This window comes from Anaerosolibacter carboniphilus, from assembly GCF_014205875.1.
Classification (GTDB): domain Bacteria; phylum Bacillota; class Clostridia; order Peptostreptococcales; family Thermotaleaceae; genus Anaerosolibacter; species Anaerosolibacter carboniphilus.
Map to the genome: position 1 here is coordinate 57,672 of NZ_JACHEN010000009.1, position 105,100 is coordinate 162,771.

The window sequence follows — 105,100 nt, forward strand, 5'->3', positions numbered from 1 at the left end:
TCATGATCTACCTTATAGGATGGAATTACTTCATAACCATGTTTTTCTAGGAGAGCTCTTAATTCCTTTAGGGATTCATCCACAGAAACTTTGATTTTCATTACTTTATCCATTTTTTTATCTGATTTAGATGCCAATCGATCAATTACTTCTATGATTTCCCTTTCTGTAAGCTTAGATGCATTCATTGTCAATATGAACTCATTATTTCCAAAGTCTATCCATTCTAATGACTTTATTTGTTCCCAATCTTCATCCACATTTGACATGATAAACACAGATGTTTCTTTACTTATCTCATGGTTCGTAATAATTTTATGCCCCCTTGCCGCAAGGGCATCAATAATTTGAGTCAAATCTCCTTGCACAGAAATGGTTAGCACTCTTCCCATTTAAAGACCCTCCCTTTCGTTATTTTCTAAATATTTTAAATGTTTTATTAATTATATTTAGACATTTTATTTCTTATCCCTCTATTTATTTTTATATTTTTATAATTTTAAAAAATACTTTTCAAATCACCAACTCTCTATTAGAAACGCTTAGAGTAATATAAAAATTTATCTAGGAATATGTATAAATAGTATGAAAGATAAGAAGAAGGTGATGACTTGAAAAAAAACTCATTTTTATATGGAACCCTGCTATTAATCATCGTTAACTTCATCGTACGTTTTCTAGGCTTTGCATATAAAATCATCATGTCTCGATTGATTGGCCCTGAAGGAATTGGTTTGTTTCATCTAGTTCATCCCATTTTGATGGTATTCATTACATTTACTACTGCCGGAATCCCAGTAGCTGTTTCGAAACTTGTAGCTCACTATCTATCCCTTAATAATAAACGGGGTTGTAACAAAGTATTGGGACTTTCTCTATTTCTTGGTACAATCATCAGCACCTTCATGTCCTTTGCTTTATTCTATTTTGCTAAATATATTAGCATAAGCATTCTTAAAAGTCCTGATTCTTATGGGAATATCATTGCACTTATTCCCGCCATTCCCTTAATTACGATTTCATCAATTTTGAGGGGTTACTATTATGGTCTAAAGGATGTCGGCCCTCCTGGAATGGCTCAGGTCCTTGAGCAGATATTTCGTGTAGCTTTTGTTGTAGGTCTATTATTTATTTTAAAGCCCCAGACTTCGATCCACGCTTCTACAATTGCTATTTTGGGTATATCTTTTGGAGAATTTGTAGGTTTACTTTGGCTCCTACTAAAATTTAAATACATTGAAGCCCTTAAACTCCGAAAAAGTTATCATATTTTGCTGGATGGAAGTCTAAGTATTCTAGGTAAAATCATTTATATCTCTGTACCTATCACCTTGTCAAGAATGATAAGTGTGATCATGCAATCACTAAATGCCGTATTAATACCACAGCGTCTACAAGTCATAGGATACAGTTCGCAAGAAGCATTGTCAGTATTTGGAAAGCTTACGGGCATGGCTATGCCTTTACTTTTTCTTCCTTTTATTGTGACTTCCGCTTTAGTTGTCAATATCATTCCTAATGTTTCTGAAGAAATGGTTCATAAGAATTGGCGAGAAATCGGTATGAAATCAAGTCTGGCAGTTCGAATGACTTTGTTGGTGTCCATCCCATTAACAGCACTTTTTATTTTTTTTGCAAATCCTATCTGCAAATTTATTTACGCCCAAGATGAAGTAGGCAAATACCTTTCGCTATTGGCGTATTCCATGATTTTTCTGAGTCTGCATCATACCATATCCGGTATTCTCCATGGTATGGGAAAACAAGTCATGACGACCATTCACTACTTGATAGGTACTGCTTTACAATTAGCATGTACTTACTATTTGGTTGCAAACCCTAGATTTGGTGTCAACGGCTTCATCATTGGGTTTATTCTAGCTAACTTTTCAATGTTTGCACTTGATTATTCAGGTCTATGCAGGACGATAAAATTGAAACTCAATGTAATCAATGCTTTCTTCAAACCATTGTTTGCTACCATTATCATGATTTTATTTATGGTGAATATCTTTCAGCTACTTACATTAACGCCCATGCATATTACACTACGCCTCATGATTAGTATTATTGGTGGTCTGCTTAGTTATATTGCTACTATATTTTGCACGGGAAGCATCCATTGGAGAACGATTCAGTATCTATTCAAAAAGAAAAATTCCTAGTTTTCTAGTCATCGTAAATTATTGATCACTTTCATCAGCTCAAATAACAGTGAAAAGCAATAACGCTTAATCGCGCTATTGCTTTTCACTTAACACGCTTAATAAAATACCTACTGGTAAAACACCATAATACTTTTCTTCTCTCGTCACAATCACATAATCATATAAATTCTCTTCTCTTCTGGCAACTACTTGTCTGCACGCTTCTTTTAATGACATAGTATACTCAAGAATAAGAGGATTTTTTTCCATGATGGTAGTGACTTCCTGTTTAAAAAATTTATCCTTTCTTAAATTCTGCGCAATTTCTAAAGATAGCTTTGCTTTCATTACAAGTCCTACAGGTACCTTTTGGTCGCAAACCACAAGCCCATGTAAATTATAATTTTCATCTAGCATTCTATAGGCTTCTCCGATGAGGCTGTTCATTTCTATAATTTCATCTTGTCTTGCAATGTCACCTATCTTTATCATATCCAGACCCGTATCCTTATTCTCTATCAAGCAATTTCTATCCATAATAAACTGCCTGATATTTGGATTAATAAAGGTAAAGGCTTCAGTAGGTCTTTCAAGAAAAAAGCCTTGCCCATAATGGACACCTATATCTATTAATGTCTTCAACTCCTCCTTGGTCTCAATGCCTTCTGCTATCAGTTTCATATTTGTAATTTTAGCAAAGGAGTAGAAAGTTTTCATCAGCTCCTGTTTAATCATATCTTTATCAATATCCCTTATTAGCTCCATATCAATTTTAATATACTGTGGATGAGTCTCGGCTAAAAGTCTTAATCCTGAATATCCTGCACCCGTATCATCTATCGCAATTTTATATCCCTGACTAATATAATTATCGATCGTCCTTCGAAAGCTTTTATAATCACTTACAGCTGTTTTCTCAGTAATTTCAAATATAATGCTTGTAGGGTTGATTCCAAATTTTGATATATACTCCTTTGTAGAGCCCTTCTTAAATTTCCGATCTTTAATCATCTCAGGGTTTACATTTATAAAAAGTAATTTGCCTGGTGGTAACTCTCTGGCATTTTCCAAAGCCTTTGTTCTACATAGAAGTTCAACTTCCCAGAGACGATTACATTTATCTGCTACATCAAAGAGATTGGCAGGAGATTCGAGATGAGAGTTACGTGGACCTCTGCTTAATGCTTCATAGCCGAGAACTTCTCCATCTGCCAGACTAATAATAGGTTGATATACAGTTCGAATCGACTTATGCTTTAATGTATGTATTAACTCATCATATATAGACATCTTTTTCATTATTAGACTCATAAAACCATCCTCTTCATTAATTGTTTTCATTCTGAGTATACATAATTTTCGACAGCTTTTGCTATGAGTGTTATGTTAAATCATGGTAAATATTTTTATATAAAAATTAACTTTTCTATAACAATCTTAATTGTAATTTTTGTTACACTTACATTAGCTTTATAGGGTCTCGGAGTTGCTGTCTAGCCTATAAGTGAGTATAGTTCCCATCCTTTGGTCATTTATTGACCTCTTTTTTTACCCTAAAATAGGAGCTCCAAAAAAATAATAGACTGATTTAAAACTAGTAACTAGTTTTAAATCAGTCTATTATTTCTCCCAGAATGCCGTTCACCTCTAAATTCATACCCTAGCCTCAACTAGGTGGGTGTCTTACCCTTTACTTCTGAAGTCCACTCCAAGGAGGCATTTCATCGATAAAGGAACCCAGACTCCCGAATAAAATCTGTAGGTTGAATTTACAGGGCTTCACGTACATCCCAGGTTTTAATCTATATTTATTATACATGATTCTTGTGAAAATGAAAAGTCTATAAATCTAGCATTTCCCCCATTTATTACTGATTATACTAAGATTTAATGGTCTCATCGTCAAATCCTTGCATTTTTATATTTTTTCAATATTCTAAACAATCATTCATGGAGTTATTTTTTAGAACTTGGTTTAAAAACCCCACCTCTAGCTACATTGCATTTGCCAAGTTTTCATCAATGATTTGATCCAGATCATCTTCATTGATGGTCTCTCTCTCCAATAGGGTTTGAGCAATCTTTTCTAATAGATGAATGTTCTTGCTTAAAATGCTTTTCGTTTCTTCATATAATTGATCCATTGTCTTTTTACACTCATCCAACATCACACGATCAACTCCCCCATTGCTGTAATTATATACTACATCATAGTTGAGCAATCCTGTTGATTGATTCATACCAAAACGCTTCATCATTGCAATAATTGTGGAAGTTGCTTTTTCAATATCATTGCTAGCACCAGTTGTAATGTTATCTTCTCCTAAAATAATCTCTTCAGCCGCTCTTCCACCTAAAGATATCCTAATTTGATTTAACATCTCTCTTTTACTTCTGCACATTTTGTCTGGAGCGATATTCATACTAAACCCCCCAGCTCCCTTTGTACTTGGAATGATCGTTACTTTTGTCACTCGATTTTCAGGAGCTACCATCTTTGTTATCAAAGCGTGGCCTGCCTCGTGATAGGCAATTAGTTCCCTATCCTCTTGGGAAATCGCACTACGATCCTTCTTCTCTTCTCCAGCAATCACTGTATAATATGCCCTATCTATATGCTCATGCTTGATTTGGTCTGCATTCTGCTTTGCAGCCAATATGGCAGCTTCATTTAATAAAGACTCAAGCTCTGCGCCGCTGAAATATACGGTTTCATGGGCAAGTCTTCCCAAGTCAATTCCAGGTGACAAAGGTTTTTTACTACTATGCAGTTTTAAAATTTGATGACGTGCATTAACATCAGGAAGACCTACTTCGATTTGTCTATCAAATCTTCCCGGTCTTAATAATGCTTCGTCTAATGTATCCAGCCTATTTGTCGCAGCCATGACAATGATACCCTCGTTCTCATGGAATCCTGACATCTCTGTTAATAGCGCATTTAATGTTCTATCATTTTCATCATTGCCGTTCATACCATCTCTTTTTTTACCAAGGGCATCTATTTCATCAATAAAAATTACACATTTTTGATGTTCTCTTGCTTTTTTAAAGAGGCTTCGGATTCTTCCGGCCCCAAGCCCTGCATAAATCTGTACAAAATCAGAACCTGATACTGCATAAAAAGGTACTCCCGCTTCACCAGCTAACGCCTTTGCCAATAAGGTTTTACCGGTTCCCGGAGGTCCATAAAGAATTACACCTCGTGGAATTCTAGCACCATATTTTACGTATTTTTCAGGGTTCTGGAGGAAATCCACTAGATCCATTATGCTTTCCTTCGCTTCCTCATTTCCCGCTACACTGGCAAATGTTACTTTAATATCGCCCTGTGGAGCTGCTTCAATACTAGACATCTTATTGAATTCCATAGAAGTCTGTCGAGAGGACTGTTTAGACATAAATATGGCCATCCCTGCAAAAACCGCAACAAGTCCTATGAGACCAACTATATTGGTGACAATAGAATTAGCACTATTCTCTTCGACCTTCACATTATGCATCAACAAAGTTTCTTTAAAACCTTCAGTCCTTGGATTATCAGTAATAAATTCTTGTCCACCTTTTAGTCTTCCTTCAAGCTTCGGATCATCTACATAGTAAACGGTTTCTACTTTTCCCTCTCTCACTTGAGCCATAAACGCTTTGTAATGAAGCACTACTGGCTCGTCTTTTCCCATAAATTGAAAATAAGCTATACCAACCAGTAAGCTTAAAGAAAGAATTATCATAACAGTTATCAATGTTTTTTTATTCATACGAATTTTCATCTCTATACCCCCTTTTCCTGTTATGTACATTTGGGCATAGTTTACATAATGTCTATTGTATCATACTTTTTCCAAAAAGAAAAGCCATCTAAGAGTACCCTTAAATGGCATTAATGTTAAATATTATCTCCTTCAAATTCCATGACTTCTGAATAGATGAATGTATCTATAACCACTTCTTCAACATTTTTGTTGTTCTTTTTAAGTAATCTAAAGATGAAATCCACAATGTCAGCTGCTAGATATTTATAATCCTGATAGACATTTAAAATTACATGAATGATAGGTTGATTAATGTGCTCTAACATTTGCTGACGTATATTTTCGTCAGGCATCTCTTCACATAAATATCCTCTCCATAAAGGCTGTTCCATCATCATTTTCCTATTGTTCTCTGGTGAGATATAGTGAATATGCGCCTCACAAATACCTTCTTGTGCTTTCGTATTGCTAAATATCCATGACTGTGAAGTATCTGTAATAAAATGGGCATTAATATGGATAGGTAACCCCTTCAAAACAGTTATATTTTGCTTTGAAACATTTAGAAATTGTATCAAAATTTCCACTTCCTTTCTTTATCGCTCTTGAAAACTTCTCACATTTTTTATGATGAGATCCACGGTCCCATCACCATTTCTCTTAATATCAAACTTCATGCGATCTTCATAATCCTCATATTCTGCTCTTATTTCGATCCCTGTATCTGTTTTCATCACACGCTTTTTCATTTTCTTTTCTACCCAGTTTTTATCAATTTCAAAGTTGTCTGTAGGTATCCCCTCTTTATGAAAATGCTGTACAAAATTTTGCTGCATGTCCATATCATTGCCAAAAACATTCTGGGTAAACTTCTCAATATCAATTTCAGCAGAATTTTTTAATGCAGTGATCATTTCTTCTCTAACTTCTTGTGCTTTTTCAAAGTCTTCTTTTAAATTTTTTCTAGTCCATTTTTCTGTTAGGCTTTTAAAATTTTTGGTTTTGTCTCGATTATCAATTAAGACATCACAGCAAAGGAAATTATTTGCGAAGAAATGGGCAATTTCAGCATCTTCATCTTTCCCATAGCTTTGTTTGTCCAACAAAATTAGATCGAACTCATCCGCATCATCAAAAGGCTTAATAAAGGCACATTTTTGTAGTTTTTGACCAAGTCCTGGCAGTCCAATGGCTTGGGGTAAAATAGATATCCTTAATTGATCATCAATGAACTCAACATTATGTATAAAAGATTTTTTATAATCCAGCTTTAGAATACCAATATAGTTTTCTTCTTGAGCAGAATATAGACATACAACCAAATCAGCTGAAGAGATTTGATTGTTATTTTTCATCGCTTTAAACATATGTTGTGCAATCTTTTGAGAGGCTTCTACAAATTTACTTTCATCCTGGAATATGGTTTGACAAGCATTCTTGACTACTGTCATTCCGTCCTTAAACTTAGCCTTTTTATTTTCTTCATCCGTCAAAGATTTTATAATATGTTTTTCCAAAAACTCATGGATATCCTCGTCGATCTCTTGTTCAAAATCTGTCAAGATAGGCGTATCAGCATTTCGATCTAAAACATGGATAATCGCCTTCTTTACGATGACAGCATCGATATTCCTCATCTTTTTGCTCCCTTCTATTCTTCTTATACTGCAAAAACAGATAATAAAATTATACTACAAGTACACACAGGTTAAAAGAATGATATCCTAAAATTGATTCTTACTGACGTAAATAATTTATTTCAAATTGATAAAGAATAAAGTTACTATACAGAAGGAGATGATTTTTTGAATATCACAAAGAGGTTAACTACTTTTTTTGTATACTTCATCCATAGTATCATTGGAATTATTTTTGCAAGGAAGCATCATGTTCCTATGCTCTTGGGCGGAATCATAGGTTTCTTTTTTATCCCTCTTATTTTTAATCTACTTCCTTTAATTTCTCATCGGAGCAAACAAGCCATAAATGATTAGTGCTCAATAATGCGATGTATAACCAACCTTTCATGTAAACACAAAAAGGAAGCAATTTTTAGCTTCCTAATCTTGTTATTTAAGATGATATGTCCCACTTCGTAAGCATTTATTCCCTTAGCTTATTGACCAATCACCGCTATTCAGTTAAATAAACTTCAGTTGATAAATTTTCTTTCCCTCAACTCTCATTTCGCTTACGACTTGATACAATAGTCCAAAACAACTAAAGATATCACCTTGTTCAGCGACTGTTGGCAAAGAAATCTCTTCTGCTGGCACAAGTTCTCCATAAGCGAAACAATAGTAGGTTCTCATCATTTCTATTCCTCCCTGTATACCATCTATGTTATTGACAATTCGATACAGGAGGTAGCATTCCTTTTTCACGATGTAAAAATCGTATTTCAATATTCTCCAAATTTCTCACGACATATTCTAATGTCGAAATTTTGCACATCCATACCGATTAGTACTGATTGTATTTTAAAAATTTGTCCCATAAAAAAATACATAACCCCACGAACGCTATTAACTCAACTATTCTAAAACCTATAATGCTATTGATTCTTTTATTTATGTCGTTTTTTTCGGGTTTTGTGTATAGATAATCAAGTTCTTCTCTCGTTAATTGCTCCATTAAACCATCCCCCAACAACCTATTTTTCAACATAATTATACACAAAATTACATTTATTTTAAATACGTTGTCGCAAAATTAGTACTTTGTTCCTATACTAGTTTTTTCAATGGTAGAGCAAAAGTCATACTATATAATCATTCAATCTTTTATCATTGATTGGCCTCTATCTTTTACTGAGTTCTTTAAAAAAATCTTTTTTGAATTCCCTAAGAATGCTTATGGAATCATAGATGTCTTTAATCATATCTTTATCATAAACTACATGGATCCGATCTCTCAAAAACTGAATTTCTTGATTAATAAATTCGATCCCCCGAATGTATGTAGATAAATGATGGTTTGTATCAATCATCGAGAACACCTCCATATAATTTCTTATGAAAGTATTCTACATATGTCATCGGGAATCCTTCGATTTTTTCTGTTACATTTCTTACATTTTCATTAAGGTTACAAGACAGCACTATTACTTACAAAGTTTTTCTCTTAATTTTGCCAGCATATCTACAGTCATTGAAGACAAATCATACTTAGGATTCCAACCCCATTCTTCCCTCGCAACACTATCATCTAAGGAATTCGGCCATGAATCTGCTATCTCTTGTCTTATCGGATCCACATGATAATCCATAGAAAATTCAGGCAAGTGCTTTTTAATCTCAGCAAAGATCTTTTCTGGTGTAAAGCTCATGGCTGTTATATTAAATGCATTCCGATGTACAAGTTTATTTGGATCTGCTTCCATTAACTGAACAATTGCATCCAATGCATCGGGCATATACATCATATCCATGGCAGTCCCTTCTTTTAAATAGCATGTAAACTTCCCTTTTTGGATTGCATCATAGTAGATGTGCACTGCATAATCAGTGGTCCCTCCTCCTGGTAAAGTTTCATAAGAAATCAAGCCTGGATAACGTACACCCCTAGTATCTACGCCAAATTTCTTAAAATAGTAATCACATAATAGCTCTCCACTCACCTTCGTAACGCCATACATTGTGGTCGGACGCTGCAGGGTGTCTTGAGGGGTTTTATCAGGTGGTGTTGATGGCCCAAAGGCCGCAATAGAGCTGGGTGTAAATACAGCACACTTTGTTTCTCTTGCAACTTCCAACACATTAAATAACCCATCGACATTTACCTTCCATGCTAATGCAGGATTGCCTTCTCCCACAGCTGATAGCAAAGCTGCTAAGTGGATAATGCTATCGATATCATACTTTTTTACAGTTTCTGCAATGTCTTCTACTTTTAGCACATCCACAATTTCAAATGGGCCTTCTTCTACAATTCTACTCTCTTCATTTCTAGTTTTACTGCTCGCAACTACATTGTTTACTCCATAAATATTTCTAAGATGTGAAGTTAACTCTGAACCTATTTGTCCAAGAGCTCCTGTAATTAAAATTTTTTTCATGATTTCACTCCTTAAAATTTATTTTAAAAAATCTAATACGATCTAACGTTTGTGTTCGTGAAACATATAATATTATGAACAAATATCTCATTATTCATTCGTTAAATGGTACCTTCATAGACAGTAGCTCTTTCTTAAAATAATTACTTCTATGATTTTTGGGTATTTATAACGCATATGTTTTTTCAATATTTCTGAAACTAGCAAGAAGGAGGTTGTTCTATATGTTCAGTACTATAGATATTATCATTCGTCTTAGTCTTTCATGCTTATTAGGTGGATTGATTGGCATTGAAAGAGAAAGTCTCAATCGTCCAGCGGGTTTTCGTACCCATATCTTGGTATGTATTGGCTCAACGCTAATTATGTTAGTCAATTTATATCTTTTTCAAAGTTATAAAACCTATGCGAACATTGATCCAGCGAGACTTGGTGCTCAGGTTATCAGTGGTATTGGCTTTCTGGGAGCTGGTACCATCATCCGAGAAGGTTCTTCAGTTAAAGGGCTGACCACTGCTGCAGGGTTATGGGCTGTGGCTGGCATAGGTATTGCCATAGGCAGTGGCTTCTATATGGGTGCTATTGCAACCACCGTCATTGTATTGGTCACTCTCATCATTTTTTCTAAATTTGAAAGAAACTTCATTCCACGTTTTGACCATACAGCCGCGATTCAAGTGATATCCATTGATAAGCCAGGTCAAATTGGGAAAATAGGTACTACCCTAGGTGATTTGAATGTTGCAATTAAAAATATAAGTATGGCGCCAATAGATGATGTCTTTATATCTATCCAGCTCCAACTTTCAATACCCAAGAAAACCTCTAAATCTGCCATTATCGAAAATTTATTAAGCCTTGATGGTGTCACAAATGTAGAAACATCAAAGGGAATATTATAACATTTACTTTTTCAATTTGTGCTCATACACAGCTGGATTAATACAATGATCCGGTATCTCTCCCTGCAGCGCTTGAATTATATTCTGTACAGCCATAATTCCCATCTTTAGCCTGCTTTCAACGGTAGCAGATCCGATATGTGGCACGATAACTACATTGTCTAACTGAGTCAACCCTGGTGTTAATTCAGGTTCATTTTCAAATACATCTAAGCCTGCTCCCCAAATTTTCTTTTCTTTTAAAGCCTGGACCAGTGCTTTTTCATTAATCACTGGTCCTCTTGATGTATTGATCAGAATCGCAGTGTTCTTCATCATATCAAATTCCCTATCTCCGATATAATACTTGGTAGCGGGAGATAATGGCACGTGAATCGAAATAAAGTCTGATGCCTTCAATAGAGTTTCTTTATCTGTAAATGTTGCCCCAGTTTCTGCCTCAAAACTATGGTTGGGCTTTGTCCCTGTATAAAGAATCTTCATGTCAAATGCCTTTGCTTTTCTTCCAAAATTACTTCCAATACGACCTGCTCCAATAATGCCTAAAGTTTTACCTGTGATATCTCGTCCTAATAATAACGTTGGACTCCATGCAGTGAATCTTCCATCTCTTATATATTGATCACCTTCAGGAATTCTTCTCGCTACTGCAAATAATAGTGCCCATGCCAAATCAGCAGTAGCATCATCAAGTACACCAGGTGTATTGGTAATAGCAATTCCTCTTCTCGAAGCACCCTCTACATCAATGTTATTGTATCCAACTGCATAATTGGAAAATATCTTACATTGTTTACCAGCGGCCTCAAAAACTTCCTCATCAATTGTATTTGTTAATAAGCATAATACACCATCCTTATTACGGACACTTTCTAATAGTTCTTTCCGTGTCATCTCACGATCATGGGGATTTATTTCTACATCACAGTACTGCTCCAATAGTTGTATAGCCTCTTCTGGTATTTTCCGTGTTACTAACACCTTAGGTTTAGACAATCTTTTCTCCCCTCTCCCTTAATAGGAAAATTTTGTTTATATTTTTATTATATCAAATTAGTAGATCCTTTATCGATAGCTTTTCTAGTTTTATAAATCACATTTTACTCAAAGGCTGATCTTCTCAGGATATATGGAAATAGGATCATCAAGGATAGATCCTTATGCTCCTAAAATAGAAATATTCATAGTTGATTATGAAATTCTCACTATCATAACCCGACTATCTTATTATATTCGCCTCAATTTTTCCATTTCCGAAAACTTGCAATTTATACTTGCCCTCACCAATTATTTTTTTCCCTTTAATTTGTTCCTTTTCAGTATCCTCAATCCTTTCCCACTCTATATTTCCCTTTAATTCATTTTGCATATCAGTGATCGCTTCGACCGCTATATCTTCGCCTTCATGAATATTTAATCTAACTTCTCCATTGCTGGTGATAACCCAATTATTTTCAATATCTTTCACGCTAATATCCATTGATCTATCATAATAACCACTTTTCTTAATCTCTACTTGCTTTTCATTTGGAACAAAAATCCTATACTGAAAATCCTTAATTCCTAATTTTAGATTGTGGGCTCTAGGTAATTCAACGATGTCCAAGTACAATATATTGCCTACTTGATTTTTAATGACCCCACTCTGTTTGACATATCCATTCGCCTCTTTTTGTGATGTTGCTAAAGCCTTTCCTCGCCCTGTAACAATAACGTTTTTATCATGAGTGGTTCCTAGCTCTAATCCACAGGCAGCACTATTTATAACAATCTTTTCAATTTTATCGTCGATATGAATTATCTCTTGGGCCAATTTCACCTCATAGTTTTCACTATTTACTACGTTGGATATAATAGGTAAGATGCCAATAGATGTTAATGTATACACGCCCATGCTAAATACAATGATCATTATTGTCATAAAAATACTAAAAAGATCATATTCGATTTTTGGATTTGCCTCCTTTGAAAAATACAAAGAACCCAATACTTCTATTCCTAGTATTAGTAAAATAATCGGCCATAGCTTTAGAATTCCACCAATAAACACCATGTCTTTCCATATGCTGAATAATAAAATTATACCCAGGGTTATAAGTAATATCCCCATTGAAAAACTTCCTACTCTCCACTGCCTCACCCTTAATCTCCTCCTCTTTCTTTCATATAACGTGTTTTTTACCTAAAATAAGCTTCATTCCTCCAATAATGAGCAAAAGGCTTATGAGTCCAACCCATGCAGTACCCTTTACTGAATGCCCAACAACCGCAGTGATGATAGGAATGATCATGGTTTCATAAAGCATTAAACTCCCGACTACTATAAGTATCATACCTGTTTTTTTCATCTTGCTCCTCCTTCCTACCATATGAATAGACGTAATCTATAACATTTACCCTTCAAATTCTACACAAAAAAAGAAGGTATTTACCTTCTTCACATATATCTCCAAACTCACTAATATTGTGATTTCATCATCAGCATGTTATCCAAAGCATCATCTGTACAGATTTCTTCGTCAGAAAATAAGTGCAGTAACTTCATAAGATTCTCCCTAGTATAAGGAATGTGCCACTGTCTATACTTCGATACCCAATAACTTCCCTGAATCGTCTTTATTTTTTTAATGCGATCAGATGCATAGGGGAAACTTACATACAACAAATGCTCACTTTCCTTACCAATTTGTATAGCCATATTCATCCTCCATCATATCATTTAAAAAGTCTTACTAGCCTTTATCATTCTTCGATAGGTATTGATCACATTGCTTTCCAATAGACTGCATCACCAAATATGAAGGCAATTGCTTAGATTTGATTTGGTACAATTTACAGCCATAAGGAAAACTCATATCCCAAGTAACATAATAAAATTTACAACTAACACAATGAATCCTTTCCATGTCCAGTCCCTTTCTAGTCTCTATTTTTTAAGCATATCTTTAATAGCCTTTGCAAGGACATCATCAGAAACTTTTATCACTTTAGTATTCTGTTTTTGGTATACAATCTCCTGGATATGATTCGTATCCTTCGCGTCAATTACTTTCTTATCATTGTTTTCTTTTGCTTTAAGTATAGATTTAAACATCCCCTTATCACCTCTCATCAACGTGCTTAGCTCCTTGGTATAATCCACTTAACATTTTCAAATAAGTACATACAATCTAATTTAATGTTATATCTTGAAAGCTTATAAATCAAGTAGGCATAATAAATAGACTATTAGGTTTGGCATATAAAACAATAACGAAACAATTTCGATGGCCATGTGTTTTACATAAGCAGAGCCTTCCACGGATGGAAGGCCCTAAAAATCTACACTTTCAAAAGTAGAATAATAATTGACATTAAACTTAAACATACGCTGATGAGATTAATGAATACTACTACTTGTTTAGGGTTAAGCCCTGACGATAACAATCTATGATGAATTTGACCCGCATCAGCCTTGTATATTGGTTGACCATTTAAGAACCGCCGCACTACAACAAAGATATTATCAAAAATTGGTACACCTAATGCAAGTACAGGAATTAAAATTGAAATAAAAGTAGCTTGTTTAAATGCACCATCAAGAGCAATAACGCCTAGTAGGAAGCCTAAAAAATTCGCACCAGAATCTCCCATAAAAACTTGTGCAGGATGTCTATTATATCTTAAAAATCCTAATACAGCTCCAACAACAAGTACAGATAGCAGCGCTGAATCATTCTGCCCTTTGGCTAAAGCAACAACAAATAGTGTTGACCCCGCTATCGCTGTTAAACTCCCTGCGAGTCCATCCATACCGTCAGACCAATTGATAACAGTAGTTACTCCTAATAGCCACAAAACAGTAAGTATAAATTGCAGGAACTCTGGCAAAACTATGTATTGTTGCGTAAATGGGTTGGTAAAGCCATAGAATACTATTCCAGAGAAATAAACTATCACAGCTGATATTGTTTGAACTGCTAATCTTGGCCATACCGAGAATTCTTTACCTTGGGTTTTATACCAATCGTCAACTAACCCAATTAAAAGAATCAAAAACGAAGCTATTAAAATAGAAAAAAATTTCTGATCTACTGGTTTTATTAAAAATATATAACCACATAAAAACCCAAAGAAAATCGCAACTCCGCCAATCAAAGGTATTGGCTCCTTATGTTTCTTCCTTCCTGTAGGCTTATCTACAAAATTAACGCTTACTGCATATTCCTTTAAAATCGGCATTAGTATATAAACAATAAGGAAAATCATCAACAATGATATTAAATATTTCATTAGGTTTTTCTCCATTTCTTTAATATCTTATCATTTATCACAAGATCTATTATATCACACAATTTCTCTGGATAATATTTCAATTTAATTTCTAATACAAACATAAAAAACACCCTTTCGTATTAAATGTTTGATTACATTCATATAAAAAGGTGTTCAATAGGCATATTCTTAACTCAGAGAGTTGAAATTCAAATGTTATTCTTCAATCTCCCAGTTGTGGAAGACCTCTTGTATATCATCGTCATCCTCAAGCATATCAACGAGTCTATTCATCAGCTTGATGTGCTCAGGGTCTGTTAATTTCACCGTCGTTTGAGGTATCATGGCTACATCTGCAGAAACAAATACATATCCTTTTTCTGCCAAAGCATCCTTTACTGTATATAAATCCTCTGGCGCTGTAATAATGATATAGCCGCCACCCTCAGAGATAAAGTCTTCTGCTCCTGCTTCTAGAGCTTGCTCCATCAATTCATCTTCATTAATTTTTCCATTGGCCTCAATGATAATTTGACCTTTTCTATCAAACATGAAACCAACACAACCTGTTGTACCAAGGTTTCCACCATTTTTATCAAAATAGTATCTCATATTGGCACCAGTTCTATTTCTATTGTCAGTTAGCGTTTCAACAATTACAGCAATCCCATTAGGTCCATAGCCTTCATAAACAATGCTCTCAAAGTTAGCCCCGTCTAATCCGCCTTCGCCCTTTTTAATTGCTCTGTCTATATTATCATTCGGCATATTAATACCCTTAGCTTTATCAATGGCAGTCTTTAATGCTGCATTATATTCGGGATCTGCGCCACCTTGTCTTGCCGCTACAGTAATTAATCTTGCATACTTCGTAAAGATCTGTGCTCTTTTCGCATCTTGTTTCTCTTTTCGATTGGCAATTGTACCATGTCTTCCCATATTTCCACTCCTTGTTTTTCTTAAAAGCTTATTAAACCATTGTAATTTTACCATAAATTTTGGTACAAGTAAACAGAAGATACAACGCATCCCTTTCTGGCCCATCTTCTATAAATCATACGCTCACTGATTCAACGTTTTTCACCTGCAACATATGCTACGTCTATTTCATTTCTTTCTATTAAGGAGCATATGCACTGTAGGTTCTCTAAATAATTTTTCTGCTACTTCATGGATTTCATCCTCATGGATATAATCGAGCTCTTTCATATCTTCAACAAAAGCATCTATTCTTTTTCCCATAATTCTTTGATGGAGTACATAGCTTCCTAAACTCTCAGAGTCCTCTAAAATTGAAGCAACAGCTGTTTTCAGAACCTTTTTCATGAGGTTGATCGTTTTTTCATCGAGACATATCTCTTTTTTCTTGATTTTTTCAATACAGTCATTAATCGCATTTCGTGCTTCCTCAATATCCTCTTCACTTACTGCTGTATAAATATATAGTGTTTTTATTGCCTCTGTCGTATCAATCTCAGAATAAATATCGTAAGAAAGGCCTTTTTCCTCTCTTAATGCCTGAAAGAGAATAGAGTTCGCACTTTCCCCTAGTTTATAATTTAAAATCTCTAAAGCAAGCTCTTCTCTTCTGGAAAATCCATGAAAAGTATATAGATAAATAAGGGTACTCTGTTCAATATTTGTTTTATAGGATGTTTTTTCAGTACTTCTATTCCGCTCTATAACCACATCAGCAAAAGTCTTTTTCATAGGTATCCATTGAAGAAAATGGTTTTCTACCATTTTCTTTACCTCTTCATGGGGTAAAGGCGAGACAATACTAATGATACATTGATTGGGTATATAGTGGACTTTGTAATAATTCTCCAACTGCTCCTTAGAAAAACCCTTTATTGTCTTTTCACTGCCTATCACAGTATGTCGCAGCGGTCCATTCTTAAAAGCTGCCTCATTGATCTTTTTATAACTATATTGTTCAACATCATCTAAGTCCGTTTTTATTTCTGCTAAGATTACTTTTCTTTCCCGCTCCATCTCATCTTTAGGAAATGTAGAATTTATGATCATATCCGATAGCAGTTCAATGGATGGGCCTAGCTCCTCAGTAAGAGCCGTTATAGCGAAAACAGTAGAAGCATAATCTGTATACGCACTATACGAGCCGGCTCTCTCTTCTAGTTCCTGATTGATTTGATGGTTATCTCTCTTCTTCGTCCCTTTGAACAGCATATGTTCAATGAAATGGCATATACCTTTTTCGCTCTTTTTTTCATACATAGCGCCCATCTTGAAACCTATATGCAATGAGGAGATTTGTGTATCTCTACAAATTGTAATTAATTGTATACCATTGTCTAATAAAAATTCTTTGCTATTAAACACCTACACCATCCTTTACATAATAATCTATTAGAACGAATACATCTTTCTATAAAATAATTATATTCGATTTCTAAACAAATAAAAACCATATATATTTACTTGCCGTTGTAATATACTATTGATAGTAAAACTATCTTTGAGGATTAGGTGACCTATGAAAAAAATAAGTCAATTACATATAGGGTTTATTCTCTTGCTCCCTTTAGCCCTTGGAGCTTCGTATCTTGCATCATGCTTTCCATCTGTTATAGAGAATTTTTATACAAAAAAAATATATAGATTCATTGGTCAAATGCTAAGTCGGCTGACTGGGATACTCCCTTTTTCTTTAGGGGAGATTATTGTAATCTCCTCAATATTATTGATCATTGTTGGTCTTATCTCTTTTCTTCGTCATCTCACTTGTGAAAATCTGAATAGGCCTAAAATTATTATGAATTACTTAAAAGTTCTGCTCCTTTTGATCAGTTTCACTTATTTTGTCTTTATCTTCGTTTGGGGACTAAATTACCATCGTATGCCCTTATCTGATATTGCCAAAATCGATGTAAGACCTTCTTCTGTAAAGGAATTAAGCGACCTTTGTTTGGTGCTGATTGAACGCGGAAATGGGTTGCGTGATGATGTACTCGAAGATGAGAGGGGTGTCATGCAGTTGCCAAAGGGCAAGTTAGATATGCTTTTGAGGGCCCATTTGGGTTATACAGAGACATCTAAGAATTTTAGCGAGCTAGGCGGTACATTTGGACGTCCAAAAGGCGTTATATTTTCGAAAGCCATGTCTTACATGGGCATATCCGGCATTTATTTTCCTTTTACTGCCGAAGCCAATGTAAACATGGATATTCCTGATGCTATGCTCCCTAGTACAACTTGTCACGAAATGGCCCATCAGAGAGGCTTTGCAAGAGAGGATGAAGCAAACTATATTGCATATCTGACATCAACCATGCACCCTGATGTGGATTTTCAATATTCAGGTGTACTTTTGGCCCTACTACATTCCATGAATGCCCTGTACATCCATGATCCTGAGAGTTTTCTAAAACTCAAATCCATGTATAGTGAAGGCCTTCAGCGTGATTTAGAGAACCTTAATGCATATTGGAAAAAATATGAGGGACCTATTGAAAGAGCTACTACCAAAGTAAATGATGCATACTTAAAATCAAATATGCAAGAGGATGGGGTTCATAGCTATGGAAGAATGGTTGATCTTCTATTAGCGGAACAACGATCAAAACAAGTAAAATATTAACAATATGCAAAAAGACCCTTACAATATAAGGGTCTTTTCCATAAATTAAAATATTGTGCCAATACCAGTAATATTTTTTTCTAAATCTTCTCGATAATCATCATGATCGGGGTTTAGACTGTTAATCAGTACTCTACCCTCCCTGCCTGTTGCGTGGACATAGCGATCCTCACCCATATACATAGCCACGTGACCAGGGAAAAACAACAAATCCCCAGGCTTCATCTGCTCTCTATCTATTTTTTTCATATACTCATCCTTTAGGATAGCATCCCGATAGATGATTACACCATTCAACATATAGGCCATGGAACATAATCCTGAACAATCTATTCCTATGGGGCTCTTTCCACCCCAGCGATATTGAGTTCCAAAATAAGACAAGGCAGTATCCACCAATTTCTTTCTGAAAACATCCTCATTCTCGTTTGGGCAATCGTGCTCCATCTTTTTGATAAATGATGTTCTTATCCAACCTTTCTCTCCTTGGGGAAGAATAACCTGAATCCAATCATCTTCAGCTTCTCCGGTGACTCTTACGAAGGCGCCTCTTGTTAACAAAGCAATAGCATAGCTTGCATATTTAGGTTCGGCCATGACGTCCACTATGGGATGTATGATCACGTGATCAGCTTCTTCTTTCCACTTCAAAGCGGCGCTCGAATCAATCATTAAATGACTTTTATGCATGTATCCATGATACCCATAGTGGGTTTCTATGTAAAGCCACTCTTCATTTACTTCCTGTTGGATCTTCACCACCATACCATAAAGCCCTTCATCGGCTAACTCACTCTGAAAATTTGGGTTTTTCATCACTGAAACTACTGTGCTTTTTAAAATGGCCCACTCGTTTACAAGGCTGTTCATACGATATACCTCCTTAGGATTAAAATGTTTCTTTTGTCTGAAAATAATCGTAAACGCACTTTGATACCTTCCCTATAAGCTGCTTCGCTGTGAGATTGCTAACAGCCTCCGTTACAAATACTCCCAAAAGAAAAGTATGGGTGGGAAGATAGAAAATACCTATATCATGGTTTAAGTTTAAAAGATCTCCCGTTTTATGAGCAATGGATAGATCCTCTGGCAAATACCTTTTCAGCATTTCAAGATCTTTTTGTTTTTTCATGATATCCAACATCAATTCACATAACTCCGGGTTTAATATCTTCTTTCTATAAATAGTTTCTAGCAAGTGGACCATATTTCTGGGACTCGTTTTATTCTGCTGTCCCCTCTTTACAGCCTCCTCATCCATCATTTTTCGTTCCAACACTGTTTTCTCTAAGCCTAACTCCCTAGCTAATTTATTGATGCGATCAAAACCGAGTAGATCGATGAGAACATTTGTAGCAGTATTATCACTGACAATGATCATCAGTGTAATCACATCTAACAGGGTAAACTCTTGAGTTTTTAGATCTGATAAAATGCTGTAGGGAACTTTATCGTTAGGCTCGATAATAACCTTTTGATTGAGATCATATCGCCCTTCATTCACTTGCTTCATGGCTTCTACCATGATTAGTATTTTAATAATACTCGCCGAAGGAATTTGATCATCTCCTCCCAACTCATAAATCCATTGATCTTTTTGCAAATCTTTTAAAACAATAGCAACCTTACCCGTTGCTCCTTGAATATGTTTTTCTATTTCCTGACTTAGCATTTATTTTTCCTCCCCTTCTCATGTATCTATTTCTATATAACTCCTGATGTTCCTGCAAAAAAAATAGCCCTATGATTGTTTTTCTTTAATCATAGAGCTGTCTTTTCGAACTCAGTTTATTTTGTAAATGTTTTTATCATTTTGTTTCTCTTTGAAATATATATATACACTGGAAGTCCGATAGCTGTAATCGCCAAACCATATAGGGCATTACTTGTATCTGTAAAAAGCGTATTCACAATAATGTATAGGCCACCTATTATTCCAACCATTGGAACAATAGGATAGAGAGGCACTTGGTAAGGTCTTTCAATATGTTTATGCTTCTTTCTCAATATAAAAACTCCAGCAACTGCCATGGTAAAGAATATCCACAATATAAACGTTACCAAATTCGTCAGCATCTCAAAAGATCCAGAAAAAACATAGATACAAGCAAGGACTACTTCTAGAGCAAAGGCATTTAACGGAGTCTGGTATTTTTCATTTATTTTTCCGAAGAAACTTGCATAAGGCATAAGTCCATCCTGTGCCATAGCAAAAGGAATTCTCACCCCAGTTAATAGATACCCATTCAACGCTCCAAAAATAGAGATCAAAATACCTGCAGATATCAATGCTGCGCCACCATTACCAAAAAGAATCGTTGCGGCATCAGAAGCCGGCTTGCTAGATGCAATAACTTCCTCTACAGGAATTACTTGAATAATGGCAAGATTGATTAAAACATATACTGCTATAATCATAGTAACACCTATAATAATAGATTTCGGAAGATCCTTTTTGGGATTCTTTAACTCTCCTGCAATATTTCCAACTCCTACCCATCCATCATAGGCCCAAAGCGTACCCAATATGGCTGTACCAAATCCTGTAATCGTACCTACACTCGTTGTTGTACCCATAATACCTTGGGCGGTCCCCTTCGTTAATCCATATCCAATAATAATAAAGATTGGAATGAGTTTTCCGATGGTTGAAATGAATTGTACTTTACTGCCTAATCTTGTTGATAAAACATTGCTGATCATAATGATAAGTATCATAGCAACAGCTAATAATTTTTGTTGTAAATCATTTAAGGGAACAAAAGAGGTAGCCTGGGTTGCAAATACGATGGCCAGTGCCGCTGCTGCACCTGGCACGTAAATTACTGATTGCACCCAACCAAATAGAAAGGCCCATTTTTCTCCATATAACTCTTTTAAGTAAACAAATACCCCGCCTGTTTTAGGTATGGCTGTTGCAATCTCTGCAATCGTAAGTCCAGACGCCATGGTGATGACTCCCCCTGCAATCCAAGCTAGAATACCCATCATTGGCGATCCAGCATTTTTAAAAACAAAGGAAGCTTTGAAAAATATTCCGGATCCAATAACTACCCCTATAACAATAGCTATTGCTTCAAACAACCCAATTTCTTTCTTCAAACCTTTTATCTCACTCGCATTTGCTGTATCATTTACTCTTATTTTAGATTTGCTAACCGATTCCATCCATTTCCCCATCCTTTCCATATTAAAAACAACGACTTCAACTGCTTTTTCTATTCCGTAATTCCCCAATTAATACGTGTAACCACCTCCTTCTTATCATAGAATCTTATATAAATATAAAAACAGGGGTAGAACAGCATGCCAAAAATATGCTTTCTACTCCCTGTCCTTTTATCTGAAAGTTTCCCTAACCAATTGATTAGGTTGCTCCTTTGATGCTGCCATTGGCAGTCTCTCCAGGGTTGTGTCAAATTATTGTACCAGACCTGAAAGCTTCAAGATAAACAATTAGCCTTGTCTACCTCTTTCTTCTACGGTTATTCCAAAGAATATCTCCAATAATTTTCATCCACAGATAATTTAATTGTCGAATTTAATTGCCTTATATAGTTTAAATCTTACACCATCTGCAGTCAATAACGAATGAAAAATGTAACATTTTCTTAAAGAAACTAAAATATTTTAAGGTTAATGTAATTCAAATATTTAAATAGTTTTCGAATATTTCATCTTATTTAGAGCTTTCCTTCCTGAAAATACTTCATGTATTCTTCATAACCTTCCTTCTGTAAATCTTTTGCAGGAATAAACCTTAAAGCTGCACTATTTATACAATAACGTAGGCCACCTTTTTCTTTTGGCCCATCATTAAATACATGTCCCAAATGAGAATCCCCTTCTTTGCTTCGTACTTCTATTCTGTGCATGTTATGGCTAAAATCAGCTTTCTCTTTAATAGCACTTCTTTCTATTGGTTTCGTAAAGCTTGGCCAACCACATCCTGAATCAAATTTATCTCGGGAAGTGAATAAAGCTTCTCCTGTTACTATATCCACGTAGATGCCGTCTTCTTTATGATCCCAAAACTCATTTTGAAAAGGAGGCTCTGTTCCATTTTCTTGAGTTACTTTATACTGAATAGGTGTTAGCTTTTTCAATAATTCATCTTTGTTTGGTTTTTCCAATTTTCCTTCTTTCATATTATCCTCCAATTCTTAATATCAATTATTATTTTTGCTTTCATTAGTTTATCCACCCCTTTCAAAAATACCCACTACCTTTTCATTTAAACCCTATACAAAACAAATGACCATAAGATTTAATCCTATGGCCTTGATGCATTTATTGTCTCCATGCCTCTTCATCATTCATCATTTTGCTTATCTTCCATCATCCTAGAAGTCTCTTCAGTTAGTGTGGATAAATAAATACTGCCAAGTATGCCCTCCCAATCCTTGCTATTGACTATAATAATATCTCTATCCATGTATTTCTTATGAACGCTCCAATAATAGCCCGGTATATAGGATGTTGAATTCTCCTGATAATACAATCCATCTTTGATATTATCGACCAATATGATCATTCTTGATGTATCATCCCTTGAAACATAATAATCTTCTGGCAAGTATCCTTGGTTTACAAGCCAAGCGTTTTCTCCTTTATGAAATTCAGGTGCCCCGTGGATTTTTGTTATTGCCGGATAAATCTCCTCTTCAAAATGCTTCTTCATCTTGTTTATTTGATCCGCTGAAATAGAATCTGCATTTCGCAAATCATCTTCTGGATAAGATAAATCATTAGCCACCCATATTTCTACATGTTCAGCTGTGTCCCTTAATGAAAACATCTTTGGATTCAGTTCATAGTCCAAAAAGTATTTTGTTTTTTCATCTATAATAGAGCTAGCTTTTTTATTTACACCATTTATCTCGTAAAGGTCTAGACCTTCAACATTCTCGATCACTTTTTTGTCTGCTTCTTCTAAATAGCCCTTTTTCCCTATAAGTCTATTTAGCATATCAGTGATTCTTATGGGATTTGATTCCCCATAGCTTAAGGAGATTTCATCTTGGGACGCATATGTAAATTCTTTGGGTAGAAAAATACATAGCGTTAACCCACCAACTAGAATTGCTGTAATCGTTTTTTTAAACATAGCTAATCCTCCTCTTCTCTTTCGTTCAATCAAGAACTTTTCTCCCTTATTACAGTTTTTTATAGATTTCTTTATCATGAATTATATAGGATTCCTTTAGAAAATTTTGTAATAACGCCTTGTCCTATTACTTGTTCTTTTCATGTATTCTGTTACTTTATTAGGCTTCAACTTTTAATATGTCGTAACCTACTCTATTTATTGTGGTACATCGCTATAACATCCACAAAAAATAAATACAATATTTTTCTTTTATTACAAGTCTTGGCTTGACTAAAGGCCAGAACTGAATATTTATATATATATATTTATTTTTATGAATTTTCTATATTGACTTCCACTTAATCATTTATGTATAATTGTATACAATTATACTATTATATCGTTAGGAGTGATCTTCTATGAATAAAAATTTAGTAATGCAGATTCTTGAAAAAAACCTTCTTTCTGGAAAGCTTACGGAAGGAAACGAAGTCTCTATCAGAGTAAACCAAACGCTCACTCAAGATTCTACTGGTACAATGGTTTACCTCCAACTTGAAGCAATGGCTATTGAAAAGATCCAAACAGATCTTTCTGTTGCATATATTGACCACAATACATTGCAAACTGGTTTTGAGAATGCAGATGATCATGAATTCATTAAGACGGTCGCTGCAAAATATGGCATTGTTTATTCCAAGCCTGGCAATGGAATCTGCCATCAGCTACACTTAGAAAGATTTGCAAAGCCTGGTGGTGTGCTTCTTGGCTCTGACAGCCATACGCCAACCTGCGGTGGCTTGGGTATGCTGAGTATTGGTGCTGGCGGGCTAGATGTGGCCGTTGCCATGGCAAAAGGATATTATTACCTAAAAGTTCCAAAGGTCTTAAAGATAGAGCTAATTGGTCAGTTGCGTCCTTGGGTTTCAGCAAAAGACATTATTCTATTCATTCTAGGCAAGCTCAGCGTTAAGGGCGGCGTCGGCTACATCATTGAGTATGCTGGTGATGGCATCAAACAGCTCTCCGTAACGGATAGAGCAACGATTACCAATATGGGTGCCGAACTGGGTGCAACCACTTCCATATTCCCCAGCGATGAGATTACAAAAGATTTTCTAATAAGACAGGATCGCGAAGAGGATTTTAACTATTTACAAGCTGATCTTGGCGCTTCATATGACAAAGAAATGGTGATTGACTTGAGTGATATTCAGCCTATGACTGCCCTGCCTCACAGTCCAGACAATGTTGCAACCGTCGAGAGTGTTTCAGGGATTAAAGTAGATCAAGTTGCAATTGGCAGTTGCACCAACGCATCCTATACAGATCTTATGAAGGTAGCAAAAATACTGAAAGGTAAAAAAATCCATAAGGACGTTAGCCTAGTAATTTCTCCAGGTTCAAGCAGCATACTCAAAATGCTTTCCGATAATGGCGCTCTTGGAGACCTTATTCAAGCAGGCGCAAGGATTTTAGAAGCATCCTGTGGTCCTTGTATCGGGATGGGCCAAGCACCTAAATCCAAAGCAATTTCCCTTAGAACTTTTAACCGAAACTTTCAAGGACGATGTGGTACCGATAATGCAGGCGTATACTTAGTAAGTCCAGAGACAGCAGCTGTTTCAGCAATCACAGGGCACCTAACGGACCCTAGATCCTATGGAAATGAGGTACAGATCACAATTCCTGAAACATACCATATATCTAATAACTATTTTATTTTTTCAGATCAAGACAGTTGGGATACACAGATTGTTATGGGGCCAAATATTAAGCCTTTTCCAATCAATAAGCCTCTGGAATCCTCTATCAAAGGGAAAATATTGCTAAAGACATCAGACAATGTAACTACCGATGACATCATGCCATCTCACGCAGGCCTTTTGCCTTATCGCTCCAATATTCCAGAGCTATCCAAGTACTGTTTTGGTACGCTCATGGATGACTTCCATATAATAGCTAGAAAGTATCAAGGCGGATTTATCATAGGTGGCGAAAATTATGGTCAGGGTTCAAGCCGTGAGCATGCTGCCCTAGTTCCCCTATACCTTGGGGTAAAAGGAGTTATTGCTAAATCCTTTGCTAGAATTCATAAAGCGAATCTAATAAATGCAGGTATTCTTCCCCTCATCTTCATAAATAAGGATGATTATGCTTTCATTGATCCACTAGACGAATTAGAATTTCCTGATATCCTAGAAGCTTTAAGTCAACACAAGGAAATTTCTCTATATAATGTGACAAAAAATATTTACATCAAAGTAAAATTCGAAGGTTCTTCCCGTGATGCTCAAATATTAATGGCTGGTGGATATCTAAACCATGCCAAAGAGATAGTTCTATAAAAGAAAGGAAGATGAACAATGTATCATATTACACTCATCCCTGGGGATGGCATAGGACCAGAAGTCGCAGAAGCGACCAAAGCTGTTATTGAAGCTTCAGGTGCAAAAATTCAATGGGAAACTGTAAATGCAGGTCTTGATGTATTAGAAACAACAGGTACGCTTGTACCAGACGGAGTTTTTGATAGTCTAGAAAAAACAAGAATCGCTCTAAAAGGCCCTATTACAACACCAATTGGCTCTGGATTTAGAAGTATTAATGTAATGTTAAGAAAAAAATATGATTTGTTTTCTAATACACGTCCTGTAAAAACCATTCCAGGCATCGATGTACCTTTCCAAAATGTTGATCTCATCATCTTTAGAGAAAATACTGAAGATCTATACATTGGTGAAGAAAGGATGCTCCATGATAATGCTGCTGAAGGTATAAAGCGAATTACGAAAGAAGGCTCTTTCAGAATTATCAAAGCAGCTTTCAACTACGCAAATCAAAACAACAAATCAAAAGTAACTGTTGTTCATAAGGCTAACATTATGAAGCTTACTGATGGTCTCTTTCTTCAGTGCGCCCGTGAAGTAGCGAAAGACTATCCCCATATTCAGCTTCAGGAAGTCATTGTAGATAATATGTGTATGCAGTTGGTTATGAATCCCAGTCAGTTTCAAGTCATCGTTACAACCAATCTTTATGGTGATATTCTCTCAGATCTTTGTGCCGGTCTCGTTGGCGGCCTAGGTATTGTTCCAGGAGCAAATATAGGAGAAAATATGGCGATCTTTGAAGCGGTTCATGGAAGTGCTCCCGATATCGCCGGAAAGAATTTAGCCAACCCCATAGCTATGATTTTAACTGGAGCTATGATGCTGAATTATCTAGGTGAATCAATCAAATCCCGTTCCATTTATCAAGCTGTAGAAGCTACAGTGATTCAAGGCAAGTTTATTACAAAAGACTTAGGGGGTTCTGCTTCCACAAAAGATATGACAAATGCAATAATAGAAAATATACAATTATAAAAATAAATCTACGGGAGGTTTCAAAATGAGCAATTCAATTGCAATAGATTTCTTGCACAATTTAGCAGTCTTAGCTGAAAAAAATAATTATATAGCGTCCGAGTTGTATCAGAAACACAACGTAAAACGAGGCCTCCGAAACGAAAATGGAACCGGAGTACTAGTCGGCCTTACAAATGTTGCTTCAGTTCAGGGTTATAAATTGGAAGGTAATATCAAGAAACCAGCTGAAGGAAAGCTTTTCTATCGTGGTATCAACGTCGAAGATTTTGTTTTAGGTTTTCAGAATCAAAAGAGAAGGGGTTTTGAGGAATGTGTCTACCTTTTACTGTTCGGAGTACTTCCTACAGAAGAACAGCTTGCCCAATTCAATCAATTATTAGATGAACATCGATATCTACCTGCGAACTTCACGGAAAATATGATTCTTAAGATACCGAGTAAGGATATTATGAATAAGCTTCAGCGAAGTATCTTGGTTCTCTATTCTCATGATGAAAACCCAGATGATACGACGATTTCTAATGTGTTAAGACAAAGTATCCAGTTAATTTCTCGTTTCCCTACAATTATATCTTACGGTTATCAGGCTAAAGCCCATTACTTTGACAATAAAAGCTTATTCATTCACGCTCCTCAAGCTGGCATTGGAACTGCTGAAAATATTTTATACATGACTCGGCCCGATAATGCTTATACACAAACAGAAGCAGAAATTTTAGACCTAGCCTTGGTCATTCACGCAGACCATGGAGGAGGGAATAATTCTGCCTTCGCAACCCATGTTGTGTCCTCATCTGGCACTGATACCTATTCTTCTATTGTAGCTGCCATTGGTTCCTTAAAAGGCCCTAAACATGGAGGCGCCAATATTAAGGTGCGGGAAATGGTTCTAAATATTAAAGAAAATGTTTCTCGTATAAATGATCGGGGCATATTAAAGGATTATCTCTGGAAAATTATCAAAAAAGAAGCCTTTAACCAAGAAGGCTTAATATATGGCATGGGACACGCTGTCTATACAAAATCTGATCCCCGTACAAGTTTGCTGAAAGGTAAAGCATTCGAGCTAGCCATTGAAAAGGATAGGGTTGACGAATTTAATCTATACAAAAATATCGAGGAACTTTCCTTAGAATTATTTAAGGAACTCAAGGGGGATTCCTATGATATCTGCGCCAATGTCGATCTATACTCTGGTTTCGTATATGAGATGTTAAATATTCCACCCGAACTTTATACCCCATTGTTCGCCACTTCGAGGATTGCTGGCTGGTGTGCCCACAGAATTGAGCAATTGGTAAGCGACCAAAAAATTATCCGTCCTGCCTACGCAAATACATGTCTTACAGAAAAATATATCCTCTTGCAAGAAAGAGCTTAAAATGCTATAAATAAAGTAACAGAGGTACCGATATCGGTACCTCTGTTACTTTATTTGTACTATTACAATCCTGAAGAATTTCTGTAAACCTCATCGCCCATATGGAATCCATCTTTTATAATGGTTTCATCAATATTCTCCTTATCAACGGCTACTGGGGCTACCATAAAGTAAGGGATATTATATTTTCCGTCATAAATCGTACTTTCCAACCCCAATGGCTCACCTTTGGCTAGCTTAATGGCCAATTCTGCTGCTGCATCTGTTAATTTTCCTATGGGTTTATATACCGTCATCAGTTGAGTGCCCTCCACAACCCTTTGGCATGCAGCCAAATCCGCATCTTGACCTACTACAACTGTTTTACCGGCCAGCCGATGCTCTGACAATGCCCCTATGATGCCATCAGCAAGACCATCATTTCCCGCAATAATAGCGTGAATGGCATTTTCATTTTGCAGCAGCTCATCGGTCACTTTGAAAGCAAACTCACTCATCCAGTTCGGGGCCCATTCTTCAGAAATAATTCTTATACGACCACTTTTTACTTCTGGTTGCAGTACAATATCATAACCTTCTTTGATCATTTTTGTATTATAATCGCTGGTAGCACCATTAATCACAAGAACTTGTCCCTCTTGTATATGATCTAGAACAGCTTGCGCCATCATTTGTCCTACCTTCACATTATCAAAAGAAATATAAGCATCTACATTCGATTTAAGGACAAGCCTATCATAGGAAATTACCTTTACTCCTTGACGTTTGGCCATTTCCACGGCGGTTGCAGCCTTTTCCAAATCATTAGGCACAATAATGAGCACATCTATTCCCTGATCTAATAGATATTTAACCTGTTTCAATTGATCCTGATCATCATTATTCGCATTTTGTACAATAATTTCGGCCCCAAGTTCTTTCACCTTGCCCATGAGAATATCTCGATCTTTGATCCATCGTTCTTCCTTTAATGTCCCTAATGAAAAACCAATTTTAATCCGATTATCGACCACTTCAATATTGCTTGGATCCATCGTATTGATATTTTTTTCTCCAATAAGACTTTGGATCGTTAAATGAATCAGAATAATTAAGATAGTAACTAAAACAGAGAGGAGTATTCGTCTTGCTGTTTTTGTTGTTTTCATTATCCAATCACCTCTTGGGACAATGCATTTGCTCTATATTCAGTAGGCGTGATGCCCGTTATTTTTTTAAAGATCTTGCTAAAATAATTTGGATCACTGTAACCGATTTTATAACATACTTCTTTGATGCTCACCGAACCATCCTTCAATATCTCCTTTGATTTTTCAATCCGTCGCTCAGTGAGATAGTCTACAAAATTTTTTCCTACAGAATCCTTAAAAAATTTGCTAAAGTAATGATAACTCATGTTCACTTCTTTGGCTGCGTCATCCAGGCTGATATTCCTGTGATAATTTTCATTAATGTATTTAATGGATTTTGCAATTAACCCGCTTAGTTCCCGTTTCCTTAGGTCTTCAATTCTACTGGAAACATTTTTTAGATAATTCATGTAGCTGGTCTTTAATGCATTGACTTGATGGATCTTTAGTATATCAGTAAAATAGCTTTGTTCAGCAATGCTGCTTTCCTCAATTTCATACGGGATCGCCCTTTTTAGCATAATTAAAAGTTCTAGAAGTTTTGACTTTATTTTATCAATATCGTCCTTATAGTGGGTGGAAAGCCACCAAAAGATTTCCTCGAAAACCTCCAAAACCTCTGATATATTACCTGTGAGCAAGCGATCAATTAGATCCTTTTCTTTATTTATTGGATATGTATCTACTTTTTCCAGATGAAATACAATATCTTCAAAATGAGTTACCCCATCGCTCTCTGAAACAGAGGCGGCTGTATACGCCTCGTTACAGGATTTGGAGAAATATTCTATATCATAGATCCTACCAATACCAATTTTGTAGCGAATTTTGGTATTCCGATGAATTCTTTCCATGAGCTTCGTGGCAATATCCATAGACATATTCCGAGCTTCATAGGCATCTATATCTTGATTCACCGGCATATATGCTACAATCCGATCAAGGAGTGGTGGTCCAATTAAACAGGGATATAAATTCTTTAGTTCTAAGCTGAAAAAGTCGTAAAAACTTTGTTGATACAAACTATTCTTTAAATTTTCTTCCTTGATATCACTTTCAAAATCATCCACCATCGCCATCATGACATACCCATGCTGTAGTTTCATCGAAAAGATCTCTTCGTAAAACTCTATACCACGGATCACTCTCCCATTAAATAACTGAGAATAAACAAATTGCCCTTCCATATGGGGAATAATTTTATCTATCTTCTCCTTCAGCAAAATCTCCCTTTGGATGGCCTCTCTCTTCACAGAAAGGATGTCACTGATATTTTGAATCGTTTCTACAAGCCGTTGTTTATTGATTGGTTTTAAAAGATACTCATATACACCAAGATTCACCGCGTCCTTCGCATAATTAAAATACTCATAGGCTGTAATAATTACAAAAATAATATCACTATGGGTATTTTTAATCTGCCGTATGGCATCAATCCCATTGATTCCAGGCATGCGAATATCCATAAATATAACATCCGGCTTTAGGTCAAATGCCTTTTCAATGACTTCCCGACCCGATGCAGCCGTACCTACAATTTGAACATCTGGCACATGCTTCTCAATGATGAATTTTATAGACTCAATTACTAAATACTCATCATCAGCAATTAGGAGCTTTATCATCCCAAACCTCACCCCCACTATATGGTATTTTTAAAATGACCTTCGTTCCTTCATCAATCTTGCTTTCTACTTCGATAACCTCATGTATTTCTGAAATGTTATAAAAAAGCCTTAACCGATCAATGACATTCATCATGCCAATCCCTGTAACATGCCCGCCAATCGTGTCTTCTTGTCCATCGTTCGAAACAATCGTATTTACACGTTTTTCGTCCATCCCCATCCCATTATCTATTACTTCTATCAAAACTCTATCTTGTCTTAGCTTCACATTCAAATAAATTTCGCCATTTCTTTCCAAATTCTCAAGACCATGAATAAATGCATTTTCCACAACGGGCTGGATAATTGTGCAAGGCATCTTTACATCTAAACACTCTTCGTCGATATCCATAAAAAAGTCAATACGATTTCCAAATCTTGTTTTCAAAATATACATATAGTTTTTTACATATTTGATTTCATCCCCTAAGGTAACAGGCTCGTCCAATTTCCTCAGATTATATCTGAATAACTCTGCGATATTACCCAAAAAGTCCGAGGATTTTTCAGCCCCTTCCATCAGAGAAAGCTGGGAAGCTGCATTTAGAGTATTAAACAGAAAATGAGGATTTATCTGAGACTGAAGTGATTTTAATTCCGCATCCTTCAGCAAGCTTTTCATCTTTAAATTTTGCATTTCCTGTTCTTTAAGCTTATTTTCGATCTCTGCTTGCCCTTTGATTTCGTCAATATGGCTTTTGATATTAATTACCATCTTATTAAAGGCCTTCGCTAAGACATGGATTTCATCATCTGTTTGAATTTCAACTGCTCCCACATCAAAGTCACCCTCAGAGATCCTTTCGGCAGCATGGGAGAGCATAACGATTGGCTTCGTTATTCGATAAGTAAACAATATGGCCAGAAAAATATTAATTGACACGGAACCTATAATAACTAGCAAATTCAAATAGCTGACAAACGTCATGTTTTTATTAATTGCATCATATTTTTGAGATCCCTGCTGTAACTTTCCATTTAACAAATTGTTGATATAAAACTTGATATACTCACTTAACTGATTGGAGCGTGTAAAGTGGGCAATATATTCACTGCTAATTCTACCTCGTTTTGCCCGAACTGCACTATCCGTTTCATTCAGTAAATGATCAATCATAAATCCAATATCTTTCAGTATCAACTGATCCATATCATAAACTGCCGCTCTAGGGATGTTCCTTGATTTTTCTTGTAAATCATTATAAGTAGTATAATAATTCATCAGCGCCTCAGATGATTTTGAGGTAAGATACTTTTCCAATTCCGTCATCAGTAAATTCACATCATTGTTTAAGCTGTTTAGATAAACATAATCTGATATAATAGAGTTCATTCGAGTCAACATAATTCTCGCATTATAATAGGAGAACACACTGGTGATGCCTAAAAGAATTGTAGTAATCAGATAGTAAATGATTAGTTTTTTTCGGATACCTGTAAATTTCAAAAAGTTTCTATTCATGTCATCACCAACTATTCAATGGAATCAGCCTTTTTTTCATATTCAATCAAGTTATCTTTTTCAATTACCTTTACGCCTGTATCAATAAAGGTGGATACATTATTTTTTTCTTTAATATCCATTAGGGCTTTTAGGCTTTCATACCCCATCTTAAAAGGATCGCTCATCACCGCACCAAAGATAATTCCTTTTTCAATATATCGTAGAATATTTTTTGTATCTCCATAACCTACCAAGGTAATTGAGCCAACTTTATTATGGTCTACAATCAATTGGGCAGCCCCCAATGTATCGACAGAATTGGTTGCAAAAATACCGTTAACCTCCTTTTCATTAATTATAATGGACTGGGTAATCTCTTCTGCGCTCAAAATACCCATCTTTGAGGTATATACTTTTGTGGTCTTCATGTCCGGATAACTGTTGATCATACTTAAAAACCCATTGATCTTTAGATTTTGACTCGCTGTATCTAATTCGTAATCGTTGCTGACAATGATGGCAATATTGGCTTTGCCTCCCGTCGCTTTGATCATGAGTTTGGCAGCTTCTTTTCCTAAAAGAAAGCTATTTGTGCCTACAAAAGCGTTTCTGTTGCTATTCTTGTCATCATTTTCTATCGTAATCACAGGAATACCTTTATGATATGCTTCATTGATCAATTCAGTAAAACTCTCATCATTAGACACATGGGTAATAATACCATCTACATTGGATACAACGGCAATATCCAGGTATCGTAATTCTTCCTGAGGATTATTAAACCTTGGTGCATTGAACTCAACGGCAACATTATAATGCTTAGCAGCACTCTCTATTCCTAATCTTACTTCCTTCCAAAAAGGATCTACAGAATTTTGTCCAATAAAATAGTAGTGATATTTAGGCTTTGAAGCAAAAATGCTTCTCTCTTCTTTTTGAAGGAAATAGAGAAAAATACTCATACAAGCTATTGAAATCATTAAAAGAAAAATAATATTTTTTTGAATCAAAAAGAATATTTTTTTGAAAAACTCCATTTAGGTTATGTTCCTCCCAACGAAATTAAGATGTAAATGGCAGGATAGCTCTTCGTTTATAACTTTCCAATGCCAGCTCTATAATTCGAATCACATTTCTTGCTTCTTCTGGCCGTACCGTTAATTCTTCAGTGCCTCTGATCGCACCATATACATTTCTATAAAACTCTCTATAATCTCCTTGAACACTCTCTACATTTCCACGAAAATGAATACCATGGATCTCGGTATTGAGGATTCCCCATTGTTCCTGAGGTTCCATTCCCCAATTTTCACAATTCTTTGGAATAAATCCCTTTTTCAAAGCTGCCTCCTGGACATCCATTCCATATTTAATAAAAGATCCCTGTTCTCCCATGACAATAAAATGGGGTAGTGTTTCCCTTACTAACATGCCTGCTTTCAAGATGGCTTTTGTTCTGCCAAAATCTAAAATTACCTCAAAATAATCATCCACTTTACCTCCTTGGCGCTGAATTCTTACATCGCCAGAAACACTCATTGGAAGACCAAATAGGCAGAGAGCTTGATCGATCAAATGGCTGCCTAGATCATAAAGAATACCAGAACCTGGAAGATTTTCCTCCCGCCAAGCATTTGTTTTAAATTCAGGTCGATACCGATCGAAATGAGCTTCATACTCAACTACATTTCCTAGGAAATTATTTTCGATAATTCTTTTTACAGTCAGGAAATCGCTGTCCCATCTCCTATTATGATGGACTGCGAGAACTCTCTCTTGTTTTTGTGCTAGATGTATTAAATCATCAGCCTCTTTTGCCGTAATGGTAAACGGCTTTTCTACCACTACATGCTTATTTCCTAGCAATGCCTTCGTTACATATTCTGAATGGGATGTGTTAGGCGTTGCCACTACAATCAGGTCTATCAAATCATCCTGGAATAATAAATCAGCATCTGTGATAACTTCAGTCTGAGGGTATATGGCTTTTACATGCTCTAAGGTTTCCTTTTTTGTTGACACAATTTTCGCTAACTCAAAGTTATCTATACTTTGAATAATTGGGGCATGGAATACCCTTCCTCCTAAGCCGAAGCCTATCAATCCTACTCTCACTTTATCTATCATATAATCACCGCTTCCCTTTCATCTTCTTTCAATTTCCATTATACTATCAAAATGATCCAAACCCCACGAGTTTTTTTGATTATTCTTACTTTTTTGCAGAAAACCCCAAGGCACTAACATGCCTTGGGGTTCAATATAATTATTGAATTAAAATATATTCTTACTCTCCAAATATTCATCATAGGTCATTGCCTTATCAATCAATCCATCTGCTGTCAGTTCAATAATACGATTGGCAATCGTCTGAACGAACTGATGATCATGGGACGCAAATAAGATATTACTCTTAAAATCGATGAGTCCGTTGTTTAGAGCTGTGATGGATTCAAGATCTAAATGGTTTGTTGGTTGGTCTAAAATCAATACATTGGCTGAGCTTAACATCATCTTAGAAAGCATACAACGAACCTTTTCTCCACCAGAAAGTACCTTCGCCTGCTTGAGCGCTTCTTCTCCTGAGAAAAGCATTCTTCCTAAGAACCCTCTTACATAAGTTTCAGTTTTGTCTTCTGAATATTGGCGCATCCAATCTACTAAATTTAATTCTACATCATTAAAGTATTCTGAGTTATCTTTCGGGAAATACGCTTGGGAAATTGTAACACCCCATTTGAATTCACCTGCATCGGGCTCCATTTCTCCAACCAAAATCTTAAATAAAGTTGTTTGAGCAATTTCGTTTTCACCAACGAAGGCAATTTTATCACCTTTTGAGATTGTGAAAGATACGTTATTCAAAACTTTTACACCATCAATGGTTTTTGACAATCCTTCTACCATTAATATCTGGTTTCCTACTTCTCGCTCCGGCTTAAATCCAACAAATGGATATCTTCTCGTAGAAGGCTGAATATCCTCTAATGAGATTTTCTCTAACATCTTCTTTCTAGAGGTTGCTTGCTTGGACTTTGATGCATTGGCGCTAAATCTAGCAATAAAGCTTTGTAGTTCTTTAATCTTTTCTTCCTTTTTCTTGTTTTGATCCTTTGCCATTTGTAATGCCAGCTGGCTAGATTCATACCAAAAATCATAGTTTCCAACATAAAGTCTGATCTTCCCAAAATCCACATCGGCCATATGAGTACATACTTTGTTCAAGAAATGTCTATCATGGGAAACAACAATGACTGTTCCGGGAAATTCGAGTAAAAAGTTTTCAAGCCAATTTACTGATTTAAGGTCCAAGTGATTCGTAGGCTCATCAAGAATCAAGATTCCCGGTTTTCCAAATAGAGCTTGGGCAAGTAATACCTTTACTTTTTCTGCGCCCGTCATGTCACTAACCTTTTTCTCATGTAAATCTGTAGTAATTCCTAGCCCTTGTAGCAAAGAAGAAGCTTCAGACTCTGCTTCCCAACCGTCCAATTCTGCAAATTCACCCTCAAGCTCAGAAGCTCGAATACCATCCTCATCCGTAAAATCTGTTTTTGCATATAATGCATCTTTTTCCTTCATGATCTGATAAAGTCTAGCATTTCCCATAATAACTGTTTCAAGTACTTGATAATCATCAAACTGATAATGATCCTGTTTTAACACTGACATTCTTACCATAGGGGCTACACTTACATCACCAGTATTGGGCTCAATATCCCCGGCAAGGATTTTCAAAAACGTTGATTTACCAGCACCATTGGCACCAATTACACCATAACAGTTTCCAGGAGTAAATTTTAAGTTAACATCATCAAATAATTTTCGCTCACCATATCTTAAACTTACGTTAGTAACCGTAATCATATTTTGTACCTTCCTTATCAAGATTTTTGCATACTGCGTCATTATACCACATCTTGCGCTAAAATTGATATCTTATTTTTAAAAAATAACAACCATACCTTTTGGTATGGTAAAATTATTTCCCTTCAAACATCATTTGGTATGCCTCTAGATTTCTTATGGGTTCAAGTTCCTTATCCTCCAGCATATAAGGGGTCAAGCTGGGACTGAGCTCTGTAGCTCTTATAATATCTCTCAAAGCCGCCTCCACTTGGTTGAAATGGGCATAAAAGCATCCCCGATTATAATATAGCACGGATACATCCTTATTATAGTGTATTCCTGTGCTAATGATCTTTACTGCTTGGTCTATGTTTTTGGTTTCCTTATATATAACAGCCAAATTCAAGTAACTATAGGGATAATACGGATTCGCATCTATTGATTGATAATAATATGTGATTGCTTCCTCCACTCTACCCAGCTTTTTTAATACTACACCCATATTAAACAGTGCCTTATAGTTTTCAGGATCAATCTCTAACCCTTTACTGATTGTTTCCAGGGCTAACTCGTTTTGATTTCCCTCTTCATAAAGAGATCCAAGGTTAATATAAGCCCAAAAATAATCTGGATTTACTTCAATGGCCTTTCCATAGTTTTCAATGGCTTTTTCTTTCTCTCCTACCTCATCATAGGCATTGGCTAAAAAGAAATATGCCTTATCATAGTCAGGATCTATGGAAATTGCCTTTGAATAATACGCAATAGCCTTTCCATATTCCTTTTGGTTATCATAGACAGTCCCAAGGCTATAATATCCCCTTGGATCACCTGATGCTACCAGTATCGCTTCTTTATATTTTTCCTTCGCTGATTTATAATCCTCTAATTCATCATAGATAAGTCCCATATCCAACAGCAACTCTACGTCATCACTACCACCTTTGCATTGATAAGCCTTATTAAAAAATTTGAGTGCTTTATATAAATCCTTCTCCATTTTAAATTTGTTGGCAATAATCTTATAATTTTTTTGCATGTATTGTTTTGCTCTCATTTCAATACTCACACTCCCTAATTCTCAGTGGCAGATTTACTTTCCACTATAACAGTATGATAACAAAAAATACTAATTATGCAAGAATAGAATACTGAAATCCATTCAATGATTACCTTGTGCTTCATGATTCAAGTACATCTGCTGATATAGGATAATATTGGTTGGTTGACATAATATTCATATTCTCTTATAATATTCACTATGTAAACACGTTACATTTGCTGAATCCTGGATTTTCCAGGTACGGAGGAACCATTCTTGGGGTTAATCCATGATTGTTTTCATGGTAGGGAGCCTTCTTTCCCGAACCCGTCAGCTAACTTCGGAAGCGATTAAAGGAAGGAGTGTATAGTGATGAAAATCAATTTAAAGAGATTTACATCGATTTTAGTTGTATTACTTGTTTTATCGTTACAAGTAACAAATGTATTTGCTGATACTTATGCATTACTGAAATTCGGCAGTAGGGGTAACGATGTTGTCAAATTGCAGCAGGCACTTAATGGTAAAGGTTATTCTGTTGGTTCAGTCGATGGCGTCTTTGGACAAAAAACAGAGGCTGCAGTGATTGGCTTCCAGAAATCTAATGGCCTAACGGTAGATGGTATCGCAGGAAATCAGACTCAATCTAAACTTTATGCTCAATCTGTTTCAAGAGGAACAGCATTAAGATCTAGCCAAGAGCCAACTGACCTGTATTGGCTATCAAGGATTATTCATGCAGAGGCGGAGGCAGAACCATATAAAGGGAAAGTAGCCGTTGGTAATGTAATCCTGAACAGAGTAGCTTCTAATGATTTCCCAAATACTGTTAAGGGCGTAATATTTGACTATTTTGAAGGCATACCACAGTTTAGTCCTGTGGCAGATGGAACAATTTACAATACGCCTTGTCAAGATAGTATCAATGCTGCTAAGGACGCAATAAACAACGTAAAACCTGTCGGAGATGCGACATACTTTTTCAACCCTGACAAATCAGCAGGTAAATGGATCGTACAGAACAAAACTTATGTGATGAGAATTGGTGAACACGTGTTTTACAGATAAAAAGGTGCGGAAAAATCCGCACCTTTTTTATGCTCATCTTATAGAAAGCTACTGTGAAAAAGTTTTAATAATGAAATGACTTCCAAAATTCCCCTTTCGTATTAATGATGTACATTATGTCTCTAAAAGGTATCTTAAAGGTAGGAAACCCCGCTGCATAAGGAGCGATATCATAGGGATAAAAATAGATATTCAAAGCATCCATAGTGACGAAAAAAGGCTGATTCTCTTCTATTCCCTTATAGCTATCTAACCATACAGAAGAATTTTCTCCTTGACGAATGATTTGCTCTCTAATGATATCACTGAGTATCTTTACATAATTGCTATTGGGTTTGAAGAGATCTTTCAACTGGTAAAATGCGCCACTCATTAAGTCAACGTGAGCATATATCTGTGTAGGCATACCGTGTGCCGCCCCAAAAGGATAATTATAACCCGTAATCTGTATCACCACTAAATTTTTTTGGAAGAAGGTCACTGCAAAATCTCCTTGATAACTGTAATCAAGTTCTTTATTAGTATCAATCCCTTCTGCCTGTGATAATTTTCTCAACGTCCGATTGACTTGCTCCTGTACTACTAAATTTTTCATGCCTTCTATCTCTGGGTAATAAACCAAATAATTTCTATTTGGTTTATATTTCTTCTCCTTTACCTTGTATTTATCATTCAAACGAATACTATTGTCTTGCTTCCATATGATTTTTCCCGACTTGTCGTAATAGCTAATTCTCTGGTCAACATTTGCCTTGATGACATTTCCTTGCATTACAAGGGTTCCTGCGCCTGCAACACTGGGCAAATTTCTCACAATCTTTCCATTGATGTCGATAAAAAATGTAGTGCTTCCATCGTTGACGGAGGCTATCCCTTGGCGATAATCTGTTACATCATAATAATCAAAATCAGTAAGAAGATTTCCCTCTAAATTTCCAATGGCATATCGTGACCCAGCAAATGGTACTTCCGCTTGAATAGGCACTCCAACAGCAATTTTTCCTTCTCCTAAGAATCTGATATCATTATACTTAGGAGGAATAATATATTTTCCCGTCTTATCGATAAGACCATACTTGGACTGATAGTTTTCATCCTCACTAACGATAGCCCTCCCTTCTTGAAACCCTTGTACCCCATCAAATCTAGGTGTAATAACTATCGTTCCCTTCTCGTCTATAAAACCAAACTTTCCATCAACAGATAATTTAAAAGGCATTAATCCTTCTCTCACATCACCAACAAAGGCATAATGAAATCGCTGCAGTATTTCTCCATCTACATCAATCACTGCGTAGGCGTCATCTTGAAGTTGAACCACCGCTTTACCATGTATAAAATTCCCCGCAGTCTTGTATTGTGCTGGTATGACAATGACTCCATTCCTATCAATAAAACCATATCGTATTCCATCGGTTTCATTCTCTTCACTAAATAGGGATCTACCGCCCTGCATGCCCCCTAAATAATCCTTTGTCTTAAAAACCACATTTCCCTTTTCATCAATCAATAACATTCCTTTTGAATCCCATACGATAGCCCTACCTTCTGAAAATTCACCAATGCCTCCATACTTAGGCATTACTACATATTTTCCCTTCTGATCGATAATTCCTGAGAGATTATCTATCGTTACCACTGCTAAACCATTTTTCTGAAAATCCTCAGCCCAATCGTAATGAGCTCCAATACTGACCCTTCCTGTTTCATTAATATATCCCCATTTTATTCCGCCAATTTTACTTTCTGATGCTGGATATAACCTAATATTTTTATGATTCAAAACATCCTGTATTTCATTTTTTAATTTTTCGAAGGCATCCTTTCCTGGATACGCCATTCCTAAGGCCATCCCTTTTTCAACAGTACTCAGCGCTTTTTCAGGCATACCTGCTTTCAATTGGGCGTCAGCTAAATAATACCAGTAAAATGCAGCAGTGGGCATTTCTTTTACCTTTTTTTCATAATAGTTCACGACTTTTCTAAAGTAATGGTGATATGCATCCTCAGCCTGTACCAATGCTTCACCATTCCAGCGTAAAACATCAATCTTATAAGCTTCACCTGTATCATGGGTCCAAAGTGCAATCTCAGCTTTCCCATCTTTTCCTGACATATCCCCAACTTCTATTCTGCTGTAGAGCATTTGCTCCACAACTTTTCTCAACTTATCATCCTCTACCGCATAAATGTCCAGTTCACCCCATGCTGCACCGACTTGCCATCCAATCAATAGATCTTTATGTTCTTTGCCTGTTATATTCGCAAATCCCAAATAATTGATACCATATCCTTTTCCTTTGATGATAATCCGACGATATCCTCCCGGTCCATTGCTTTTTAAAACCAATACATAAGGCTCTCCTCTAAATAGATAACCAACTGCAATTTCAGATGTTCCATCCCCATCCAGGTGAGCCATTTGTATCTCTGCTATACTATGGGGTCCAGATGATTTGATGATCGTTGCTCCTTCAGGCAGTGCATGTTGTATGAGGTTTGAAACAGGTATTGTCCACTCCATGAAAACATCCCCCAATCTTTTTCATTACTACTATACTATGTGCGCTTTTTAAAAATGTTCTTTGATTGAAGGGACAACACTTTTGACTAATGATATAGTTCTAATTCCTATATGGTTATCATTATGCTGCAACCGTAATTAAAAAACAGGAGGCAGATTCGCCTCCTGTTTTTCAATTATAAAATTTATGAAATATTATTATTATGGAAATATCGTATCACCCTTAAAACTTTTTTGCCTATATAGCTACATAATGAATATCTGGTACTTCTCCTCTCTTTATAAATCCATGTGAAAAACTGGGATATCTGCTTTGAATGATTTGAATTGCTCGAGATAGTAAAAACACATATGGCATATAAATATATTCAACCACAGGCTGCGGCAGTTGGAAAAACCATGACAAGTTAAATTCTTTCGGGCCATATATGCTGAACCCAGAGAAATGATAGAATATTAATTGACTATCGTTAATATAAGTAACTCCGTTTCTAAGGGTTACTTCATATTTCTCTATATTCCATATGGCTACATTTGCACCAGGATTACAAACTACATGAACATTTCCGAATAGTTCCGCCCATCGTTCCACATACCTCTGATCACCAAATAATTTGTCTTCCACTTTGTTATCTGTATAACACCATTCCAAGCATCTTCTTTTCCACCACTCAGTGGCAGTATGTCCGATGGCATCATTTCTACAGCCTACAAAACCCGTATTAAATCTACCTGTTAGATCATAAGTGTATAAAAATCTTTCTGAGTTTTGATGATCTGTTAGAAAAAGTGATGCGTCAGGTGCTTCATTGAAAATAGCTTCTACACTGGAAAAGAAACAAAGGTCTGCATCTAGATGTGCAAAATATTGGGCTTGGGGATATGCGTTCATAACGTGCCTCAATATGGCTGGTTTTAGTGTCCAACAATATTCTAGATGTGTCCTGTTGCCTTTCGCTTGTAGAAGATCTGCGTCTTCAATATCCGCTAATCTTATCAAAGTGACATTTGTCCATGGCATCCCTAATAGGATCTCATAGGCCTCATTCTCAACGCACAGCATATATAGATGGAAATCAGCGCAATGTCTTGTTAGGCTATCATGCATGACAATTGATTTAAATACATACTTGTTAGAAATCACCGTAGAGAAATGATATTTACTCATTGATATTTCTCCTTCCTTACATTTTAAGTGGATAGTATTTAGCAACAGCTACTCGCCCTTCTTCTATAAAGTATCCTTGAAAACCGGGTCTAATCGCAGAGATACTGTTAATAATATCGTTAAGAATATGGAAATACGGGGTATGAATGATTGAAATAAGGCTGGATTCTGTTAGTGTTAACGCTATTTGTGCGCTGTTCACAATTCTTAAACCACAAAAGTGGTAGAAAATTAAAGGACTGTTATTTACGTATACTGAACTATTCTGAATGCTGAACTTAAATTTTGACTGATTCCATGGAGCAATATTTACTCCGGGTGTTTTTATTTCTGATACTCCACTAAATATATGGGGCATCAAATCCAGGTACTTTTGATCTCCGAATTTTCCATTTTCTGTTCTGTCGTAACACCAAATTAAGCAGTTTTCCTTCCACCATCTCAAACAATTCTCACTTGTTGGGCTTCTTCTGAAACTTATAAATCCAGAATTGTATCTGCCACAGTCATTTTCAGCATGTCTAAGATGATCAACAAAATCATGTATCGTCAATAAAATATCGGCATGGGGTGCATCAAAAAATATTGCTGCAGGGTCTGAGAAAAAACATAGGTCCGCATCTAAATACGTAACCCTGTCAATATGAGGGTATCTGTCGAGTATAAACTGTAAAAACACTGGCTTCATTGTCCAGCAAAATTCATTTGCCCTTCTCTCAATTTTCTTTTGAATCAAGCTTTCTTCTGCTATTTCACTTATATGAAACACAGTAGTATCCACCAAGTTCAATTGTTTTAATATGGAATATGCATCCTCATCAATACATAAAATATACATATTAAATTTCATAGCTTTGACATTATGGATTAAAGAACGGTACAATGCAATTCCTTGATATAATCTATCTTTCGTCAGAATAACACAAAATCCATTATTCATCGCAATCCTCCTTCAAGTATTAAAGCAATTGTTAAACTGCCTCCCTATTCTCCATTCTCCCTCTCTATTTCGATTGCCTAAGCTTTTTACCCCTGTCCACTACATACTATGTCCATGCCTATGATTGTGTTCAAATTTATTGTCAACAGATCATTACAGCAATCTGCTGTATAATGCTTCCCATTCGAAGTAGTTAGGAAATCTTGATAAGGTTTATTCTCATCCCTAAACAATTGGCGTATATAAAAAAAGTTCTATCACATTTATATGAGAAAATTTGTATGCCACATCTCATCAAGCATAATATAATAATGTAGAGGAGGGAGAGAATAATGAGCACAGTTATTATAAATCCACAAGTAGAGGTGGCCCAAGTTAGTCTCGCTGAGCCCTCTAGAGTATTCGGCATGCGCAAAAGCATGCACCTTGGAAGAACGGATTTTAAAAAAATCTATCGTATGCTTTTTAAATTTCCAATTTCTATGATCCCCCATGATTGTGTCATCTTAAAAGCTCTACTTAAAATTTATGTGCAATATACAGGCTGCAATATTCTAAGTTCCTTTGCGCCCTATGCATTACAAGAGGATTGGTCTCTATTCACGCTTAATTGGAACAATCAACCTGCTTTTTATACAATGTTAACTGGAGAACCCAGGTATTTAAGCAGCGAAGGCTTTTATGCTTTTAATATTACAAAGCTTGTCTCCATGTGGTATAACAATGAAATTCCTAACTATGGACTCATTATTAAAAATGATGAAGTGCAAAATAAAACAGCAAAGCAAATCAATGCTATAACAAATTCTGTTTTGGCCCCTATGGTGGAAATAAGCTATGTTCCTAAATGTGAAACACAGGTTATTCCTACCCATTTCATTTCTCAAGTGGAAGAACTGAATACCGATGAACTTTATTCTTTTTCTTCCGCCATTAACACATCTCTTACAAAAACAATTACCTATCATATTGAAAATCTAGGAAATACTCCAGTGGAAATATTATTGCAGGTAAGTGCAAATCCTATTAATTTTATAAATGATAGCTCAACACCAAAAATAATAGCCCCTCACGAACTCGTTTATGCCATCCCCTATACATTTGCCAAGTACCTTAGAATTGCAGCAAAAAATATACATCCAGGAGAGACGTCAAAACTCAAAATATGGTATCAAGCTCAAGAATAATAGATTTGTTTCATACTGTAGAACAAAGTTGCCTATCGGCAATTTGTTTTCGCTAGGAAACCCTAGGTTTCCTTCGACGCCTGCAATGCAGACTGAGCACCTTCCTGAATACGGCAAAGGGGCATCCCCTCTGCACACCCCATATATAGGAAATTGAAAAACATAATTTCCTATATATAAAAAAGGCACCTGTGTGCCCTTTCTTCATTTATTAAGAATTATCCTCATTTTTATAGGAAATTTTTTTAATAGGTCTTCTTAGCTCAAAATACTTCAACAGAAGCATTGTTCATTTTTTCTAAAGCTTTCTTCATCATTCCTAAACCTTCTAGATCAATTTTATCAAAAAGCTTTATGGATCTCGTAAACTCTTGATACGCCATCTTATAAAATCTATGCTTATAATAGAGCTTCGCTAATTTTAATAGAACTTCATCATGTTCAATCAGATTCAAAAGCTGCAGGGATTTTTCAAATATTTCAGGGTCAGCGGCCTTAATAAGAATATCTAATAAATCGAAAATAATATTCAAAAATCCTTCAGATTCCTTTCTCTTATCGCTGATAGGCATCATCATCTTCCCCTCCAGAATATCCTTAAGTCCATAATATATCATTCTCCTATGGTTATTTTCAGGATTTCTAAGTATATTGAGTAATTGAACAGCGTTACGCATGTTGAGGCTCAGTATTTTACATAAAGCTTCCATATACACAGCCTCTTCATAAAGCGCTCCTTCTTTTATTTTTACAAAGCAATTGTATGCCTTATCATATTCTTTTAGATATAGTTGGCACATGCCCTTATGATAAGAAATTTTTAGATTATTATTAATGAATTCTTCTGCTTTTGAGAAATACTCATATGCAATAGTATATTTTCTTTGTTCAAAAAATACATTTCCAAGAATCATATAATCCTTTCCATCCAAGTCTGTTCCCAAAAAGTCTTCTGCCTTTGACTTGATATCATATATGTCTCTTTGTTTGTCGATTAGTATCTTAACAATCATATGGAGAGGCGCAGCATACTTTGGATTTTTATGAAGAGCCATCATGGAATAATGATAGGCTTCGTCGAAGTCTTCAAGATCATAATAGATCTGTGATAAAGTATGAAACGTCCTATAACTTTCTACGCCTGCCAAAAAATTTATATGCGGTGGAGATTCCCCCATGTTTATGCACTGATGAAGTGACTTTATAGCCAAAAAGGTCTTTCCTTGCAGGTAAAGCAAATTTGCTCTCAGAAAAACTAAGTCTGTAAAATTCGGATAATATTTCAGGCCTTGCTCTATTGTTTTTAAGGCCTCATCATACTTTCCCAATTTCTCACAAACCATAATCATCTTAAAGAATAATTTGGGAACATAAATTTCATTCGATGTGCACTCTTCTAAAGACTTTTTGTAACAATCATAGGCTTCATCATAATCGCCAGCTTCATAAGAATCATTCCCTAGGCTATAGTATTTTTCAGGCGCTAATTTATCTTTACCAATGTTTTGAACATCTTTCTTTTTGTTTATTCTCATGTATTGATTAAAATTTATTTGAAGTTTTGGAATGAATGCAGCTTCTTGGGCATCCTTACTGTAGAAACCCACTAGATTATTTTTATTTTCATCTACTGCCTTTATGATTAGTCCATAGTTTGGATATTTTCCAGAATACCAATCACTAAACAGCTTTGTGATATCGACTTTTATATAGGTATTTATTTCATCATTTATCGTGAATATCTTATATAATTCTTTATCAAAAGCTGGCGTATTTGCATAATTCACCCTATTTTCATCAAAAATCTCTGTAACCCGATAGACTTCAAATTCCTTTGCATCAGTGGTTTCATCATTTCGAATCACATACAAGAGCAGTTCAACCTTTTCGACAAGCCCATGACCAGACAGAGTTGGAAGATCAAATTGTAATAGGCTCCTATATATGGAATGATTCATATACTTCCCAATGAAAAGGGCATAATAGTCACCATAATTTTCGTATGCCATAGCACTATTAATTGTGGTATCCTTCATAGGTATCCTTTCAATTATTTCTAACATATTCACCACTCTCTTTTACTTTTTTATATCGATTGCATCCCTTGCCCCCACGGGCTAGATCTATTGAATTTCTCATCATCTCTAGCCCTTCCTTATCAATTCTATTAAATATATTTATGGAGCGTATAAACTCCTGATATGCCAGTCGATAATATCCATGACGATAATACAACTTAGCAAGCTTCAATAAAACCTCATCGCTGTCAATAAGATTTAAAAGCTGTAATGATTTTTCAAATATCTCTGGTGCTGCAGTTTTTATCAGATCGTTTAATATCATAAAAATGATGTTTACATACTGTTGGGATTCCTCTTTATTATCACTAACCACAGGATAAGGCAGATCAGCTGCTAAGTTCCTGAAAGCTTCATATATCTTATTTTTCTTCTTGTATTCAAAATTTGATGCAGTCTGAATTAGTCGATCAGCATTCTCTGTATGATTTGAAAGGATTTCACAAAGAATCATTTTATAAGCAGCCTCTTCATAACACTTTCCTTCTTCCACTTTTTCAAACCAGTGATAGGCTTCTTGATAATGTTTAAGATAGAACTGACTCATCCCTAAATTATAGTATATATTTTGATTTGGCTTCATTTGTTCACAAGCTTTTAAGAAATAATCAAAGGCAATATCATACTTTCCAATACTAAAAAATATCTCTCCAAGCTTTGCAAAAGCACCTGCATTTAATTTTTTACCAAAAAATTTCTCCAACGTAATCTTTGTATCCTGGATCTTTCTTCCACTTTTCATTAGATTCTCTGCAATTCGATGAAGTGGCATATAAAAACTGGGTTTGGACTTTATTGTTTCTACATAATAATGGTAAGCTTCTTCATAGTCTTCTAACTCAGAATGAATTTCCCCCAATGCATAATAGGATCTGTAGCCTTCCACTTCATTTATATTTCGCAGTTGTAAAGGAGCGGATTCCATTGTTAAACACTTTTTAAAGCCTTTAATCGCCAATGTATATTTCTTTTGTTTATGAAATAGGCATGCCTTTAAATATTCTAAATCTACGAATTGGGGATAATAGGTTAGACCTTCATTTAATATTCTCATTTCTTCCTCATACATTTGTAACGCATCTAAAGTAGTAATCAGCTTGAATAATAGCTTTGGACTATGAGCAAGACCAGGCATAAAATCCTCATATGCTTTTTTATAATATTCTAGCGCCTTTTCATACTTTCTTAGTCTTAGATATTCACTTCCCATATTGAATAAATGGAAGTTATCTCTAGGCTGAGCCTCCAAAAGTATCTCTAAAATCTTCATATTTCTATTGGGCTTATTTTTTTCTGTAGCCACTACATCTAAATATCCATAATGGTAAACTGTTATTTCTTCTATTTTTACCTTCCCTCTATCAATCATTTCCTGATTGCAATTGCAGATCTGCTCATGAATAGCTCCTGTATACTGATATCCTTTGTGATTTCTTATGAGGCGAATATTTAAATTACTAGCCGTATCAACCCCTGGACTACTTCCCACATAACTCAAGGTGTGAAAAAGATAGATATCGATGGCATCATTATCCAATAATGAGCAGATTTTTTCTCTATCTGAAGAATTTATCTCTTCATCCGCGTCCATTGTCAAAATCCAATCTCCCGTTGCCTGCAAAAATGCGAAGTTCTTTGCATCACTGAAATTGTCATTCCATTGATAACAAAATACTTTGGCTCCATAACATTCTGCAATCTTAACAGTATCATCTGTAGATCCCGTATCCACAATAATGATTTCATCAACGATATCTCTTACACTTTCAATACATCTGGGAAGGTTTTTTTCTTCATTTTTTGCAATCACACATAAACTTAACAACAAGTCCATCTCCCCCATCATATTTGTAGCTATCGGAATGAATCCGATAGCTACATGACATCTTAATTATGACCTTGGAAATAAGCCACTGCTGAAGCTGTAGCAGTCCCATTATTATTGGTTAAGATTAATCTTGTATACTTGAGATATTTTTGAGGCACCAATACGGAGATACCATTTGTTGTAATGCCTGATATACTGGCTGCATCATCGACATAATAAGCATCTGAATCAATTGGAGCAATTTGCACTTGCGCATCAATGGTTGCTGTAGATGAAGTATTCCTTACATAGAATGAATACATGTTCTTTTCAGATGTGAGCGTAGTTAGAACTGTAGCTACACCACTAGCTGCTAAAGCCACTGTCGCAACATTCTCAGCAAAATCATTGCTAACGATTTTTACATCTACTGTATCTGTAATATGGGCGATTGTTCCTACACTTGCCAAATAGTCCACTGTATCTACAGAGGATACATTCGCTACCTCATTTACCGTATCTACAGATGCTACATAGTCTACTGTGTCTACTGAAGACACATTTGCTACTTGATCCACGGTATCTACCGAGTTCACATTCGTTACTGTACTTACAGATGCTACGTAATCTACAGTATCTACTGAAGATACATTCGTTACTGTACCTACAGATGCCACATAGTCTACTGTGTCTACCGAGGATACATTTGCCACCTCATTTACTGTGTCCACAGATGCGACATAGGTAATCGTCTCAATACTTCCTATAATTAGATTTCCATTTCCATCGACTGATATAGGTGTTGCAACACCACCATTACTGCCGTATATCTGTGTTTTCAGTTCATTTGCTACATTATTAAACACTATATTATTAGGCATTTTTCTCCTCCTCTCCCTCTTTTATCAAGGATCGTAGTTGTCTACTAAATCCCAGTACATTTTATGTAAAACAATTGAAAGTGTGTCCAAAACCCACACAGGAAATATACTGTATTAGAGGGTTTTCTTAAAACAACAAAAAGGAGAGGAATGTATGAAAGGCATCATTTTGGCGGGAGGAACCGGTTCAAGGCTATATCCGTTAACCAAGGTTACCAATAAACATTTACTGCCAGTAGGTAAATATCCCATGATTTTTTATTTGATTGCTAAAATGAAGCAAGCAGATATAGCAGATATGATGATTATCACTGGGAAAGAACATATGGGGTCCGTAGTAAATCTATTAGGCAGTGGTCATGAATACGGAGTTAATTTTACCTTTAGAATACAGGATCAACCCGGGGGAATCGCGCAAGCACTAGGACTGTGTGAAGAATTTGTAAGTCAAGACAAATGTGTGGTTATGCTTGGAGATAATGTATTTCAGGATAACATCGCTCCCTTTGTTAAGGATTTTGAAAAGCAAGACAGAGGAGCAAAAATACTGATCAAACAAGTGGAAGATCCCAGAAGATATGGTGTTGTGGAGCTCGAGGATCATAAAGTTATAGGAATTGAAGAAAAACCGTCAAATCCCAAAAGTAATTATTGTGTTACAGGAATCTATATGTATGATCACCGCGTATTTGATGCAATCAAAGCCCTAAAACCTTCTGGCAGAGGCGAGCTTGAAATTACAGATGTGAACAATTGGTATGTAAAGGATGCTTCCTTAACCTATGATATTTTGGAAGGTTGGTGGTCTGATGCCGGTACTTTTCAGTCTCTACAAAATACAAACTTATTGGCAAAGGATATGAATCTAGATGAAATATTAAGCAGGAATTATAAAGTTAGTAGGTGAAATCTTCATGAGAGTATTGATTACAGGAGGAAATGGCCAGTTAGGAAGCATGCTCATGCAGCTATTGGCTGAAAAGCAATGTATATTAGGAGAAATCGATGCAATCTATAAAGATTGTGCAGTAGCCTGTACAAATAAAACTACATTAGACATTACAAATCTATGGGATATAAAAAATTGCTTTATGAAATTTAAACCTCATGTGGTAATAAACACTGCAGCCTATACCCATGTTGATCATTGTGAATCCAACATAGACCTATGCTTCAAAGCAAATTCCTTAGGACCTAGAAATCTAGCCATTGCCTGTGAAGAAATACAGGCAAAACTCATTCATATATCCACGGATTATGTCTTTGATGGAAAAAGCAACATTCCATATAGAGAGTTTGACTTACCAAATCCCATAAATATTTACGGTAAGTCCAAGGCACTAGGAGAAGAATACGTGAAACAATTTTGTTCTAGATACTTTATCATCAGAACCAGTTGGCTCTATGGATATGAAGGGAAAAATTTTGTGAAAACAGTTGTGAAAGCAGCGAAAGAAAAGAAACTGCTCCATGTTGTGGCCGATCAAATAGGAACACCAACAAATGTAGAAGATTTAGCCTATCATCTCCTACAATTAGCTGTTACGGATGAGTATGGTATTTATCATTGTACCGGTGGTGGTGAATGTAGTTGGTATGAATTTGCAAAAGCTATCACCGAATATGCACAAATTGAATGTATGATACATCCGATCTCTTCTCAGGACTATGATAGTATTGCCCAAAGGCCGCTCTACTCTACCTTAGATCATATGATGCTTCGTTGTACCATAGGAGATCATATGCGGGACTGGAAGGAAGCTTTGAAAGAATTTATTTTAAACTTAAAATGACAGGAGGATTTTATGAAAACGTATCTGGTTACAGGTGGTGCAGGTTTCATCGGCTCCAATTTTATAAGACAATTACTAAATAACCATGAAAATATTCGGATTATCAATGTAGATAAGTTAACCTATGCTGGTAATCTAGAAAACTTGAAAGAGATAGAAAAACACCCCCATTATCAATTTATACAAGGAGATATATGCGATCATAAATCCATTTTAAGTATATTTAAAGAAAATGATATTGATTATGTAGTAAACTTCGCAGCAGAATCCCATGTAGACAGGAGCATTAAGGACCCTATGATTTTTGCTCAAACAAATATATTGGGCACCGTTAACCTATTAAATATTGCAAAAAAAGCATGGGAAATCGAAAATGGATTTTTATCTGGGAAAAAATTCGTCCAGATCTCCACAGATGAAGTCTATGGTTCTCTAGGGGCCACTGGATATTTTACCGAGGATTCCCCTCTAGACCCCCATAGTCCCTATTCTTCCAGCAAAGCCTCCGCTGATCTAATGATCAAAGCCTATTATGATACCTATAAGATGCCTGTAAATATCACTCGTTGTTCGAATAACTACGGTCCATATCAGTTTCCTGAAAAATTAATTCCCCTCATGATCGACTGCTGCTTCCATAAAAAACCCTTACCGATTTATGGAGATGGCTTAAATATCAGAGATTGGCTTTACGTGGAAGATCACTGTAAAGCCATTGAAGCAGTCATAAAAAATGGAACCCCCGGTGAAGTATATAATATTGGCGGAAACAATGAAAGGACCAATAATTACATTGTAAAAACCATCCTTCATTATGTTCGTGAAAATATTGATCCTACTGTCACTGAGAGTCTTATCACTTATGTGGAGGATCGAAAGGGGCATGATAGAAGATATGCTATAGACTCTAGTAAAATCAAGAATAAACTGGGATGGAAGCCAGAAACAAATTTTGAAGAAGGCATTATCAAAACCATACAGTGGTATATTGAAAACAAAGAATGGATGAATCATATCGTTTCTGGTGAATATCAGCATTACAAGTATAGATAAGACTAGATTCCTGTCATTCTTTGGCACCCATTGCTTGTATACCGTTCTGTATCGATAGTATGATCAATAAATGTTGAAAATCTTTGGAGGTAACTATGAATAAGTTTCAGTTTACAAAAACGCCCATAGCGGGACTATATGTAATTGAACCAAAGGTCTTTCAAGATGAAAGAGGCTATTTTATGGAAACTTATAGTCATAAAGAATTTGCAGAAGCTGGACTGAATACGATATTCGTCCAGGATAATCAATCAAAATCAAAAAAAGGAGTCCTTAGAGGTCTCCACTTTCAGAAGAAGTATCCTCAAGATAAACTGGTAAGAGTGCTAAAGGGTGAAGTTTTTGATGTAGCTGTAGATCTGAGAAAAGACTCCGCAACTTTCGGTCAATGGTATGGATGTGTTCTTAGTGAAAAAAATAAAAAGCAGCTTTATATCCCTAAAGGCTTTGCCCACGGATTTTTGGTGCTTTCTGATGAAGCTGAATTTATATATAAATGTACAGATTTTTATCATCCTGAAGATCAAAGCGGAATCATTTGGAATGATGCAGATATCGATATTCATTGGCCATTAGATCATATTGATGAAGTTATATTATCTGATAAAGATAAAAATTGGCTAAGCTTTAATGAATATCAGAGAATGCAAGAGCAATATTTAGCAGAACATTCCTTCAAATACAACAAAGAGAAAACGGGTGAAAATATGTGCAGAAATCGATAAATTATTGTCATGACTATTTTGTTGAATGAACTTTTTTTCATAATATATTGATGAGGAATGATAATCAATGAAAACCAGCATCGTTATATTAACCTATAATCAATTACATTACACCAAACTCTGCATCGATAGTATTCGAAAGTATACTGAGCAAGGAGCTTATGGAATCATTGTTGTAGATAACCATTCTACCGATGGTACTGTGGAATGGCTCAAGACACAAGAAGATATTCAGGCGATATTCAATGATGAAAATTTGGGATTTCCCAAAGGCTGCAATCAAGGAATGAAAATAGCCCAGGGAGACAATGTCCTTCTTTTAAATAATGATGTTATTGTTACACCCAATTGGCTTTCCAATTTAACAACTTGTCTATATAGCGCAGAGCATATAGGAGCTGTGGGTGCCGTTACGAATTCTTGTTCCAATCACCAAACCATTCCATTCACTTACAAAACCCTAGAGGAATTGATTCCTTTTGCTGAAAAAAACAATATCTCGAACAAGGATCAATGGGAAGAAAAGCCGAGATTAATTGGATATTGCATGCTCATCAAGAATGAAGTTGTTGAAAAAATAGGTTTTCTGGACGAAAGATTTTCACCAGGAAACTTTGAAGATGATGATTATTGCTACAGGATTCGTAGGGCAGGATACAAATTATTATTGTGCAAAGATGTGTTCATACATCACTTTGGGAGTACATCATTCGGCAAAGACCGCCAAGAATTTGGTGATATTCTTGCCATCAATCGAAAGAAATTTATAGATAAATGGGGATTCGATGCGTGGTCTCCTGCCTATTTAGATCATGATTCACCTCATTCCATTCATGAACCCACAACTAAAGAAACAGATATGAAGACAAGAAACACAATATCTTCTGCAGATGAAAAAATACAGTCACTGATAAATAACAAAAATATCTGCTTTATTACCCTTGTAAATGATGAAAAAACATATGAGAAAGCATTATATCATATGAATCGGCTAACTATTCCTGAAGGCTACAATGTAGAGATCTTATGTATCAAAAACGCAAAAAGCATGGCTGCAGGATATAATCATGGGATGAAATATTCCGACGCCAAATATAAAGTCTATTTGCACCAAGATGTCTCCATCATCAATAAGGACTTTATAAAGGATTTTTTGACCATCTTTGAAAAATATCCGAGCATAGGATTGATGGGAGTAGCAGGTTCAAAAACGATCCCCTCCAATGGAATATGGTGGGAATCACCTCAGCGATATGGCCAAGTATATGATAATCATACTGGACAAATGTCGTTATTGCGATTTAACGATGTAGAAAATGAGTATGTGAAAGTAAAGGCCATTGATGGCCTATTGATGATTACCCAATACGACATTCCATGGCGCGAGGATCTCTTTGATGGATGGCACTTTTACGACATCTCTCAAAGCATGGAATTTCAGAAATCAGGATTTGAAGTGGCAATTCCAAAACAGGTAACATCTTGGTGTATCCATGATTGTGGCATTGTTAATGTCCAAAATGGTTATGAGAAATACAGAATAACTTTTTTACAGGAATATGGTCAAGAACTATGATTTCAATTTTGTAGTTCCATTAAATATAATCTATATTGCTTACAAGGAGTGAAATCCATTGGATGATCATCATGTGGTCTGTTTTTCATGCTTGACCCCTTACCATGTTTTTGTATCCTATATTTTATCTAAGACTGTATATAAACACCATTACAAAGTAATCCTATTCTCCGACCACTATCATCGAGAAATATATCAACGTGCACTGAAATTAAAGATTTGGGATAAGATAATTTTAGTCGAAGAGAAAAATAAATCATTGGATTTTATCTATCAGCAGCTCAATCAAATCGATCTTAATCATATTGATGTATTGCATTATTTCTCATGGGGTTCTATTTTTCAATTGCTTTTAATAGACTGTATACCCAATCATATAAAACTTATTATGACAGATGAAGGCGTAGGAACTTATTATATAAAGGAAGCAGTAGATCATTGGAAAAACAAGTATTCTCCCCATCGTAACCCCATAGATTTCCACAAAGTTTCAGAAATCTGGTTGTTTGACAAACGTCTCTATGTCAGCAGTCTAGAGAAACCACTAAAAGATATTGACTTTAAAAAATGTCTTGAAGAGAACATAAAGTTCGAATTATGCCGTGAATTAAATATACTTTTCGGTTATGCCCATGAAAAAAAAGACTGGGATATCTTGTTCTTTGATCAACCCCTCTCTCTTGCCCATATAACATCTATCGCTGAAGAAAAAAATTTACTGATGCGTATTGTGGAAGCAGGAAAAGATTATAAGCTATTGGTTAAGAAGCATCCCACTGACCATATTAATAAATATGCTGGCTTAAATCTAAATATTTTACAGTGTAGTGATATTCCTTGGGAGATTGTCTATTTAAACGAATATATTCAAAATAATTCTATTATGCAAAATAAAATATACATGACATATAATTCTACAGCCCTATTGAACACTCGTATTCTCTTTAAAGACTTAGATAATTCCAATCGATTTTTAGTATTAAACAAATTATTAAGCAAGTATACTGATACATCTCAAGCAAATTCATTACTGAAAAAATATTTTGAAAAATTTAAAGAGTTTTATGGGAATAACTACTATGAACTCGAAACCCTGGAAGAACTAGAAAGTATTTTACAAAATTAATAGAATAAGCTCGCCCTTTCTATACCATGGGTGAGCTTATTTCATCAGATTCTATAATGTTATCTATATACCTTACAATACGTTCTACGCCTCTTCCATCCACTAATTTCTTTCCTCTCTCGCTCATATTTTCTCTTAGTTTATGGTCTTTCATAAACACCTTAAACTGATCCAAAAACATGGTTGCTTCTAATTGATGAAACCATCCCAGACTGATCACATACCCTTTTTCATGCATTTTTTCTACCAGAAATTCCTGATTATCTGCCATAACAAAAGCTAGAGTTGGTACCCCACAAGCATTAAGTTCATACAAAGTAGTGCCTCCTGCCGAAATGGCCACATCTACTTGATCCATTATTTCTGAGATACGGCTTATATTTTCGTGCAAAATAACACACTCATTCTGAAGTTCTATTTTCTTCAAATCCGTTACATGGGTAAACAAATTTCCTATAATCACATGGATTTTCAGAGATGTTAATTCCGTATCAGACAAAATTATGTCTAAAAACTTTAAAACGATCTGATCGGGGTCAGAACCACCAGTAGTGAGCATTACGCTTCTCACATTCTCGTTTATTTTCTTTTTGGGCAAATCCCTAAATTCTTCTCGAATCAAATTATACATTGGTCCTAACAACAAATGCTGATCTTCTGAATATTTTTCATAATTTATATAGGTACTGGTGATGTTTCCGTTAATGATGATATCCACTGGATAGATGAATTTTTTAAGATCATCAATATAGACTAATTTTTTCACATGACGCTTGATCTTTAAAAGATAATCTGCACTAATATCATATTTATCAATGATGAATACCTTTATATCTTCTGCCTGTACGATTTTAATAATATTATCAGCTTCTTTTTCCAGATCCGATCCACTATGGGAATATGGACTTTCATTTTCTAATCGAACCACTTCAAATCCTTCCTCTATGATTTTTACAATACCTGCTGCCTGTTTACAGATAAAGAATATCCGCTTCCCGCTTCTTCTAAATTCTCTTGCTAATGACAAGCATCTCATTATATGACCCATCCCAATGCCAGGTCCACCATCCGTTCGAATTGCTACATTATACATATCTGCATTTCCTTATGATTCATATTAAGATCTTATCATATTCCATTCCAGCGGTGTTCCCCTTTGTATATCTTTACTGGCCCGTTTTCCTAATGTCTCCTCAAAATACTTGGGTGCCAATCCAAATGCAGGCCTAATTACCCTTATATTCTTATCTGAAAATACATCTCCTGCCTTTATATCTTCTACTACAAAGATCGATCTTCTAAAAATTCTATTTGTTTTTTCTCTATCCGATACCTCAAAATCTACTTTTCCTATGGCAGTTTCTGCAGCTCGTATATCAGCCACCATATTTTTAAACTCGTGGGGCTCCATAGAAAAACTTGAGTCTGGATTTTCAACCTCTCTGCTAATGCAAAAGTGTTTTTCAATAACCTTTGCACCCAATGAAACGGCTGTTATTGCAGCGACTGATCCCATAGAATGATCTGATAAGCCTACTGATACCCCAAAAGTATCTCTTAAATACTTCATGGCACTTAAATTCATATCTGCCGGTACAGCAGGATATGCGCTGGAACATCGGAGTAGGCATAGTTTATGATTCCCTTGATTCTTAGCCGTATTCACAGCTTCCTCTATTTCGTCCAAGGTTGCCATCCCTGTTGATAGGATCATTGGCTTTCCTTTTGATGCAATATATCGAATCAATGGTAGATCATTTAACTCAAAGGACGCTATCTTATAAAAATCAATCCCTAAACCTTCCAAGAAATCCACTGCTGTTTTATCAAAGGCAGTCGATAGAAAATCAAGTCCTAATTTCTCAGCTTCTTCCTTTAATCTAGCTTGCCAATCCCATGGAGTATATGCCTTACCATATAATTTATATAAATTCTCGCCCTTCCATGTGCCATTTTTGATCTGGAAATACTCATTGGCACTGTCTATTGTCATTGTATCAGGCGTATAAGTTTGAATTTTTATACAATTTGCTCCAGATTCTTTCGCTGCATAGATTATATCTAGTGCTCGTTGAATGTCTCCTGCATGGTTTGCAGACATTTCTGCAATGACATAACAGGGCGTGTTTTCTCCAATGATAATTTTATCCTTTATTTTTATTTCATCATTCATATTATCTACCCTCATCATCACTTAATTTTTAAATATTTCACCCATGTATTCGATATATACTTTTCAACTTAAGCTAGATAAGTTTATAATATTCTATATACTCTTCTGCCTTAACAAAATCATAGGCTGCTTTCTCAAATGCTTTCTGTGAAGAAATATTAGAATGCTTAACTCTACCAATAAGCTTTTTGATGTTCGTTTTTTCTGATCGAATGATCTCTATCACTTCCTTGAGTATGTTTGTACCGTAACCCTTTCCCCGATATTCTTTCGCAACGCTATAATTAATAACACCAATATGTTCTTCTAAATCTATCCTTACTTGTCCTATGGCTTCTTCTCCATGGTAGCAAATATATAACAGACATTGACCTGAGTTCAATTTACCATAAAACCATTTTTTATGCTCTTCATACTCTACGAAGTCTGTGCGAAAGGAATTATTTCTCACCTCAATGTCATTCGTCCACTTAAATAATAAATCACAGTGTTTTGATTGCGCTAAAACAAATTGAATACACATATCAGTCCTCCATTTTAACTTCTTATCTTCGTTACTTCATCTAATAAACGAATCAGTTCCGGATCAGATTTATATCTTAATCTTAGATGCTTATTTATCCCTGCTACTTCAGGGTTCTGATCTAGAAACTTAAATAACGCTTCTAAGGTGTATTCCAAATTGTTCTGAGAAAAATACTTTTCAATAGTATTGAATAGACTTAAATCTTCCTCATAATCTAATGTCAGCCTATAATCTCTGCACCATTTCTCTGGCAGCTTCACTTTATTCACTTTAAAATATTCTGGATTGTTTTGAAAATACCATGTCATATATTCTGAATAATCTGCTCTCGGAAAATAGCTTTTTACCCTCTCTAACGCTGCTGCATTGATAATCTCAACACTTGTCCCTACTGCTTCTCCCACACCACATGTATAGTCTGCCCCACTGACAAAATGCGCCTTTAATAAAAACTGGCATATATCATTGGACAAATACGGACAATCTCCTGTCGCTCGTATGATCACATCTACCTTAAGCATTCTCACAATATCCAGATATCTTTGAATCACATCATCCGGATCTCCCTTATGGAAAATGACATCCTCTCTATAGCAATATCTCTCAAGATCTCTGTCTTCTTCCATAGAAGAGGTAGCGAGAATCGTATGATTCACATTTCGAAATTTAAGGGCATTTTTGAGACATAGTTCTATGGAGGATAAGTTCCCTATAGGCAGCAATGCTTTTTTTGGTAGTCTAGTGGACTTTAGCCTACAGGCGATTACTGTTGCTATTGTTGCCTTTTTAAAATCCTCGACATATAAGGGTTCTCCAGCACGTTTATCTGTTGTAAGAATGTGAAAGTCCATCAGCAGTTCCTCCAACTGCTTCGTATTTAATCCGTTTTTCCCAGTTCGTTTGTAAGAAAGGTCTTCCAAGGAAACCGTAGACCCCTTATTTTTGTTTGCTTTGAGAATAGGTAGCTGTATAGATTTCTCTAAATATACTTTTTCTCTATCATTGATAAATGATTGATCTAATAAGCTGATATACTTTTTTTGCAGCTCTATATATTTTCTATAATCATCTACTTTTACACTGGAAAATCGATCGTATTCCGTCTCTAAATTGCTATGCATAACATGCTTCTCTATTACATCGACACCTAGCATAGCCGCTATTACAGGCAGCCAGATGGCATGCTCACTGCTACCGTCCACATGATCAGCAAAGACGATTCGATTATCAAAATGGGCTTTTATCTCCTTTAATTTGGATACTCCAGCATCCATAAGCTCCGTAGGGTAACTTTGAAAACCCACTTCCAATAAAATTTCTTGAGGTTTTATTAATTTATTAATGTAAGACAATCTTTCTTTGATTTCAGATAGCTCATATCCTGAAATATTTATAATCAGTTTTTTTTCAGTCATGTTCAGATTTGATAGGCTTTGCAGCAAATTCCTGTTCATCAAAATCGAAGCCTGAAGCTTTATACCCTTTATTTTGTTCAGGTTATGCCTGATAATCTCAATACCATAGCCGTCAAATACATCTATCCAAACATCCTTTGTTATACTGACATAGTCTATCAGCTCAGCCCAATCCCCTTTACTGATATATAGCTTTTTATATACCTCAAACCACTCATAATCTGGTGTAGCGATTTCATCATATTTAAAGGGTTGAAACTTCATACCATATCCTTCTGTAAAATCTTCAAATTCTTTGATAAGGCCTCGTAGATAATCTATGCTGCCACCATGGGTATTGGCTATTTCAATGATATTGTATATCATATAATTCTCTCCTATATATGAATCCATATTTTATAATACACTTCTAAAATAATCCAACACCTTTTTCACTGCGTTTATCACATCTTCTACATCTTTGTTTTTCATGTTAGGGAATAATGGTAAGGTAATAATTCTTTCATAGAGTCTTTCTGCATTTGGACATAATCCTTTCTTATATCCGAGTTTCTGATAATAAGGATGATAATACACAGGAATATAGTGAACATTTACACCTATATTCTCTGCTTGTAAAGCATCATAGAGTTCTTTTCTATCGACCTTAAATTTATCAAGCTCGAATTGAAGGATGTATAGATGCCAACTGGAATTTGAAAAATCTGCTTGATGAGGAATGATTACGCCATCTATTGCAGCGAAAGCTTCATTATATTTTCTGACAATCTCTTGCCTTCTTTTAATAAATTCATCTATTCTTTCCAACTGACTGATGCCCAATGCACATTGAATATCTGTAATCCTATAGTTATATCCTAATGCCAGTTGTTCATAGTACCATGTACCCTCTTCCTTGTTTTCTAATAAGTTCTCATTTCTAGTAATGCCATGGGTTCTAAACAATAATAGTTTTCTATAAAATATTTCATCATTGGTTGTAATCACGCCGCCTTCTCCCGTTGTGATATGCTTTACAGGATGAAGACTGAAGGTTGTCATATGAGAAATACTGCCGACCTTTCTTCCTCTATATTCAGTCCCCAAAGCATGAGCTGCATCCTCTATTACAGTGAGATGATATTTCTCTGCCAATTTTAAAATGGGATTTAGGTCGACAACCTGACCTGTAAAATCTACGGGGATAATCGCTTTCGTTTTTTCTGTAATTTTTTTCTCAACATCGCATACATCAATGTTATAGGTTTTAGGGTCTATATCTGCAAATATTGGGATAGCCCTTTGATAAAGGGCACAGTTTGCTGATGCTGCAAAGGTTATGGGCGTGGTAATGACTTCGTCTCCTTCTTTTATCCCTGCAGCAAAACAAGCTGCATGTAATGCTGCTGTTCCATTGGAAACAGCCACCGCATATTTTGCGTCAACATAATCTGCTATTTTATCTTCGAATTCTTTTATCGTAGGACCAGTTGTCAAATAATCACCTCTAAGGGTTGCTATAACTGCATTTATATCATTTCCATCAATCCACTGCTTTCCATAGGGTAAATATGTCTCCCTTACTGGTTTGCCACCGTGAATCGCCAACGTTTTATTCATGTTCATACCCCATTTACACTAAATATAAATGACTCTTTATCCACGCTTCCGTCTTCTGTACGCCTTCTTCTAAAGAGATCTCTGGCCGCCAATTCATCAGCTTTTCTGTCTTTGAATAGTTGCACAACAGCTTTTGTATCTCACTTTGGGGATGGATATGGGGAATATGTTGTATCTGCTCTCCTGATTGAACGATTAATCTGGCAAGATCATTGATGGAGATATCTCTACCTGATCCTGCATTCAGTATTTCTCCGTTCACTTTATCACAATAGCCTGCCTCTACCACAAATCTGGCACAATCATCTACAAAAAGCAGGTCTCTTGTTTGAGCCCCATCTCCATAGATACTCAGTATTTTTCCATCCAGCTTTCTCTTAATAAAGATGGCTACAACACCCCCTTCACCTCCCGTTTTTTGAAAAGGTCCATAGGTGTTAAAAGGTCTTATGACTACGGCTGGCAACTTATATCCATACCAATAGGATAAAACCATATTTTCTCCTGAAATCTTACTGGCAGCATAAGGTGAAGCCGGTCTGATTGGATGAACCTCTGTAATTCCATGTTCATCATAGGCCCTGTCATAGACCATACAAGTGCTCATAAACACTATTTTTATATTTTGTTTTCTACATTCTTCCAGTACATAAAAAGTTCCTAAAACATCATTATTAAATGTAGTTTCTGGATCATCTAAACTATCCTGTACATTGATGCTAGCACCTAGGTGATAGCATATTTCATATTTGTTTTTGAAAAGTTCACTTAGCAATTTACGATCTTTTATATCTCCATAAATGAACCCTTTAAAATGATCCATATGAAAAAATTCTTCAATGTTTTCTCTTCTGCCATTGGATAAGTTATCTAATATCCATACATCATGTCCGTCTTCCAATAATTTTTTCACAACCCATCTTCCAATAAATCCTGCTCCACCTGTTACCAATATGTTCATCAGATTACCTCCCTGCTCCTCTCACCAATTTTCTAACTTCCTCCTTTGATATGGGCTCCATATTATGAGAGCGATAGCTTCCTATATCTACTGGGTTATAATTCTTATAGAACTCCATAAACTTTTCTATCCCATAGGTTACAGGGCACACTGCATACATTTTTCCCAAGTCAAAGGCAAATTTAGATTCTTCTTCTGTCATGAGCTCTTCATAAAACTTTTCCCCTGGTCTTATCCCAATCGTTTCAATTTTCACTTCATAAACATCAATATCATATTTTTCGCACGTCTCTTCAATAACAATTTCAACCAAATCTTTGAGCCGAATGACTGGCATTTTTAGTATAAAAATTTCGCCACCCAGACAGTTTTCGGGTACCTGCATTGTAAGGGCTGCAGCTTGCGTCAACGTCATCATAAATCTACTCATATTTTGGTCAGTTACCGTTACTTTTCTCTGCTCTAGGATCTGCTTTTCAAATAATGGAATGATGGAACCTCTTGATCCCAATACATTTCCAAATCTAACAACAACAAATTTCGTTCTAGCGTTACCTCGACTGAAATTAGCTGCTTGCGTAATTCTCTCTGCTAACAGCTTCGTAGCACCATAGACATTGGTAGGATTAATTGCTTTGTCCGAACTCGTAAATATCACCGTTTCTATATTATGATTTCTAGCTGCCTTTATGACATTATCCATCCCAATAATATTGGTCTTCATAGCCTCTGTAGGATTGTATTCACAAGCAGGTACATGTTTCATCGCCGCTAAATTGAATACAATATCAATGTCCCGACACGCTCTTTCAACACGATCATAGTCCCTTACATCACCTATTAATAATCTAATGTTACTCTTGTTACCTATCTCGTTTTCTATCATAAACTGTTTATGTTCGTCTCTACTCAAAACTCTGATGACTGCTGGTTCTTGAATTAATATTTCTTCCATAATTTTTCTGCCGATGGTTCCCGTCCCACCAATAATCAAAATCTTCTTATTTTTATAATTCATAGTTCTCGCTCCTAAATGTAAACATCAGATTTAAAAGTTGTTTATATAACATATATATGAACGCACATTAATTCTGTGAATAGGCCGTTTGATTCCCTAGCACCGTTATATCTTTCAAGTCAAAAAGTTTCGAAGCTGCTGCCTCTGTTCCAGCAATTCTTCAAGAACACTAAGATTGTGTAAAATATTTATATCTTGGGGACGATAAGATAACGCCATTTTGTTATGCTGATAGGACAGATCATATAGGCCTAACCGATAATAACAAAGTCCTAGCTGCATATGGGGCAGCCAGGTTCGACTTGGCTGATTGATAATAGCCCAGCTGCTTTCTGGTAGAGGTACTTCAAGGGCCTGCTTATACCAATAAACGGCATTCTTGAATGCATTTTTCTCCAAAAAATGATAGCCTAGCCGACAGCAAGCTTCTGAGCGTGGAGTATCATATTGAAAGGACTTGAAAGTGTATGCCATCTCCTTATCTTTATCTCCAATCTGGTAATAACAGTCAGCCAATCTGTTGCAAGTAAAAATCTTATTTTCCACCGAATTATTCTCATCCTCTAAGTATTTCAAATAGAATACGATGGCTCTTTCATATATTTGGTGCTGATGCAATTCACGGGCAAAATGAAAGACATCCTGAGCCGTAAATGCTTTTCCCTGACTCAAGCGGTTTTCATATATTTTGAGATTACGGTCCGTTGTCTTACTGACCCGCTTATGGGTCACTACGATATCACTGTCATATAGATATCCATCAACAAACAAGTCTTCATGAACAGCACCACACCACTGAAAGTTTTTCAATCGTTTTACGATCCGGGTCCGTCGTACACTTAACGTTACATTCCCATAATCGTCAAAGTCACAATGATATTCCATAGAGACAGCATCCACCAAAGGATCTAGGGATTGTTTCAGTTTTACCAATTTCTGTCGTTCCTCCGGTAAGAGTACATCATCTGCATCCAACCACATAATATAGTCCATGGTCCCATGGGAAAAAGCAAAGTTTCGTGCCGCAGCGAAATCATCGACCCATTCAAAATCTATAACGTGTTTTGTAAATTTTTCAGCTATTTCTTTCGTTCTATCGGATGAACCCGTATTCACAATAATGATCTCATCCACGATGTCGCTTACTGATGTCAAGCATCTTTCCAGGGGATCCTCTTCATTTTTTACAATCATACAAAGACTTATTTTCACATGATCACCTCTTGGACATTCAAGATGTATTTCTTATATAAATTATATGCCTGTTGATTCCTATGTGTTTCTAAAAAAGAAGCCGGCTCACGTAGAACGCAAGCCGGTCATACCTCATAGAAATCCTGATATTTCCCAGATGCACGTTAAGGATTTACACCTATTCCGGTTGGGTTCGTACCTACAGTAACGGTGGCGATAACAGTGTTAAAAAGCCCTTCTATAACAGAGACGTTGTCACTGAATTGATTCACAACGTAAATCTCGTTGGTTAAAGAATTTATTCCTACCCTGACTGGGGTCGAACCTACAGCAACGGTATCAATAATAGTGTTATCACTTCCATCAAAGACCGTGACTTCGTTACTTCCTATATTTGAAACATAAATTCTGTTCGTTATAGGATTCACACCTGCATCTATTGGAAGCGTACCTACCGTAACTGTGGCGACAACAGTATTTGCTGCTCCACTAATAACCGAAACATTATTGCTTCCCAAGTTTGCCACGTAGATCCCGTTCGTTAAAGGATTTACACCTACTCCCCATGGGTTTAAACCTACCGTAACAGTGGCAATAACCGTATCGGAACTTCCATCAATGACAGAGACATTGTTACTATCTGAATTTGAAACATAAGTTCTGTTCGTTATCGGATTCACATCTATTCCGTTAGGGAGCGTACCTACCATAGCAGTGGCGATAACAGCATTGGTACTTCCGTCAATGACCGATACATTTGTACTCCCCTGGTTTACAACGTAAATTCGGTTCGTTATCGGATTTACTCCTACTCTGGATGGTAACGTACCTACTGTAACGATGGCGATAACATTGTTGGTATTACCGTCAATGACCGTGACATCGTTGCTGTTGAAATTTGCAACGTAGATTCGGTTCGTCGTTGGATTCACATCTGCATCTATTGGGCTCGTACCTACTGTAATGGTGGCGATAACAGTTTTGTCATTTCCATCAATAACCGAAACATTGTCACTGACTGTATTCGCAATATAAATTCGGTTAACTGAAACTTGGGCTGACATGCCTGGCGCCCCTGTTGCTCCTGTTACTCCAGTTGCTCCGGTGGCTCCTGTTGCCCCTGTTGCTCCAGTTGCTCCAGTTGCTCCGGTTGCCCCTGTTGCCCCGGTGGCCCCTGTGGCTCCGGTTGCTCCTGTGGCTCCGGTTGCACCCGTTGCTCCTGTTGCCCCTGTGGCTCCGGTTGCCCCTGTGGCTCCTGTTGCTCCTGTGGCTCCAGTAGCCCCTGTGGCTCCTGTGGCTCCTGTGGCTCCTGTGGCTCCGGTTGCTCCGGTTGCTCCGGTTGCTCCTGTGGCTCCGGTTGCTCCGGTAGCACCCGTTGCTCCTGTTGCCCCTGTTGCTCCTGTGGTTCCTGTGGCTCCAGTTGCCCCTGTGGCTCCGGTAGCACCCGTTGCTCCTGTTGGCCCTATAGCGGATTCAAATTCTACAATGAGAGTTGGCCAGTTTTGTACGATACCATCATCATATCCTTTAAATCCCATCAAACTGGTTTGGTTCTCAAAGGTGGTAAGTAAGATTCCATTACTGGAAAAGAATCCGTTATACCAGCCCCGTACCAGTGGCGTTACATCCAAAAAGATATAGTTTCCTACAAGGTCGTCAGATAGGACCGTTTCTAGCACAGGTTCCCCTGCAGGAGGCTGAGTATTCCAAGTCACTGTGTTTTGAGAGAAACTGTTTAATAATCTTAAGGCCGTGAGTGGTTGTATTCCAGGAGCTATCTTTTGGAAAAATAAGAGCCTTAATGTGGCGTTTGTAATGATAGATGCTGGCGGAATTGCACTGATGTCAAAGTTTAGAAGACTTCTAAACACATCATTTGGTGTAGCTGTTCGACCCACAAAAAGATTCTCTTGGGGACCAAAGTTTTGATTCGGTTGCAACTGTGATACAATGGTTGCATCCAAGGGTGTTAAAAACAGAATTGGCACAACATTCCCTCCTCTAATAACTTTTGTTGGCCTTTTGTTTTTTGAGGATGAGCCTTTTAAAATGGACATTCATCCCTTTTCAGTTCATATTATGTGGACAAAGTATTATGGTTCCATAACCGCTTAAACGTTTCCCAAATATAACGATAAAATAGATCTAATTTTTCATGAGTAAATAGCTATAGCTTCAAAACAAATAGGATCACAAACCAACCCTTTCACAGTATTAAACCCACATACTGTGAAAGGGTTGTCTTCTGAACCTCCCTATCTTTTTTCATTATAATGATTTATGATAATATTCCATATTCTACTGATCCGTTGAATTCTTTATCTTTAACGTCTCCTCAAAATATTGTTTATTATATAAAACTCTTTGATCATCAGGTATATATAATCTAGCTATTTCATTATGCTCATAGGCTAACTGATGAAGTCCTAAGCGATCATAACATAAACACAGCTGCAGGTGAGGCAGCCAAGTCCAACAGGCAGAATTTGTTAGTCCCATGTTTTCAGTAGGCTTTTCCAACAGTGTGGCAACCTTGTACCAAAAAGCAGCTTGTTTAAACATGTTTTTATTTAAAAATAGAAATCCCATTCGACAGCAAGCTTCAGCCCTTGGCACATCATATTTAAAAGATTGTAAGTTATGCTTCATTGCATCATCCCAATTATTCAGGATGATATGAATATCAGCAAGCTTCCCACAGGCAGCAACATTGTCTTCAAACCATCCCTTTCCCGTATCCAGAAATTTATTATAATATTCTGCAGCCTCTTGATGCCGTTGATGATCGAGAAGCTCATTGGCATAATAATACAAATCTCTTGAACTAAACGACTCATTGTTTTTCAAGCGCTGTTCGTATATCCTTATATTTCTATTCACATCATGATGGACACGCTTATGTGTTACCCCAATATCGCTGTTGTAAATAGTACCACCCATTTCTAGATATTCATGTACCGGACCCACCCATTTAAAATTACAGCTTCTCTTTACAAGACGGTTACTTCTTATGCTGTGTGTCACTTTTCCATATTGATCAAAAGTTAAGTTGATGTTCATCGTCACACAATCTATCGTTGGACTGAGAGCTTCCTTAAGCTGCAAGAATTTCTGTCTATCTTTCTCTAGCAACATATCATCAGCATCCGTCCAAAGAATATATTCCATGGAAGCTTTGTTAAAGGCAAAATTACGGGCAGCCGCGAAATCGTCAATCCACTCAAAATCATATATTTTATCTGTATAACGTTTGGCTATTTCTTTTGTGCGATCTTCTGAACCCGTATCAACAATAATGATTTCATCTGCAATTTCATTCATAGAGTCTAGACATCTGGCAAGAACCTTTTCTTCATTTTTTACGATCATGCATAAACTAATAGTCAGCATAATATCACCTCATCAATCTTCATATTTCAATACATTGTATGTCATATTTGGGGTTATGTGATTGGGACATGGTCATTATATGCAACAACAAAGCCTTCCACATAAATGGAAGGCTTTGAGAAATAGGTTATTCTAATCATCTAATTGAATAATAGTCAATTGTGCACCTACTTGTGGAGCAGGATCCATGATGAATGAAGTTGTAGTGGAACTATTGCGTAGGGCGATTCCATCACCACCTGTGAGACCTAAAATAGCTTCGCCGCTTATTTGGTCCGGTACAGCCAGGATAGCTACTCGTGTGGATGGATCGACAACTCCATTTACAGCAATAGATATCTCAGCACCTGTGTTTCCTGTCACACTAACGCTGTAGTGAATTTCATAAAAAGCGGTATTTGGAACAGTTATTCCCGAAGCACCTGCTGTGTGGATGATGCCACCAACGAGAGGTCCGTTGGTATCGAAAAGCACATTTGATCCAGCAGCAACTGTATCATTGACACCTGTATCTGCAAGATGGTATACATAGCCGAATGAAGCTAATCCTAAGCCTGTAGCTCCCGTTGCTCCGGTGGCTCCGGTTGCTCCTGTGGCTCCAGTTGCTCCTGTGGCTCCGGTAGCCCCTGTTGCCCCGGTGGCCCCGGTGGCTCCGGTTGCTCCTGTTGCTCCTGTTGCTCCTGTTGCTCCTGTGGCTCCGGTGGCCCCTGTGGCTCCAGTTGCTCCTGTAGCTCCTGTTGCTCCTGTGGCTCCGGTAGCCCCTGTTGCCCCTGTGGCCCCTGTGGCTCCGGTTGCTCCAGTTGCTCCGGTAGCCCCTGTTGCCCCGGTGGCCCCTGTGGCTCCGGTTGCTCCTGTGGCTCCTGTTGCTCCTGTGGCTCCTGTGGCTCCAGTAGCCCCTGTTGCCCCTGTTGCTCCGGTGGCTCCGGTTGCTCCTGTAGCTCCTGTTGCCCCTGTAGCTCCTGTGGCTCCTGTGGCCCCTGTGGCTCCTGTGGCTCCTGTGGCTCCAGTTGCTCCTGTGGCTCCGGTTGCTCCTGTTGTCCCTGTGGCCCCTGTGGCTCCAGTTGCCCCTGTTGCTCCGGTGGCTCCGGTTGCTCCAGTGGCTCCAGTTGCTCCTGTTGCCCCGGTGGCTCCTGTGGCTCCTGTTGCCCCTGTTGCTCCGGTGGCTCCAGTTGCCCCTGTGGCTCCTGTGGCTCCAGTGGCTCCAGTGGCTCCAGTGGCTCCTGTTGCCCCGGTGGCTCCTGTGGCTCCGGTGGCTCCAGTTGCCCCTGTGGCTCCTGTGGCTCCGGTTGCCCCTGTTGCTCCGGTGGCTCCGGTGGCTCCTGTGGCTCCAGTTGCCCCTGTGGCTCCTGTGGCTCCAGTGGCTCCAGTGGCTCCAGTGGCTCCTGTTGCTCCTGTGGCTCCGGTGGCTCCTGTGGCTCCGGTGGCTCCAGTTGCCCCTGTGGCTCCTGTGGCTCCTGTGGCTCCAGTTGCTCCTGTGGCTCCGGTTGCCCCTGTTGCTCCTGTGGCTCCTGTTGCCCCTGTTGCTCCGGTGGCTCCGGTTGCTCCTGTTGCTCCTGTGGCTCCTGTTGCCCCTGTTGCTCCGGTGGCTCCGGTTGCTCCTGTTGCCCCTGTTGCTCCGGTGGCTCCTGTTGCTCCAGTTGCTCCTGTTGCCCCTGTAGCTCCTGTGGCCCCTGTTGCCCCTGTAGCTCCTGTGGCTCCTGTGGCTCCTGTTGCCCCTGTAGCTCCTGTGGCTCCTGTTGCTCCTGTTGCCCCGGTGGCTCCGGTGGCCCCTGTAGCTCCGGTGGCTCCTGTTGCCCCTGTGGCTCCTGTGGCTCCTGTGGCTCCTGTTGCTCCTGTGGCTCCTGTGGCTCCTGTGGCTCCTGTTGCTCCTGTTGCCCCGGTGGCTCCGGTTGCTCCTGTTGCTCCGGTTGCTCCTGTTGCTCCGGTGGCCCCTGTAGCTCCTGTGGCTCCGGTTGCCCCTGTAGCTCCTGTGGCTCCGGTTGCTCCGGTTGCCCCGGTGGCTCCGGTTGCTCCTGTTGCTCCGGTTGCTCCTGTTGCTCCTGTTGCTCCTGTTGCTCCTGTGGCTCCGGTTGCTCCTGTTGCTCCTGTTGCTCCTGTGGCTCCGGTTGCTCCTGTTGCTCCGGTTGCCCCGGTGGCTCCGGTTGCTCCTGTTGCTCCTGTTGCTCCTGTTGCTCCAGTTGGCCCTATAGCGGATTCAAATTCTACAATGAGAGTTGGCCAGTTTTGTACGATACCATCATCATATCCTTTAAATCCCATCAAGCTGGTTTGGTTCTCAAAGGTGGTAAGTAAGATTCCATTATTAGAAAAGAATCCGTTATACCACGCCCGTACCAGTGGCGTTACATCCAAAAAAATAAAGTTTCCTACGAGTTCGTCAGATAGTACCGTCTCTAGTACAGGTTCCCCTGCAGGTGGCTGAGTATTCCAAGTCACTGTGTTTTGAGAGAAACTGCTTAATAATCTTAAGGCCGTGAGTGGTTGAATTCCAGGGGCTATCTTTTGGAAAAATAAGAGCCTTAATGTGGCGTTTGTAATAATAGACGCCGGTGGAATTGCGCTGATGTCGAAATTTAAAAGACTTCTAAACACATCATTCGGTATTGGAGTTCGTCCCACAAAAAGATTCTCTTGGGGACCAAAGTTCTGGTTTGGCTGCAACTGTGATACAATGGTTGCATCCAAGGGTGTTAAAAACAGAATAGGCACAACATTCCCTCCTTTAATATTTTTTTGTTGGCCTTTTGTTTTCAGGGACGGGCCCTAAAGTCAACCATTCATCCCTTTTCAGTTCATATTATGTGGACAAACGATTATGGTTCCATAATGTCTTAAATAATTTCCCAGCCATGACCTAGAGTTTTCATAATCAAAGTACTATAGTATCGAAACAAATTGTACTATAAAAGCAGCCCTTTCTCAGTGTTAACCTTACAAACTGAGGTAGACTGCCTTCTGAACTTATCTATTTTTTTCATTTAATGATCAATGATAATATTTCGTATTTTACTAATCTTTTTCATTCCTTATCTTTAAAATACTCTCAAAATATTGTTTATTATATAAAATGCTTTGGTCATTAGGTCTATAGGATCGTGCTATTTCATTATGCTCATAAGCTTGCTGATGAAGACCTAAGCGGTCATAGCAGACACATAACTGAAGGTGAGGCAGCCAGGTCCAGCAGGCATGATTTACAAATCCTAAGTTTTCTCCAGGCTTCTCCAGCTGAGTAGCAATCTTATACCATGCCGCAGCTTGTTTCACCATGTTTTGTCTTAAAAATAAGAAACCGATGCGGCAACAGGCTTCTGCCCTAGGCGCATCATATTTGAATGATTGTAAACTATACTTCATTGCATTATCCCAATCTTTAAGATGTATATAGATATCTGATAGCTTTCCACATGCAGCAATATTGTCTTCAAACCATCCCTGACCCGTATCTAGAAATTTAATATAATATTCTGCAGCCTCTTGATGCCGTTGATGATCCAAAAGCTCATTGGCATAATAGTATAAATCTCTCGGAGAAAATACTTCACCTCTTGCCAATCGCCTCTCATATATTTCTATATTGCGATTCCCAGTATCTGCACGTTCTTTTTTATGTGTAACCGCTATATCGCTATTAAAAATAACTCCTCCTACTACTAAACACTCATGTACAGCTCCTTCCCATCGAAAATTTCGAGATCGTTTCACAAGACGATTTCTTCTTAGACTTGAGATTACATTTCCCTTTGCATCGAAGGCTAAATTATAGTGCATGGTTACTGAATCTACAGAAGGATCTAGAGTCTTTTTTAGATCTAAAAGCTTTTGCTGATCCTCCTCCATGAATACATCGTCTGCATCAAGCCATAAAATGTATTCCTTAGAGGCTTTACTGAAAGCAAAATTACGGGCTGCGGCAAATTCGTCAATCCACTCAAAATCGTATACTTTATCTGTATACTGTTTGGCTATTTTCTTTGTCTGATCTTCAGAGCCTGTATCTACAATGATAATTTCATCTGCAATTTCCTTGACTGAATCCAAACATCTGGCAAGTACTTTCTCTTCATTTTTCACGATCATGCATAAACTGATCGTTGGCATATAACCACCTCATCAATCCTAATATCATAACATCTCAATATATCGTATTTTCATATTTGCAGTTATGTGAGCGAAACATTTTAAGATTAAATCTTTTTCAGACAAAGTTAAATATTGCATAATTTTACGCTTCTCAAATTCATACCCTTTTTTCTAGTAAACAAATGAAGACCCAGCAATCGTTGGGTCTCCATTCATGTTGGGCTTTGTTAGAAAACTAGATTAAATAATTGACACACCTGCACTGGCATAGCCCGTGACAGTAGTAATAACAGTCAAACCTTCACCTTCTACAGTAAACACCATCAATAACCGATCTTCAGGCGAAACAGGTATTACCAACCCATCGGTAAAGCCTGCGAGAACAGTACCAACTCCAACTATACCCGTGAGAGTAGGCGCTAGTGTTACAGATGCTCCTGGAATCGCAATAAAGGTGTTATCTGGTGCGCCTGATATATACAACTGTGCTGTAACTGTTGCGGTTGCTCCTACAAGAGCTAATGCTACTGTTGTGCTGAAGAATGCTGCAATTGAAGTAATAATTCCAGCACGTGGGAGAGAAAATGCAAAGTCTATAACCGGGAATAGAGGCGTACCGGTGAGATCTATCATTCCTCCGACAACACTAACATTGCTCGAAGAGTTTCCAAATCCGACAAGCCCTGCAGTGTCAGCAACTCCTAATGCAGTCGTGGTCATGATAATTGGTCCTCCAGATGCAAATGGAATTATCGCACTACTACCTGTGGCTCCGGTTGCCCCTGTTGCTCCGGTTGCTCCCGTTGCTCCTGTTGCTCCCGTTGCCCCTGTTGCTCCAGTTGCTCCCGTTGCTCCAGTTGCTCCCGTTGCCCCTGTTGCTCCTGTTGCTCCCGTTGCCCCTGTTGCTCCTGTTGCTCCCGTTGCCCCTGTTGCCCCTGTTGCTCCCGTTGCTCCCGTTGCTCCTGTAGCTCCTGTAGCTCCTGTACCTCCGGTTGCTCCGGTGGCCCCTGTTGCCCCGGTGGCCCCTGTGGCTCCGGTTGCTCCGGTGGCCCCTGTTGCCCCGGTGACCCCTGTGGCTCCAGTTGCTCCGGTTGCTCCGGTTGCTCCGGTTGCTCCGGTTGCTCCGGTTGGTCCAATAGCAGATTCAAATTCTATAATAAGGGTTGGCCAATTTGGTACGATAGCATCTTCATAACCTCTAAATCCCATTAAGCTGGTTTGATTTTCAAAGGTGGTAAGCACAAATCCATTATTTGGAAATAACCCGCTATACCAGTCTTCCACCAAGCCAGTTAAATCTAGATAAATATATCCTCCTACAAGATCATCTGCTAGATTTGTCTCATATACATATCCTCCTGCAGGCGCAGGCTGTGTATTCCAGGTCACTGTATTCTGAGAAAAACTACTTAAAAGTCTTTGTGCCGATAGCGGTTGTATTCCTGGAGCTATCTTTTGGAAAAATAGCAGTCTTAATGTAGCCTTTGTAATGATTGATGCTGGTGGAATTGCGCTGATGTCGAAATTTAAGAGAGTTCTAAACACATCATCTGGCGCTGCTGTTCGTCCCACAAAAAGATTCTCTTGAGGTCCAAAGTTCTGGTTTGGCTGTAATTGAGACACGATGGTTGCATCTATCGGGGTTAAGAACAATATCGGCAAAATAATCCCTCCATTCTTTGCACTATCAACAACTTGAAAATTCTACACGATGCTCTTTATAATCCCTCCTTTACTCGTTCAGTAAAGTAGTGTGCTAAAAATGTTAATAGTAAATTAACCCCTTCAGGGCTTTGTCCCAATACATATATATTCTTTTAAAGAATAATGGTTACAAATTAAAGGATAAATATTATAATTCCGCCTATTCTTTTTATTTGAAAGTAAAAAACTTATACTTTTCATCTGTTTAATTTTATATAAGTTCTTTCATAAAAAGCCAAAATTTCAATAGCTTCCATCACAGCTGATAAAAGATGGATAAAAAAATACAGTAGCTCACCGTTCTAATAACGTTGTTCTACTGTATTCACAATCACTCATACTCTATTTGCTAGCATTCTATTCATCAAAGTATGAATCTAAATATGAATGATGTTTTCCATCTTGATCCCAACCCAAAATGGCATCCATATTCACATTCTGAGCTGCCTTAAAGATCGATTTATCAACATCTTTGAAAGCACCTTTTAAATTTTTGATTAATTCCTTGATTTCATATCTTTTATTTCCAGTCTTTTCAGCCGCCACCATGCAAGCACAATTCAGTGGCCATATCCCACTTTCTTGGGTGAAGTATTCAATATATTTCTCCTCTATATAATACATAGGACGAATAAGTTCTAGCCCCTTAAAATTTGACGATCGGAGCCTAGGCAACATCGTTTTAAAACATCCCGTATAGAGCATATTTAACATCGTCGTCTCAATCACATCGTTAAAATGGTGGCCCAAAGCAAGTTTATTACATCCTAATTCCTGAGCTTTATTATATAATGCACCACGCCGCATTTTCGCACACATATAGCAGGGATAATCCTTGGCAATATTATCTACAATGCGAAAAATTCCTGAATCATAGATCTGGATATGTATGTCCAGGTAATTGCAATTCTCTATCATTAACCTCTTTATATCCCCATGATAGCCCGGGTCCATAACGATGAACTCAAGTTCAAAATTATTTTCACCATGTCTCTTTAGCTCCTGAAACAGCTTTGCCATCAACATGCTGTCCTTACCACCGGAAATGGCTACAGCAACTTTATCTCCAGGTTCAATCATTTTATAGTCTTTTAATGCCTTTATAAATTTCGACCAAATTTGTTTTCTATATTTCGTAATTAAGCTTCGCTCTATTTCTTGTAGGGACTTCCTTTCTTCAAAGGGAATCAATATCTCGCAGCCCTTCCCTGCAATGTCACTCATTCTATCACCCAACCTTTCACGAAAAATATTATAACATCTCTCAATGCTTTTGTCTTAGAAAAAAATAGGCTAAAAGAATGATGAACTGCCTTCAAAAAGGTTCCTATCTTAAAAGATACTTCTAGTTGGATTTTCTCCGTTGACTGCTCTTTGTTCTGGTACTCTGATTTCTCGTATTGATCTTCTTTCCAGAAGTATTCCTTTTCTCCTCATTTTTTCTTTTTTCATTAGGTCCTCTTTTAAAAGATTCACCTTTATTTTTATTGTGTTCAGTTCGCCCTCTCTTTTGGCTGCTTTTGAACTTTCTGTCTTTTTCTTCTGAATAATTTCGTCCATCATTTTTTCTCTTTTGATTGACCTCAAACTCTTTCTCCTTCGTGAGTTTTCGTTTTTTAATCGTCATTTGAATCGTTTTTTCGATCATATGCAAGTCTTCATAATCCTTAGGTGTCACGAAGGTTACTGCCACTCCTGTCTGCCCGGCTCTTCCCGTTCGACCAATACGGTGAACGTAGCTTTCTGCATCCTGAGGTATGTCATAATTGAAAACATGGGTGATTCCCTCAATATCCAAACCCCTGGCAGCTACATCTGTAGCTACAAGCAAAGGTATTTCCATATTTCTAAAGCTTTTCATTACTTTTTCTCGTTTTGCTTGGGTCAAATCACCGTGCAGTTCATCAGATTGATACCCACGCTCGCCGAGCGCTTGGTTAAGAGCAGTAACCCTTCGCTTTGTTCGGCAGAAAATGATGGCCATAAAAGGCTTGTATTCATCAATCATTCGACATAGAGCATCTTGTTTCCCTCTATCTGTTGTGTCAATTACGATTTGATCTATTTCATCTAACGTAATACGATTGCTTTTTGTTGCAATCTGCATAGGTTCTTTCATGTACCGAGAAGCCAATTCACGCACTCCTTTTGGCATGGTAGCTGAAAAGCACATGGTTTGTCTCTCTTTCCCTGTATGCCGAATGATTGTCTCTACCTCTTTTAAAAATCCCATGTGGAGCATCTGATCAGCCTCATCCAACACCAACTTATCTAGTTTGCTAAAATCGACAGTCTTTCTTCTTAAATGATCCAGCAACCTTCCTGGTGTTCCAATGACCATATGAATATTGCCCTTTAACTTTCTTACTTGCTGCTCCACATCTTGTCCACCATACGCAGCTAGTATTTTTATATCTTTCACTGATGCCAGCTTCCTAGCCTCAGCAGTAATCTGTATGGCTAGTTCCCTGGTAGGCGTAATCACAAGGGTTTGTACACTGGATTTATTTACATCCACGGTTTCCATGGCAGGCAATAAAAAGGCCAAGGTTTTTCCTGTGCCTGTTTGGGCTTGTGCAATGACATCCCTACCCTCTAACAGAATGGGAATTGTCTCTTCTTGAATCGGTGTTGCCTCAGATATTCCTTGTTCCTGTAATGCATCGCATAATTCTTTGCTAATTCCAAGTAATTTAAAGTTCATCTTCATAGTAACGACCTTTCTTTTTTATTTATTATAAGTATTCCTAACTTAATTCATTCTACTTCTCTTAAATGAATTCTATCTTCTGTCCTTATTCTGCTTTTGTTCCCAAAGAAGCCCAGTATTCATATAATATATGTAATCCAACAAAAATTCAATAAGGAGAAATCCGATCTGGCGGAGGGAAAAAAATGAATAGACTTATCTATGAACGATACGTTAAAGATTTTCAAATCAATCTATTGGATTGCAAGCTCCTTGGAAGGGGACACAACGGCATTGTCTATATGCTTCCTGAGGGTAAGATTATTAAGATTTGTTTCGAGCCGGAATCGTGTGAAAAAGAATATGCTATTTTAAAAAGAGTAGCCAGAAGTAAATATTTTCCAAGGGTTTACGGCATGAATGGCAACTACATGATCCGTGATTATGTTGAAGGAATCATTTTGAAAGACTATATCAAAGAATACGGTCTAGATAGAAATCTATCCATCAAGCTCATAGAACTATTAAAGGAATTTAAGCGGTTGCGTTTTTCTAAAATCGACTTACGATGCAAAGATATCATCATTCAACCCAATGGTAATTTGATGGTCATCGACCCTAAAAAGTTTTATTCAAAAAAGAGAAATTTCCCAAGGCATTTATCCAAAGGTCTTTATAAACTAGGTGTATTGGATTATTTTATGTCCGTTGTTAAAGATGTAAGTCCCCAACTCTATAAACAATGGTATTTGGAAATTGATAACTATATTCAAGAGAAAAAAGAAGAACTTGATTAACGTGAATATTAGAAAAAAGATGTCCTACAGAATAAAAATTCCACAGGACATCTTTTTTCTAATATTCATCTTTGAACAAGTCAAAACCATATAAAGTATATTATGAATCGTTATATACCTACATTTTTAAACTGGTTGAAATATAAACTATGATACAAACCCTTCTTTTGCATGAGACTATCGTGATCTCCACACTCCACAATTTCGCCTTTATTTATCACCATAATCCTATCAGCATTTCGAATCGTACTCAATCTATGGGCAATAATAAAGCTGGTTCGTGACTTTACAAGCTTAAGCATGGCCTCTTGTATGTGTAATTCAGTACGAGTATCCACATTACTAGTCGCCTCGTCTAATATGAGTATGGAGGGATTCGCCAGCAGGGCCCGCGCTATCGCTAAAAGCTGTTTTTGACCCTGACTAAGATTCCCACCATTTTCCGTAATCGTGGTCTCATATCCTTTTGGCATTCTCCGTACAAATCCATCAGCATTGGCTAATTCAGCAGCTAATTCAACCTCCTCATCTGACGCATCCAACCGCCCATATCTGATATTATCTCGAATTGTACCTGTGAATAAATATGTATCCTGCAGTACCACTCCGAAACAATTTCCTAAGCTTTTTCGCGTATATTCTCTAACATCTATGCCATCAATAGAAATACTTCCACTGCTTACATCGTAAAACCGAGTGAGTAAACTTATAATTGTAGTCTTCCCCGCTCCAGTGGGGCCTACAAGAGCAACATTGCTGCCTGGTAAAACTTCAAAATTCATTTTTTCAATGATGGGAATATCCTGCTGGTAGCCAAAGGTCACATCTCGAAAAGCTACATGCCCTTTTGGGTTCGCCAAAATTTTTGCTCCAGGCACATCTTCTGGTTCCTCAGCTTCATCAAGCACCTCAAATACTCGCTCTGCTCCAGCGATTGCTGATTGTAATGTATTATATATACTGGATATCTCATTTAAGGGTCTTACAAACTGCCTTGAATAACTTAAAAAACTAGCAATAATACCTATCGTTATCATATTTCTAACTGCTAAGACCCCTCCCACACCTGCAACCAAGGAAAATCCAATATTATTGATCACGTTCATCAACGGCATAATAAATCCTGACCATATCTGGGCCTTTATCCCAACATTACACAATTGGTCATTTATATCATCAAACTCCTCAATTACTTTTTCCTCATGATGAAAAGCTTTTACGACGAAAATTCCTGATATGGTTTCCTCGATATGTCCATTTAATCTACCTAGTTTTTGCTGCTGTTCTTTAAAAAATACTTTTGTTTTTGCTGCCGTTAACCGAGATACAACAAAAACCAATGGAATCGTAATAATGCTAGCCAATGTTAACAATGGACTTAGCAACAACATCATATAAAGAGATCCACTTATAATAAATGCACTTGATAGTAGCTGTATAGTTGATTGAGATATGGTAGCACTCACATTTTCTATATCATTGGACAATCTGCTCATGATCTCCCCATGGGTATGCAGATCAAAAAAAGAGATTGGAAGTTTTTGAAGCTTGTCAAACAATGCAGTACGCAGCCTTTGCACAATACGCTGAGAAACACCCGCCATGAACCAACCTTGAAGAAAGCTAATAATGGCATCTATTACGTATACGAGAAAGAGAGCTATTACAATAACTTCTAGAAAATGACCTCCTATGCCTTCATTTTCACGAACCATTTCATCTATGGCTCTGCCGATTAGAAAAGGTACTGATAATCCTAAAACAGCGCTTACAATCACCAATAGGAACAACATTACAATGTATTTTCGTTCATCCCCGAAATAAGTCCATAACCTTTTCATGGTTCCTCTAAAGTTCTTTGCTTTCTCCGTAGACCTTCCATGATGGCCTCTCCCGAGCCTTAGATAGTTGTTAAAGCTTTTACCTATATCTTTCTGTAGATTAGAGTTTAAACCTATCTTCTCATCGTTCGTACTTTCCTTTTCTTCTCCCTTCCTATATTCCATATTCCATTCCCTCCCTTCCGATCTGAGAATAAAATATATCCTGATAAACCTTGCATGATTCTAGAAGATCCTTATGATTTCCTATTCCTATTACATTCCCATGATCTAATACAATGATTTTATCCGCACCTATCACTGAAGTAATTCTTTGGGCAACAATCAAAGTGGTTAATCCCCTAGAAAATTCCTTTAGCCCATCTCTAATTCTCTCTTCCGTTACCACATCAACCGCACTGGTACAATCATCCATAATCAATATGGTCGGATTCTTTATCAGGGCACGGGCGATAGCAATTCGTTGTTTCTGTCCTCCTGACAGGTTTACGCCACCCTGTCCCAGCATGGTATCATACCCCTTTGGAAAAGCTGTGATGAACTCATGGGCTTGAGCTAAAGAAGCTGCCCGTATCACCTCATCCTCACTGGCCCTCTCATTGCCCCACTTTATATTCTCTAAAATTGTACCTGTAAACAGCATGGTCTTCTGGGGTACAATTCCAATCATTCCCCTTAGCGTCTTTGGATTTATATTTCGAACATCCCCACCATTTACTTTCACGTTCCCCTTCGTAACATCATAAAATCGTGGTACTAAATGGACAAGGGTACTCTTTCCCGAACCAGTAGCCCCAATGATACCTACTGTTTCTCCTGATTTGCAGGTAAATGATATTTTCTTTAAAACGGGATCTGTTAGGTTCCTCTCATATGAAAAATACACATTTTCAAATTCTATTTGACCTTTGTCCTTCGACATTTCCTTGATGTCCTCACTCTCCATCATCCCCTTATCCTTCTGGAATACCTCATCGATTCGTTCATAGGATGCTTTTGCACGAACAAATCCATTGAATACCATGGAGATCATCATGAGAGAGTGCAATATCTGGGTCATGTAATTAATAAAGGCGATAATCTTGCCCACTTCCATATGCCCGTAACTTACAGATATTCCCCCATACCAAATCACCGCAACAATACCTAGATTTACCGTCAATGTTATGGCTGGCGAGAATACAGCTATCTTACCCTGGGCATCTGCGGTTATTGATGCTAGTTCTTGATTCGCATCCCCAAATCGTTTACTTTCGTAATCAAATCTATTGAACGCCTTTACGACACGAATACCTGCTAGAAATTCGCGAAATATCCCATTCAAACGATCGAAGGCTTTTTGCACTTTTCTAAAAAAAGGATATCCAATTTGCATATTAAAGTATATCAGTATTCCTATGATAGCAACCACCACCAAAAGGATTAAGGTCATCCCTGGATCCAACAGAAAAGCCATGATAAAACTTCCAATGCTTAAAAGTGGTGCTTTCACAAAAATTCTCATCATCCGATGGGCAAATCCCTGCACCTGCTGTACATCATTGGTAAGCCGCATAATCAACGAAGCGGTATCAAAATCATTGATTTGATCGAATGAAAAATTCTGTATTTTTTCAAAAAGATCAGATCTCAGTTCACTCCCAAATTTCTGCGAAACATTGCTAGAAACAATATTGCGGCCTATAGCACCAATGGCACCAATCGCTGTAATTCCAAGCATGCCTAGCGCCATTTTAAATACATAATCCATATCCTTATTGGCTACTCCTATATCAATAATTCGAGACATGATGGTAGGCTGAATTAAATCACACAACGCTTCGATGGTCAGAAAAATAATACTTATTGAGAAGTGCTTCCAATATTTCTTTATGTATTTTTTTGCTGTAGTCATATTGATCACTCCTGTATGCTTTTGCTGCCATTCTAAAATATAATTTCTTACATGCTAAATTATACCATTTCATAGAGAATAAATACTATGGATATTATTGAATCAAATTATGTCTTTTATAATAACAGCAGTAAAATAAAGAAGGCCAATCTATGATTAAATCTTAGTTTGGCCTTCTTTACTTGAAGTTATTTAAGTTAGCTATTCTTTACTACCGGCAGCGTCGAACCACCATAGGGCATAATCAATACCTTGGCATCTTCTCCTAAAACACAATAGGCATTGGTCAGGGCCTCCTCTATGTTTCCATAAGGCTCTAAAAAAATCCTTCTCACGAAGCCATCTTCCAGATCAGAAATCAGAAATATCCTTGCTCTCTGATGGACCATAGCTATAGCCGCTGCCTTATGGCCTCCTAGTTCAAATTTCTTTTGAATGTTGACGATCATTTCATCTGGTGATTTAGCAGTCGTCATCCATCTTTCAAAGGTATGCTCTCCTAAACCTTCCTTACAAGATGCTACCAATATAATGATCCCACCATCTCTTACTGCATGTTGTGCATTGTCTAAAGCTTTTTGTGCTTGATATACGTTGATATCTTTTGGAAACCCTCCAGGTGAAACAATCACAATATCTGCTGGATGATCCATTTCAATTTTATAGAGTTGATCTAAAAACTTGCATCCTTCCCGATGGGCTTCGATATGGTGCCCCGCTACTGCCTTCATAATATTTTTCTTTTCATCCAGCACCACATTTACAATGAAATCGATAGATAACATCTTGGCAACTTCATCGATATCCCTTCGAAGAGAGTTTTCATCCAGTGTACCTGCTTTGGCGTCTTTTCTTACCATCATGCTATGATTTGCCTGAATAGCTTCTCTTGTAGATACTCCAGGCATGATTGCCTTTGCACCACCGCTATATCCTGCAAAATAATGGTATTCAATGTTCCCTAAACAAATTCTTCTATCAGCGTCTACTACTGGTCTAAATATATCTACTGGCGTTCCTGCAGATGTTATACCAATATGGGTGCAATCCTCTACATCAGAATCTATGCACTCGATCTTCTCGTAGATTTCATCTCCCACAAGATATCTTTTTTCTTCCTCTGAATGCTTCCTATGGCTTCCCAATGCAAAAACAATCTTTATATCTTCATTCGAAATATGGGCTTCATAAAGTTCTTCTAACAATAAAGGAAGTACGATCTTACTCGGCATGGGCCTTGTAATATCACTGGTAATAATTACAATTTTTTCTCCTTCCTTTACAATATCCTTTAGTCTGGGTAAGCCTATAGGGTTTTTTAATGCTCTTTCTACTTCTTCCCCATCCATGCTATCAACTGATACTTTATTTGCTTCTAAGACACCCATCAAATTCTTCTGGTCTATTTGAAATTTTACACTTTGTTTTCCAAATCCTAATGAAAATTCCATGCTTATTCCTTCCTTTTGCAGAAAATTTAGTTTTGATACTCTATAGTCTACTTACCTTTGTATCTATTGCAGCTTGTGCAACCGCCTTCGCAATTTTTTCTGCTACTCTCAAATCAAAAGCATCAGGTATGATATATTCTTCATTCATTTCTTCTTGAGGAATCAATTCGGCAATCGCATTGGCTGCTGCTAATTTCATTTCTTCATTGATTTCCCTTGCTCGTACATCCAATGCCCCTCTGAATACACCGGGGAAAGCAAGTACATTGTTTACCTGATTGGGGAAATCAGATCTACCTGTTCCTACAACCCTTGCCCCCGCCCTTTTGGCCAAATCTGGCATGATTTCAGGAACTGGGTTTGCCATGGCAAAAACGATGGCATCTTTGTTCATTTTAGCAACCATTTCCTCTGTAACCACATTTGCAGCAGATACACCGATAAACACATCGGCTCCATCCATGGCGTCTATCAACTTGCCTTGCTTTTTATGAACATTTGTTATTTTCGCTATCTCTTCTTTTGAAGCATCATTATGGGGTGAGCCTGGATAGAGAATACCTTGTCGATCACACAATAGAATATCTTTTACCCCCAAACTGATTAACATTCTTGTGATGGCAGTTCCTGCCGCACCTGCACCATTCACTACCACGGTAACGTCCTTCGTATTTTTTCCAACCAATCGAAGCGCATTGATTACCCCTGCTATTACTACAATAGCGGTTCCATGCTGATCATCATGGAATACAGGGATATCTAATTCTTTTTTTAATCTCTCTTCAATTTCAAAACATCTAGGCGCACCAATATCCTCTAGATTGATTCCCCCAAAGGTTGGTGCGATAAGTTTTACTGTTTCTATAATTTTCTCCGTATCCTTTGTTCCTATACAAATAGGAAAAGCATCCACATTCCCAAAATGTTTAAAAAGTATACACTTTCCCTCCATCACTGGCATCGCGGCCTCAGGCCCTATGTCGCCAAGACCTAGAACCGCAGTGCCATCAGTTACAACAGCTACCAGATTCCACTTTCTTGTCAAATCATACGCCAAATCCTTATTCTTTTCTATTGCGAGGCATGGTTCCGCTACCCCTGGTGTATAAGCGATAGAAAGATCTTGCTTATTGGTAAGGGGTGCCGTACTCACCACCTCAATTTTTCCTTTCCACTCTTTGTGCATCTCCATTGCTTTCTGTTTCGTATCCATTTTCCATCCTCCGTATCCGTAGATTTTTAATATTCTGATTGAAATACTTTGCAAAACTCACTCCATTTATACTAGCAATAACTATGCCAATCTTAATTTTACATGTTTAATCCCCGCAACACGCCTCATATCCAGGAAATTAACCCCCATAATCTGCTAGATATAAACAAAATAGTGTTAATAATACTAACACTATTTTGTACAATCGTTTACATATTGAACACTTCATATTCCTTCAGTCGTTTCCATATGGTTGTACGACTCATGCCTAACTTTTCAGCCACAAGGGTCATGTTTTCTCCATTTTCTCTGTACATTTGGAGAATGATTTCTCTTTCCATTTCTTTGAATGTAGCTTTTCTTATCATCATGCATTCTTCAGAATCATCGGCAGACTGTTTCCTTTCAAAATCCAGTGGATTATCTATGAAGTCATTAAATATCTCCTCTACTAGCATATCATCCTTAAGTAATATTAATCTTTCAATAAAGTTTTGTAGTTCCCTCACATTTCCTGGCCAATAATAGGCTGTAAGCATCTTCACAAAGTCTGGTGTTATGTCAAAGGACTCCCCCGCCATAAAGTGTCGTACCAATCCAACAATGTCTTCTCTTCTCATTCGAAGAGGTGATGTTTGCAATTTTAAAATGTTAAGACGGTAATAAAGATCCTTTCTAAATAAATCCTTTTCTACCGCTTCAAACAGGTTATTATTCGTAGCTGCGATTATTCTTACATCAATTTGGATCACGCGATTTGAGCCTACTCGCCATACCTCTTTTTCTTGGAGAACCCTTAACAAGCTGGCCTGCAAGTTTTTTGATATAGAACCGATTTCATCTAAAAAAATGGTACCTTTGTGAGCCAACTCAAATAATCCCATCTTACCGCCTTTTTTTGCACCGGTAAATGCTCCCTCATCATATCCAAAAAGTTCACTTTCCAGTAAATGCTCCGGTATGGCTGAGCAATTGACAGCAACGAAAGGACCATTTCTTCTGCTGCTTACATTGTGAATTCCTTGGGCCAAGATCTCCTTGCCTGTGCCCGATTCCCCATGAATTAGAACAGTAGAATCAGATGCTGCAAACCTCTTAGCTTTTGAGATTAATTTTTTTACACTATCACTTTGACCAATATAGTGATCTAATGTGTATTTGGCAACAAGACCTTTTTGGTAGATTTCTGAGCGGATCTTCATTTCAATATCTTGTATATAGCTTATATCTTGAAAAGTAGCCACTACTCCTTGGACCTTATCCTTAATTTTAATTGGTATTCTATTGGTTATGATTGTGCTATTCTTATGTTTTTGAACTTCTCCGATTTGCCTTTCACCAGTAGACAGCACATCTATTAATCCCGTAGTTGGGATAAACAGATCTGCCCGATTTCCTATAATTTTTTCTTCTTTAATACCCATGAGTTTCTCAGCAGCAGGGTTAAAAACTGTCACATGCCCCGCCTCATCTGTTACAATGATCCCTTCATGGGCAAAATTTATAATTTGTTTTACGCGTTCTGCCTCCAACATCTGCTGTCTTGAAAGGTGTATGATTTCAACTGCGCTCTGTATTGCTTGGTTGATTGTCTCGGGTGCAGTCTTTAGAATTACTCCTCTTTTACCCAATGATTCCACATGTTGTTTGGTTAGAATGCCTCCTATGATAACCTCCACACCTTGTTCTATTGCCTCTTCCACCATCTGGATTACTTCACTGCTATTTTTATATGAAGTCATATACAAAAGTTCTATGTTAAATAGTTTTGATATCCACTGGCTATCGAAAGATACTGGCTCATATAAGATCAATCCGATCTTATTTGAAAATTTACTTGCCTCTTCTACAGCATACAATATATCAAAGGAAGTAACGCCACAATTCACTACAGGGACGTTTACCCTATTCGCAATAAGAGAAGACGTGGCCCCCCTACTGATGATAATCTCATAACCCTTTCGCTCCAATTCCATAGCCATCTGAACGCCCGATTCAAAGGCCCCTTCGAATACATCTAAAGCTATCTCCATCTTTTTTGACATATCTTCCACCAAATGAACAAGCTCTTTATATGGAGCGATAAACGCCATTTTCATCCGATCTACTCCTCTAATTAAAAGTTAATACCCTATTTCGCACAATTATTCTCCGTTGTACGTTTTTTTATATTATATCACTTATTCTATAGATTTTTTATCAAATGACACTGTTAAAATTATATGTTGATATTTTATAATATTACAGCCTAATTCCTTATGAATGTAGGGGTGGACGCCCCTGTCCACCCGTCAATGCTCTTGATGACATCAAAGGACGGACAGAGTCGTCCGTCCCTACAAAATCAACATAATACTTTATCAGAACCTATTAAATAAAAAAAGCATAAACTCAACATATGGAGTTTATGCTCATATTATTTGCTGTTTCTTCCTTAAGAAATCTTTTTAAACAATTTTTGTATATTCAAAGGATAATTTTCCCTTACCATTGATTAGTTCATCTTTTTCAATATAATTAAATAACTTGTATTTTTGAGATAGGATACCTGAGCTGATGTAGAAATTTCCAATTACTCTATTCGCGTTAAATCCGTCAATTGCAATCAGCATTTCGCCCTGTTTTCTGATAAATACACCATCCTTGAATTGGTCACCCCTGATATATCCCTCACCATTTAAGCATTTTTCAACGGCCTCGTAAAAAGACAAACTGTACATTTTATTCACTCCTTTACAATAGTATTCAATAATTGGGACATACTTTTCTTTCCATTCTATATCATACTTATTATTACATCGTTGTGTATATTTATTCATTTTAATTTATGTTTATTCCTTTGTCAACATTTTTTTATTTCTCCCATTAAAATAAAAATAGAGCTCTCATTCTAAGGAATGATCACTCTATTTTGTTGACATCAATATTTATTTTAGATATCGCTAGTTATCTTTCAACCATTAACTATTATAGTATAGACTCTCAGAAGAATACTCAGGATCACTGGTTACGTCGATACCAAGTTTTCTAAAGGTCTGTTCGTCATTCATGCTTAAAATTGTGGTCGAATGGGCTTGGCAGCCTTTTAGCATGCCTAGTTTTTCCATGGCTACCTGAGCTGTTGGATTGGTAACCGCACAGATGCTAAGAGCAATCAATATTTCTTCACTATCTAGAGCTGCACTCTTACTGCCTAAAGTTTTTGACTTTAAATTAATGATTGGCTCAAGAATCACAGGAGAAATCAAATGGATTTCATCAGATATATTTGCAAAATGTTTTACAGCATTTAGAATAACAGCCGCCGTTGCATCCATTATATTTGAATTCTTACCAGTTAATATCGTTCCATCGTTTAGTTCTATGGCTACAACAGGGCATACTTCCCCCTTATTGGATAACTCTTTTAATTTGGCCGAACGCTCCCTGGCAGGTAAAACAACTTTGCGATCCTCTTGTTTCAGGTTAAGTTCTTCCATAATCAACTTTGATCTTTCAAAAGTTTCTTTATCTACATAACCTTTTTTGTATTCAACGCCTGTTTTAAAATATCTTCTAATAATCTCTTGCTTTGAAGCCTCTTTGATCACTTCGTCATCGATGATCCCATAGCCTACTCGATTCACACCCATGTCAGTAGGAGATTTAAATACAGCCTCTTCTCCTGTTATCTTTTCAATAATCCGACGAAGGACGGGGAATGTTTCAATATCTCGATTATAGTTTACTGCTATCTTATCATAGGCATCGAAATGGAATGAATCGATCATATTTACATCTTTTAAATCTACAGTTGCCGCCTCATATGCGATATTCAACGGATGCTTTAAAGGAACATTCCATACAGGGAATGTCTCAAACTTTGAATATCCTGCGACTCTACCTTGTCTGTATTCATGGTATAATTGACTCAGACAGGTTGCCAGCTTACCGCTTCCTGGCCCTGGTGCTGTAACAACAACAATAGGTTTCGTTGTTTCGATGTATGGATTCTTGCCATATCCTTCATCGCTTACGATCGTATCAACGTCTGTCGGATATCCTTTCGTAGCCCGATGGGTATACACTTTGATACCTCTGCGTTCCAATTTATTTATGAACACAGTCGTTGCAGGTTGTCCATCGTATCTTGTGATCACAACGCTATTTACATCTAATTCATAGGCTCTTAAGTCATCAATCAATCTAAGGGCATCAATATCATATGTGATGCCAAAATCTCCCCTGATTTTATTTCTTTCGATATCTCCAGCATATACACAAATGATTACTTCAACTTTTTCTTTTAGCTTATGTAGCAGCTTGATTTTAGCATTTTCATCAAATCCTGGCAGCACCCTCTTAGCATGAAGATCAAACAAGAGCTTTCCACCAAACTCTAGATATAGCTTATCGTAATCATTCACTCTTTCCAAAATGTATTTGGACTGTTCTTCTAAATATTTTTTGTGATCAAATCCTATTCTCATAATTTTCTCCTTATCATATAATGGTTGCTCAAGTAGTGGCTGTTAATATATATTTATAATTCTTCACGCACATTGCTTTTTGACATTTTATTATTGCATAGTTTTTGGCTAAAGTAAATAGTATCTCCACCGGAAAATAAAGCAAGCTTATTTTTTTATTCCACGACATCTGAAAAGCAAAAACAAGGATCGCATTGTTTTGCAATCCTTGTTTTTGCTGGATTCATTAAAAATTAAATCACTTTTCCACTATCTGATCTGTAATTGTCTTTATCTTAATTCATCTGCAATAAGTTTCCCCATTTCTTTTGTACCTACCAGATGCATTCCTTCACCCATGATGTCCCTTGTGCGTATATTTTTTCCTAGAATATTAACCACCGCATTTTCTATAGATTTCGCTTCTGACTCTAAATCAAAAGAATATCTTAGCATCATGGCCGCCGAAAGGATCATCCCGATTGGATTGGCTAGATCCAAACCAGCGATATCTGGTGCTGAGCCGTGAATCGGTTCATAGATACCGATCTTGCCTTCTCCTAAGCTGGCTGACGGTAGTATACCGATAGACCCTGTAATCATGCTGGCTTCATCGGATAGTATATCTCCGAACATATTGGTGGTTACAATTACATCAAATTGACTTGGATTTTTGATAAGCTGCATGGCTGCATTATCGATATACATATGGTTTAATACCACATCATCATATTCGCCAGCTACCTTTTCCATAACACTTCTCCATAGCCTAGAGCTTTCAAGGACATTAGCCTTATCAATGCTGGTAACCTTCTTGTTCCTTTTTCTGGCCACTTCAAAAGCCGTACGGGCAATGCTTTCTATTTCTGTCTCACTATATATTTCTATGTCATAGGCCTGTTCTCCCATAGTTCCTCGTCGTCGACCTTTCTCACCAAAGTAAATACCTCCTGTTAGCTCCCGGACTACACAAAGGTCAATGCCCTCCCCAATGATTTCTGACTTTAATGGACAAGCATCCTTTAGTTCCTTATATAAAACAGCTGGACGAATATTTGCATAAGACCCTAGCTCCTTTCGAAGTCGCAGCAGCCCCCGCTCAGGTCTTTGATCACCAGGTAGGTGATCCCACTTTTCTCCACCTACAGCTCCTAATAATACGGCATCACTTTTTAGGCAAATAGTCAAATCTTCTTGCGGCAGCGCCTCACCTTTTTTATCTATGGCACATCCCCCCATCATCACCTCTGAAAACCGAAATTCATGATGATATATGCTGCCGATTTCTTTTAGCACTAGTAGTGCCTGATCCATAATTTCTGGCCCTATACCATCACCAGGAATCACTGCTATATGAAAATTCATCATTAAAACCTCCAATTCTCAGTTTTATCTTTGTAGTCTTATATAATTGATCAACCCATCGGCTGCAATGATTTCCTGCATAAATTCAGGCAAAGGCTCTGATTGATACGTCTTTTCTTTTGATACATTTTGGATAATTCCCTTTGATAAGTTCACCTTTAGTAAGTCGCCAGCTTCTATGTCATCGACTGCTTCCTCACATTCCAATATTGGTAATCCAATATTGAAGGCATTGCGGTAAAATATTCTAGCGAAGCTTTTTGCGATTACACAGGATATCCCTGCAGCTTTGATTGCAATAGGAGCATGCTCCCTGGAAGAACCACATCCAAAATTTTTTCCTGCCACGATGAGATCTCCCTTTTCAACTTTTTGAAAAAAGGTATCATCAATGTCCTCCATGCAATGTCTGGCCAATTCTTCTGGCTCAGATGTATTCAGATATCTTGCTGGAATAATTACATCCGTATCCACATTGTCTCCATAACGAAACACAACACCTTTGACTTCCATCTCAATCCCTCCTATGCCACATCTTCTGGATTTGTTATCTTGCCTGTTAAAGCTGAAGCGGCTGCCACCGCTGGACTAGCTAAATAAACCTCTGATTCAGGATGTCCCATTCTACCCACAAAATTTCGATTCGTAGTCGCAATGGCCCTTTCCCCTTTTGCAAGAATTCCCATATGTCCCCCTAAACATGGTCCACAGGTAGGGGTACTGACGATCGCACCTGCTTTGATAAATGTTTCGATTAAGCCTTCCTCTAGAGCCTGCAAGTAAATATTTTGGGTTGCAGGAAAGATAATAGTACGCATTCCTTTTGCCACTCTTCTTCCTTTTAATACCTCTGCCGCTATACGCATATCTTCTATCCGCCCATTAGTACAGGATCCAATCACTACCTGATCAATCCTTACATCGCCAACGTCATCAATAGCTCGAGTGTTTTCTGGTAGATGGGGAAATGCCACTGTAGGTCGAATTTGTCCTAGATCAAACTCATATGTTTTGCTATACTCCGCATCCCCATCGGCCTCATATACCGCATATGGCTTTATAGAATGGGCACGAACATAATCAATGGTAGCATCATCTACTGTAAAAATTCCATTTTTTGCACCAGCCTCAATCGCCATATTAGCAATGGTAAAGCGACTATCCATAGAGAGATAATGAACGCCATCTCCAACAAATTCCATAGATTGATATCGAGCACCCTCCACTCCTATTTTTCCGATGATGTGTAAGATGATATCTTTTCCACTTACCCATTTTTGAGGTTTTCCTTTTAGCACAAACTTTATAGCGCCAGGCACCTTAAACCAGCATTTCCCTAATGCCATTCCTGCTGCCATATCAGTACTTCCGACTCCTGTTGCAAAGGCACCTAGGGCTCCATAGGTACAGGTATGGGAGTCGGCACCAATAATCACATCACCGGGCACTACCAACCCCTTTTCCGGAAGAAGTGCATGTTCAATTCCCATTTCTCCTATTTCGAAATAATTCTCTATCTCCTTTATCATGGCAAACTCACGCATCATTTTACACTGTTCTGCAGACTTTATATCCTTATTGGGTGTAAAGTGATCTGGGACAAGCACCACTTTTTTTCGATCAAAAACTTCTGTAGTACCCATTCGCTCAAACTCTTTTATTGCTACGGGTGCCGTAACATCATTACCCAGTACAATATCCAGATTAGCCTGGATAAACTGACCTTCTTTAACTTGGCTAATTCCTGCTCGACTCGCTAATATTTTTTGAGTCATTGTCATTCCCATGTTTTCTTCCTCCTTTTCATGATTCACACTTTATAAGAAACGGTTCTTATACCCACCTATTTCTTCTTACCACAAGTTCTGCTGTTCAAATGGGAGTGTCATCCACCATTTTATTTAAAGCTTCTACATAGGCGTGGATACTGGCCTCAATAACATCCGTACTCAATCCTCTTCCCGTATATATTCGTTGATCACCTTTTATTTTTACGATCGCTTCACCTTGGGCGTCCTTTCCTTCTGTTACCGCATGAAGAGAATAGTCTTGCAGTATGATTTTCTTCCCAATAATTTGTTCAATGGCACGAAATACTGCATCAACTGGTCCATCTCCCGTTGCAACCTTTTCGCTTTCCTTCCCATGATGGGCTAACTTAACAGTAGCCATGGCTGTCATTTTATTTCCACTGTTAATCACAAAGTTCTTCAATGTATAAACTTTTCTGGCTTCTACGAAATCCTTTGTCATGATAGCTTCTATGTCTCGATTGTCGACCTCTTTCTTTTTATCTGCTAGTTCTTTAAATCTTAAGAAAGCTCTGTCTAGTTCTTCTTTGGATACATCAAAACCTAACATTTTTAATCTTTCATGAAAAGCATGGCGACCTGAGTGTTTTCCCAAAACCATTTTGTTTTGAGATAATCCTATGGTTTCTGGTGACATGATCTCATAAGTACTTCTTTCCTCCATGACACCATGCTGGTGAATCCCAGATTCATGGGCGAAGGCATTAGCCCCTACAATGGCCTTATTAGGCTGTACCTGTATCCCAGTAATCGTACTGAGCAATTTGCTTGTGCGCAATATCTGTTTGGTTTCTACATTACAATCAACACTATAAATATCTTTTCTCGTATGAATGCCCATGACAATTTCTTCTAATGCTGCATTACCTGCTCTTTCGCCTATACCATTGATGGTGCATTCGATTTGAGTTGCCCCGCCTTTTACCGCAGCAAGTGAGTTGGCTACAGCCAAGCCTAGGTCATTATGACAGTGAACCGAAATCTCAGCCTTATGGATATTCGATACATTTTGTGAAATTCCGTAAATTAAGCTATAAATTTCATCTGGCGTACTATAGCCCACCGTGTCGGGAATATTGATTACCGTTGCCCCTACATCGATAACTGCCTTTATAATCTTATATAAAAAGGCCGGATTGCTTCTCGTCGCATCTTCTGCTGAAAACTCGACATCAGCGCAATACTGCTTTGCTAATTTTACAGCGCTGATAGCACTTTCTATGACTTCATCAGGCTTTAGTTTTAACTTGTATTTCATGTGAATATCTGATGTGGCTATGAAAGTATGAATTCTTGGTTGGGCTGCATATTGTATCGCTTCCCAAGCACAAGTGATATCTTTAGGAAGTGTTCTGGCCAAGCTGGCAACAGTGCAATTTTTAATACTTTTTGCAATCTCCTTCACCGCTGCAAAGTCTCCTGGCGATGCGATAGCAAACCCTGCTTCAATCACATCTACCTTTAAGATCTCCAACTGCTTTGCCATTTGAATTTTTTCTTGTAGATTCATACTGCACCCTGGAGATTGCTCTCCATCTCGTAATGTGGTATCAAATATTTTGATCAATCTGCCCATGATCTATCACCTCTCCTTTATTTTGTTGACCCTTTTTCTCCATTTCCTTATCACGTTGTGTACTTTGTATATTGTATTATGTGTTTTCAAAAAAACTTGTTGCCCATTGGTTTTCTTAACAATAAAAAACTCTCGTCTCTAAGATATATAGAACTATACCCTAGGGACGAGAGATTCTCCCGTGTTACCACCCTTTTTCACAATCCATTCCCATGGACTGTCTCACCAGGTCGAAGGAACAAATAATCCTTTTAACCCTTGTCATATAACGGTGACATTGAGCATACCGGCCTTAATTACTCTGAAGCACTCATTTCACCTTGGCAGTTCAGGAGTGAGTATTGTATATGTCTCTTCCGCTGACTCACACCAACCGCCAGCTCTCTGTAGGCAAAAAAACATATTTTTCTCTCCGTCTTTACTTTTTAAATATTCAATTAATTATTAAAACTTATTTTACTCTTTTCATAATTGTCTGTCAACAATATAAAAAATATTTTTCATATTTTTTTAGCTATAGATGTCTTAATATTTATTCGTGGCTAATTATTCTTTCAAGTGTATTATTATACACTAAATGTCACAGGAGTGAAGAAAAATTTTATAAATTCTTGATATTTTCTTTCTAATTTTATTGTTGATTTATATAAATACATTGTGCTAGAATAAAAGTCACATAATTTTATAGCTTCGGATGAAGGTAGCGGGAGAATGATTTAACCGCTATTGGACGTGCCTCTGGAGAGACTCAAAGGAGCACCGAAGGGGAAAGCCAATTTTTTTGGTGAAACTCTCAGGTAAAAGGACAGAGGATTTTCATTTAAAATGTTCTACTCATTTTTTGATTATATTGAGTTGTATTTTAAATGCATAATCTTTCAGCTTCCAGAGACTAAGTTCTATCTTCAGTCTCTTTTTTGTTTGCTACTTCACCCAGAAGCTTATTCTTAGGAGGAGATCAAAAAATGAAAGCAATTGTCACTGTGATTGGAAAGGATAAGATAGGCATTATTCATGGCGTTGCTTCTGTACTCGTCAGAAGCAACGTAAATATACTGGATATCAGTCAGACTCTATTGCAAGATTATTTTACCATGGTCATGCTTGTAGACTTAGCATTAATGAATTGTGAATTTAGCCAATTGAAAGTAAAGCTTGAAGATGCAGCATCGGATATTGGCATCACAATAAAAATTCAACATGAAGCTATTTTTCATTCAATGCATACCATTTAAGGAATAGGAGATGAACAGCTTGATAAATACGCAAAATATATTGGAAACCATTCAAATGATTGACAAAGAAAACCTAGATATTCGTACCATTACCATGGGAATATCTCTTTTAGATTGCTGTAATAGCGATGGTAAAACGTCTCGAACAAAAATCTATGATAAGATCACAAAACTAGCTGAAAACTTAATCGCTACTGGTAATGATATTGAAACTGAATATGGGATTCCCATCATTAACAAAAGAATTTCAGTAACACCCATTTCACTTATTGCTCAAGCCAGTGACGATAAAAATTACATAGAATTTGCAAGAATACTAGATAAAGCGGCAGAAGCTGTTGGTGTAAACTTTATTGGTGGATTTTCAGCCCTTGTGCACAAAGGATATACAAAAGGAGATAAGATTCTGTTAGATTCTATTCCAGAAGCCCTGGCCTGTACAAATCGGGTATGCTCATCTATCAATATTGGATGTACAAAATCTGGAATCAATATGGATGCCGTTAGAGATATGGGCGAAATCATAAAGAGAACGGCTTACCTCACGAGGGACAAGGATAGCCTAGGATGCGCAAAACTCGTGGTCTTTGCCAATGCCGTTGAAGATAATCCTTTTATGGCAGGTGCATTTCATGGTGTAGGCGAGGCAGAATCCATCATAAATCTTGGTGTCAGCGGCCCTGGCGTCATAAAGTCATCCCTTATGAACTTAAAGGATGCCAGCTTCGATGTTATCGCAGAAACCATTAAAAAGACAGCATTCAAAATTACACGGGTAGGCCAACTGGTGGCTCAAGAAGCTTCTAAAAGGCTTGGTATCCCCTTTGGGATAGTAGATCTATCCCTTGCCCCTACGCCTGCAATAGGTGACAGTGTGGCTAGAATTCTAGAAGAGATGGGTTTAGAAAGCTGTGGATGTCATGGCACGACTGCAGCGCTGGCCCTTTTGAATGATGCTGTAAAGAAAGGTGGTATCATGGCATCATCCCATGTAGGTGGTTTAAGTGGTGCTTTCATTCCCGTCAGCGAAGATGAAGGGATGATTCATGCAGTAACAGCTGGTTCACTGAATATCGAAAAATTAGAGGCCATGACCTGTGTATGTTCTGTTGGCCTTGATATGATTGCAATTCCTGGTGATACACCAGCCTCTACAATCTCAGCCATCATTGCCGATGAAGCTGCTATCGGCGTAATCAATCATAAGACCACAGCCGTTCGATTAATCCCTGTATATGGAAAAGATATTGGAGATGAGGCTGTTTTTGGAGGTCTCTTAGGCAAAGCTCCCATTATGTCCGTAAGTAAGTTTTCCAGTGCTGGATTTATTCATCGTGGAGGACGTATTCCTGCACCTATTCATAGTTTTAAAAACTAAATAAATTGAATATGGAAACAAAACTGGTACAGGATTATAATCCTGTACCAGTTTTGTTTATTTGCTTTCAAATGCTTTATAGATCGCCTTGATTCCTCTTTCAAAATCATCATTTTCAATGCCAACGATGATATTTAACTCGCTTGAACCCTGGGTAATCATCCGAACATTGATACCATCTTGGGCCAATGCGCCAAAGACCTTGGCCGATATTCCCTTGGTTTTGATCATACCTCGCCCTACCACAGCAATCAGCGCCATATTGGGATAACCGATTACAGAATCCGGATTCAATTGAGTGCGTATATCCTCTATCACCTTTTCCATTTTATCTCGAAGCTCTGAATCTGCAATGACCAATGAAACAGAATCAATACTTGACGGCATATGCTCTGCAAAAATGTCATTTACCTCCAATACAGAAAGGAGTTTACGGAAGAAGCCCTTTTCTGAGCTCATCAGCATTTTTTCTATGGATATCACAGTAAAACCCCTTTTTCCTGCAATACCAGTGATCGTTCCAGAATAGTTGATAGGAGAAAGATCGCTGACAATTAGCGTACCTTCATCTTGAGGTGCATTGGTATTTTTAATCCTTATCGGTATGCCTTCCTTTTTCACTGGGAATATGGCTTCTTCATGGAGTACTGAAGCACCCATATAAGAAAGCTCTCTCAGCTCTTTATAGGTAATCTTCTCAATGAGTTTTGGATCTTTAATAATTCTAGGATCGGCCATACAAAAGCCTGAAACATCCGTCCAGTTTTCATAAAAGGTTGCGCCTGCACCCCTTGCAATGATGGAACCTGTTACATCTGACCCACCCCTAGAGAAAGTTTTGATAGTACCATCCTCCATGGCTCCATAAAATCCAGGTATTACGGCTTGGTTGGCAGATGTCAATCGCGTCTGTACCTTATTCTGCGTAGCTTCAGCATCAAACTGTCCACTTTTCTGAAAAACAATTAGCTCTGCTGCATCAATAAACTCATATCCGAGATAGGCTGCAAGAATGATTCCATTGAGGTATTCGCCACGACTGGCAGCATAATCTGCTGAAGTTCCTATAGCAATATTCCCTTTGATCTCCTCTAATATATCCTTCATATCCAATGAAAGTCCTAATTCAAGGCAAATATCCATATATCTTCTTTCAATAATACCATATACCTCATCAAAGGGAAGCCTTTGGGCTACATGTTGATGACATAAATATAATAAATCCGTGATTTTATGATCTTCAGCATGTCTCTTCCCGGGCGCAGAAGGTATAACATATCTTCTCTTTTGATCTGATAAAACAATCTCCTTCACCTTAGAAAACTGCTTGCTATCGGCCAGCGAGCTCCCACCAAATTTCGCTACAATGACTTCATTCATTTTATTTCCCCCTACACTACAATAATTAATAAACGTCCCTACTTCTATACGTTTTCAACACGAATCAAGTTTGCGATACGGATAACCTCTGGTAATTTTGCAATATCTGTCAATGCATACTGAACATTCAGTTCAACTGTATCATGGGTAATGAATACAAGAGAAACAGCAGGTTCTTCTTTGCCTTTCTGAATAACGGAAGACAAGCTGACATTATACTTACCGAACAAGGACGCAATTTTCCCTAATACACCTGGATAATCTTTTATCAGTAATCGCACATAGTACTCTCCTTGATTGCTGCCCATATCCTTTATTCTATTTTGATTTTTTTCATTCTTTTCACTTACGCGCTTATTTTGATGCTTACCTTCTCGAATGATGGATATGATATCCCCAACCACGGCACTGCCTGTTGGTAAGTCTCCAGCTCCCTTCCCATAAAACATCAATTCTCCCACGGCGTTTCCTTTCACATACACTGCATTAAAAGCATCTCCCACTGCCGCTAGTGGGTGCTCCTTCGGAATAAATGTAGGATGTACTTTTAACTCAATCTCTCCATTAACTTCTTTTGCAATGGCCAAAAGCTTAATTACATAACCTAGCTCCGTGGCATATTCAATGTCGATGGGCGTAATATTTGTAATTCCCTCACGATAAACATCCTCTATCTTCACATCTATTCCAAAGGCCAACCTGGCTAGTATTGTCAGTTTATATGCTGCATCATATCCTCCCACATCACTGGTGGGATCCGCTTCTGCATATCCCTTTCCTTGTGCCTCTTTTAGAACAGTTTCAAATTCCATTTTTTCAGATGTCATTTTGGTTAGAATATAGTTGGTTGTTCCATTCAAGATACCCATGATTCGGTTTATCCTATTTGCTGATAAGCTTTCTTTGATGGCATGAATAATGGGAATTCCTCCCGCTACGCTTGCTTCGTACAGTAATTTTACATTCGCCTCCTTAGCTGCTTTCATGAGCACGCCTCCATGGGAAGCAAGAAGGGCTTTATTAGCCGTGACAACATGTTTTCTACGTTTTATTGCTTCTAGAATATACTCCTTTGCTGGTTCTATGCCTCCCATAACTTCTATGATGATTTCAATATTTTCATCTTCAAGTATATCTGTAGGATTGTCAGTAAACATCTCTTTGGCGATTGCATCATCTCTTTTTTTAGCTAAATCTTGAACGAGTATTTTGGATACCTCAATCTCATAGCCACAGTTTTCAATAATTTTATCTCTGTTTTCTTGAATTATTTTCCATACGCCGCTTCCAACTGTACCAAATCCCATCAATCCAATTTTTATTTTTCCCATTTAAATACCTCTTTTCTTATACCTTGAATCATTATTTCTCGTATAGATATACATTTCTATATCTCTCTATTTAATCTTTTTCTGAATGTTTTGTCAACTATATTTTTTATTTTATCTTTATTTTTTCTTGATATTGAGCAGCCACATCTTCCCCTCTATTCATACACAATGCTAAAAATGAATCATTTTCTCACATTATTAAACTTCCACATCAAAGAAGGCCAAAAACATGATTAATTTGCTAAATATTCAGAAACAATTAGCGATTTACTGCTAATTTAAAATAATCGCCTTAAATCCTTATAATTGGTCTTTGTATATAATCTCTAACCCATGTATAATAATCACTAATTAACTTCATATAGGCAAAAGTAATGATGGAAAATAGTAATTATGAAAGTCATTCAGAGAGCTAGTGTTTGGTGGGAACTAGCTGATAGACATAGTGAAGTCATTCCTGAACTGTAAGACTGAATAAGAGTGGATCATTCAGTAGGTCTTACCGTTTCCCTGACGTTACAGGTTTGAGAGGATTTATTGATTTAATAAATCTAATAGGGTGGTACCGCGGATTGCACATTCGTCCCTTCTGGGATGCATGTGTTTTTTTATTATTTAGAATGTGGAGGTTTTCATCATGAAACATACTTTAAGCGTATTGGTAGAGAACAACCCAGGTGTGCTTTCTAAGGTTTCTGGCTTATTTAGCAGAAGAGGCTATAATATTGAAAGCTTAGTCGTTAGTGCAACGGAAGAACCAAGTCTCTCACGAATGACTATCGTTGTAGACGGAGATGACAAAATTATTGAGCAGGTAACAAAGCAGCTGCATAAGCTAATCGATGTCATTAAAGTCCAAGATGTTACTTCCCAAGAAACGGTGGATCGCCAACTCCTATTAATTCGAGTAGCTGCTGATAACAAAACCAAAACTGAGATTATCCAGCTCATGGATATTTTTAGAGCACGTGTAGTAGATATCGGACAAAAATCTCTGACCATTGAAGCTACAGGAGATGAAGCAAAAATCCAGGCGATTATTAAGTCATTAAAGCCTTTTAAGATCAAGGAATTGGCTAAAACAGGAACAATTTCTATGCTGCGAAGTAATTAATTCAAACGATAGATATGGACTATGATTATTTATTGGAAAGGTGGTTTAAGCCTATGCGGCTAAATGGTGCACAAACATTGATAAAACTATTGGAGGATCAAGGTGTTGAAGTGATTTTTGGATATCCTGGCGGCACAGTTCTGGAGATATATGATGCGTTGCTCAACAGTTCGATCAAACATATTCTTGTACGACATGAGCAAGGGGCAGCCCACGCTGCCAGTGGATACGCTCGTGCAACAGGAGGTGTTGGCGTATGCTTGGCTACCTCTGGTCCTGGTGCAACCAACTTGGTCACTGGTATCGCCACAGCCTATATGGATTCTATCCCCATCGTTTTTTTTACAGGGCAAGTCCCACAAGCCATGGTGGGCACCGATGCCTTTCAAGAGGTAGATATTACTGGTATTACCCACCCAATCACCAAACACAACTATTTGGTGCAGGATATTAAAGATTTACCTCGCATTGTAGCAGAGGCCTTTTACATTTCGAAAACAGGTCGACCAGGTCCTGTACTGATAGATATTCCTCGAAATGTTTCTATGGATATCACCGAATTCAAGCATTGTCCATCTGTAGATATTCGAGGCTATAAACCAACAACCAAAGGGCACCCAGCTATGATTAAAAAAGCAGTCCATGCAATTCAAGAATCAAAAAATCTAGTCATTTGCACTGGTGGTGGTGTTATCCATGGCAATGCATCCGATGAGGTAGAGCAAATAGCACATATGACCAAAGGGAAGGTCGTCTCCACATTAATGGGTTTAGGATCATATCCTGCTAGGAGCAAAGAATTTTTTGGAATGCTTGGAACCTATGGCAGTCAATCGGCCAACGAAGCTGTTCAACAATGTGATTGTCTTCTAGCCCTAGGGATGCGGTTTGATGATCGTGTGGTGGGTAATCCAGATAAATTTGCACCAAATGCTACAATCATCCATATCGATATTGATCCTGCTGAAATTGGAAAAAATATAAGGGCTGACATACCTATTGTAGGCGACATAAAAAACATCCTGGTTGATATGCTGAAGCTTTTGGACAAAAATCTAATTTCAAATAAATCTATTGCGACTATCTCACCAGAGAAAATGTCTGTACCTTTAAAAACGGGCCTCAATGTACCTTGGATTCTTAGTCAACTATCCAAAATGGCTCCTGAAGATATTTTGATTACCACAGACGTAGGTCAACACCAAATGTGGACGGCTACTCACTATGCTTTTAATAAACCCCGTTCCTTTATTTCATCAGGTGGACTCGGAACAATGGGATATGGTATTCCAGCCGCCCTTGGAGTACAAATTGCAAAACCTGATCATTTGGTTGTTGCCATCACAGGTGATGGAAGTTTTCAGATGGGCATGACAGAAATCGGCGCCATTGCTGAACTAGGGTTACCTATTAAAATATTGATATTTAATAACCAAACCTTGGGAATGGTACGCCAACTTCAGCATTATTACTCGGGTCAGCGCTATACTGGCGTACATTTTGAAAATAAGATAGATTTCGTTATGCTGGCAAAAGCCTTTGGTGCTGAAGGATATCGCATCGATGATCCTTTGGAAGCCTCTAAAATTATGGAAAAAGCCTTGCATAATGGAAAGTTTACAATCATAGAATGCCCTATTGATGCCGAAAACCTAGTTCTTCCTATCGTTCTTGCAGGAAAAGGCCTCGAAGAAATGACTAAAAATATATAAAAAGAGAATGTGCCCTAACCAATATTGGCTTTGGCACATTCTCTTCATTTTGATCCTAAACTTCTTTATTCATATATCGTCTATTAAACGATTTTTAAGTTCTTATACATAGGGGCATTATATACTTCGTTTGTACTTTGAAATCACCTTTGACAAATAAAGTTGAATCTTCCAACTTATATTTCATCGTCTTATAGGGAATTTCTAGCCAGTCCGGATTGAATCCAAATTTAATCATCTCTACGCCTGGAAAATGAAGATTCGGCAAAAGCTCCTCATACCTTATACGCTTCGTAGCAACTAAATCATAAATTACAAGGGTATTCCCTTGCTGCCTCGCAATCATCATGGCCTCAAGCTGTGGAATATCATAAATATCCTTGTGAAATTCGTATAGAAGGTGAAACCAATTGATTCCATATGGATTTGTGCAATCAAAAACCTTTGAAAACTGATTTCGTTCTTTTAGATACTGCTCAACCTTAGGATCAGCTATATCCAATCTTATCATTTCCTCATCATCTTTTAGATTGCATGATATATAAGGTTGCTGATCATCTACAGGTACAAACCCAAATTTAGGATAGAACGTCAGGACGCTGTCATTGGCTATGAGAAAGCTTGGTGTATTCGGATAAAGGTCCATGATATGCTCTATTATCTTCTTAGCTACCCCCTTTCCTCTATATTCTTCTCTTGTAGCTACTGCACCAAACTGCAAATAATCATGAGGCAAGTTATTTATACGCAACTTCATTTTGGAAACTGAGACATTGGCAATCATGATCCCATTCTCAATCATTGAATAGCATTCATAACTATCATCCCAGATGTTTCGATCATACCATTTATCAAAACTAAAACCAAAGACATGCATCATCAATTCATTGTATTGATTCTTAAAATCCTTAGTAGCCGTGAATCCATTTGTCATTGTTATCATTCTGTTTCTCCTTTTCTATGCCTCATTAACGAATATCCAACATAATAATATCTTTTTCTTTCAACGCCGTTTTTGTCTTGACCTTATTTCCGTTTATCTTGATAAAACCTTCATTAATTAGCTTTGTAATTTCTGCCCTTGTAATATCCTGTATTCTTGAAGATAAAAATTTATCTACTCTCACTTTTTGTTCCAATATATTTATATAGATTTCAACCTCATAAATACCTTCTTCGATAAGGTTTGCGATACTAAGCTCATCATACCTCATTTCTCCAAGTTCAAGCTTCACGCCATCATTCTTCAATCCAGCTATTGCTTTAAAGATATCTATTCTCTTATTCCATGTATGTCCCTTGGGGCATTTAAAGATGGCAAAATGAAATATATTTTTACCATTTGCATTTTGCCTTCTCTTCAATGAATCAACGAACTCTACTTGCTTACCACAATTATGACAATATCTTTCTGCTCGATCTATTTCACCATTATATATGTTCCAAGTTAAACTTAATTTTCTCTCCATATTCCTTACCTCCAATTTTATTTGTTTTACGGTAAGGAATATAAAAATACATTCTTGATCTACTTTTCTCGATAATGTATCAATCATAAACTACTCCTTCCGTCTATTGATTTAGATCCATTACCTTAATAACAGGTGTCATATAATCACCTCCCATATTTTTTGAGGCTTGCTATGCCCTATAGGCAAATTAGAAGTTTTTAATTCCAGAGCTATATTTAAATTTTCTACAAAATAAAAAGACCATAAGAAGATATATTCTTCTTACAGCCTAAAATAAAGTCGATGATTCACATAACTGAATAAAGTCATAGTTATATACAAGTAAAGAAATGTACCCTCAAAAACAGAATACTCCATTTACTCCATATAAAATCTAATCAATTTTCAATCATTTACTCTAGTGAAGTAAGTTACCTTCTTAATTGCCAATTCATAAAAGAGCACAACAAACAAGCTTAGCCTAAGCTAAGTACAAAAAGTCTCTTTCTGAAAATAGATATTAATTTCATTAAAATTAATATTAGCAATTAACTGGTGTCATTACTTACTTCTCTCCTCTAGATTATGAATTCAATAATATTCTACATAAAAAATCCTATATTGTAAATATGTCATTTACAAATGTTAGAAATATACCCAATTTATACATTCCAGTTCTTATTGCTTTTATGATACATATTTTGTTTATCTTCCTACGTTTTATTTATTATTATATATCCTAGTCTGGTCCAACTTCTAAAAAAACACTTCTAAGAATTACCTTTTATTTTTTCTTCAAAATCTATTGACATCGCGGCAAATAGTTGTTAAAATATTAAAAATTAACTGAATATTCTGAACGCATTGATGGAGAAAATATTTTATTTCTACAGTTTCAGAGAGTCGGTGGTCGCTGAAAACCGATACTGTCATAAAATATAAATCACTCCGGAGCAGTATCTTCGAAATTTGACAGAGTAGTTGATACCGATTGGCCTCGATAAAGGCTCAGGTTCATTTGAACAAAAAGAGGTTTCTCCCCTTTTTCATATGGAGAAACAATTAAGGTGGTACCGCGAGTTACGATTCGTCCTTAAGATAATATTTTAAGGACGGATTTTTTTATTCAAAACAATTCATTTGAACAAACAAATTAAAGGAGGAGTAATTATGTACAATGTAGCAGTAAACTTATTAAACGCAACGAAGGATCATTCATCTATCACGATTTCAGATGATAAAAAAACACTGAATATATCAGAAATTCAAGAAAAAGAAATGACTGCAATGAATTTCTGGGGCCAGGGAGCTTATACTGACGATCTAAATTTCTTTCAATCTGACTTTTATGCATTTTTAAAAATTGCGAAATAATGTATTTTGTATTCTTCTTAGATAGGTGGTTATCTATGAAAGATTTCATGTAAGAATCTTCATATATAACCACCTGATTTCTTCTTAAAGATTTTTTGCCGTTATTTCTGATTTGTTGTTCAAAGGCTAGCATCACGTTATCTCCTACGAAGTATTGCTTTTTCTTTTGTAATATACAAAATATTTTGACACCTCTCCTTGGCTAGCTTATACTAGTAATTGTAAATATATAACATAAGGAGGTAGTCATGAAAAATGCAGTTTTTCTTAACGCAGCAAAACTAAACTTTGATAACAAGCTTAGTTTTTTGCCTTTAATAGACCTCACTGCTTTTACTATGTATGATGAAAGCATCGATGCTGAAATTTTAGAAAGAGTTAAAGGCCAGCATATTGTCATCACCAAGGAATTACCCCTCGGAAGAGATATTATTCATCAATTCCCTTCTTCTGTTAAACTTATTTGTGAAGCTGGAACGGGTTATAACAATATTGACATTGCCGCCGCAAGAGAAAGAAACATTGCCGTCTGCAATGTTCCTGGTTATAGCACCGAAGCAGTGGCTCAACTAGCCATTACTTTTATTTTGACCTTGAGTTCCTCATTAATGCAACAACAAATCATGATCAAACAGCATAACTATGATAACTTTACCAAGCATCTTCAGTTACCTCATTTCGAAGTTCAAAGCAAAACCCTTGGCGTAATTGGCGCAGGCACAATCGGACAGCAAGTAATAAAAGTCGCTCGAGCTTTAGGTATGAACATCCTTGTCTATAATAGGACACCTAAACAATGGAATGACGAACATATTCAATCGGTTTCCCTCGATGAATTACTTCGTGATAGTGATTTTGTCACCATCCATTGTCCTCTAACTAAAGATACAAAACATCTTATTGATAAAGAAAAGTTACAGATGATGAAGACCTCCGCATTTATCATAAATACTTCTAGAGGGCCTATTATCAAAGAGACGGATTTAATTGAAGCCCTACAAAATGAAATGATAGCAGGTGCAGGGCTTGATGTTCAAGATCCTGAACCTCCCGAGCTTCATAATCCTTTATTTTCAATGAGAAATGTCATTCTTACACCACATATTGGATGGAAATGTTTCGAATCAAGACAAAGGCTTATTGATCTCTTAGCTCATAATATTGATTCCTTTATTCAAAGAAAACCTATTCACATCGTAAATGGATAATCTTGATTTCGCAGATTGATAACTCTCTGATCCTATTTTATCGTGCATAAAAACCGTATTGGTTATGAACTGCCCCCTGTCAAGTAGACAGTGGAAATAATTAAAAATGTGTAGCGTCAATCCATTGATTGGCGCTATATTTATGCAACTAGCTTTG

General features: G+C 37.2%; 84 protein-coding genes, 1 other RNA gene, 1 pseudogene, 3 riboswitches and 3 other annotated features (1 of these 92 running past the window's edge). Of the genes and pseudogenes, 21 read left to right on the plus strand and 65 right to left on the minus strand.

Features of this window, described 5'->3' with window-relative positions; translation table 11 throughout:
- Positions 1-392, minus strand: partial view of a YkuS family protein gene (locus HNQ80_RS08605; RefSeq protein WP_184310188.1) — the 5' portion only. It extends 169 nt beyond the left edge of the window; 392 of the gene's 561 nt are visible here — the first part of the coding sequence; it begins with the start codon at positions 390-392; the stop codon falls past the left edge of the window.
- Between the two features lie 219 nt (positions 393-611).
- On the opposite strand from HNQ80_RS08605, the gene spoVB reads away from it, so the two are divergent.
- Positions 612-2,165 carry a stage V sporulation protein B gene (spoVB, locus tag HNQ80_RS08610; protein WP_184310190.1) on the plus strand — a complete coding sequence of 518 codons (1,554 nt, stop codon included), beginning with the start codon at positions 612-614 and terminating at the stop codon, positions 2,163-2,165.
- 75 nt (positions 2,166-2,240) lie between these two features.
- Here spoVB and HNQ80_RS08615 read toward each other — a convergent pair whose 3' ends face one another.
- The 8 genes from HNQ80_RS08615 to HNQ80_RS08650 form a co-directional block, all read right to left on the minus strand.
- Positions 2,241-3,458, minus strand: coding sequence for an EAL domain-containing protein (locus HNQ80_RS08615; RefSeq protein WP_184310192.1), 1,218 nt, complete (start codon positions 3,456-3,458; stop codon positions 2,241-2,243).
- Positions 3,459-3,769: 311 nt separating this feature from the next.
- Positions 3,770-3,947, minus strand: a non-coding RNA gene (gene ssrS / locus HNQ80_RS08620) — 6S RNA.
- Positions 3,948-4,141: 194 nt separating this feature from the next.
- The gene (locus HNQ80_RS08625) at positions 4,142-5,917 is read right to left on the minus strand and encodes an ATP-dependent metallopeptidase FtsH/Yme1/Tma family protein (protein ID WP_243183074.1); all 1,776 of its coding nucleotides are present in this window, start codon (positions 5,915-5,917) and stop codon (positions 4,142-4,144) included.
- Positions 5,918-6,033: 116 nt separating this feature from the next.
- A complete protein-coding gene (locus HNQ80_RS08630) occupies positions 6,034-6,477 on the minus strand; it encodes a hypothetical protein (RefSeq protein ID WP_184310194.1) in 444 nt (147 codons plus the stop codon).
- Between the two features lie 18 nt (positions 6,478-6,495).
- Complete coding sequence (locus tag HNQ80_RS08635; protein ID WP_184310196.1) at positions 6,496-7,536, minus strand: nucleoid-associated protein; 1,041 nt, start codon at positions 7,534-7,536, stop codon at positions 6,496-6,498.
- 504 nt (positions 7,537-8,040) lie between these two features.
- The gene (locus HNQ80_RS08640) at positions 8,041-8,214 is read right to left on the minus strand and encodes a hypothetical protein (protein WP_184310198.1); all 174 of its coding nucleotides are present in this window, start codon (positions 8,212-8,214) and stop codon (positions 8,041-8,043) included.
- Between the two features lie 485 nt (positions 8,215-8,699).
- Complete coding sequence (locus HNQ80_RS08645; RefSeq protein WP_184310200.1) at positions 8,700-8,888, minus strand: hypothetical protein; 189 nt, start codon at positions 8,886-8,888, stop codon at positions 8,700-8,702.
- 114 nt (positions 8,889-9,002) lie between these two features.
- Positions 9,003-9,956, minus strand: coding sequence for an L-threonine 3-dehydrogenase (locus HNQ80_RS08650; RefSeq protein ID WP_184310202.1), 954 nt, complete (start codon positions 9,954-9,956; stop codon positions 9,003-9,005).
- Positions 9,957-10,180: 224 nt separating this feature from the next.
- Here HNQ80_RS08650 and HNQ80_RS08655 point away from each other — a divergent pair, with 224 nt between their 5' ends.
- Entirely contained in the window at positions 10,181-10,858 is a 678-nt protein-coding gene (locus tag HNQ80_RS08655; RefSeq protein WP_184310204.1) for an MgtC/SapB family protein, read from the plus strand.
- Positions 10,859-10,861: 3 nt separating this feature from the next.
- On the opposite strand, the gene HNQ80_RS08660 is transcribed toward HNQ80_RS08655, so the two are convergent.
- From HNQ80_RS08660 to HNQ80_RS08695, 8 genes are all read right to left on the minus strand, one after another.
- Positions 10,862-11,854, minus strand: a complete 993-nt coding sequence (locus HNQ80_RS08660) for a 2-hydroxyacid dehydrogenase (RefSeq protein WP_184310206.1) — start codon at positions 11,852-11,854, stop codon at positions 10,862-10,864.
- A 223-nt stretch (positions 11,855-12,077) separates the two neighbouring features.
- A complete protein-coding gene (locus tag HNQ80_RS08665; RefSeq protein WP_184310208.1) occupies positions 12,078-12,998 on the minus strand; it encodes a hypothetical protein in 921 nt (306 codons plus the stop codon).
- 22 nt (positions 12,999-13,020) lie between these two features.
- Positions 13,021-13,206, minus strand: a complete 186-nt coding sequence (locus HNQ80_RS08670; protein ID WP_184310210.1) for a hypothetical protein — start codon at positions 13,204-13,206, stop codon at positions 13,021-13,023.
- Positions 13,207-13,316: 110 nt separating this feature from the next.
- Positions 13,317-13,556, minus strand: a complete 240-nt coding sequence (locus HNQ80_RS08675) for a hypothetical protein (protein ID WP_184310212.1) — start codon at positions 13,554-13,556, stop codon at positions 13,317-13,319.
- A 228-nt stretch (positions 13,557-13,784) separates the two neighbouring features.
- Positions 13,785-13,973 carry a hypothetical protein gene (locus tag HNQ80_RS08680; RefSeq protein WP_184310214.1) on the minus strand — a complete coding sequence of 63 codons (189 nt, stop codon included), beginning with the start codon at positions 13,971-13,973 and terminating at the stop codon, positions 13,785-13,787.
- Between the two features lie 206 nt (positions 13,974-14,179).
- Positions 14,180-15,079, minus strand: coding sequence for an MraY family glycosyltransferase (locus HNQ80_RS08685; RefSeq protein ID WP_330602808.1), 900 nt, complete (start codon positions 15,077-15,079; stop codon positions 14,180-14,182).
- 249 nt (positions 15,080-15,328) lie between these two features.
- Positions 15,329-16,051 (minus strand): YebC/PmpR family DNA-binding transcriptional regulator, encoded by a 723-nt coding sequence (locus HNQ80_RS08690; RefSeq protein ID WP_184310218.1) that lies wholly within the window; start codon positions 16,049-16,051, stop codon positions 15,329-15,331.
- A 168-nt stretch (positions 16,052-16,219) separates the two neighbouring features.
- Positions 16,220-17,455: a M16 family metallopeptidase gene (locus HNQ80_RS08695; RefSeq protein ID WP_184310220.1), complete on the minus strand. Its 1,236-nt coding sequence runs from the start codon at positions 17,453-17,455 to the stop codon at positions 16,220-16,222.
- A gap of 154 nt (positions 17,456-17,609) precedes the next feature.
- Here HNQ80_RS08695 and HNQ80_RS08700 point away from each other — a divergent pair, with 154 nt between their 5' ends.
- A complete protein-coding gene (locus HNQ80_RS08700; RefSeq protein WP_184310222.1) occupies positions 17,610-18,713 on the plus strand; it encodes a DUF3810 domain-containing protein in 1,104 nt (367 codons plus the stop codon).
- A gap of 45 nt (positions 18,714-18,758) precedes the next feature.
- Here the strand turns inward: HNQ80_RS08700 and HNQ80_RS08705 are convergent, their stop codons facing one another.
- The 5 genes and pseudogenes from HNQ80_RS08705 to HNQ80_RS08725 all read right to left on the minus strand — a co-directional run bounded on the left by HNQ80_RS08705 (position 18,759) and on the right by HNQ80_RS08725 (position 23,820).
- Entirely contained in the window at positions 18,759-19,583 is an 825-nt protein-coding gene (locus HNQ80_RS08705) for a C40 family peptidase (RefSeq protein ID WP_184310224.1), read from the minus strand.
- Between the two features lie 19 nt (positions 19,584-19,602).
- Positions 19,603-20,385, minus strand: a complete 783-nt coding sequence (locus tag HNQ80_RS08710) for a serine hydrolase (protein ID WP_184310226.1) — start codon at positions 20,383-20,385, stop codon at positions 19,603-19,605.
- Between the two features lie 116 nt (positions 20,386-20,501).
- Positions 20,502-21,950, minus strand: a complete 1,449-nt coding sequence (locus tag HNQ80_RS08715; protein ID WP_330602810.1) for an APC family permease — start codon at positions 21,948-21,950, stop codon at positions 20,502-20,504.
- Between the two features lie 84 nt (positions 21,951-22,034).
- Positions 22,035-22,131, minus strand: a riboswitch (glycine riboswitch).
- Between the two features lie 265 nt (positions 22,132-22,396).
- A pseudogene (msrB, locus tag HNQ80_RS08720) lies at positions 22,397-22,843 on the minus strand (peptide-methionine (R)-S-oxide reductase MsrB); the annotation flags it as partial.
- Between the two features lie 182 nt (positions 22,844-23,025).
- Positions 23,026-23,820 carry a hypothetical protein gene (locus HNQ80_RS08725; RefSeq protein WP_184310230.1) on the minus strand — a complete coding sequence of 265 codons (795 nt, stop codon included), beginning with the start codon at positions 23,818-23,820 and terminating at the stop codon, positions 23,026-23,028.
- 401 nt (positions 23,821-24,221) lie between these two features.
- Here HNQ80_RS08725 and HNQ80_RS08730 point away from each other — a divergent pair, with 401 nt between their 5' ends.
- From HNQ80_RS08730 to HNQ80_RS08740, 3 genes are read left to right on the plus strand one after another with little or no spacing between them, the layout of a single operon-like run.
- On the plus strand, positions 24,222-26,150 hold the full coding sequence (locus HNQ80_RS08730; protein ID WP_184310232.1) for an aconitate hydratase: 1,929 nt from the start codon (positions 24,222-24,224) through the stop codon (positions 26,148-26,150).
- Positions 26,151-26,168: 18 nt separating this feature from the next.
- Positions 26,169-27,170, plus strand: coding sequence for an isocitrate/isopropylmalate dehydrogenase family protein (locus HNQ80_RS08735; protein ID WP_184310234.1), 1,002 nt, complete (start codon positions 26,169-26,171; stop codon positions 27,168-27,170).
- 25 nt (positions 27,171-27,195) lie between these two features.
- Positions 27,196-28,554, plus strand: coding sequence for a citrate/2-methylcitrate synthase (locus tag HNQ80_RS08740; protein ID WP_184310236.1), 1,359 nt, complete (start codon positions 27,196-27,198; stop codon positions 28,552-28,554).
- A 62-nt stretch (positions 28,555-28,616) separates the two neighbouring features.
- Here the strand turns inward: HNQ80_RS08740 and HNQ80_RS08745 are convergent, their stop codons facing one another.
- From HNQ80_RS08745 to HNQ80_RS08775, 7 genes are all read right to left on the minus strand, one after another.
- Positions 28,617-29,702, minus strand: coding sequence for a sugar ABC transporter substrate-binding protein (locus tag HNQ80_RS08745; RefSeq protein WP_184310238.1), 1,086 nt, complete (start codon positions 29,700-29,702; stop codon positions 28,617-28,619).
- Entirely contained in the window at positions 29,702-31,309 is a 1,608-nt protein-coding gene (locus HNQ80_RS08750; protein ID WP_184310240.1) for a response regulator transcription factor, read from the minus strand. The genes HNQ80_RS08745 and HNQ80_RS08750 overlap by 1 nt, the downstream gene beginning before the upstream one ends.
- Positions 31,287-32,813 carry a sensor histidine kinase gene (locus tag HNQ80_RS08755; RefSeq protein ID WP_184310242.1) on the minus strand — a complete coding sequence of 509 codons (1,527 nt, stop codon included), beginning with the start codon at positions 32,811-32,813 and terminating at the stop codon, positions 31,287-31,289. The genes HNQ80_RS08750 and HNQ80_RS08755 overlap by 23 nt, the downstream gene beginning before the upstream one ends.
- 11 nt (positions 32,814-32,824) lie before the next feature.
- Entirely contained in the window at positions 32,825-33,832 is a 1,008-nt protein-coding gene (locus HNQ80_RS08760; RefSeq protein WP_184310244.1) for a substrate-binding domain-containing protein, read from the minus strand.
- A gap of 25 nt (positions 33,833-33,857) precedes the next feature.
- Positions 33,858-34,922 carry an oxidoreductase gene (locus tag HNQ80_RS08765; RefSeq protein ID WP_184310246.1) on the minus strand — a complete coding sequence of 355 codons (1,065 nt, stop codon included), beginning with the start codon at positions 34,920-34,922 and terminating at the stop codon, positions 33,858-33,860.
- A 147-nt stretch (positions 34,923-35,069) separates the two neighbouring features.
- Positions 35,070-36,662: an ABC-F family ATP-binding cassette domain-containing protein gene (locus tag HNQ80_RS08770; protein ID WP_184310248.1), complete on the minus strand. Its 1,593-nt coding sequence runs from the start codon at positions 36,660-36,662 to the stop codon at positions 35,070-35,072.
- 115 nt (positions 36,663-36,777) lie between these two features.
- Positions 36,778-37,713 carry a tetratricopeptide repeat protein gene (locus tag HNQ80_RS08775; protein ID WP_330602811.1) on the minus strand — a complete coding sequence of 312 codons (936 nt, stop codon included), beginning with the start codon at positions 37,711-37,713 and terminating at the stop codon, positions 36,778-36,780.
- Positions 37,714-37,913: 200 nt separating this feature from the next.
- A riboswitch (cyclic di-AMP (ydaO/yuaA leader) is annotated at positions 37,914-38,051 on the plus strand.
- Positions 38,052-38,058: 7 nt separating this feature from the next.
- On the opposite strand from HNQ80_RS08775, the gene HNQ80_RS08780 reads away from it, so the two are divergent.
- A complete protein-coding gene (locus tag HNQ80_RS08780) occupies positions 38,059-38,754 on the plus strand; it encodes a cell wall hydrolase (RefSeq protein WP_184310252.1) in 696 nt (231 codons plus the stop codon).
- 64 nt (positions 38,755-38,818) lie between these two features.
- On the opposite strand, the gene HNQ80_RS08785 is transcribed toward HNQ80_RS08780, so the two are convergent.
- The 3 genes from HNQ80_RS08785 to HNQ80_RS08795 form a co-directional block, all read right to left on the minus strand.
- A complete protein-coding gene (locus tag HNQ80_RS08785; RefSeq protein ID WP_184310254.1) occupies positions 38,819-41,278 on the minus strand; it encodes a WG repeat-containing protein in 2,460 nt (819 codons plus the stop codon).
- A gap of 238 nt (positions 41,279-41,516) precedes the next feature.
- Positions 41,517-42,446: a hypothetical protein gene (locus tag HNQ80_RS08790; protein WP_184310256.1), complete on the minus strand. Its 930-nt coding sequence runs from the start codon at positions 42,444-42,446 to the stop codon at positions 41,517-41,519.
- A 16-nt stretch (positions 42,447-42,462) separates the two neighbouring features.
- Positions 42,463-43,386, minus strand: a complete 924-nt coding sequence (locus HNQ80_RS08795; RefSeq protein WP_184310258.1) for a putative nucleotide-diphospho-sugar transferase — start codon at positions 43,384-43,386, stop codon at positions 42,463-42,465.
- A 332-nt stretch (positions 43,387-43,718) separates the two neighbouring features.
- On the opposite strand from HNQ80_RS08795, the gene HNQ80_RS08800 reads away from it, so the two are divergent.
- Positions 43,719-44,573 carry a DNRLRE domain-containing protein gene (locus HNQ80_RS08800; RefSeq protein ID WP_184310260.1) on the plus strand — a complete coding sequence of 285 codons (855 nt, stop codon included), beginning with the start codon at positions 43,719-43,721 and terminating at the stop codon, positions 44,571-44,573.
- A 263-nt stretch (positions 44,574-44,836) separates the two neighbouring features.
- Here HNQ80_RS08800 and HNQ80_RS08805 read toward each other — a convergent pair whose 3' ends face one another.
- The 3 genes from HNQ80_RS08805 to HNQ80_RS08815 form a co-directional block, all read right to left on the minus strand.
- Entirely contained in the window at positions 44,837-46,636 is a 1,800-nt protein-coding gene (locus HNQ80_RS08805) for a DNRLRE domain-containing protein (protein WP_184310262.1), read from the minus strand.
- Positions 46,620-48,461 (minus strand): glycosyltransferase, encoded by a 1,842-nt coding sequence (locus HNQ80_RS08810; protein WP_207726927.1) that lies wholly within the window; start codon positions 48,459-48,461, stop codon positions 46,620-46,622. The genes HNQ80_RS08805 and HNQ80_RS08810 overlap by 17 nt, the downstream gene beginning before the upstream one ends.
- Before the next feature lie 77 nt (positions 48,462-48,538).
- A complete protein-coding gene (locus tag HNQ80_RS08815) occupies positions 48,539-49,339 on the minus strand; it encodes a DUF6385 domain-containing protein (protein ID WP_184310266.1) in 801 nt (266 codons plus the stop codon).
- A gap of 154 nt (positions 49,340-49,493) precedes the next feature.
- Here HNQ80_RS08815 and HNQ80_RS08820 point away from each other — a divergent pair, with 154 nt between their 5' ends.
- The 6 genes from HNQ80_RS08820 (at position 49,494) to HNQ80_RS08850 (ending at position 55,612) form a co-directional block, all read left to right on the plus strand.
- Entirely contained in the window at positions 49,494-50,246 is a 753-nt protein-coding gene (locus HNQ80_RS08820) for a sugar phosphate nucleotidyltransferase (RefSeq protein WP_184310268.1), read from the plus strand.
- 7 nt (positions 50,247-50,253) lie between these two features.
- Complete coding sequence (gene rfbD, locus HNQ80_RS08825; RefSeq protein ID WP_184310269.1) at positions 50,254-51,132, plus strand: dTDP-4-dehydrorhamnose reductase; 879 nt, start codon at positions 50,254-50,256, stop codon at positions 51,130-51,132.
- A 12-nt stretch (positions 51,133-51,144) separates the two neighbouring features.
- Positions 51,145-52,185 (plus strand): dTDP-glucose 4,6-dehydratase, encoded by a 1,041-nt coding sequence (gene rfbB / locus HNQ80_RS08830; protein WP_184310271.1) that lies wholly within the window; start codon positions 51,145-51,147, stop codon positions 52,183-52,185.
- Positions 52,186-52,280: 95 nt separating this feature from the next.
- Positions 52,281-52,910, plus strand: a complete 630-nt coding sequence (rfbC, locus tag HNQ80_RS08835; RefSeq protein WP_184310273.1) for a dTDP-4-dehydrorhamnose 3,5-epimerase — start codon at positions 52,281-52,283, stop codon at positions 52,908-52,910.
- Positions 52,911-52,977: 67 nt separating this feature from the next.
- On the plus strand, positions 52,978-54,486 hold the full coding sequence (locus HNQ80_RS25580; protein ID WP_207726928.1) for a glycosyltransferase: 1,509 nt from the start codon (positions 52,978-52,980) through the stop codon (positions 54,484-54,486).
- Between the two features lie 58 nt (positions 54,487-54,544).
- On the plus strand, positions 54,545-55,612 hold the full coding sequence (locus tag HNQ80_RS08850) for a hypothetical protein (RefSeq protein WP_184310275.1): 1,068 nt from the start codon (positions 54,545-54,547) through the stop codon (positions 55,610-55,612).
- A gap of 19 nt (positions 55,613-55,631) precedes the next feature.
- Here HNQ80_RS08850 and pseG read toward each other — a convergent pair whose 3' ends face one another.
- The 15 genes from pseG to HNQ80_RS08925 form a co-directional block, all read right to left on the minus strand.
- A complete protein-coding gene (gene pseG / locus HNQ80_RS08855) occupies positions 55,632-56,705 on the minus strand; it encodes a UDP-2,4-diacetamido-2,4,6-trideoxy-beta-L-altropyranose hydrolase (protein WP_184310277.1) in 1,074 nt (357 codons plus the stop codon).
- Positions 56,706-56,729: 24 nt separating this feature from the next.
- Positions 56,730-57,785, minus strand: coding sequence for a pseudaminic acid synthase (pseI, locus tag HNQ80_RS08860; RefSeq protein WP_184310278.1), 1,056 nt, complete (start codon positions 57,783-57,785; stop codon positions 56,730-56,732).
- A gap of 73 nt (positions 57,786-57,858) precedes the next feature.
- Positions 57,859-58,308, minus strand: a complete 450-nt coding sequence (locus HNQ80_RS08865; protein WP_184310280.1) for a GNAT family N-acetyltransferase — start codon at positions 58,306-58,308, stop codon at positions 57,859-57,861.
- 14 nt (positions 58,309-58,322) lie between these two features.
- Positions 58,323-60,092 carry a cytidylyltransferase domain-containing protein gene (locus HNQ80_RS08870; protein WP_184310282.1) on the minus strand — a complete coding sequence of 590 codons (1,770 nt, stop codon included), beginning with the start codon at positions 60,090-60,092 and terminating at the stop codon, positions 58,323-58,325.
- Between the two features lie 30 nt (positions 60,093-60,122).
- Positions 60,123-61,325, minus strand: coding sequence for a UDP-4-amino-4,6-dideoxy-N-acetyl-beta-L-altrosamine transaminase (gene pseC, locus HNQ80_RS08875; RefSeq protein ID WP_184310284.1), 1,203 nt, complete (start codon positions 61,323-61,325; stop codon positions 60,123-60,125).
- 13 nt (positions 61,326-61,338) lie between these two features.
- Positions 61,339-62,286, minus strand: coding sequence for a GDP-mannose 4,6-dehydratase (locus HNQ80_RS08880; RefSeq protein ID WP_184310286.1), 948 nt, complete (start codon positions 62,284-62,286; stop codon positions 61,339-61,341).
- 4 nt (positions 62,287-62,290) lie between these two features.
- Positions 62,291-63,304: an SDR family NAD(P)-dependent oxidoreductase gene (locus HNQ80_RS08885; protein WP_184310288.1), complete on the minus strand. Its 1,014-nt coding sequence runs from the start codon at positions 63,302-63,304 to the stop codon at positions 62,291-62,293.
- Between the two features lie 114 nt (positions 63,305-63,418).
- Positions 63,419-64,516 (minus strand): glycosyltransferase family 2 protein, encoded by a 1,098-nt coding sequence (locus HNQ80_RS08890; protein WP_330602812.1) that lies wholly within the window; start codon positions 64,514-64,516, stop codon positions 63,419-63,421.
- 146 nt (positions 64,517-64,662) lie between these two features.
- Positions 64,663-66,486 carry a DNRLRE domain-containing protein gene (locus HNQ80_RS08895; protein ID WP_207726929.1) on the minus strand — a complete coding sequence of 608 codons (1,824 nt, stop codon included), beginning with the start codon at positions 66,484-66,486 and terminating at the stop codon, positions 64,663-64,665.
- 310 nt (positions 66,487-66,796) lie between these two features.
- Complete coding sequence (locus tag HNQ80_RS08900) at positions 66,797-67,888, minus strand: tetratricopeptide repeat-containing glycosyltransferase family 2 protein (RefSeq protein ID WP_184310290.1); 1,092 nt, start codon at positions 67,886-67,888, stop codon at positions 66,797-66,799.
- 132 nt (positions 67,889-68,020) lie between these two features.
- Complete coding sequence (locus tag HNQ80_RS08905; RefSeq protein WP_184310291.1) at positions 68,021-70,597, minus strand: DNRLRE domain-containing protein; 2,577 nt, start codon at positions 70,595-70,597, stop codon at positions 68,021-68,023.
- Between the two features lie 300 nt (positions 70,598-70,897).
- Complete coding sequence (locus HNQ80_RS08910) at positions 70,898-71,989, minus strand: tetratricopeptide repeat-containing glycosyltransferase family 2 protein (protein WP_184310292.1); 1,092 nt, start codon at positions 71,987-71,989, stop codon at positions 70,898-70,900.
- Positions 71,990-72,211: 222 nt separating this feature from the next.
- Complete coding sequence (locus HNQ80_RS26440) at positions 72,212-73,633, minus strand: exosporium glycoprotein BclB-related protein (protein WP_330602813.1); 1,422 nt, start codon at positions 73,631-73,633, stop codon at positions 72,212-72,214.
- A gap of 399 nt (positions 73,634-74,032) precedes the next feature.
- Entirely contained in the window at positions 74,033-74,899 is an 867-nt protein-coding gene (locus HNQ80_RS08920; protein ID WP_184310293.1) for a tRNA 2-thiocytidine biosynthesis TtcA family protein, read from the minus strand.
- A 121-nt stretch (positions 74,900-75,020) separates the two neighbouring features.
- The gene (locus HNQ80_RS08925; protein ID WP_207726930.1) at positions 75,021-76,379 is read right to left on the minus strand and encodes a DEAD/DEAH box helicase; all 1,359 of its coding nucleotides are present in this window, start codon (positions 76,377-76,379) and stop codon (positions 75,021-75,023) included.
- A gap of 191 nt (positions 76,380-76,570) precedes the next feature.
- Here HNQ80_RS08925 and HNQ80_RS08930 point away from each other — a divergent pair, with 191 nt between their 5' ends.
- The gene (locus tag HNQ80_RS08930) at positions 76,571-77,161 is read left to right on the plus strand and encodes a protein kinase (protein ID WP_184310295.1); all 591 of its coding nucleotides are present in this window, start codon (positions 76,571-76,573) and stop codon (positions 77,159-77,161) included.
- Positions 77,162-77,271: 110 nt separating this feature from the next.
- Here HNQ80_RS08930 and HNQ80_RS08935 read toward each other — a convergent pair whose 3' ends face one another.
- From HNQ80_RS08935 to HNQ80_RS08985, 11 genes are all read right to left on the minus strand, one after another.
- Positions 77,272-79,167, minus strand: coding sequence for an ABC transporter ATP-binding protein (locus tag HNQ80_RS08935; protein ID WP_184310296.1), 1,896 nt, complete (start codon positions 79,165-79,167; stop codon positions 77,272-77,274).
- Positions 79,157-80,896: an ABC transporter ATP-binding protein gene (locus tag HNQ80_RS08940; RefSeq protein ID WP_184310297.1), complete on the minus strand. Its 1,740-nt coding sequence runs from the start codon at positions 80,894-80,896 to the stop codon at positions 79,157-79,159. Before HNQ80_RS08940 ends, HNQ80_RS08935 begins: the two co-directional genes overlap by 11 nt.
- Positions 80,897-81,093: 197 nt before the next feature.
- Positions 81,094-82,347 (minus strand): nickel-dependent lactate racemase family protein, encoded by a 1,254-nt coding sequence (locus HNQ80_RS08945; protein ID WP_184310298.1) that lies wholly within the window; start codon positions 82,345-82,347, stop codon positions 81,094-81,096.
- Between the two features lie 40 nt (positions 82,348-82,387).
- Positions 82,388-83,560 (minus strand): NAD(P)-dependent malic enzyme, encoded by a 1,173-nt coding sequence (locus HNQ80_RS08950; RefSeq protein ID WP_184310299.1) that lies wholly within the window; start codon positions 83,558-83,560, stop codon positions 82,388-82,390.
- A gap of 209 nt (positions 83,561-83,769) precedes the next feature.
- Entirely contained in the window at positions 83,770-85,659 is a 1,890-nt protein-coding gene (locus HNQ80_RS08955) for a sigma 54-interacting transcriptional regulator (RefSeq protein ID WP_184310300.1), read from the minus strand.
- 348 nt (positions 85,660-86,007) lie between these two features.
- Positions 86,008-86,280, minus strand: a complete 273-nt coding sequence (locus HNQ80_RS08960) for a hypothetical protein (protein ID WP_184310301.1) — start codon at positions 86,278-86,280, stop codon at positions 86,008-86,010.
- Between the two features lie 240 nt (positions 86,281-86,520).
- A complete protein-coding gene (locus HNQ80_RS08965) occupies positions 86,521-88,029 on the minus strand; it encodes a DUF1846 domain-containing protein (RefSeq protein ID WP_184310302.1) in 1,509 nt (502 codons plus the stop codon).
- 270 nt (positions 88,030-88,299) lie between these two features.
- Positions 88,300-89,373: a 3-isopropylmalate dehydrogenase gene (gene leuB / locus HNQ80_RS08970; RefSeq protein ID WP_207726931.1), complete on the minus strand. Its 1,074-nt coding sequence runs from the start codon at positions 89,371-89,373 to the stop codon at positions 88,300-88,302.
- A gap of 24 nt (positions 89,374-89,397) precedes the next feature.
- Complete coding sequence (gene leuD / locus HNQ80_RS08975; RefSeq protein ID WP_184310304.1) at positions 89,398-89,886, minus strand: 3-isopropylmalate dehydratase small subunit; 489 nt, start codon at positions 89,884-89,886, stop codon at positions 89,398-89,400.
- 11 nt (positions 89,887-89,897) lie between these two features.
- Complete coding sequence (gene leuC / locus HNQ80_RS08980) at positions 89,898-91,160, minus strand: 3-isopropylmalate dehydratase large subunit (RefSeq protein ID WP_184310305.1); 1,263 nt, start codon at positions 91,158-91,160, stop codon at positions 89,898-89,900.
- 85 nt (positions 91,161-91,245) lie between these two features.
- On the minus strand, positions 91,246-92,760 hold the full coding sequence (locus HNQ80_RS08985) for a 2-isopropylmalate synthase (RefSeq protein ID WP_184310306.1): 1,515 nt from the start codon (positions 92,758-92,760) through the stop codon (positions 91,246-91,248).
- Positions 92,761-92,919: 159 nt separating this feature from the next.
- Positions 92,920-93,188 (minus strand) — a binding site (T-box leader).
- A gap of 300 nt (positions 93,189-93,488) precedes the next feature.
- Positions 93,489-93,579: riboswitch (glycine riboswitch) on the plus strand.
- A 146-nt stretch (positions 93,580-93,725) separates the two neighbouring features.
- On the opposite strand from HNQ80_RS08985, the gene HNQ80_RS08990 reads away from it, so the two are divergent.
- Entirely contained in the window at positions 93,726-93,995 is a 270-nt protein-coding gene (locus HNQ80_RS08990) for an ACT domain-containing protein (RefSeq protein ID WP_184310307.1), read from the plus strand.
- A gap of 10 nt (positions 93,996-94,005) precedes the next feature.
- On the plus strand, positions 94,006-95,373 hold the full coding sequence (locus HNQ80_RS08995) for a PFL family protein (protein ID WP_330602814.1): 1,368 nt from the start codon (positions 94,006-94,008) through the stop codon (positions 95,371-95,373).
- Positions 95,374-95,430: 57 nt separating this feature from the next.
- On the opposite strand, the gene HNQ80_RS09000 is transcribed toward HNQ80_RS08995, so the two are convergent.
- Both HNQ80_RS09000 and HNQ80_RS09005 read right to left on the minus strand, forming a co-directional pair.
- Complete coding sequence (locus HNQ80_RS09000; protein ID WP_184310309.1) at positions 95,431-96,753, minus strand: aspartate kinase; 1,323 nt, start codon at positions 96,751-96,753, stop codon at positions 95,431-95,433.
- Between the two features lie 44 nt (positions 96,754-96,797).
- On the minus strand, positions 96,798-98,084 hold the full coding sequence (locus HNQ80_RS09005; RefSeq protein ID WP_184310310.1) for a homoserine dehydrogenase: 1,287 nt from the start codon (positions 98,082-98,084) through the stop codon (positions 96,798-96,800).
- A gap of 365 nt (positions 98,085-98,449) precedes the next feature.
- Positions 98,450-98,675 (plus strand) — a binding site (T-box leader).
- 46 nt (positions 98,676-98,721) lie between these two features.
- Here HNQ80_RS09005 and ilvN point away from each other — a divergent pair.
- Together ilvN and ilvB are read left to right on the plus strand one after the other, a co-directional pair.
- The gene (ilvN, locus tag HNQ80_RS09010; RefSeq protein WP_184310311.1) at positions 98,722-99,198 is read left to right on the plus strand and encodes an acetolactate synthase small subunit; all 477 of its coding nucleotides are present in this window, start codon (positions 98,722-98,724) and stop codon (positions 99,196-99,198) included.
- 14 nt (positions 99,199-99,212) lie between these two features.
- Positions 99,213-100,910: a biosynthetic-type acetolactate synthase large subunit gene (ilvB, locus tag HNQ80_RS09015; protein WP_243183080.1), complete on the plus strand. Its 1,698-nt coding sequence runs from the start codon at positions 99,213-99,215 to the stop codon at positions 100,908-100,910.
- A 94-nt stretch (positions 100,911-101,004) separates the two neighbouring features.
- Here the strand turns inward: ilvB and HNQ80_RS09020 are convergent, their stop codons facing one another.
- Both HNQ80_RS09020 and HNQ80_RS09025 read right to left on the minus strand, forming a co-directional pair.
- Positions 101,005-101,853, minus strand: a complete 849-nt coding sequence (locus tag HNQ80_RS09020) for a GNAT family N-acetyltransferase (RefSeq protein WP_184310313.1) — start codon at positions 101,851-101,853, stop codon at positions 101,005-101,007.
- Between the two features lie 25 nt (positions 101,854-101,878).
- Complete coding sequence (locus tag HNQ80_RS09025) at positions 101,879-102,379, minus strand: S4 domain-containing protein (protein WP_184310314.1); 501 nt, start codon at positions 102,377-102,379, stop codon at positions 101,879-101,881.
- Positions 102,380-103,216: 837 nt separating this feature from the next.
- Positions 103,217-103,459 (plus strand) — a binding site (T-box leader).
- Positions 103,460-103,531: 72 nt separating this feature from the next.
- On the opposite strand from HNQ80_RS09025, the gene HNQ80_RS09030 reads away from it, so the two are divergent.
- Together HNQ80_RS09030 and HNQ80_RS09035 are read left to right on the plus strand one after the other, a co-directional pair.
- The gene (locus HNQ80_RS09030; RefSeq protein WP_184310315.1) at positions 103,532-103,735 is read left to right on the plus strand and encodes a hypothetical protein; all 204 of its coding nucleotides are present in this window, start codon (positions 103,532-103,534) and stop codon (positions 103,733-103,735) included.
- A 248-nt stretch (positions 103,736-103,983) separates the two neighbouring features.
- The gene (locus HNQ80_RS09035; RefSeq protein WP_184310316.1) at positions 103,984-104,943 is read left to right on the plus strand and encodes a 2-hydroxyacid dehydrogenase; all 960 of its coding nucleotides are present in this window, start codon (positions 103,984-103,986) and stop codon (positions 104,941-104,943) included.
- Positions 104,944-105,100 lie beyond the last annotated feature (157 nt).

Coding starts and splice junctions, on each gene's coding strand:
- HNQ80_RS08615 (WP_184310192.1), bottom strand. CDS start 3,458: ATGAGTCTAATAATGAAAAAGATGTCTATATATGATGAGTTAATACAT.
- HNQ80_RS08625 (WP_243183074.1), bottom strand. CDS start 5,917: ATGAAAATTCGTATGAATAAAAAAACATTGATAACTGTTATGATAATT.
- HNQ80_RS08635 (WP_184310196.1), bottom strand. CDS start 7,536: ATGAGGAATATCGATGCTGTCATCGTAAAGAAGGCGATTATCCATGTT.
- HNQ80_RS08640 (WP_184310198.1), bottom strand. CDS start 8,214: ATGATGAGAACCTACTATTGTTTCGCTTATGGAGAACTTGTGCCAGCA.
- HNQ80_RS08645 (WP_184310200.1), bottom strand. CDS start 8,888: ATGATTGATACAAACCATCATTTATCTACATACATTCGGGGGATCGAA.
- HNQ80_RS08650 (WP_184310202.1), bottom strand. CDS start 9,956: ATGAAAAAAATTTTAATTACAGGAGCTCTTGGACAAATAGGTTCAGAG.
- HNQ80_RS08655 (WP_184310204.1), top strand. CDS start 10,181: ATGTTCAGTACTATAGATATTATCATTCGTCTTAGTCTTTCATGCTTA.
- HNQ80_RS08670 (WP_184310210.1), bottom strand. CDS start 13,206: ATGAAAAAAACAGGTATGATACTTATAGTAGTCGGGAGTTTAATGCTT.
- HNQ80_RS08675 (WP_184310212.1), bottom strand. CDS start 13,556: ATGGCTATACAAATTGGTAAGGAAAGTGAGCATTTGTTGTATGTAAGT.
- HNQ80_RS08685 (WP_330602808.1), bottom strand. CDS start 15,079: ATGCCGATTTTAAAGGAATATGCAGTAAGCGTTAATTTTGTAGATAAG.
- HNQ80_RS08690 (WP_184310218.1), bottom strand. CDS start 16,051: ATGGGAAGACATGGTACAATTGCCAATCGAAAAGAGAAACAAGATGCG.
- HNQ80_RS08700 (WP_184310222.1), top strand. CDS start 17,610: ATGAAAAAAATAAGTCAATTACATATAGGGTTTATTCTCTTGCTCCCT.
- HNQ80_RS08705 (WP_184310224.1), bottom strand. CDS start 19,583: ATGAACAGCCTTGTAAACGAGTGGGCCATTTTAAAAAGCACAGTAGTT.
- HNQ80_RS08710 (WP_184310226.1), bottom strand. CDS start 20,385: ATGCTAAGTCAGGAAATAGAAAAACATATTCAAGGAGCAACGGGTAAG.
- HNQ80_RS08725 (WP_184310230.1), bottom strand. CDS start 23,820: ATGTTTAAAAAAACGATTACAGCAATTCTAGTTGGTGGGTTAACGCTA.
- HNQ80_RS08730 (WP_184310232.1), top strand. CDS start 24,222: ATGAATAAAAATTTAGTAATGCAGATTCTTGAAAAAAACCTTCTTTCT.
- HNQ80_RS08735 (WP_184310234.1), top strand. CDS start 26,169: ATGTATCATATTACACTCATCCCTGGGGATGGCATAGGACCAGAAGTC.
- HNQ80_RS08740 (WP_184310236.1), top strand. CDS start 27,196: ATGAGCAATTCAATTGCAATAGATTTCTTGCACAATTTAGCAGTCTTA.
- HNQ80_RS08745 (WP_184310238.1), bottom strand. CDS start 29,702: ATGAAAACAACAAAAACAGCAAGACGAATACTCCTCTCTGTTTTAGTT.
- HNQ80_RS08750 (WP_184310240.1), bottom strand. CDS start 31,309: ATGATAAAGCTCCTAATTGCTGATGATGAGTATTTAGTAATTGAGTCT.
- HNQ80_RS08755 (WP_184310242.1), bottom strand. CDS start 32,813: ATGAATAGAAACTTTTTGAAATTTACAGGTATCCGAAAAAAACTAATC.
- HNQ80_RS08760 (WP_184310244.1), bottom strand. CDS start 33,832: ATGGAGTTTTTCAAAAAAATATTCTTTTTGATTCAAAAAAATATTATT.
- HNQ80_RS08765 (WP_184310246.1), bottom strand. CDS start 34,922: ATGATAGATAAAGTGAGAGTAGGATTGATAGGCTTCGGCTTAGGAGGA.
- HNQ80_RS08770 (WP_184310248.1), bottom strand. CDS start 36,662: ATGATTACGGTTACTAACGTAAGTTTAAGATATGGTGAGCGAAAATTA.
- HNQ80_RS08780 (WP_184310252.1), top strand. CDS start 38,059: ATGAAAATCAATTTAAAGAGATTTACATCGATTTTAGTTGTATTACTT.
- HNQ80_RS08785 (WP_184310254.1), bottom strand. CDS start 41,278: ATGGAGTGGACAATACCTGTTTCAAACCTCATACAACATGCACTGCCT.
- HNQ80_RS08790 (WP_184310256.1), bottom strand. CDS start 42,446: ATGAGTAAATATCATTTCTCTACGGTGATTTCTAACAAGTATGTATTT.
- HNQ80_RS08795 (WP_184310258.1), bottom strand. CDS start 43,386: ATGAATAATGGATTTTGTGTTATTCTGACGAAAGATAGATTATATCAA.
- HNQ80_RS08800 (WP_184310260.1), top strand. CDS start 43,719: ATGAGCACAGTTATTATAAATCCACAAGTAGAGGTGGCCCAAGTTAGT.
- HNQ80_RS08805 (WP_184310262.1), bottom strand. CDS start 46,636: ATGTTAGAAATAATTGAAAGGATACCTATGAAGGATACCACAATTAAT.
- HNQ80_RS08815 (WP_184310266.1), bottom strand. CDS start 49,339: ATGCCTAATAATATAGTGTTTAATAATGTAGCAAATGAACTGAAAACA.
- HNQ80_RS08820 (WP_184310268.1), top strand. CDS start 49,494: ATGAAAGGCATCATTTTGGCGGGAGGAACCGGTTCAAGGCTATATCCG.
- rfbD (WP_184310269.1), top strand. CDS start 50,254: ATGAGAGTATTGATTACAGGAGGAAATGGCCAGTTAGGAAGCATGCTC.
- rfbB (WP_184310271.1), top strand. CDS start 51,145: ATGAAAACGTATCTGGTTACAGGTGGTGCAGGTTTCATCGGCTCCAAT.
- rfbC (WP_184310273.1), top strand. CDS start 52,281: ATGAATAAGTTTCAGTTTACAAAAACGCCCATAGCGGGACTATATGTA.
- HNQ80_RS25580 (WP_207726928.1), top strand. CDS start 52,978: ATGAAAACCAGCATCGTTATATTAACCTATAATCAATTACATTACACC.
- pseG (WP_184310277.1), bottom strand. CDS start 56,705: ATGTATAATGTAGCAATTCGAACGGATGGTGGACCTGGCATTGGGATG.
- pseI (WP_184310278.1), bottom strand. CDS start 57,785: ATGAATGATGAAATAAAAATAAAGGATAAAATTATCATTGGAGAAAAC.
- HNQ80_RS08865 (WP_184310280.1), bottom strand. CDS start 58,308: ATGTGTATTCAATTTGTTTTAGCGCAATCAAAACACTGTGATTTATTA.
- HNQ80_RS08870 (WP_184310282.1), bottom strand. CDS start 60,092: ATGATATACAATATCATTGAAATAGCCAATACCCATGGTGGCAGCATA.
- pseC (WP_184310284.1), bottom strand. CDS start 61,325: ATGAATAAAACGTTGGCGATTCACGGTGGCAAACCAGTAAGGGAGACA.
- HNQ80_RS08880 (WP_184310286.1), bottom strand. CDS start 62,286: ATGAACATATTGGTAACAGGTGGAGCAGGATTTATTGGAAGATGGGTT.
- HNQ80_RS08885 (WP_184310288.1), bottom strand. CDS start 63,304: ATGAATTATAAAAATAAGAAGATTTTGATTATTGGTGGGACGGGAACC.
- HNQ80_RS08900 (WP_184310290.1), bottom strand. CDS start 67,888: ATGCTGACTATTAGTTTATGCATGATCGTAAAAAATGAAGAAAAGGTT.
- HNQ80_RS08910 (WP_184310292.1), bottom strand. CDS start 71,989: ATGCCAACGATCAGTTTATGCATGATCGTGAAAAATGAAGAGAAAGTA.
- HNQ80_RS08920 (WP_184310293.1), bottom strand. CDS start 74,899: ATGAGTGACATTGCAGGGAAGGGCTGCGAGATATTGATTCCCTTTGAA.
- HNQ80_RS08925 (WP_207726930.1), bottom strand. CDS start 76,379: ATGAACTTTAAATTACTTGGAATTAGCAAAGAATTATGCGATGCATTA.
- HNQ80_RS08930 (WP_184310295.1), top strand. CDS start 76,571: ATGAATAGACTTATCTATGAACGATACGTTAAAGATTTTCAAATCAAT.
- HNQ80_RS08935 (WP_184310296.1), bottom strand. CDS start 79,167: ATGGAATATAGGAAGGGAGAAGAAAAGGAAAGTACGAACGATGAGAAG.
- HNQ80_RS08940 (WP_184310297.1), bottom strand. CDS start 80,896: ATGACTACAGCAAAAAAATACATAAAGAAATATTGGAAGCACTTCTCA.
- HNQ80_RS08945 (WP_184310298.1), bottom strand. CDS start 82,347: ATGGAATTTTCATTAGGATTTGGAAAACAAAGTGTAAAATTTCAAATA.
- HNQ80_RS08950 (WP_184310299.1), bottom strand. CDS start 83,560: ATGGATACGAAACAGAAAGCAATGGAGATGCACAAAGAGTGGAAAGGA.
- HNQ80_RS08955 (WP_184310300.1), bottom strand. CDS start 85,659: ATGAAAATGGCGTTTATCGCTCCATATAAAGAGCTTGTTCATTTGGTG.
- HNQ80_RS08960 (WP_184310301.1), bottom strand. CDS start 86,280: ATGTACAGTTTGTCTTTTTACGAGGCCGTTGAAAAATGCTTAAATGGT.
- HNQ80_RS08965 (WP_184310302.1), bottom strand. CDS start 88,029: ATGAGAATAGGATTTGATCACAAAAAATATTTAGAAGAACAGTCCAAA.
- leuB (WP_207726931.1), bottom strand. CDS start 89,373: ATGAATTTTCATATAGCAGTGATTCCTGGTGATGGTATAGGGCCAGAA.
- leuD (WP_184310304.1), bottom strand. CDS start 89,886: ATGGAAGTCAAAGGTGTTGTGTTTCGTTATGGAGACAATGTGGATACG.
- leuC (WP_184310305.1), bottom strand. CDS start 91,160: ATGGGAATGACAATGACTCAAAAAATATTAGCGAGTCGAGCAGGAATT.
- HNQ80_RS08985 (WP_184310306.1), bottom strand. CDS start 92,760: ATGGGCAGATTGATCAAAATATTTGATACCACATTACGAGATGGAGAG.
- HNQ80_RS08990 (WP_184310307.1), top strand. CDS start 93,726: ATGAAAGCAATTGTCACTGTGATTGGAAAGGATAAGATAGGCATTATT.
- HNQ80_RS08995 (WP_330602814.1), top strand. CDS start 94,006: ATGAACAGCTTGATAAATACGCAAAATATATTGGAAACCATTCAAATG.
- HNQ80_RS09000 (WP_184310309.1), bottom strand. CDS start 96,753: ATGAATGAAGTCATTGTAGCGAAATTTGGTGGGAGCTCGCTGGCCGAT.
- HNQ80_RS09005 (WP_184310310.1), bottom strand. CDS start 98,084: ATGGGAAAAATAAAAATTGGATTGATGGGATTTGGTACAGTTGGAAGC.
- ilvN (WP_184310311.1), top strand. CDS start 98,722: ATGAAACATACTTTAAGCGTATTGGTAGAGAACAACCCAGGTGTGCTT.
- ilvB (WP_243183080.1), top strand. CDS start 99,213: ATGGACTATGATTATTTATTGGAAAGGTGGTTTAAGCCTATGCGGCTA.
- HNQ80_RS09020 (WP_184310313.1), bottom strand. CDS start 101,853: ATGATAACAATGACAAATGGATTCACGGCTACTAAGGATTTTAAGAAT.
- HNQ80_RS09025 (WP_184310314.1), bottom strand. CDS start 102,379: ATGGAGAGAAAATTAAGTTTAACTTGGAACATATATAATGGTGAAATA.
- HNQ80_RS09030 (WP_184310315.1), top strand. CDS start 103,532: ATGTACAATGTAGCAGTAAACTTATTAAACGCAACGAAGGATCATTCA.
- HNQ80_RS09035 (WP_184310316.1), top strand. CDS start 103,984: ATGAAAAATGCAGTTTTTCTTAACGCAGCAAAACTAAACTTTGATAAC.